This window comes from Paenibacillus sp. 2003 (assembly GCF_031455635.1).
Lineage (GTDB): Bacteria > Bacillota > Bacilli > Paenibacillales > Paenibacillaceae > Paenibacillus > Paenibacillus amylolyticus_B.
The window spans coordinates 115343-230685 of sequence record NZ_JAVDTB010000004.1; the positions used below are offsets into that span (position 1 = coordinate 115343).

Below are 115343 nucleotides of genomic sequence, written 5' to 3' on the forward strand. Positions count from 1 at the left end.
TGCCGTGGTCGGAGCATTTCTGGAAAGTAGACGATGTGCTGGTTCGCGAAGGTGCGATGCGTAAAGGACGGCTCGGTGATGCAGTCGTAAGAGTGTGTGATGCGGCTAAGACGTCAGAGGTAATTACGGAGTTGCTGAAGGATAATCCGGACTTGTTCTCGGACAACGAACCCTTTTATTCCCCTAAATATGAAGCTGATCTGGTCGGAATGAGTCATGAAGCATATCTCAGAAATGAGACACGTTATAAGCAACAATTGGAGCTGTTGATCGCCGAAGGCGAACGTTTACTTGATCATGAGCAAATCATAGCTAAAATACGGGAAGAGTAGATGTTCCTGATCAGAAGGTTAAGTACTACTGCCGGAGAGATGAACTCCGCGAATGATTTGGATCATTTGAATCAAACAGATTGCAGGCTGGCCGCTCCGTTGGATATGGGCGGTTTTTTTGTGGAACAGTCAGATTCCTTCACAAAAACGCAAAATAGATCAGGATTTCGATCAGAGGTTGGTCGGACTTCCAGTGTATGGGCTACTCACCCTTAGGGTGGTGTGATAAGATATGGTTAAATTAACCAATAAGTATGGCGTAGCAGTATTGTATAGGTGTTTATTGAAGTTTTATATAAGTATCCCATAGAATTATGAGCAATCACGTTGTCATTGTAGCATCTAAGAAGGAGAAGATTCGTGAACCCACTAGTATGGTATGATCTCTTTTTATTTGTCCTATTGTTCGGTGTAGGTTTATATGTGTTTGCTACGGTTAGAATTACGAACTTACATAAGGTGTACTTTTTGTTTCACGGGTTGATGATGCTCTGGCCTTTCTGTCAATTCGCCAGTACGCTCACGGATGATTCCGGCCTGCAGTTGTTCTATGTTACGTTGTCTTTCGTTGCGGTCTCTCTGCTTGGGAGCGGATGGCTTCTACTGACGATCTTCATTACCGGTTATGCGGAGCGGTTGAGTGCAAAAGGAACTTTCTTGCTATGTGTCCCTGCAGTGATCGGGGCTATAGGTGTGGTCGCCAATCCATGGAACGAGTTCGTCATTTCCCTGGAGGGCGGGTACATCGAGCGGGCTTACGGCCTTTGGTTCTGGGTTGTGATGACTATTCTGGTGAGCTATTTCTTGACTTCTCTCGTGGTTCTGTTCCGGGCGGTGTATTCTTCGCAGACGTCTGCCATGATCAAAAAACAGGTGCGGATCACCCTGTGGGGCATCTTGGTCTTGGCTGTCTTTGCAACAATTGATGCGATCCTGAATGTTGTTCTAGCCCGTTGGTTGCCGATCATTCCTGGCATGACTTCGCTGGGGATCTTTCTGTCGGACCTGTTCTTTGTCTATGTGATCAAAAGGTACAATGTGTTCGATCTGGTCTCGATTGCTCATGAGGATGTGATCAATACGATTCCTTACGGCATCCTGGTATTGGATCAGAATCAAACTATTATTGAAGTGAACAAAGCTTCCCGATCCTTTATGGATCTGCATGTGGGAGACTATTTTGATATGAAGGCGTTTCTGGGGTCTGTTCGTGTAGAGGGCAGTAGCCAGAAGTTTCTGGATCAGTATAAGCGAAAGAGAAATACCGTATCTCAAATTGAAGTCGTCATGGAGCGTGGCATCGAACGTCATTCCATCCTTCAGGCGTCTCCAATTGTTGGCCCTGCTCGGTTGACTATTGGCCATATCCTTACGTTTCAGGATGTCTCCCAGGAGCGCTTCTATGTGAAAGAAATGAATCGGCAGAATGAGGTGCTTCAGGAGCGCAATCAGGCGCTGGACCTGATCCGTCAGGAGTTATCCGAGGCCAATCGCAAACTGGAGGAACTTGCTCTGACGGACAGTTTGACCAACTGTTACAACCGTCGTTATCTGACCCAACACCTGAATCATGAGGTCATTACCAATATTCAATACAAAACACCATTCTCCCTCCTGCTGCTTGATATCGACTACTTCAAAGCGATCAATGATCGCTATGGGCATGTCATCGGGGACGAAGTGCTCGTCCGCACGGCGGAGGCGGTCAAACAATCCATTCGCAGTACCGATATCCTGACGCGCTATGGCGGGGAAGAGTTCATGATCTACCTTCCGCACACGGAGCATGACTTGGCGAACCAAATCGCAGAGCGCGTGAGGACCGCTGTGGAGTCCAACCGCATTATGGTGGATCACGAGATTACGCAGGTGTCGATTACGATTAGTATTGGAATTCTTTCCTTTGAGGATTTTGAAGTGGAGCATGTGCCGGAGAATCCGGAGGGGTATTTGACTCAGCTGTTCGCTGCGGTGGATAAGGCCTTGTATCAGGCGAAGCAGAATGGGCGGAACAGAGTGGAGTTTGCGGCGTTTGAGCGGGAAGTTGTTTGAAAAGGAGAATAAGAGAAGAGTGGAGATGTACTCCACTCTTTTTGGTGTTAGCACATGATTTTGTTGTAGATATATTCAATCGGAATTTTTATGTGATTTTTCGATAGCATTTAAAACTTCTTTGCTAATTTTGGTCAATGATACGATTTCAGCTGTACTTTTGCCGCTTATTAAAGTTATATGTTCATCCAAGGCTCTTTTGTACTCAGAGTCTTCTTTGAATTTAAAGATTTCTTCAGCAGTGACCTGCAATCCATTCATTATTTTCTCAAGAGTCTCCAAAGAAATGTTACGATCTCCCCGTTCAACTCCACCAATATAGCTGTAATGAAGACCTGCTGCTTCTGCTAGTTGTTCCTGAGTCCAACCTTTTGCCTTCCTTAACTCACGTATTCGATTTCCTACGTCCTCTGGTAAACTCATTTGATCACCTCCACTTAAGGTTAGAAGAGGTTATAGAATCCTTACAGACTAATATGTGCAAAGGAAATGATTATTAAACAGTACTTATGAGTACAATTTATATTGATCTTCTTTTGGTTTATCTATACAATTATAAGAAAATCGATAATTAAGGAGGATTATCTTTGCGGAAATCTATCCTAAAATCACTCAAACCGGACATCATTGTTGAAATGTTGGACATGGCTGTGGCTTTTGAAAATTGGAACAAGGTGATGGAGAGGGCGGACATGTTATATCAATGTGTGCAGTCGATCCATGAAGAGCGGCAGGAGTATCAGTCAAAGGGATTGCCTGCACCACATATACACATCGAGCGTCCCTTGGTCTACTATTACGGTTGCAGTCACTTAATGCGGGGGATAGCTCACCAGAAGATGGGACAGGTAGATCAGGCGCGGGCATGTATCGAACAGTATACAGATCTGGGATGGATGGAGGATCTGGATGAAGTAGGTATGCAGGTTGTGCAGGAGTTCAGGCATAAGGCACAGGTGAATCGGTATGTTCTTGAGATTGAAGCCGGGCAGGTGCAATTGCTAGAGGAGTATGTGAACTTTTTGCTTGAGCATCCGGAGGAATGGTTGGCAGGTCTGAAAGTCATTACGGAAGCAGCAGTGCGGCATAGATGGCAGATTGATCGAGTTTTACAGGTGTTTGAGGATCAGATGAAGGACAAGGGTGGAGAAATGAATTCTTCAAACAACCATGATATGTACCATTACTGTTATCAGCGAGCTTTTTATGAACAGTGGATGGGAAGACCGCAGGAGTCCGTGGAGTTCATTTTGCAGGCGATTCGGTTAGCGGATAAGCTAGGGATGGATCGGTATGTTATAAGGTGCACGGCATTGTTGGAATCATTGCGGGAAGAGGCGACAGGGGAACAGATCGGACGGTATCGGGTGATGTTGGAGGAGATGAGATAGAAGAACGAATAAAGCTAGTGTCTCATCTAACAACAATACTATATACATTATCGTCCTTTTTGGGTATTATTGGAATGCTTATCAAAATTCAATAATACCCAAAAAGGAGAGAAGACATGAAAGACAAAGTGAAAGGTTTAGTTATAGGTGTATTAATAGGTTCATTATTAACAGGAGCAACAGCTTTTGCAGGAACTAATACTAAGATTAGTGTAGTTATGGAGAACGTTAAGATGATGTTCAACGGAGTACATAAGAGCACAACCCAATCAATTGTGTATAACGGTAATTTGTACGTACCTGCCAAAACGGCAGCCCAAACCATGGGTGAATCTTTTACGTATGACGGAAAGAGCAAAACAGCCTCATTCGGTACTAAATCTGGAACATTTAAGTATTTAGATGAAGTTTCCTACGCTAGAATAGATGGTATTGTTAGTCGAGTTAGTTTTAAAAATTGGGAGAGTCCTGCTGGTTTAAAATTCACCATAGCTGGTCAAAAGTATTTACATGGAATTGGAGCAATTTTGGATCAATCATGGTCATCTGGAGATCACAAGGTTTCTGTAGATTATAATCTTAACGGTGGATATAAAAAGTTAACTACTGATATAGGAATTGATGATTATACACGAAATTCAGTTAATACCGGATCTATCGTAATTAAAGGTGATGGTGCAGAATTATTCAGAAAAGATGATATGAAGGGCGGGGATATACCAGAAAACATTACTGTCGATGTTACTGGAGTTTTAAAGCTTCAGATTATCTTTGAATCTGCTCGAGATAATACAGAACATATTGATGTCGTTCTAGGCGACGCTAAGCTTATTAAGTAACATTTGTCATAATAATACGAAGAGGCCTGCCTTTCGATCCGATAAGATCGTAGACAGGCCCTTGCTTTAATCCGGATCTATACTTAGTCACGATCAGGAAGAATCGGCTTTTTATTTTCTAAATTAAACCAGTTCTCAACATGATCACTTAAAGATGGTATATCACTGATAGCTTTTTCGCATATCTCGTTATATTTTTCGCCTAAAATCTCCTTTAGGTTATGATTTTTCTTATATTCATCTGTTAATCTTGCCTGATATGCTTTTAATGGTTCCAAACTGTAATTTTGGTTTCGAGTCTCAAGACCAAGATACAACTTCCATTGTAACTCTCCCTGAAAAGCATCTATACAATCTGTTAATTCATTATACAAATCCCCTGCATTATGAAATCTGAAGTGAAATCCAGGGACTCTATTATAGATATCCTCTTCGGCGTACATATTGTATCTTACCCATTCGTAAGTAGATAGTTTGGATAAAGTGTATGCTACTAAATTAGACGGATCAACATCTTTTTTATCCATAGTGTAAATGTTCATTACGTAACTCTCTCCTCATTCATCGAGACTCTTAATTGAAACCTTTAGGTTACCATCATTTTGTGTTCCTATATTTTTTAAATAAACATCTTTAGGTATAGGATTATCACTATATCTGGGATCATAAATATATTTTCCATCAGAATATACGGTATGGTAGTCAAACATTTCCTTCACTCCATATTCGTAGACTTCTATACTTCCGTACTTCTCTGAAGAACGTAGTGTGATTATCTCTCCTTTGCCATTGGCTGCATTGGCTAGGTCTTCCGCTATCTCTGAGCAGTCATAGTTAAGGTCATCTCGGTACTTTGCAGACTTATCCAACATTTCTTGGTGTACAGCAGGAGTTCCTGTATAAGAGGATGAATTATCATTGGATGACTCACGCTCAAGTTCTTTATTTCTATTATCTCCCCCACCAGAATCCGTATGGGGCGAGTGATGCTGTTTGCCATCAATGGACTTGATCCCGACTTTTCTACCGAAGATTCCGAGGAGCATAGAAGTTGTGATATTTGCAGCGTACTCTGCTCCGCCTTCTTGCTTCATTTTATCGAACTCGGCTGAAATCTGCTTCTCTGCCTGTTCTCGGGTATCTCCGTTATCCCACACATAGTTCCAACTAAAGGCGATTCCGTTCCCTACGTCTTTAATTGTACCAATGGTATTATCATATAAAAAGTTACCCGCGGTATCCACCGGATGTTCAATAAGGTCTTTACCTAGTTGCAGGGCAGAGTCACCAATAGCTAATATGTTTTCTCCGGCCTGATTGAAGAAGGCATCCACATGTTCCTCAACGCTACGTTTAGGAGGGGGATCGTTAGGGCCGCAAACAAGATCATTGGTACGAGGTGTGCCCGGATTGGCCTGATACTGTAGTAACGCAGAGATGTTAACCATAGTAGAATCGGTATCGACAAAACGTTCCCGAATCTGTTCCAAACGAAGAGATATTGTATGCAGCAACTCCAGTGTGGTATTCAGGTTTTTCTCTGCATAACGGTATAAGTGGGCAAAGCGTTCGGCTGTCTCGCCTTCAAAACCGTCGAGTAGGGGAATAAGTTGACTGTTTAATCTAGCCAGAGTTTGTTGCAAGTGCCCGTGTCCTACCTTAAACACGCCAATCGTGTGTGTCATTTGATCCACAGGGATCTGTATCTTTGTCATCGTCTCAATCCTCAGTTCTTGATCTATACTATATTTTAATCCATGTTAGATGCTGTTTGTGAGGACCTATAGTTCTATTTGTTTGTACCCATTCTCCTGAAATTCTCAAACGGATAAAATTAGTGATTTAATAGATTAGGGGTGTTCAAATATGTTCACTATTTCATTTAAAGCAATTGATAACTTTGATGAAATTAAACAAATGTCTGCAAAGCAGTTTGATCTAACGAAACAAGATATCGAGGGAATTATTGAATTGGACTTTAACGGAAGTAAGTACGGTATGTTCTTTGATGATTGTCCATTTGGTAATGAAAGACTTATTAGATGGTTTGTGGACTTACTGACTATAGTCCAGAAGATCAGAATACATCAATATGTTGCTTATCGAATTCCTGATAGCGCTAATTTGTGGCTGGAGTTTAAACAGCAGGGAGTGGAACTAAAAGTTAGTTTAGTAGAAGATATTGATCGGAAAGTTATTCTGGACTTATTTATTACTGAACCACTTGAGGAATTTAGATACTCAAATTGGAAGAGTATTAATGTAAGTTCGGCTTCCTTTACTGATGAAATTATGAAAAATGCGCATCAGTTTCTGGATTTTGTTACTGAATTGAATCCTGACATACTGCAGAGTACAAGTATTCAAATACTTCAGGAAAAGCTAACCGATGTAAAGCGATTGACCTCATAGAGAACCTACTTTGCTGAAGGATAATTTCAAATCGAACTGTTCGGCATGAATACAGGCCACATTAACACTCTTATTCTATGGCATCATAAAGTTCCGACATTCGGTCAGCCAATTCCAACTGTGGATGCATTCGCTGATGATTCATATCGGTAGGTGTCATGTACAGCACTTCTTTTCCCTGCTCAAACATTGTGACATGGAACAATACCCCTGTAGCATCTTCTTGGTCCGGATCAAGTACGATTTCTAAATCGCGTACCTTTTCAATCCATTCCTGAATCAGCACTTGATCTGTAGTTGTTTTTTTAGTACCATCACCACCACTCATCATTTCAATAGAATCAACCTGTGTAATATCGCCAGGAGAGAAGGTGTGTAGCTCCTTCGGTATTTTACTTACTCTGACTTGATTGGGCTCAATAGAACTTTGGCAGCCGCTAAGAATCAGGACCATAACTGTAGCAAACATTAAGGCGATAAGTGAATATCTTCTCATCGTACTCCCCCTCTTTAGTCCCTAAACGAATTTTGTATTTGAAATGTTCCGTATAAACTCTATTTTGTTTAATCCTTAAAGTACATCTAGGTTACTGGTCACATTTGCTGGAAGACTACGAAACTGGGTTATAACCCCAGTTAATCTTGCATGGTTCTACATGTAAACAATCCCGGATCGCAAAGGGAATGCCTACTAATAACACCCTCATATGTAACAAAAAACATGAAGGATCCGCTCTCATCCGAGAGTCGGATTTTTTCTCGTTCCAACACGAATATAACTCTTGTCAAAACGTAATCATTACGATAAGATAATACTCATTGTGTTTAAATAATAATAATTACGATTAAGAGAAAGGGGCATTACCTTGAATAAAAAGACGCCACTGTTAGCGCTGGTCTCCTTGGCCTTAAGCGCTGGACTGTTGAGCGCCTGCGGATCATCTGAGTCCAGTCCCGCTGCGCAACCATCCACCAACAATAAAAATGTTCACTTCCTATATAACTTCTCCACCAGTTCGCTAGATCCACATGTGGACTCCAGCTATGTACCGCTGCGCGCGGGCATTACGGAAACGCTGGTTCGTCTCGATGAAGAGAATCTGACGGTTGCTCCATGGCTCGCGGAGAGCTGGGAGAGCGAAGACGGGCAGCATTGGACGATCGATCTGCGAGATGATGTGACCTTCCAGAACGGCAAGCCAATGACGGGTGAATCCGTTAAGGCATCCCTTGAACGTGCACTGGAAGAGAATGTAGCGATCCAGAACGCGCTGAAGATCGATACGATTGAAGCCGAGGGCGATAAGCTGGAGATCACCACAACTCAACCGTTCCCGGAGTTCGCTTCAGAACTGGTGAACCCCAACACGGCGATTATCGACGTGAGTGAGCCGGACGTTGTGAACAAGCCCATTGGTACGGGCCCGTTCAAGCTGACCTCTTTTACCCCAGGCAGCAAGCTGGATCTGGATCGCTATGATGAATACTGGGACGGAGCATCGCCACTGGACTCCATCACATTCTCATTCAATGAAGATGCCAATGCCCGCACACTAGCGCTCAAATCTGGGCAGGTTGATATCGTATACCGTCCAGAAGTTGAGAGCCTCGAATCGCTCAAAGCGCTGGACGGCATGAAGGTTGAGTCCACATCGACATTCCGCGTGCATCAGATGACGACGAATATGCAGCGGGAGAGTATGAAGGACATTAACGTCCGTCGTGCGGTGGATGCGTTGATCGACCGTCAGGGCATCGTGGACACGATCCTGCTCGGCTACGGGGAAGCGGCCATCGGACCATTCCTGCCATCGCTGCCGTTCGCGCCAACATATGCAGAGACTGCTAAGCAATCCGGGCCTGACGCTGCAGTGAACTATCTTAAGGAAGCAGGGTACACGCAGCAAAACGGCGTGATGACCAAGGATGGCAAACCATTGCAGCTGACGCTACTGACGTATTCGGCTCGTGCCGATCTGCCACTAATTGCTCAAGTGTTCCAATCTGATGCGAAGAAGATTGGGATCGACGTGCAGATTCGCCAGATTGACACGCCAGAAGATTATATGGCATCCAACCGTGACTGGGATATTGCGACGTACAGTAATTTGACAGCCCCGCGTGGCGATGCAGGTTATTACCTGAATGCAACGTACCATCCGAAGGGTGCTCTTAACTTCAGCGGATCGGAAGACCCGGAACTGACCAAGATTATCGACGAGCTGAATCTCACCGTTGCACCGGAGAAACGCGCAGAGCTTGCCGAGAAGGCAGCCAACTACGTGCATGACAACGTGCTGAATTCATTCGTGCTGCATCCGGGTACGATCGTTGCCTATAACGGCAAGAAGATCAAAAATTGGGTTACCACCCGCAGTGAATATTACATGATTACCAATAAGCTGGACGTGATGTAATGTTTCGCATTTTGCTTCGGAAGTTCCTAGAGGTATTTATTTTTCTGCTGTTCATTATGTTTGTGAGTTTCCTGTTCATTCGTTTGGCGCCGGGTGATCCAGTGCTGACGATCCTGAACGTAGATGAACTGTCTGTCAGTCAGGAGCAGGTCGAAGCTGTACGCGAGGAGATGGGCTTCAACGATTCGCTTCCTGTCCAATTTGGCAACTGGTTGCTCGATTTCGTTCGACTCGACTTCGGCGTATCGTATTCGACAGGTCAGCCCGTCATGCAGACCTTGATGCGTGCGCTGCCGGCTACGGCTGAGCTGACGATAGGCGCTCTGCTGGTCATGCTCGTGATAGCGATCCCGCTCGGCTCGCTTTCAGCGCTCCATCGCGGAAGTTGGATTGACCGGGGCAGCCGGATGCTCTCCATTGTGGGTGCGGCGGTGCCAAGCTTCTGGCTGGGTCTGATCCTGATCGATATGTTCGGCGTACGATTCGGCAATCTGCCGACTATGGGCCGGGATGGATTCACCTCGCTTATTCTGCCATCTCTGACGCTGGGACTTGCCATCTCCAGCGTTTATGTGCGTCTTTTGCGTTCCAGCCTGCTAGATTCTCTTAGTCAGGAGTTCGTTCGGTCCGCCCGGGCAAGAGGGTTATCCGAAGGCCGGATCTTCATGCTTCATGCGTTTCGGCACAGTCTGCCGCCTGTCATTACGGTATTCGGCGTAAGCCTCGGCAGCCTGATTGGTGGAGTTGTCGTGATTGAAGTGTTGTTCGCTTATCCGGGTATTGGCAAGCTTGTCGTTGACGCCATCCGTCAGCGTGATTATCCATTGATCCAGGGTTACATCCTGATCATGGCGATCTTGGTATTCCTCGTGAATACGGCGGTTGACCTGTCTTATCGTTATTTGAATCCTGAAATGAAACTCAAGGAAAAGGAGGCCCACCGATGAAAACCATGCCCCTGCCCATTTCAACTACAAAATCTAAAAAACATAGCTGGCAGGCGATCGTTGGTTTGCTATTTGCACTGCTAGTCATCGCGGCCTCCGTATATGCCTTTTTAGTTCTGAAACATGATCACACGTTAACCGATCTGCGCGGACGATTGCAGGGGGCAAGTGCTCTCCATCCGTTCGGCACCGATCATCTGGGCCGCGATGTACTGACACGTCTGCTGCTTGGTGGCGGCCAAACACTGGGTTATAGCTTACTGGCACTCGGTGCTGCACTGCTGATCGGTATTCCATTTGGTTTGATCGCGGGTTACAAACGTGGCTGGGTCGATAAACTGTTCATGCGGATCGCCGATGCCTTTCTTGCTTTTCCTGATACCATCGTCGCAATTGTACTAAGTGGTCTGCTAGGAGCCGGAATCGGCAATCTGGTGTTGGCGATCGTAATCGTGAAATGGGTTAGTTATGCGCGTCTCGTTCGAAGTACGGTTTTATCGGAGTCCCAAAAGGATTACATTCGCATCGCCCGGACCAACGGACTGTCGGACGGTCGTATCATGAGAAAACATCTGCTTCCACATATCGCAGGCCATGTGCTCGTACTGGCCAGTCTTGATCTGGGCAAAATCATTTTGCTCATCTCTTCATTGTCCTACATCGGGCTTGGCGCACAGCCGCCAACACCTGAATGGGGTGCGATGCTGAACGACTCGCGGCCTTACTTCCAGTCTCGGCCGGAGTTGATGATCTATCCGGGGCTCGCTATTGTCTCGGTAGTCCTGCTTGCCAACATGCTGGGTGACTATCTGCGAGACCGGTTTGATGTGAAGAAGGAGGTGCAGCCGTGATTCTCTCCATTGAGGAACTGAGCATCTCCAGTCGGGATCGGACTATTGTAGATCAAGTCTCTCTCGCTGTTCGCGAAGGGGAGTTCATGGCATTGGTTGGACAAAGCGGTAGTGGCAAAAGCTTGCTCTCGCAAGCGATTGGTCGGCTGCTGCCGCCCAACCTGCAGGCGTCGGGACGAGTCATGTTCGAAGGCAGCAACCTGCTCGAACGGAAACCAAAGGAGATGCGTGTCCTGCGGGGAAGCCGCATCTCATATATTTTCCAAGACTACCAGGGAGCATTTACGCCATTTCGCAGTATTGGTGGGCACTTTGATGAATACCAGAAGGTACATGGGGAAAAGTCTTCTGCCATCCGCAAGAAACGGGCGGAGGAAGCGCTGGAATCGGTTGGCCTTAGCGCTGAATTGCTGCGCCGCTATCCGTTCCAGTTGAGCGGTGGACAGCTTCAGCGGGCTTCAATTGCTACGTCACTGATGCTGTCTCCTCGTCTGTTGATTGCTGACGAAGCAACAACAGCACTGGACAGTGTGTCTGGGCATCGTGTGTTGGAGCTGCTGGCACGCAAGCAAGCGGAGACGGGGTGTGCGATTCTGTTTATCACACACGATTGGCGTCATGTACGCCGCTATGCCAGCCGTTTGGCTGTGATGAAGGAAGGTCAGATCGTCGAATCTGGCGGAAAGCATCGCATTCTCGACCATCCTCAGCATGAATATACGCGTCAGCTGATTGATGCGGCTCCCGTTCTGAGTCGCTCGCTGAAGTCGGGATTGAAGGAGGCAGGAATCGAATGAAGACGACCGCAAATGATGAACGCCGTGGACTCGTGCAGTCCGAAGAAGAATCTGGTGTGCGAAGCCACGATTTTGCAAAAGACGTAAACCATGCATACACAGACAATGCAGTCATAGATACTGCCGTTGCAGCTCATGCAGTCATAGATACTACAGATACAGATCAAGCGGATACAGATGCGAATATAGATTCGACCGATGCAAAGACTTCTTCATCGTTCAGCATCTCCGCGGACCCCGTGCTTCACGTCGAACATCTTAGCCGTACGTATGCAGGTGCAGACCGACCGGCTGTGAATGATATATCCTTTGCCCTGAACCGCGGTGAGTGTCTTGGCCTGGTTGGCGAGAGCGGCTGTGGGAAGAGTACACTCGCCCGCTGTCTGCTACGGATCGAAGATGCGGATAAGGGCTCGATTATACTGGGCGGACAGGATATCGCGCGGCTGAGCGGCCGACGGTTGCGACCTCATCGACGGAAAATCCAGATTGTTTTCCAGAACCCGATGGCTGCACTGAATCCAAAGCTCAAGATTGCCGACTCGCTAATCGATCCGTACGAACAACTTGGACGGAACGCCGAACTGTCCCATTTTACCTATACTTCGAAGGACGCTTACGTCCAAAAGCTGCTTGAAGCGGTCGAGCTTCCAAGCGATTTGGCTGGACGTTATCCGCACGAGCTAAGTGGTGGACAGCGTCAGCGGGTCACGATCGCGCGTGCCATTGGGATTGAGCCGGACGTCGTCGTTCTGGATGAGCCGACCGCCAGCCTGGACGTGATCTCGCAAGGTGCAGTTTTGCAGTTGCTCACCGATCTGCGGACATCGCTTGGTCTTTCATACGTGTTCATCTCGCATGACTTGGCCGCGGTACATCGCATGAGCCAGCGCATCATCGTCATGCGGGAAGGTCAGATCGTTGACCGCTTTGGCGCAGATGCGTTGTTCGCTGAAGAACGCCATCCGTACACGAAGGAACTGATTTCAATTTTCTGAGTACTCCCCGAAACGCCGTTGGCTGTGATAGTCATTTCAAATCAATAAAGAGCCGCTTAGCGAAACATTCGAGAGCGGCTCTTTAGCGCATCCATTTTCACGGCTATACAAAATTTCATGTACCAAGTCCCACTAAATCCGGGTTCCTTTCTTTGTTTTGAACAAATATATCTTTCAGGCCTATAACCGGGCTAACGTTCCGATGTAAACTAGCGTATACTGATGGAATAGCAAATATCTTGAAATTGCATATTTAAATTGCTCTATATTATTGATACACTAGATCAAGGTTATATTCATTCAGAGAAGGTGCGACCCCGTTCAAGAATGGGCTTGCTGCAAATGCCAAATCGATAACGCTTACATCCTTTTGGCAAATATAGGATATAAGGACGGTAGACATGAGCCAGGGACAAACGAGTACAGATGTTATCTTGATTGGTGCCGGAATTATGAGTGCAACTTTGGGAACTTTGCTAAAAGAATTGGCACCAGACTGGAATATTAAGGTTTTCGAAAAGCTAGCCACTGCAGGAGAGGAAAGCTCCAACGAATGGAATAATGCCGGAACCGGGCATGCTGCATTGTGCGAACTTAACTATACCGTTGAACGACCAGACGGAACCGTAGATATTAGCAAAGCGATTAAAGTGAATGAACAATTTCAGATCTCAAAGCAATTTTGGTCCTATCTCGTCAATAGCCGTCTGATTCGTAATCCGCGGGACTTCATTATGCCGATTCCTCATTTGAGTTATGTACACGGAGAGAGCAATGTCCAGTTTTTGAAAAGACGTTATGACTCCTTGTCGAATCACCCGTTGTTCGCAGGCATGGAATTCTCGGATGACAAGAAAGAGCTGGCGAAATGGATGCCGCTAATGATGAAAGATCGTACCAGTAATGAACCTGTTGCAGCGACCAAAATTGACTCCGGTACGGACGTTAACTTTGGTGCTTTAACGCGTATGCTGATCAAACATTTGAAGGAACAACACGTGGGCATCCACTACCAACATAGCGTGAAGAATATGAAACGCACCAGCGATGGACAATGGGAACTGTCCGTGAAAAACCTGAAGAGCGGTGCAGTCGAACGCCATAAGGCAAAATTCGTCTTTATCGGTGCAGGTGGCGGAAGTCTGCATCTGCTACAGAAGACGGGCATTCCGGAAGGTAAACATATCGGCGGATTCCCGGTCAGTGGGATCTTTATGGTGTGCAAAAATCCAAAAGTTGTGGAACAGCATCACGCCAAGGTATATGGCAAGGCTTCGGTAGGGGCTCCGCCGATGTCTGTACCACATCTGGATACCCGTTTTATCGACAATAAGAAGTCGCTGTTATTTGGACCGTTTGCCGGGTTCTCACCAAAGTTCCTGAAAACGGGTTCCAATGCTGACTTAATCACGTCGGTTAAGATGCATAATCTGCTTACAATGCTCGCAGCAGGCGTCAAAGAAATTTCTTTGACCAAATATCTGATCCAACAACTGATGTTATCCAAAGAACAACGTATGGCAGAATTGCGTGACTTTGTTCCGGGTGCGAAGAGTGAGGATTGGGATATGGTTCTGGCGGGCCAGCGTGTGCAGGTGATCAAGGATACCGTTCAAGGTGGCAAGGGGACGCTCCAATTCGGTACAGAAGTGGTCACGTCTGCAGATGGAACGATTGCCGCTTTGTTAGGTGCATCACCGGGTGCATCCACCGCGGTTCAGGTCATGCTTGAGATTCTTCAGCGGTGCTTCCCGCAGCATATGGAGGCATGGGAGCCAAAGATCAAGGAAATGATTCCTTCCTACGGCATATCCCTTGTGGAGAATCTGGATCTCCTCAAAGAGGTTCATTCTTCAACAGCCAAGGCGCTGGGATTATCGGATGGAAAACAAGTCCTGCACGTATAACGTTTAGCTTATCGTGTTAGATCATAATGAAGCCATAGAAAAGAGAGCTAAGCCGGGATAAAACCCGTGCTTAGCTCTCTTTTGGTTTATTTGGTATGTCTGAACCTGAACTTGAGCTTGGAATTGAACTTGAACATGTCCGCTATCATCGCGTTCACCTTAGACCTTTTACACAGAGCATACGGATACCGATCGTACAGTATACGGCTGTAGAGTCATAGAACGATCTTATCGCTCAGGCTCTTATGCTGCGGTCCAAAGGGATGACAAAGGAAACTTTCGTACCTTGGCCCGGCGAGCTGACGATGGTCAAACCTTGTCCGTACATCTGGGTCAACCGGCGATGCGTATTGGTTAATCCAATGCCTCCGGTTCCCCCTGGTCCCTTCTTCGGCCATGCCAATGCCCGTTCTATCTGTTCCGGTTGCATCCCTACACCATCATCTTCAATCTCAATCAAGGTGGACGTGGTTTGGTTGATGATCCGGATATGCACGGTTCCACCCTCCACTTTGTTTAAAATACCATGTCGAACTGCATTTTCAATGAGCGGTTGAATGGTGAGTGGCGGCAGGGATAGATCAAGATCATCCGGAATATCCCAGCTGACGTTCAACCGATGCATGAATCGTTCTTTCTCAATGTAGAGATAGGCGCGGGAGAGATCCAACTCATGAGTGACCTCCACCATTTTCTCCGAATTGACAAAATGAAAGCTGGTCTGAAGATACTCGATAAAGGCATCGCCCAGTTTCTGCATTCGCTCTGTGTCCATCTCACTAAGAACCATGATTGAATTGAGCGTATTAAAAAGAAAATGGGGCTGGATCTGTGCTTGTAAGTAAGCAGCTTCCATGCGCAGCCGCTCATCGATGGATTGTTTCAGCACAATCAGTGATCCAATGCGATGCCTCAACTCAACGGCATCCACGGGCTTGGTGACATAGTCCGTCGCACCGGCCATGAATCCGGCGTAAACATCCGCTGGTTCGTTACGGGCCGTCAGCAACAGGATGGGAAGCTCGGATACCGAATAACGCTTGCGTACGTTCTCGGTCAATTCATAACCGGATATATGGGGCATCATGACATCGGCAATCAGTAAGTCCCACGGCTCCTTATCCAGCAATTCAAGTGCCTCAAGCGCCGAGGCTGCAGGTTGAATATGGTAAGGTTCATTCGCAAGCATGGAGATCAGTACTCGCAGGTTAACAGGATCATCATCGACGGCAAGAATTCTTGCGGCAGTCTTATCATGAGATTGAGATAGTGTCTGCTGCTGCGGCTCTGCAATCGCAATTTCATCGAAGCTGTGAGCGTCCCATTGCTGCTCAGTCTGGTCCGATAGCGATACGGTGTCTTCCCGTGGAAGCGAGATCTGGAAGGTCGATCCTTGCCCAGGTACAGATTGCACGGTGAGCTGTCCGCCATGGAGTTCAATGAGCTGTCTGCTGATATTTAGACCGAGGCCGATTCCTCCACTTAAGCGAGCCTCTGGGGTTCCCTGTTCATACGCCTCGAATATTCGCTGTTGTATCTCCTCACTTATGCCAACACCTGTATCTGAGACTTGAATTAAAATGCTCTCTCCATGTTCCTGAACAGAGACGGTAATTGTACCCTCATCGGTAAATTTGAGTGCATTATGCAACAGGTTGTAAAGTACCTGAACAAGTCTTCTCTCATCGGCCTGAATCAATGGCAGTGATTCAGGAATATCTACCTTCATGTGGACCGGCCTTCCCTCTGCCATAAACCGGAACATACCGATCACACCTGGGATGACAGATGCAAGGGAAAGTGGTTTCTTTTGAAGTTTAATACGTTTCTCCTTCAGACGAATCACATCAAGCAGGTCATCAACGAGTTGAGACATGCGTCGACCGATGGTAACTAACAGTTTCATGTCCTCGGCCTGCTGACCACCTGATTTACGCCGTTCACGGACTGCAATGCTCTCGGCAATGTTGATGATGCCATGCAGCGGTGTACGCAGCTCATGAGCCGTATTCACAAGAAACTGATCCTTCTGTCGATCCTCCTCTTTGAGCTGTTCGTACAACTTCTCAATCTCACTTGAATTGCGAAAGTATTTTCTGAACCAATAGGCGGAGAAACCGAATATGGCCGCAATAACATCTATTGGATAATATACATTGGTAATTTCATTATGTGAGTTCACTATTCCCCACAGTACGCTGGATAAGCTACTCGTCGCTGCGAAGAGCAAAAAGCTTGCGTCACTTCGTTTATCAGCTGCCATTCGGAAGAACAGGTAAACAGACCAGCCGATGGCAAACAGATAGAGGAAATCAGAAAGCCCAATCTCAAGTACATGATAAATTAGGGTCACTGGTGCGACGAGTAAAAATAAACAGTAAACGCCAAGCACGCTGGCATAGATACGGAACAGTTTACGCCATTGTAGATTATGGGAGAAGCTTCTAGCCATCTGTAAAAGAAAGAATGCGAACAACGGATAAGACAACGCTTTGGCCTTAACGATCCAAGTGAAGTTGAGTGGAATCCAACTCAATAACAGATTGTCATGGTCGGAAGCGACCGTTAGGGCAGCTACCAGTGTTAGCATCGAGAACGTCAGCAGAGCTCGTTCCTTTCGGATAAACAGAAACATGACAAAAGCGTATAGGCTGTGCAAAATCAGTATGGCGAATGTAATCTTTTGCAAGTCAATGGATAGTCCTCGTTCACTTCCAATGGCTTCTGGAGAACCAAAATAGAGAGAGCGTGTGATCCCTCCGCTATAAGGATCGTCAAAATTGGCTGTCTGCACCAAAAGATTGAGTTCGGTAGAACCGTCAAGCACATAGGAAGTCGTAAATGCAGTCCTTTCTGGTCGATAGGCTTCGGCATGAGTGGCAGGTTGGCCGAATTCGGCAACAATGGTCCCGTTCATCTCGATGATCGATGATGTCTGGATTTTCTGAGCCCAGAGAGAGACTTCCTCCACAGATGGATCTAACAGTATGCGAAGACGGTACGTCCCATATCCGAACGATGATGAGGATTGTGGTAATGCATTACGCCAGTCACCGGGAACTTGAATCCGTGTGGATAGGTTATCCGCTATTTTCGCGTCAGAATTAGAGATTAACGCTTGGGGATAAAACTCCCATTCTCCATCCAGGGATATGGGTGAAGCGTTGGCGAGGTCCCAACCTCGAAGATCCAACACGCCTTTAGTAGGTTCAGGATGTGCGGGTATGGTGAAGGACTCGGACCATATCCAGCGAAAGCCAAGCAAAATAGTCAGAAATAGAATCGACAGCAATACATATCGGGGTATCTTTTTATAGGTTATTGGTTTCATGGCAGACTTTAGTTTTCGACAGTTTAATTCAAATTCCTGCATGCCCTCTGCCAAAGAAGAACATTTTTTTGAATACCGGAACATAGATTCTATATTCAAATGATAGCGGTACCACATCAGGATTTATGGTAAAATTATAGATTAAAGGATGATCAGTGAGCCAGAGGAGTTGTGCATATGAGAGTGATTTTGGTAGATGATGAATATCTCGCTCTGAGCAGGTTGAACAAACTGTTGCTAGAGAGAGAGGATTGCGAAGTTATCGGCTCTTTTCTGACGGCACAGGAGGCCATAGATCAGATCAAAATTCATCTTCCGGAAATCGTCTTCATGGACGTTCAAATGCCGGGGATGAACGGGATCGAGGCGACCGAACGTATCCATGAGGTTTCTCCTGGAACAGAAGTTATTTTCACAACCGCATATAACGAACATGCACTGACGGCCTATGGGCTTGAAGTGCTGGACTATATTATGAAGCCTGTAACGCGTGACCGTTTGGAAAAAACGATGAAGATGTATCAACGCCGAACGGTGTCAGCAAGTCTGAATATAGCAGAAGGGCCATCCATGTTAATCCGTTGTCTGGGGATGCTCCAAGTCCAAGTGCACCCAAATGAGCCGCCAAAACATATGAAGTTCAGAACAACCAAGATTAGAGAGTTATTTGCCTATTTGCTCCACCATCGGAACAAACCGATTAAGCGGGATAAGCTACTTGAACTGTTGTGGCCAGAGTTGGATGAGCGGAGAGGTATATCCAATCTGCACAGTGGCATCCATCGCTTACGCAGCATGATGAACGAATTCATGGGTGAGGACAGGATGGTCATTCGTTATCAACAGTTTGGATATCTATTGGAAACGGGTGAATTCAGGATTGACGTGGAAGAATGGGAAAGTCGTCTTAACCGATTGCCTCTATTATCTTCGTCTACAATAGCTGAACATCGGCATACCTCAGATCAATATGAAGGCAAATATTATGGCGAGGACGATTACGTATGGGCTGAGCTGGAGCGCCAGCGATTGCATGCACTATGGCGTAATCATGCCATGCAACTTGCACAATATTACATCGATCTGGGACAGAATACGGAAGCACTCACGCTATATCACCGGGTACAGCAATTCGAGCCATCATTGGAGGAAGTCGGATTGGCCTTAATGAAGACCTATGATCGATTAGGCAATAAAGATCCTGTAATCGCACAATATAATCAGTTGGTTACCACATTAGAACAAGAGGCGGGCATACGTCCTGGCTTGGAAGTTGAGTTGTGGTACCAACAATGGAAACAATCGAATATTTAATTGAAATATTCAGCCTTGCAGCTTCATTTGCAGGGCTGTTTTTTTGTCGTATTTGTTAGCGAAAGGTTTGGTAAGAGTTTGGTAAGAGGCTATGTGTAGAATAAGCAAAATGAGGGTAGAGATGATGTTTTGAGTCAGTAAGCAGTCCAAAAATAACATATTAAGTAGGAGGAACCTATGTACACAGCAAAAATCCGGAAGAAACCATGGCAAAGAATTTCCATGCTGGTTCTTTCCTTTATTCTGGCGATTGGAACGTTGCCCATGAGTTTGGCTCAAGCGGAGGCGACTAATGAGACTCCTGTTGGTCCAGGTGGAATTGGTGCCTCTGCACTGTGGCTACGATCAGATCTGGGGATGGGAGTTGCCAGTGGCCAAAAGGTGAGTATCTGGGAAGATCAAGGCAGTAAAATAAACAACGCAACTCAAAGTACGGAAGCTAATCAACCGACCTATTGGGATGATAAAAATCATAATATCAATTTCAATCCGGTATTGGAATATAACGGCACGAGTAGTTTTATGAATCTGGATGTAAGTAAGCTTCCTCAAGGGAAGAGCCCTAGATCGATCATTACCGTTAGTAGAACCAATAAAACTGGAGGCCTCAATTATATTATTTCATGGGGAGTACAAACGGGTGGTTATACGGGTATGGGGATGCTTCAAGTTGACGCAAGGGGCGGCTTGACGACATTTAACAGTGACCCTAACCAGACTTTATATACTCCCGACAAGTTTATGGGAATGACGTTCCCGACCGAGCTATTTGTTACTTGGACAGGTGGGGACACTGGAACGAATATAGCTAGATTGTACAGTAAAATGAAGCAGGTACAGGAATTGGGTGGTTGGGGAAAAGATACTGCTAAGGCGTGGAATACTGGTAACTCGGACGGAGCCGTAGTTGGTAAGCTAATTCCGGCAACTGCGGCCAATAGTGGGCATTGGGAGGGTACGATTGAAGAAATCATCGTATTTGACCATGCTCTGACGGACGCAGAACGCCAAAAAGTCAGCACATATCTGGCGATAAAATACGGGTATACGCTGGATCAGACGACAGCAAATTCATATGTCGATTCAAACATGGCTACGATCTGGGATGCCCAGGAGAACGCAGTCTACACCCATCGCATTACAAGCATCGGTCGAGATGATCAGAGCGGATTGATGCAGAAACAAGCCAAAGCGCAGGAACAGGGATCTACATTGACGATTGCATTGGGCAACAGTGTTGAGGATACCAATTCTGCAAATAAAAATGAATTCTCAAAGGACTCTTCTTTCTTTACGTTTGGTGACAATGGAGCGAGTACTGAATTCAAAACACCAATTACGAAAGATGGGAAAAAACTGCTTGGGATGGAGCGTGTCTACAAAGTACAGAAAGCAAACTGGACTGAATCACAGATTACACTTCAGGTAGACGGAACGGGAGGTAACCCGGCGTTGCCTCAATATGTTGTGATCAGCGAGGATGCTCAATTTGATGGACAAGACTCATTCCATTTAATTGAGAACGGCCAAGTAACTCTTAATACCTCAAATTTCGGTCCGAACTCTTACTTTACCATTGCAACTGCTGCTACTCCTTTGACGGTACCAGACGTCACACTGATCGACGATGAGTTGACATGGGAAGCAGTTGCGCATGCAGACAAATATGAAGTAACAATCGAACTGGAAGACGGCACGAAGCGGATGGTGGAAGTAACCGGAACGGCGCTTAATCTGTCGCAATTAGTACCCTCGCTAGAAGTTGGCACCTACAAAGTGACAGTAACAGCGAAGACGAACAATCCAGCCTATTCAGATTCAGAAGAGTCCAATTCGAAAAGTTATGTTGTTGCTATTGATAAGTCGAAGTTGAAAGCCAAAATCGATGAGATTAACGGTAAGACTGAAACAGGCGAACTGGACAAAGAGGAGTACACGCCAGAATCATGGCAAACGCTGCAAAATGCGTTAGAAGTTGCTCAATCTGTGTTCGACGATGAAAATGCAACACCAGAGCAAGTGGAAAAAGCGCATCAGAATTTGGTGGATGCCCGAGAAGGTCTTATCAAAAAGCCTGGTACTGGTATCGACACGTCAGTGCTAAAAAACGAATATGATAGAATCAAGGGTGAAAATCTAACCGAAACGGAATATACGGTAGAGAGCTGGGAAGCACTCAAAGATGCGATGAATGAAGCAGAGCGAGTGTTGAGTGATCTGACAGCGAATCAAGCGCAGGTAGATAAGGCACTTCAAGATCTGACTAACGCTAGAACAGGACTTACCAAAGTGATTGGTACGGATACATCTACCTTGCAAACACTGGTCCCTTCCGTGGGAGGCTTGTCTCCGGCCTTTGATCCGGCTAAAGATACCTACACCATTTCTGTTCCGAATAGCGTATATCAATTCCAACTCACGCCAACGGCACTTGATCCATTTGCGAAGATTGAAATAGCTGTTGGAGATGGAGAATGGAACGAGGTTACAGGTGGTAGTGCAAGTGAGAATTTACCGCTTCAAGTTGGCGGAAATAAGATCGTTGTTAGAGTAACGGATTCACTTGGAAATGTTACGGCGTATAAAATCAACGTGACTAGAGCATCCAGTGACAATGGTAACAACAATGGAGGCAACAATGGCGGCAGTGGAAATACAGGAGGCAACAGTGGAAGCACACCAGCACCTACACCTGCGCCAGTACCAACACCAACTCCGGCACCCGTGAAGGATAATCTGGAAACAACCCGGGATGGCAGTCATCAACCATTTGCTACATCCAAATCATCTGACAACAAAGAAACAATGGTTCAAGTTGATCCAGCCAAGCTGAATGTTGCCATGTCACAAGGCACAGGGCAGCAGTTCGCCATTCATTCACCGAATGATGGGGATATGAAGGTGGACGGTTTAACCCTCGAAACACTGAAACAATTAGTAGATCAAGGTTCCAAATTGAACATTAGCAATCCGCTGGCGATCTATCCAGTACCTGGCGGCAAAATGGACTTAAACGGTGTATCCGGACAGCTTGGTAATGCAGCGTTGAACGATATCGATGTCCATATCAACATCGCACGTTCATCGGATACGTTGATTGACAGCGCCGAAACAAGAGCCGCTTCCCAAGGATACGAGCTACTTGTCACACCGGTCGATCTGGATCTCACCTTTACGAAAGATGGACAAACGGTTCGATCTGGGCTACTGAACGGTTATGCACCGAAGTATATTGCGCTTCCGGAAGGGATCGACCCGAACCGGATTACAACAGGCGTGATCATCAACCCGGACGGTAGCATATTCCATGTACCAACGGTTATTACCAAAGTCGATAGCCGTTACTATGCACTCATTAATGACTTGCGCAGCAGCGGAAGTTACTCGGTCATCTGGAACCCGCAGGATTTTGAAGATGCCAGATCTCATTGGGGTAAAACTGATGTGAACAACATCGCTGCAAGACTGGATTTGAAAGGTAACGGAGATAACACATTCTCACCGAACCGTCAGGTTACCCGTTCCGAGTTTGCCGAGATTGTTGTGCTTGGACTGGGCTTAATGCGTCAGGATGCACCACAGAATCTATTCCCTGACGTTAACGATTCGGCATGGTTCCGCTCCGCGGTAGCCCTCGCGAATGAATTCGGTATCGTTCGCGGTTACGATAATGGGAACTTCTACGGTAATCAGGAGATCACACGTGAGCAAGGATTTGCCATGGTTGCTCGTGCGTATCGTCTGATCGAACCGGAAGCAGCAATCAGCCCGGATCAGATGAACTCTGAACTGGAACGTTACAGTGATGCAGCGGATGTATCGAATTGGGCGAAAGAAGATGTAGCCCAATTGATTGCAGCGGGGATTATCCAAGGTAATGGGCCAGAGGTTCTGAGTCCGAAGACAACGATGACCCGTGCTGAGGTCACAGCATTGATTGCAAGAATGTTGAAAGTAACACACTTGATTGATCAATAAACACAATTTAAAACGAAAAGCCTTTGCTGACATTGGGGGTCGGCAAAGGCTTTTTATTTTTTGAACTGACGTTGGAGCAGCTGAACTCTATGTGTCTCCTGCTAGAGGATATGATAAAAGGTTATCCACCCTCATATCCTCCTTTCTATCGTTTGTATTCATTATCGTATAGCTTGGTAAGAGTTTGGTAAGAGGCTCAGTGTAGAATAAGCAATGAAGTATTTCAAAATTAACACAATCTAGTAAATCAGACATCCTGAAAGGAATTATGAGAAGAATGATTTAGCTAAAATTAGATATTAGTCGAAAGGTGTGACATGTGTTTGAAGAACAATAAGAAATTGCGCAACAGCAAAATGACAAGAGTATGGTCAAGGGTGCTTTCTTTGGTGATGGTTGCGAGTATATTGCCTACACCAATTTTGTTTCCAGCCATAGAAGCTCATGCAGATACTGAAAATCCTGTATCCAACAGTACCGCGATTACCGCAGGGGGATATCCGGGTGGTGTAAGCGATGGACTCATATCATGGATTGATGTTGAGCAAAGTATGAATCTGGCAGCTGACGGCAGTAAAATCACTTCTTTGACCGATCTGGTAGATCTGGACCCCAATGTAGAACATGATAATGTGTGGAGTATCGTAAATCCTAACACCTTGGTTACAGGTGCCATTAACTTTAACAGCGGTATATTAATTGATGGTAACAAAGGATACTATGTCAGGGAGCCTTTCCATACAACGGATGTCGCTCGTGAGGCATTTTCCATTCAAGGAGCTGCTGCGAGCGGTTTCCCTTGGCATTTTGGCGGCCAAGGAAGTACCGACACGTACAGTACAAGTGTAATCAGATCTTCATTTGGCAATGCAGGGAACGACGAATTGATTCGAAATAATGCAGGTAACCCGTATCAGTTAGGGCAAGCAGATATTTTCAATGTACTTCGCACTGAGAATTACTTTGGGATGTATTTAAATAATACGAAGTTAATCGATAAAACAACTGCAGGAACAGCGAACTTTAATAGTGCCACGAGTGCTGCGGGTTACTACTTCGGAGCAGGGCATAATCGAAGGTTTAATGGACTAATATCGGAAACGATATTATATAATCGCGAGTTACAGGACGTTGAAAGAACTAAAGTGTACAGCTACTTGGGGTTAAAATACGGAATCACTTTAGCAGACAACTATGTTGCCAGTGATTGGAACGGAGAAGAAGGTACTGTTTTTTGGAATTCGTCGAACCAGGCAGATTACAAAAATCGCATTACCGGGATCGGACGGGATGACTTGGGTGCCCAGGACCAGAAACAATCCAAGTCACAAGGAGTCGGCTCAAATGTAGCCATTGCTCTTGGAGATACGATTCATTCAGATAATGTTGACAATGAGAATACGATGGATAACAACTCCTTCTTTATGTTTGCAGACAAGAGCGCGAACGATACCGTATCTTATGTAAGTGCACCCATCGTGAAAGATGGCTTTCGTGTAAAGATCATGGATCGTTCGTATCAGGTGGACAAAACGAACTGGAATGATCAAGATATCACACTTCAAGTGGACGATGCTGAAGGCTTAAAACCAAGCTACATCATTCTTAGCCAAGATGACTCTTTTGACAACAATGATACCTTTTATCCAGTAACGGATGGAAAGGTTACATTAAACAGTTCCAACTTTGCGGACGGTTCTTACTTCACGTTTGCAGCTGCTTATCCGGAACCTAAAGATGCTCACTTGCTAACATCGCAAGTCAATGACGATGGAATTTTGAATCTAACCTTCAATCGTGACGTGAAATCGGATGATTTGAAGGGCTTCACCGTCACAGTTGGAGGTACCGTGTATGATGATCTGAGTCAATTTATAGCTAATGGATCTACGATTTCCATCCCTCTGACGGAAGCTCAGCTTGAATCGGGAGAAGAAATTACAATTAACTATGACGGTAGTGGCACGTTGAGGGACGCGTTAACCGGACTCAAGGTTGATGAATTCGATCAGGCTATTCATGCAGTCAATACAATGCCATTAGCGAAAAAAGTGAAAGAAGCCTTAGCTTTATCGAATGGTGATTACACGACTGATTCATGGAATGCATTGCAAACCAAAGTCCAAGAGGCACAGGCACTTTTGAGCAATCCTTTGGTAACACAGACTCAGGTAAATGACCTGTTAAGTGTATTGGATAATGCAATCGATGGATTGGTCAAGAATCAACCCAAAGCGGACAGCGGCAGCTTCATCGAGGGCGAAAGCACGATATCCATTCATTTTGATAAAAGTATCGAAGTAGTTTCTGAAGTGGATCTAAGTAGTGCATTTACAGTTACGGTAGGTGGGCAAACCGTAGAAGTTGTCGGAGCTGTCATCGATGGATCTGATCCTACAAAATTGATTTTGACCTTGCCCGAATCGGTTAAATTATCAAGTGATGAGAAGGTTAACGTTGCTTACAATGGAACATCTGGCTATCTAAAAGGCGAGGGAGCAGAAGGGACATTGGTTCATGATTTCCAATTCGATTTGGAAGACCCCTTCGCGAGCGCGCTGAAGATTACTGAACCAGCAGGGAGCACTTCAGATAAGAAGCCAACGGTTTCGGGTACGGTCCATACGGATACAGATACGCTGAGTGCAGTGTTGAAAGATGCGGATGGAAATGTAGTTGATGTTGCAGGAAGTTTGATCTGGAATGCTGGGGACCCAAACTGGTCCTATCATCTGGATGAAGATCTGGCACCCGGCACTTATACCGTTGAGGTAACAGCAGTGGACGGAGGACGTTCCGTTACGAAAACGAAAACATTTACTATTGTAAAAGAAGCACTGACACAGCTCAGTCTGACCGATTCATTTGGGAAAAATATTGCGTTGAACCAAGCATTTGATCCAAACCAATTCAACTACGCAGCAACGGTAACCAATGATGTGTACAATCTACGTATTTACCCGACTGCTCCTGATTCTGCAGACAAAATTGAGATTTTGCATGATGGAATCTGGAAGGAAGTGGAGAGCGGCAATAGTAGTGATGATCTTGCACTTAAGGTAGGTTCAAACACAATTGTCATTAGAGTTACAGATACGAATGGTTTGCAGACGGAGTACACTACGGTTATCACCAGAGCATCCAGTGACAATGGTAACAATGGTGGAGGCAACAACGGCGGCGGGAACAATGGCGGTGGAAATACGGGAGGTAACGGTGGAAGCACACCTGCCCCTGCGCCAGTACCAACACCAACGGCACCCGTGAAGGATAATTTGGAAACAACTCGGGATGGCAGTCATCAACCATTTGCTACATCCAAACCATCTGACAACAAAGAAACATTGGTTCAAGTTGATCCAGCCAAGTTGAATGTTGCCATGTCACAAGGCACAGGTCAGCAGTTCGCCATTCATTCGCCGAATGATGGGGATATGAAGGTGGATGGTTTAACCCTCGAAACACTGAAACAATTAGTAGATCAAGGTTCCAAATTGAACATTAGCAATCCGTTGGCGATCTATCCGGTACCTGGTGGCAAAATGGACCTGAACGGTGTGTCCAAGCAACTGGGCAACGTTGCAATGAAAGATATTGCTGTACATGTCGACATTGCACGTTCTTCGGATGCCTTGATCAGCAGCGCGAAAAACAAGGCTGCAACCGAAGGGTATGAGCTTCTGGTGAATCCGGTCGATCTGGATCTTACATTTACGAAAGATGGACAGACAGTTAGATCCGGCCAGTTGAACGGCTATGCACCGAAGTATATTGCACTTCCAGAAGGTATCGATCCGAACCGGATTACTACAGGCGTAATCATTAATCCGGACGGTAGCATCTTCCATGTACCAACGGTTGTTACCAAGATCGATAGTCGTTACTATGCACTCATTAATGATTTGCGTAGCAGCGGAAGTTATTCGGTCATCTGGAACCCGCAGGATTTTGAAGATGCCAGATCTCATTGGGGTAAAACTGATGTGAACAACATCGCTGCAAGACTGGATTTGAAAGGTAACGGAGATAACACATTCTCACCGAACCGTCAGGTTACTCGTTCCGAGTTTGCCGAGATTGTTGTGCTTGGACTGGGCTTAATGCGTCAGGATGCACCACAGAATCTATTCCCTGACGTTAACGATTCGGCATGGTTCCGCTCCGCGGTAGCCCTTGCGAATGAATTCGGTATCGTTCGCGGTTACGATAATGGTAACTTCTACGGTAATCAGGAGATCACACGTGAGCAGGGATTTGCCATGGTTGCTCGTGCGTATCGTCTGATTGAACCGGAAGCGGCAATTAGCCCGGATCAGATGAACTCTGAACTGGAACGTTACAGTGATGCAGCGGATGTATCAAATTGGGCGAAAGAAGATGTAGCCCAGTTGATTGCAGCCGGAATCATCCAAGGTAATGGACCAGAGGTTCTGAGTCCGAAGACTACGATGACCCGTGCTGAGGTCACTGCATTGATTGCAAGAATGTTGAAAGTAACAAACTTGATTGATCAATAAACACAATTTAAAATGAAAAGCCTTTGCTGACATTGGGGGTCGGCAAAGGCTTTTTTCTATTTTCATTAAATTCTTAAATTCATGTCGTAATACTTTCGCCCTGTTGGCAGATCGTGGAATCTGAGATGATGGGTTCACCAGAGGTTCGGGTGAGAAACTTCGAACCGCTGGCCTTCAGGCTATTGCGATCCTTCCTTCTACAATCATTGGAGATCATAGGGTCGCAGCTCTCCTGAAGATTTCATTTCAGAGAGGAGGCGTCCAGGCTATCACATTCCTTCCTTCTAACCCTAACCTTTCACGTTATATAGGGATGTGGCTTTCCTGGACTCTTTTATCATGAACAATACGATTTATTTGCGCAGAGCGAACAAACTCATTATTGAATCAAACGAAGGGAAACAACAGTTGCCGAAGACACACCTGGCGACTGCCCTCAAAAATATTGAAGCACTCGGATACACCTTCTCGGATGAGTTAATGCAGGCGATGCGGCAGCTGTCCAAGGAACAGTTTGAAACAGTATATATTCAACTTGTGGCTGATCTAAGAGTCATGGTCGGCGCACATGTGAAGTACACACCGATGTATGCAGGATTCCCAATGCAGGTGATGCAAGCGGATGAAGCGGAGTTATACCTTAATGCAATTATTCATTATCTGACCAACCTGACTGTGGTCTATCCGGATCAACAATCTGTGGAGCGAATGCCTTTGCTGGAGAAGACGGACTTGAAAGTCATTGGTTTGGGAAACCAGCAAGCATTCCAGACGCTCATCCGTCAGATCATTGAAGCAAAAGGTTCCATCTCGGAAACAGACAAGGCGGATATCGACACGGTATTGGAGCATGCGGACCCGGAAGACGTGGATGCGCTATTACCCGCTGAGATTCCGTTCAAAGAAAATGTGGGCTTTGTGGTCGGCTCGTTGTTGAAGCATGAAAAAGCGAACATAGACGGAATCGGTCCGTATTTCAAAACGGCAAGTGATGTCCTGCGTCTGGCTGTTGCCTGGTCCAATGGTGATGTCAGCCTCGCAACGGCTGCTCCCTTCCGAAAATTTAAACGGCGTGAGAGACGCCTTTTACTCGGATTGCTGGAGCAATGTAGCTCCATCACGGAGGATATGTTGCGTTATAAAGATCGCTGGATTCGTCTCGGCGAAATTCTGCATCCTTCGGAATATAAGCTTAGGTATCCACGGTGCGAAGAAGCCTTTGATATTTTGCGTAATAATAAACCCTATTCGACCTTCAATGGAAGTGTGGAACTTGCCTTCCAATATCGGAATGTTTGGAGTCTGATTGATCTGTTGTCACAGCGTCCAGGCGAATTCGCGAGAAGACTGGATCACTTGTTGCGGATGACCGAAGATGAAGCGTATGTACTGCTGGCATTTGGTGAGGTACTGGAGCAAGTATCTACCCCGGTGTTATTGCAGGTGAGACAGCATTTTGCCCGCCGTAATGAACCGCAGGATCTGCGTGTCTTCTTCCCGAAAGGCAATGTAGCCAAAGCTTTTGCCGTTCCGAATGAGCTGCCAGAGATCGATGAAGGCACGTGTCAAGATGTCGTGCAATTATGCGAGCAGGCGCTGGTAGAGCGATTCGCAAACCTTTCCCCGCTTGGGAAGACCTATGTCGATCCACAGCTTCATGATTATCTGGTACCCTTTTCCCAGAGATCGGCGAGCAAGGCTCTGCATACCATCGTTCGTGGAAGCCGTGTGCCGATGGCAGAGGGTGATACCATTCGTTTCTTCAACTGGTGGAAAGAGGGGAACGTGGATGGAAAGTCTACAGGGCGCGTGGACATTGACTTGTCTGCGGTGATGTATGATAAGGACTGGAACTATGTGGAGCATATTTCCTATACGAATCTGCGATCCTCTAACTATAAGGCTGTCCATAGCGGAGATATCGTGACTGCACCTAACGGAGCAAGTGAGTTCATTGATCTGCATATTCCATCCATCGTGGCCTATGGTGGACGATATGTGGTGGCAACACTGCTTTCGTTTACAAGTCATCCGTATTGTGATCTGCCCGAATGTTTTGTAGGGTGGATGATGCGGAAGAAGCCGGGGTCTGGCGATATTTTCGAACCGTCTACCGTAGCGAACAAAATCGATATTACCGCGGATACGCAGATTGCGATCCCTGTCATTGTGGACCTGGTCGAACGCACCGTCATCTGGACAGACCTGGCGCTGACCAGATATCCGGACTACTACAATAACGTAGAGGGGAATCAGAAAGGTATCGTGCTGATGGGTAAAGCACTAACGACTTTACGCAAACCCGATCTGCATGACTTGTTCATGCTCCATGCCAAAGCTAGAGGAGAACTGGTGGATACAATAGATCAGGCGGATACAATCTATTCGGTGGATCAAGGCGTTACACCGTACGATATCGAGCAAATTATGGCGGAGTATCTGGTTTGACCTGTTTGACTTAAATACTGGCGTTATGTGAGTATCAAGATTAGAAAAGAGTAGCTGATGCTGCTCTTTTTTCTGGTTTGGGTGCAAAGAGCCTACAGAATGGTGCAGGTAATGTCGGATGCAAAGAGAATGACTTTGCTAAGCTTAAATTAACGTGGGAGGGATGATATGGATACGCTGAGGCGGTTAAATGAAGCCTTGAATTATATTGAGGAGCATCTGATGGACGTCGTGGACATGAAGGAGATTTCCCGGATTGCCTGCTGCTCGGAATATCATTTTACACGCATGTTCTCTTTTCTTAGTGGTGTAACACTCTCGGAATATATTCGACGTCGCCGCTTGACACTTGCAGCTATGGAGTTAAGCCACAGTGACAGCAAAATCATTGATATTGCGCTGAAGTACAGGTATACATCGCCGGATTCTTTCTCGCGTGCTTTTCAAAGCATGCATGGCACTACGCCCTCCGAAGCGAGAAACCATGGTCCATCCCTTAAAGCCTTCCCACGGATGACATTTCAACTGACCATTCAAGGAGGAAGCGAAATGAACTACCGTATTGAGGATAAAGAGGCGTTTCGAATCGTGGGTATTCGTAAAAGGGTGCCAATTGTATTTCACGGGGTAAATCCAGAGATCGCTGCGATGTACCAGAGCCTTACACCGGAATTGATTGATACGATCAAGGGGGCATCGAACGTCCAGCCCCTGGGCTTGATCAGTGCTTCGGCCCATTTCAGTGAGGGGCGGATGGCAGAACAGGGAGAACTGGATCATTACATTGGCGCAGCTACGACAAAAGAAGCACCTGAGGGCTTGGCACAGCTTGAGGTTCCTGCTTCAACGTGGGCAGTATTTACTGTCGTGGGTCCGTTTCCTGGTACGCTTCAGGAGGTGTGGGGCCGGATCTACGCAGAGTGGTTTCCTTCATCGGACTATGAGTTGAGTGAGGGTCCGGAAATGCTATGGAATGAGCACAAGGATGTTACTGTAGAGCAATATAGAAGTGAGATATGGATACCTATTCGGAAGAGATGATACGTCTCTAGTTTGATGATATCTGCGGGCGCAGCTTGTTGAAGCTGCGTTTTTTTGTATGCAGAATTAGCTATCAGATATAAGAGCCGTTTTCATTGCGAACATATGTAATATAATGGTATTATTTTATTGGAATTGTAAGAATACTTGTATTTAGAAGAGTGATTTAAAAAGGGGGTGGCGAGATTAGATTTACATGAAGTGATGACTCTATTCTATACGCACGCAGACATAACATTCCATTGATTATGGACAGGCTCACAAAGCAGACATATCGATATGAGACGGAAGTGTCAGTTATTATACATTATAATGTAAGCGCTTTATCTAATGAGTTCCAAGGAGGGATTTACTCATGACCAAAAGTATATTGAGAAAGGCACTTGGTTTGTTTTTAATTGTCGTCATGATTGCAACAGCTGCTGTATACCCTGCATCTACCGGACACGCGGCAACCATTAATGTTTCCGATAACGGCTCAAGAATCGAAGTAAACACCGGATCAGGATTAGTCTATGTGGTGAACAAAACCAATGGCGATATTATATCGGCCAAAATGAACGGTACGGAGCTGAACAGCAATAGAGGATCGCATATTGGCTCAGGTTTGGGCTCCTCCGCCAATGTGACGTGGAACACCTCTCCTTCAGGATCAACCGTGTTAATCACGGTATCCACTAGCACACTAACTCACTATTATGCTTCGCGTGGTGGCGAGAACATCATATACATGGCAACGCATATCACGGCTCAACCTTCGATCGGAGAGTTACGGTACATTTTCCGCGGTAATGGTAGTGTGTTGACAGGTGTTCCGGCGAATTCCAATAATCGAGGTAACACAGGAGCAATCGAGAGTCAGGATGTATTTGGTTTCGCAAACGGTCAGAGTGCCTCGAAATATTATGGTAATGATCAGGCCAAAGACTTATCCGTTCGTGGAGTTACGGGTAATGGCGTCGGTGTATTTATGGCCTACGGCAATCGGGAAAAAAGCTCTGGTGGTCCATTCTTCCGTGATATCCAGTTCCAAAGTGGAACAGAGACGGAAGTCTATAATTATATGAACTCGGGACATGCACAGACGGAGAATTGGCGCCTGGGTCTGCATGGGCCGTATGCTTTGATCTTTACAACGGGCGGTACGCCGAGTGTACCCGACTTCAGCTGGATGTCTGGTCTGAATCTGCAGGGTTGGGTATCCAGTCGGGGGAACGTGGTGCTTAATGGTCTCTCCGGAATGGATACGGGTTATGCGTACACGATTGGGTTTGCCAATAGCAATGCCCAGTATTGGGTGGGGACGTCTTCAAGTGGAGCGGCCGCCAAATACAGCATGATTCCGGGGACGTACACCATGACAGCATATAAGGGAGAACTGGCTGTATATACGGAAACGGTTAATGTCACGGCAGGACAAACGACGACTCTGAATACACGTACGATCAACAATGACCCAAGTAAAGCCTCTAACATCTGGCGAATCGGTAACTGGGATGGTACGCCACGGGAGCTCCTGAATGGACAGACGATTCCGATTCGTCACCCTTCCGATAGTCGCAACCCAAGCTGGGGACCTGTCACCTATGCTACCGGTAGCGCGACCAATCGATTCCCGGCAATCCAATTCCGTGGGCAGAATTCACCAACCACAATAACGTTTAACTTGAATGCATCTCAAGCGGCATCTTCCCATATGCTCAATATCGGGATTACCGCAGCCTACAATAATGGCAGACCTAGCGTAACGGTTAATGGACATGCTTTAACCAATCCTGCTGCATCTTCACAGCCCAATTCTCGTAGCTTCACCATTGGTACGTATCGTGGGAACAACACAACCTTTAGCTGGAATGTTCCAGCATCCTACTTCGTGAATGGTTCCAATACCATCACGATTACGCCAATCAGCGGTTCCAGTGACTTGGGTAACTGGTTAAGTGCAGGTTGGGTCTACGATTGTGTTGAGTTGCTGAATTGAATGAAGAATTCAATATAGTGGAAGGAATAGAGGAGGTAGCCTGCCTGGTTTTCTTAACCGGGTTCAGGTTACCTCTTTTGGCTTTGTCATCGGAAATGAAAAGATATCGATTCATGATATCCCTAAGGATCTAGCTTTGCTGGAGATGGTGATCCGGATAGTGGTATAATTTTCAATACGTAATCATGAGTGAATGAACGGGGAGGAAAAGAGAATGAGAGACGATCTGTTGGTTCAATTGCAAGAGTGGCATGAAGAAGATGAATTTCAGGAGATTGTAGATGCAATTCAAGCGATTCCTGTGGAAGAAAGGGATTATGAGCTGGTTAACCATTTGGGACGAGCGCTAAATAACCTGGAACGGTATGATGAAGCGGTTGAACAATTCCTGACGGTTGCTAAAGAGGGCTCAGGTGACCCACTCTGGCATTATCGGATTGGACTGGCTTATTATTATCTCGAGCAATATGCGCATGCGCTGCAAGCGTTCGAAAGAGCGGATGAATTGGACCCTGAGGATGAAGATACGCTGGAGTTTCTGGGATGGATTCGAAGCAAAACAGCAGAGGAATCCGTAGAAAAGCTCGTGGATAACGTCCCATCTGTCTATGAACTCTCAACCCCACCTGTTAGCGTTAGCCATCTGGAACCAATGGGTTTTTGGAATGACAGTGCTGAAGCCGTGGATAAATATGTGTTGGCCCCGCCTACCGATGAACAGGTCGAGTCAGTGGAGGAGCAGTTGGTGTTTAAGCTGCCAACATCCTATATTAACATGATGAAATTACATAATGGCGGTGTACCCCACTATCGGTATTATCCTGTTAGCCAAGCAGAGGCTGCCAAGAAGGTCCGCGTTGAGGTCGCGGGTATACTGGGTATTGGGCGGGAGAAAGCGCATTCGTTAGGTGGTGAAACTGGCAGCCGGTTTATTATCGAGCAGGGGGGTTACCCCGAAATCGGTGTTGTTATCTGTGAGTGCCCTTCCGATTCGGAGGTGGTGATGCTGGATTATCGTGAATCCGGCAATGCTGGTGAGCCCGAGGTTGTTCATGTGGATAAAAAAGAAAGCTACAAGATTACTTGGCTTGCACCCAATTTTGAAACCTTTATTCAAGGTCTGTTGAATGAGGAAAATCAACCTGCAAACCTTGAAGGTTCACTGTAAGTAAGGGTATGAGCTTCTCTTGATACGAAAAGTTGAAAAGGCTGCATCCGTAATGACGGATGCAGTTTTTTTGTTGCCTAGTTATGCGTGATAAGTCGGAAATGTCGCCCAAACCGAGCTTTTTTCAACTGCATTAGCTTCGCTAAGATATCCAAAATAAGTATATAGAGCTGTACTCGTTGCATTAAGGCAGTTACTTTGCTAGTATTTAGACATATAATAATTAGTCATCTAAATATTATATGTCTAAATACTTTGGTTTCTTCAAGAAAGGGGCTTACGCATCATGTTAAGAATGAAAGACAAAGTAGCCCTTGTTACTTACAAATAAATAAAATACGTTAGGAGCAATTCACATGGGAAAATTAGATAATAAAGTAGCCATTATTACTGGCGGAGCCTCGGGAATCGGGGAGGGCATGGTTGATCTTTTTGCGCAGGAAGGCGCCATCGTCATTGCAGCAGACATTAATGAGGAAGCTCTGGAGAAAGCAAGCCAAAAAGAGAATGTGTACGGAATGAAGTTGAATGTATCTTCGGATGAAGGTTGGCAGGCACTGGCGAAAGTAGTGAATGAACGTTTTGGGAAAATTGATATTCTGGTCAACAATGCAGGCATTTCTTCGGAGAAGCCATTTGAGGAAATCAATGCACAGGATTGGGAGAAAATGCTCTCCATTAATGGCTTCGGCCCATTCGCTGGCATGAAACATGTCACTCCTTATATGGCGGCCCAGAAGAAAGGTTCCATCGTCAATATCTCATCATACACCGCTTTGATTGGACAAGGCTTTAACCATTACTCGGCATCCAAAGGCGCGGTACGTGCATTATCCAAAGCCGCTACGACGACCTTCGGACGTCAAGGTATTCGGGTGAATGCTCTTTTTCCTGGGATCATCGAAACACCAATGACCCAATCCTTGAACACATCAAAGGAACTGCTTGAACGATTAATTCAGGCAACGCCTCTGCAGCGTCTGGGCCAGGCTATCGATATTGCCAAAGCCGCGTTGTTCCTGGCGTCGGATGATTCTTCGTACATTACAGGATCTGAACTGGTGATCGATGGTGGCTACTCAGCCCAATAGCGTGTAAAATGATGACAGCCCTTAAGTTGATTAGGGCTGTTGTTTATTTTTTCGAGGAGGATCTAATGGAAGAACAGAACATTTTTGAGCTTATACACAACATGGATAATTTCACCAATAAATTAATCATACAATGGAACAAATCATTCAATGAGGACCTCGGTGTTTCTCATGTGCTTGTACTCAGCCATCTCCATCAAAATGGAAAAAGCCGACCTTCGGACATTGCAAAAATTTTAGGGTTCACTCCGCCTACACTCAGTTATTTATCTGACAAGATGGTAGCCAAGGAATTAGTCGTCAGAATGGTAGATGAAGCGGACCGTCGCATTATTTATTTGAACATTACGGATAAAGGGGCCGAAGTCCTCGGAAGAGCAATATTGGAGGGCCAGAAGCTGCGTAAGAATTTATTCCAGAAATTAAACGAAGAGGATCGAGCGCAATTAGTCCATATTTTTGAGAAGATGAATCGGGAAGATTGAGCCATAGCCTGGAAGGGAGACAGAAGGTGATATGGAGGAACCGCTCAAAGTATATAACACCGCAGTGGAAGCTTTTCTTGAAGTGATCGGGGGAAAGTGGAAGCCTGTTATTCTATTCCATCTTACCTTTGGCAAGAAACGGAATGGTGAGCTGATGAAACTGATCCCTGCGATCACTCAGAAAGTGTTGACGCAGCAACTTGGTGAACTAACGGAGGCGGGGGTTATTGTCCGTATTTCCCATCACCAGGTCCCACCTAAAGTGGAGTATGAGTTAACAGAGTATGGATGGAGTCTTAAAGAGATTCTTCATCTAATGTGTAGGTGGGGCGATATACACGTGGAGAATGTTTATGGTGATCGAGGGAAAATTCTGTTTAAGCCGCCAACTACTACTGACGTTGAGTGACTTATATAAGCCGATTCTGGAATTCAGGAATCGGCTTATTATGCATTTATCTAAGTTACGGAAGGATCTTGCGATCACGTAGATTTCTGAAAATATCCATAAACATAGCCTCAGTGTCAATGAAATCATGGAATCCGAAGCGGCGAGCTTTGGAACCATCCGCGAAGAAGTCATAATCCCACGAGAAGACAAAGTCTCCAAATTCCCAAGAAGAGACGTCGTCATAAGGGGTGTTTACCAAACCATACTTTTTAATTATGGAATTCCAAAGATTTTCTTTATCTGCCATCACTGTTGCAAGTGAAAGGGGCAGTGGAGGTGCTGTTTCCAATTCGAAAAATGCAGCGATTTTGGGCCATAGTTCATTCCAGCGAAACAGATCGCCATTGGTGATATTAAATGCCTGATTGGCACAGCGAGGATTGGTTGCTGCCCATACGGTTGCATGAGCCAGCAATGTGGCATCAGTCATTTCAAGCAGCGAATGATACGCTCCTGGTTTTCCAGGGAATCGAAGTGGCAAGCCAAGTTCCTTGGAGATAGACGCATAGACACCAATAACCATGGCAAGGTTCATTGGATTACCCAGAGCGAATCCACATACAACAGAAGGGCGCAGAGCTGACCAGGTCCAGCTGCTTCCAGGTTGTCGATCCTCAAGAAAAAGCTGCTGATCGACATTGAATTCAGGAGGCATATGATATGCGTCCGTTTCTTTGGCAGGTGTTTTGAATGGCCCCAGATGTGCACCGTACACCTTATAACCTTGCATCAGACTGATATGTTCGAGATTTGGGGCAATCGGTTCAATCGCATTCACCACATTGACGAGCATAGCCAGATTGGGTTGCACCAATTCGGCCCAGGTTGGGCGATCCTGATACGCGGCGTAGAAAATATGCGTAACGGCCGTTAAATGACTCAGTTTGTCTTGTGTGTCTGCTTCGTTCAGTAAATCAGCTGATATATAACGTAACCCAGGGGCATCTTCCCCTCCGCGGCGAGATACACCAATGACATTCCATTGCGGAAGTGTCATCAGATAATCAATAAGGTTTCTTCCAATGACGCCTCCAGCACCAATGACAAGTGCGGTGTGACGGGTAACGGATTGTTCGGGTTTCAATGGACATGCTCCTCTCTTCTTCTGTTTATATTGTGGGTCAGAAAAAGACGGATGAGAAGTACGCACCTCAAAGTCATATACGTACTTTGAAGTAATATATGAGCCCGGTGCAGGGCAAGAGCATTATAATTGGCACTTCAATGCATGTTACTTGCCTATAACCACAAGAAGCTGTAAAAGGGACTATCGCCCTTTCACAGCTTAGATGTGTCTGTATATTCGTTCAATAGATCTGATGTAACTATGGTTTACGCCGGATATCCGCCACCTGGAGGCGGCCATGCGCCGTAGAAGCGACGCAGCAGAACAATCTCCCCTAGATGGTACGAGTTATGGGAGGCGATATTGCGCAGAAGTCCTGCTTTGGTTTCCCCGGGGAAATAAAGTAGTGGCTCATCTAATTGTGCTGTTTCTGCAATGGCTACGGCTTGATCAACCCCATCCAAGAATGCCTGAATATCTGCCTTCCAGGTTGCTTCGTCCTGTGGGCCTTTCTCCTCAGGCCAGCTCTCACTCACGTTCGCAGGGGGCTGGGGCTTGCGTCCTTCCAAGTGTTCGAGCATGAATTGCTGCCAATAATGCATATGCTTCACCAACTGATAGATCGTATAAGGCATGGCCTCGTGCGTTCGAGCAGCAAGTGTGACATCGATATCGGGTAGTGCAAGAGCGATGCGGATATGACCGCGTTCCCCCACTAATGATTTGACAAGGGCTTGCCCAAAGCTTTGATTCGCATCTGACATTTGGAACCTTCCTCTCTTCCAGACCGGATCTGTTAACCTGCCTTCTATTAAGCATTATACAATTAAATTGCTAGAAATTGAAATTGGGAAATGAGAACCATAATACTTAAAATGCCTATGATATAATAGTGAAAATAAATCTCAAGGCCTCAGGGTCGAGGAGGAAGCTCCTGTGAAAGTGATATTGGTTGACGACGAACGTCTAGCGTTGATAGGCCTTCAAAAATCACTAGAAAAAGAAGTAAGCGGCATTGAAATTATTGCTACATATATGAATCCAACAGAGGCTGTGGCGGGTATTGTGGAGCACCGTCCTGATGTTGTATTTCTGGATATTCATATGCCGGAGATGGATGGTATGGATCTGGGAAGACAGATTCAGACGGCAACACCGGGCACCGAAATTATATTTGTGACCAGTTACGATCAATATGCGGTGCATGCTTTCGAATTACAGGCTTTGGATTATGTGATGAAGCCCATCCAAAAGGATCGATTGAAGCAGACGGTAAGCCGCGTAAGAGAGAAACTGAGCGTAAAACGGGAGCAGCGGTCAAAGGATACAAACGTACCTTTAATTTGCTGTTTTAATCAGATTCAGTTTAAGCTTCCAGGAAAGGATATCCAGGTTGCCAAATGGCGTACAAGCAAGGCGCAGGAGCTGTTTGCATACTTGCTTCACCACCGGAACCAGGTCGTCCATCGCAGTGTTCTGCTGGAGCTTCTGTGGCCGGGAATGGAAGAGGAAAAGACGGCACACCAACTCTACACTGCGATTTATCATGTCCGCCAAACCCTGAAAACTTGCAATATGGATATGATCACGATTCAGAGTGGACACCTGGAGGCAGGCTATCGACTCGAATTGGGTGAGGCTCAGTTGGATAGTGAGCAGTGGGAACGGGAAATCAGGCAATGGAAAGTCGTAGACGCAAGTACCGTTCATGCCTATGAGCAAGCGCTTCATCTATATAAGGGTACCTATCTTGGCAATTATGAATACATGTGGGCTGAACCTGAGAGGGAAAGATTACGCTATCTGTGGCTGTATCATATGAGACAACTAAGTCTGTATTACCAGCAGCATGGGCTGGTGGAGAAAGTGATCGAGAGTACACAACGTATCCAGCAAATGCTTCCGGATGAAGAAGAAAGTTATTTTATGCTAATGAAGTTATATGATGAAATGCACAACGATCTCGGTGTGGAGGAGCAGTATCGTCTCTTAACCACCAGAATGGAGCAAGATTTGGAGATACCGATCAGTGAGGACATTACCGAATGGTATCAGGACTGGAAGCTCGGTTTAACCAAAGTCATGAAAAAATAATTAATGAAATTACTTCAAACAAAACGTAGGGACCGTTACAAATATTTAATCATCATGCTAATCATTTTTGGAGTGTTACTTGGCATGCGCTCGGTATGGTCAGAGTTATTCAACACAGTAGATGAGCATCGCGCCGTTAACGGGGTGCTTGATTTGAGAGATGTGGATCTGGATCAATCTCCAGTCATGTACTTGAATGGGGAATGGGAACTTTACCCGGATGAGTTGCTGACCCAACAAGATATTGTGAAGAGGAATGGCGGCGCCAAGAGTGTTCAGGTCCCAGGGGACTGGGGGAGTGCACAGAGTCAGGAACAAGAGAATTCATTCGGATACGGAACTTATCGATTGCGCATTTTGACAGATCCACTTCAGACTCCTGTTACCTTTTGGTTCAAGGGGATTCGAAGTTCCTCCGAGATCGAGCTGAATGGATACAACGACGGGGGTATGGGTGAGGTCTCCGTAGATAGCAGTACATATATACCCAGAAGCACTTCATATACAGCGACCTATGATCAGGAAGGAACAACCTCCATTGAACTATTGGTCCGTGTAGCCAATTACGACAGCCCGTATATGGGTGGAATTAGCAAACCTGTTCGCTTTGGTTCACAGGCAGCTGTTGATTTTTCGCGTTGGTATTCCATTGGTTTTCAGATGCTCACCTTCTTGGTTCTGCTCCTCCACGGCATGTATGCCTGTATTCTTTACGCATTTAATCGACAGGAACGTTCCTTGCTGGTTGGAGCCGTATTAACTTTAACTGTTGGCATCACGGTTACGATGGGTCATGATAATATTTTGATGTTATGGCTTCCGATCAATTATACCTGGGGCATTAAAATTCGATTGATCTCATTGTTGCTGCAAAATGCTTGTATCCTGCTGTTATTCCAGAGATTAACGATGGTTCATGTACGAAAGGCATGGCTACAGTGGCATGTTATTATTACCTTGATCTATACAGCCGTGATTGTGGTAGTGCCCACTCATATTACATATGCCATGATCCATTACAATGTCATTAACCTATTCTTTCTTGTATCCCTGATCTGGTTTCTATATATCGTCGGAACGATGATCTTCAGGAAACAGGCGGACCGGGATATTGTTTTTCTGCTGCTTACTGCAGGAGGCATTACATCCAACCTGTTATGGAGTGTGGCCGAGACAGCCAGAGATGTGACAACAGTCTATTATCCTATTGACATCATCTTTGCCATTACCGGCTTTTCCTCGTATTGGTTCAAGAAATACTTCAGGAATGCCAAAGAGAATATGAAGCTGAATACAGAACTGCAGAAGGGTGACAAAATTAAAGATCAGTTCTTAGCGAATACATCCCACGAACTGCGGACTCCGCTGCACGGGATCATTAACATCGCCTATAACGTGGTCACCCGAGAGAAAAACCGGTTGGATGAACGGAGCCTGGAGGATATGGAGTTGCTGGTTACGATCGGTCGACGGATGTCGCATCTCCTTGGTGATCTACTGGATGTAGTCCGACTGAAGGAGCACCGCATTGTGTTGCGTCAGAGTCCTCTTTCCATACAGTCGGTTGTGCCTGGCATTATCGCCATGCTGCAATTCATGGCAGAACGAAAACCAGTCCACCTTCATATGGAGATTCCGGAATCGTTCCCACTGGTCATGGCTGATGAAGAAAGGCTCGTTCAGATTTTGTATAATCTGCTGCATAACGCGCTTAAACATACAGAGGAAGGAACGATAACCGTAAGTGCCGAAATTTATGAAGGACATGCTCTGATTCATGTGACGGATACAGGCATTGGCATGGATGAGGACACACGGATGCGCATTTTCCTTCCGTATGAACAAGGGTCGTATGGAATAAGCGATGGACAAGGCATCGGGCTTGGACTGAACATCTGCAAAGAGCTCGTAGAACTGCACGGCGGGGCACTTACGGTTCGCTCGGAACTCGGAAAGGGCTCGGTATTCAGCTTCGATCTGCCACTCGCGGATGAAGCCGCCGATCAGGCTCAGTCACAGCTACCTCTAATCTGGGAACAGGCGATGGAGATGATGGAAGATGCACCTGGCGGATTCCTGTTACCCCACCCTGGTATGAGCGGCGTAGAGTCCTCGGCGACAGCGGAGATTGCTCCTTTGCTAAAAGAGGGGAGAGCTACCATTCTGGCTGTGGATGATGATCCGGTGAATCTGGATGTTTTGGTCAGCATTCTTTCGACGGAACCATACGATATAACTACAGCAGGTTCGGGTCAGGAAGCGATGGAATTGCTCGGCACACGTCAGTGGGATCTGCTCATTACAGATGTGATGATGCCCCATATGTCCGGATATGAGTTAACCCAGAAGGTGCGGGAGCAATTCTCGATGTCTGAGCTTCCTGTGCTGCTGTTGACGGCACGAAGTCAGCCGCCAGATATCTACACGGGGTTTACATCGGGGGCCAATGATTATGTCACGAAGCCTGTAGATGCGGTGGAACTGAAATATCGGATACGTGCATTGACCATGCTAAATCAGTCTATCCAAGAGCGCCTGCGCATGGAGGCCGCTTATTTACAGGCTCAGATTCAGCCTCACTTCCTGTTTAATACGCTGAATTCACTTATGGTTTTAAGCGATATTGATACAGAGCATATGCGGAAACTTGGTGAAGCCTTTTCGTCCTATTTACGGATCAGCTTCAACTATCTCAATACAGGAGAACTGGTGAAATTATCATACGAGCTGGAACTCGTTGAAGCTTATCTTTTTATTGAAAAAACAAGATTTGAAGACCGATTGTCGGTGGTATTAAACGTCGAACCGGACCTTCCGTTGCTTCTCCCGCCGCTATCGATCCAGCCTTTAATCGAAAATGCTGTCAGACACGGTCTATTAAGCCGCAATGTAGGCGGTACGTTATGCCTATCCATCACTCGTCATGAGGGTTATACCCGTATTGAGGTGAAGGATAATGGCAAAGGTATGGAACCGGAGAAGGTTGCAGAACTGCTACATGCTACGCCAGGTGGAAAAGGCGGAATAGGCATTGTGAATACAAACCGCAGATTGCTGCAACGGTATGGTCGGGGATTGTCGATCGTAAGTGAGCCAGGTGAGGGCACGATGGTATCATTTGATATTCCGGATAAGATATAAGGAAAAGGCCGCAGAAGTGAAGACTTCCGGCCTTTTTGTTTTGCTTGCGCATCCAGTCCCTATTTTTAATTATTTCTAATGCATCTTTCATATGTTAGTATGTTTAACATTAGAAGCGCGGGTTCCGGCAGTAGGCGCTAAACGTTGTTATGGTGGGTGAAAGAGATCGATGCGCAATTGGGTCAAAAATGAAAATGTACAGATGACGGCCATTGCCTTTGCCACAGCGGTAGGGGCGCAATTCAAGATAAATCCGTTCCGGGAAGATTACTTCCGAATCGGGCTGGGGGTCAGCATCCTTTTATTTCTGCTGATGATCATGCCACACTTGTCTTATGTGAAGACAGGAATCCTGACAGGCATCGCGAATTTGCTGTTTCAGTCGGCAGATCTCATCAATCATGTACAGACCGTGTCCATACTGGAAAGCATGCGGGACAATCTGGGGGCAGGCGTGTATTATGTGGTCTTTGCCTATGGGCTTAGCAAATTCAAGCATCGATTCCATGAGATACAGCCTCTTCTGCTCGGCGGGTTAATCACATGTATCGATTTCTCCTCTAATCTTGTGGAGCTTCTTTTTCGTGGAATGTTAAGCGGGACCAATATCTTTTATATGAAGGAATGGTTGTATCTGCTTGTGGTAGGTGGTCTGCGAAGTTACTTTGTGATTGGGCTATATAACAGCATTGCGGTGAGGCAGATGCGGCTTTTACATGCAGAGCAGGAGAAGCGGATGGAGCAGATGCTGAGTGTGAACTCAGGTCTGTATAGCGAGGTCTTTTATCTGAAGAAAGCGATGAATACGATCGAAGGCATTACGGCAGATAGCTATGATCTATATCGCGATCTCCGGGAGCAGGACATGAATCAATACAGTCAGCGCACCCTGGGCATTGCTCAGCAGATTCATGAAGTGAAGAAGGATTCACAACGTATTCTCGCGGGTCTGCTGAAGCTGTATGATAACGAAAAAGCGGTTAACATGAGCCTGTCTGAAGTACTAAACTTTGCCAGCAAAGCAAATCGAAAATATAGCGAAATGCTGCATAAGCAGGTCGAGATCGATATTGAGCAACAGTATGATTGTGAGTCTCCGTATTACATTCCTCTTCTAACGGTAATGAATAACCTGATTGCCAATGCGGTAGAAGCGATTGAGCATGACGGGGCGGTCCGAATTCGTGTGTATGAACAGGAAGGTGACGTGCATTTTGTCGTGATGGATTCTGGTAAAGGCGTACCTGAAGCCAAACGGGATGTTATCTTCGAACCGGGCTATACAACCAAGTTCAATGAAGTTGGCATTGCCGCGACGGGCATTGGCCTGTCCCATGTGCGTGATATCGTCCAGTCGTTGGCGGGACAAATTAAGGTGGAGTCGGCGCCTCCAGGAGAGACAGGGACAACATTTGCTATAGCTATTCCCAAAATGAATTTAATCAAGGGGGCCGATGTCGATGACACTTTCTATCATGATCGTGGATGATGATGTGGTGAGCCGGAGCATGCTGCATGATATCATTGAATCCTGTGGAATCGGCGAGCTTGCAGGCATGGCTGAGGGCGGCATAGAAGGAGCGCGGATGATCATGGATCTGCGTCCTGATGTGGTGCTGATTGATCTGCTGATGCCGGATCAGGACGGAATTGAGACAGTAGCGAAACTGAAGCGCAACGGTTATACCGGGAAATTCATCATGATCTCTCAGGTGGAGAACAAGGAGATGGTAGGGGCTGCCTACCAGAATGGAATTGAATTCTTTATTCATAAACCGATTAATCGGGTGGAAGTGAATCATGTACTCAGCAAAGTGAATGAACAATTGAAGTATGAACGTTACGTGCTGGAGATCAAGCAGTCGATGGCCCGATTGAATCTGGTGGAAGCACCGACCCCTGTCCAAGGTCGTACGGTGCGAGATGCGGCACGAAGCATTTTAATGGATCTGGGGATCATCGGAGAAAGTGGTAGCAAGGATATCATTGCGCTCATGGAGCATGCGATTGACCAGAAGCAGGTCGCGGAGTGGCCACCTCTGAAGGAGTCATATGAAGCGGTGGCCCAGACTTACAAGTCTACGCCGAAGGACGTGGAGAAAGAGAGCAAGGCGATGGAACAACGCATTCGCAGAACGGTCATTGCAGCACTGACGAACATGGCCTCGATTGGACTCACCGACTACAGCAACCACAAGTTTGAACATTATGCCCCGCTCTACTTTGACTTCCAGGATGTTCGAATGAAGATGAGAGCCATGGAAGAAGATCAGGCAGGAGACAAAGGCAAGGTTAATATCAAAAAGTTCCTGCATGTGTTCTACATGGAGACAATTGAAAAGATGAATAATTGAACAACTGAATAGCTGAGATATGTTATCTCTTAACCCAAAGCCGAATTTCAGAGGAGGAGAAAGTGAAATGAACATAACTATTGATCAACAAGGCAATTCTAAGGTCGCCATAATTGAAAGTAATGGCATCGTCATCAACAATGCTCAAGATGCACTGGATTTGATGGCTTCGGTAAGGTATACCGATGATGCTGATAAACTCATTATCGACAAATCGAACATCACGGAAGAGTTCTTCGAACTGAAAACCAAGCTTGCAGGCGAGATTTTGCAGAAATACGTGAACTATCATGTTAAGCTTGCTATTGTGGGAGATTTCGAAGGACATAACAGCAAAAGCCTGAGAGATTTCATCTATGAGTGCAACAATGGCAAGCATGTTTTCTTTTTGAAAAACAAAGAGGAAGCGCTTCAAAAGTTGCATAATATCAGTTAAGCGTACATCCGAGGCATGTAGAGAGCCTGCTTATAATATGAGCCAAACGTAGGAGGTTTGCACCGTGATATCTAATGAGAATTTAAAGATATATGCTCTGCCTGAGATCGGAAATCTTAAAGTGCATGGCAGAACAACTGAAGAGCGATCGCCGTTGACGTTATTTTGGACGGGGAGTGCAGTTGAACTCAATGTACGGGGCTCCGAACTATGGGTTGAGGTAGAGTCACAGTATGACATGTATGAGTCATGGATCAGCATCCTGATCAATGGTGTTTCGGTGAGCAGACAGATGTTAACGGCGGGAAGGTACTGGGTCTGTATATTCCGAGGAATGAGCGCGAATGTGGTGAAGAATGTACGGATCGTAAAAGATGTTCAAGCGATGAGTGGTGACCCGGGTTGTGCCTTGCAGATTCATGCGGTGAAATCCGATGGAGCGTTCCTGCCTGTGCAGGAAAAACCGTACAAGATCGAGTTCATTGGTGACAGTATTACATCTGGCGAAGGTGCGATTGGAGCGAAAGCGGAGGAAGATTGGATTCCGATGTGGTTCAGCGCCATACATAATTATACATTCATGACAGCAGAAGCGCTGAATGCGGAGTATCGGGTCATCTCGCAAAGTGGCTGGGGTGTGCTGACAAGTTGGGATAACAATCCAAAAGGGAACATCCCCGAGTATTACGAACAGGTCTGTGGCTTGCTTACTGGTGAGCGTAACGAAGCGCTCGGTGCAGGAGATCAGCATAATTTTGGTTCGTGGCAGCCGGATGTGGTGGTCGTGAACTTGGGCAGCAATGATGGGGGCGCATTTCAGTCACCTGAGTGGAAAGACCCCGAAACTGGTAAGTTGTACAAGCAGCGGCTGAACGAAGATGGTACGTATCATGAGGAGGATCTGGCTGCTTTTGAGAAAGCGGTGGGACAGTTCCTGTTCAAACTTCGGAAAAACAATCCGGCGGCACATCTCGTATGGGCATATGGCATGCTTGGTTTTCCCATGATGCCTGCCATCTACCGTGCGGTTGATGCGTATACGAAGGGGACAGGGGACCGCAAGGTCTCAATCATCCAGCTTCCTGATACAACCGAAGAGACGGTAGGGGCGCGCACCCATCCTGGCGAGTTATCTCACCGTAGGACGGCAGAGGTGTTAGCGGAATATGTACGAGGAATGATTGGATAGCTCGAAATATGGTAATGGAAAGACCACTCTTTCATGAAATGTACCCCAATGGTTAGATTGTGTCTAACTTTATGAGGTCCCTTCATCATAAGAATGGTCTTTTTCCTTTTCTGCTTATCTAGACATTCGAGGGTGTGTCCGTTGTGCCGCTGTTCTGTACCTCATAACGAATCGAAATGATCTGTCCCAGCGTCTGGGTTCGGATCATTTTGAATTGGCTTGGCACAGTGCCTGTCGGGAATAAGGGAATGCCTTCGCCAAGAATTTTGGGAATGATGGCAACTTCAATCTCATCCAGCAATTTTTTTGCTAACACAGCTTCAACCAGTATTCCGCCACCCACAATCCACACGTCTCCATCAGAAGTTTGCTTTAACCGGGGAATGAGCGTATCTACTGTCTCGGTTGTAAACTGTACATGTGGAGCGGGCGGCTGTTCCGAGCGAGAAAGCACATATGTTGGCCGATCCGCATAGGGGAATTCCTCAGACAGTGTGAGCACCTCTTCATACGTATAACGTCCCATAACAACGCTACCGATCGTTTCATAAAATGCAGCATACCCGTTGTCTCCACCATCACCCTCCACATCAAATAACCAATCGACCGAACCGTCCAGTCTTGCGATATATCCATCCAAACTCATAGCAATGTACAAAATTGTTTTGTTATCAGACATATTCATCGCTCCCTTCTAAAATGTATGATACACTTTAACTATGACAAAAGTTGACGTAGTTAGGATGTTGAATTCATGAATCACCGGAAACTGGCCATCATGCGCCTGATGGATTCCAGACAGAAGTTCACTGCCCGGGAACTGGCAGAACGGTTCGACGTTTCGGTTCGTACGATCCAGCGAGATCTGGATGCATTGCAGGCACTAGGTTTTCCTTTGTATACAGAAGTTGGCGTGAACGGAGGATACCGGGTGTTGCCCAATCGGATTTTGCCACCTCTTCAACTGACACAGCAGGAGGCATTAGGGCTGTTTATGATGCTGGAATATCTACAGCAAGTACCGGATTTTCCATATGGATCAATGCGTGAACATCTGGCTGAACAGTATTTCTCTACTTTGCCCGAAGATGTACAGGATCTGATTATGCGAATGAGAGAGCATATTACCTTTGTCCAGCATCCTGGTGAGCATTCCGAGCCTTTAACAACCGAGATATTGGGTGCAGCGGTAGAAAAGAGAGAAATCGAATTTATGTATCATGCCCGCAGTGGTCGCAAAAAAGTCCAAGTCTTCCCCTATGGTATCTACTATGAGCAGGGAAATTGGTACATGCCAGCCCGGAATAAGGATCGCGTATTGTTGTATCGGGTGGATCGCATGCAGCAATTGGCTGTTATGGAATCGGTGGATGCATCTGTCCCGAGCCTGAAGGCGTGGCTAGATGCCAAAGAAGACAGAGCAAGCGTAGAAGTGGTGCTGCAATTCACGGAATTTGGAGCGAGGATTGCCGCGTCCGATGTGTTGTTCAAGTCGGTTCAAGGCAACAAATGGCGCGGACTGGTTCCGCCCGAGGAGTTTTCTTTTACAGCGCGAAAATTACTTTCCTATGGTCCAGAAGTGAAGGTGATCTCACCACCTGAGTTAAAGCGGCAGGTTAGAGAGTTGCTGGAACGGAGTGTTAGCCAATATATCGACGAGTAGAAGGATATAAGGTTCTGGCATGGAAGATATAGGAGTACCATCTAAAGTAACCTGATCTTGATTACTGAATGGGGGGCTACCATGATTCGATTCATAAGAAGTTTCACGATCCGCTCTATGCAGAGTCCATGCGATGAACAACGGCGGTTGTTTGTATAGAGCTTGAAATTCTTTTCCGCCATACCATTGTAGTGCATATCCAATGCGTTCATCGTACGACTCTGCTGCCTTAAAGATTTTAACTTTTAAGGAGTGGAGCAACGTGAAATATATTAATGCGGATACAATCTTCCCGGAAGAATTGCTCAAAGAAATACAGCGTCATATCCCTGGGGGTTTGATCTATATTCCGAGGCCCAAGGATGCCCACAAGAAGTGGGGCGAGGACTCGGGTGGCAGAAGGATTGTCCGGGAGCGGAACGATGAGATCCGCAGGCTTTTTGCTGTAGGAACAACCATCGATCAGCTTGCAGATCAATACTGTTTATCCATGGATAGCATCAAGAAAATTGTATATTGCAAAAAAGGATGAAACTATAAAAGCCATGTTCGAGCAATCGAATGTGGCTTTTTCCTGTAAGAATAAAGAATGGTTATTAAAGGTTTTTTACATATTCGAGGTTGTTAACTACGCTTACAATTGATTTGACGGTACAAGGATATGCGATGAGAGTTCTTGAAATAAGTTTTCAAATCATCTGGTGAGGTTGGTGAATATGAATATAGAAGTGAAATTAACGAATAAGGACGAGGCGTATGTGATTAAAAATATGTACCCGCTATACCTTCATGATCTATCTGGACATTATGGTCTGGGTGGAGAGCATGCCCCTAATGAACATGGCATTTTCGAACCAAGTCCTGATTATAAAACGTTACAGGATCAGTATGATGTACAGAACATATGGTGGGAAAAACCGGAGTGTCTTTATCCGTTCCTCATGATTGTGGATGGCCTACCGGCAGGTTTTGCATTTGTGGTTACTCCGCCATATTGCTCACAAGGCACGGATTTCTTTGTACATGATTTCTTTCTGATGCAGCCGTTTCGAGGTCTAGGTGTTGCTGAACATGCAGCATCGGTGATCTTCCGAATGTTTAGAGGAAACTGGGAGTTGTTCACCAATCCATCGGAGAAAAATAAGATCGGCCAATCTTTCTGGAGAAAAACAGTGGCTAATTATACCAAAGGTAGCTATCGGGAAATGTACGGGCAAACGTTCGATGGTTATAAATTGATCTTTCAATTCTCAAATCAACTCTGAAAAATTAAGTACGGATCTGTATCTAATATAAAGAGAGAGACCGTCTCCCTTTGCGGAAAACGATCTCTCTCTCCATTGCCCTTTATAAACTACCGTTGAAATAGTGATACTCGGAATTCACTTCAAAACCAACACTGCGGTACAGATTCAAAGCGCGTTTGTTCTCGGTAACAACGGATAGGCGAATATCTGTGTAACTTTGTTTCCTTAGGAGATCAACCAGGATGCTAAGCGCAGTGCGCCCCAGTTTCTGTCCCTGATAAGCAGGCAAGATACAGAAGTTATGAATAAATGCGGTTGTTGCATTAATGGAGTTGACCCGTACCAGCCCAACAGGCATTTGATTCTGCCATGCAATATAGGTGACTCGGCTGGGTTCATTTGTTTGCATAAAGTACTCGCGTGTCCAGTCCTCCGAATCTCCAAAGGCTTGGGAGGAGCAAGTGACCATAAACTCCACATCCTCGGTTTCTGCCACGGACAACGTTAGTTCAGGCGGCTCCACAACCGAAAGGACCTCATTCACAAGTTGCATCGAGTACTCCGCACGATCATAAATGGCTCCAAGGGATTGGGCAGTGAGAAGGCCCGGAGATAAGCCCTGAGGAACGCGATAACTGAGTTGGTTGATCCCCCGTGGTTTCATATCCAGGATGGCTCTTTTCAGTAGGCTGCCGAACACACCTTGGCGACGAAAATCTGGGTGTACGATGGCATTAATATTCCCGGTTACGCCGTCGGATGGATACCAACTGAGCAGTCCTACCAAATCACTGTGGCGATAACAGAGGAGTGCATGGTCTCCGTCTTTTTTGCTGATATGGTCAAGGTCTGCCTTTAGATGGACGGAATCCAGTTGTTTACATTGTTGTTCGAGCAAAATAATAGCATCAATCTGTTCCTTGGAATCATAGATCATAGGAACGACTTGATAAGTTGACATAGCTTTCACACCTTCATTTTTGAAGGAAACACGCAGTTATTGGACCCGCAGGCGCTATCCTTCGAGAGTTGGTCCAGTTGTAATTTTGATCATCATCATTATCTCCTCCAAATCACTTCCCGATGACTAAAACACATTCTATTATGCAGATGACACCTAATTAGAAATTAGTCCGCTCAAATGTGGCATCACTCTTCGTCGTTGAGCTACTGGATGAATTAATGGCGTCCAACTGTAACACATAATCATAATGCCGGATGTAATAGCCGGGCTGACTATACGATTGAAGGGATACTTTGGTGCTGTCGGCCCAACCAGGACTGCTCAGAAACGTAGCATCTCCCTTGTAGGCGGCGGTGTTGGCATAAGCTTCAAGTACAATTTTATTGCTGGCATTACGCTTCAGGAAGTAGCCTGGGAAGTTAATGGACTCCAGTGATATTCCCGTGGAGCTGGCAAGACCCGGTACGACGCGGAATTGTGAGTCCTGGGCAGGAGAGACGTTGGCATCCACGCGAGCGATGTAATTGGCATGACGGATGTATCGATCCGGAACGTTGTGTGAACTGAACCGGCTGTAACCTGTGGCTTCCGGTGTTGAAGGGCCCAACATTTTGACCTCGTGCAGAGTTGGGGTATACCAGTTCCCCGGATTATTCCACAAGACGGCGTTCACCATATTAATCCGCACATAACGAGCTGTGAAATGCACAGCATCCGTGGTGAAACCATAGGTAAGATTGTTGGTGCGGTCCAAGGTAGAGTAATTGACACCATCGTTGCTAATCTCGATTTTGTATTTGTAGTATCCTTCGGAACCTTTATACATAAACCAGGAGGTGTCGATCTCGGTAATCGTCTTTGGTGCGCCAAAGTCCACCTGCCACCAAGCAGGCCAGCTATTGGAGGAAGCGACCCATGAAGTCTGGTAGTTGCCATCATTGACACTGGATGCAGACGAGCCGGAGGCTGTGGAGCTGGCGGTAGCTGTTTTGCCTTGTGCGTGATTGACGAGAGCAGGAGGTGTTACCACTCCTGTTGCTGCATCGATATTCCACGTTGTATACCACTCCAGTGATGCTGTTCCGTTCGAATCATTCAAGGTTAGCGGCAGCCAGATATGTTTGTGCTCTCCGAGGTTCATCGGATTCCAGCGATCCCCCATGTAGATGTAGGATGTGGTGTTGCTGCCTATAATCGTGGCAATATCATGAATCTGTGAACCAAAGGCAGATGGATTGCCATATGGCGTAAGCGCAGTCCATGGACCCGTCATGGAAGTGGCTGTAGCATAAGCACCCTGATTCGGATACCAGCCAGCGGCTTGGGAGGTGAAGAGGTAGTAACGGTTTCCTTTTTTCACAACAGCAGGCGCTTCACGATAAGCATTCTCGAACAGCCAACCCTCGAAGGATTGTACTCCGGTGTAACTTGCATTCATTTTAAAAATAGCCATCGTATCATTGGCACCGCCATTTTTACGTGAAGCAGTAACCAGATAACCTGTGCCATCTGTATCAACAAAGACGGTCATATCACGGGATTCATAATTCATTGGGCGGAAGCTGCCCTCATAGGTGAATTTGCCATTCGGGGTATTGCTTGTTGCGACCGCTACACGCCCGAGGTTGTAGTCCGTACCGTTCTCATAGTGTGCCCAGAGCACATACTGATTGGTGGAGGCGTTATAGATGACTTTGGGACGTTCAATTTTGCTGGAGGCCAGCTCGGTTGCGGAATCTTTCGTCAGGATGGCATTGCTGAAAGTCCAGTTCTTCAGATCAGTGGAGGTGTAGACGTTCACACTGTCGAATCTGCCGCCCACTGCATGTTCACCGTACAGATAATACGTCGAGCCTACCTGCAGAATGTTGCCGCTGTTCGCATGGATGGGGTTGCCTGCGGTGTCGAGCCAATCGGTGCCATTGGTTATTGTGACACTTGCTGCGCTTGTTCGTTCAGGATGAAGTCCAAACAGGGTGAACGTGAGTGCAAAGACCAGAAACCAGACGGCTTTCCTGTTACCCATTACATACACCTCCCGAAAGATATCAGATATAATGTAGCGCTTTCATTTATATTGTAGTTGGGCTAGACTCTTTTTCAAGTGAACAATCCATCCATTACTGAACAAACCTTCATCTCTTCGGGATTGAGCGGTGAGAGCGGAGGAAATGTTGCTAAATATCAAGTACGATGATGTAGAGAGGATCAGGTACACGCGCTAAAATGAGGAGAGACTGATTTCACAACAGGGTTGGAGGGTGAACCGTCATGGACAAGTTTATTGTAGATGAAGACCTTCAGGTGATATTGCATAATGACGAGGATGGAACGAACACTCCGATTAAGGGAGGCATTACTGCTCAGGATTTTGAAGTCATCTCTACTTATCAAAAGGGATGGTTGACCTTCGCCTATCTGCGTGATCATCAGGGAATATGGTGGTTCAATGCTCACAAGAACAAGGCGAGTTTGTTCAGCCAGGATACGGAAGCTTTTTGTGTGATCGATGAAGATTACTGCTGCGACTCTCAGTACGTCTATCTGGAAGATCAGGCCGTGCCTAACTCCGATCCGAACAGCTTCCGGCTGTTGCCGGATACGCCCTACTTTGCTCAGGACCAACGATATTTATATGTGAAGAGCAGCACGCATTTTCATCTATTTGAGGAAATCGATACGAACTCTGTGATTGCTCATCACGACTATTGCACCGACAAGGACCATCTGTTCCATCTATCCAGCTCTCTTCGTTATGCGAATGGGGAAAAGGATGAGGTGAGGGCATGGCTGCAAGAACATCATCCCGACGTACATGGCTGGTGGCATGTGCATTATGCCCGCAGTGCAGAGGGCGCTACGCAGATCACAGGGAATTGGTATGAGACAGAGTTGTCTATTTTTTATAAAACCGAATGGGGCGGTACGGCTCATCGAGAAGCAAAAGCGGTATTCAACCTTATTCGTGGAGCAGACAGGTCTACCTTTGAACCGTTGGATGAGCAGTTTGCACGGGACCGGGAACGTGTTTATTTTCAGTGGCGTACTGTAAAAGGAGCGGACCCGGATACGTTCCAGTCACTAGGTGGACCCTTTGGTCGTGATGGCAAACATGTGTATTACAATGGTTACCATGTGGAAGAAGCTGACGCTCAGCAGTTTGAAACTTATGCCGGAACGGAGCATCTTGGCCTTTCCAAAGATCAGCAACATGTGTACCGTGCCGAGGTTGTTCGGACAAGTCAGCCTTTCGGTCAACCGGACGATGTGCTTCAGATGATCAAGGGGGCAGACGCAACAACGTTTGAGTTAATAACGCCTTCCGGCAGTTGGGCGGTGGATGCCGATCGTGTGTATCTATGGGGAAAACCGAATAAACATATCGATCGTGCCACCTTTACACATCTATTCGATGCCAATCCCCAGAGCTGGGCTATGGATCAGAATGGTCTATATAATGCCAATGGTAACCGCACGGTTAAGGGCGTGAGCAGCAGCTCACTTGTCATGCTGAATCAATATTGGGGCAAAGATGACCGTGTGGTGTTCAGCTTTGTGACGGGTGGGGTTTATAAGTCGGGAGATGCAGCGACGTTTATGGTTACGGATGATATCGGTGGTGCGGAGGATGCGTTATTTCGGTATACGGTGGAAGGCGGTACAGTGCGGAAAAAGAAGAGGTAAGTCGGACAGTAAGATTGCTTGTTCAAAAAGACTGGCTTTCAGTACCTAAAACAGCCGCGGTCTAAGACTTTACTTCAAGTCATAAACTGCGGCTGTCTTCATTTTAGGGTGAGTCTACTGTTACTAATCTGTATCTCCAGATAAACTATTTATAATTATTTAGGGGGCCTTTATCCATTTCAACTTCTACCATCTTTGAAGATCCCATCTTGAGCTTAGGTCTAAACTCTGAATCCGGTTTACTGTAAAGCTCCAGTGGGCTAATAATTACTCCATCTGGTGTATTATGAAGAATTCCGGGCACGCAGGTATAAATCCGATCGTTATTATTTGCATTCTTAGCGGATATCGTAACGGAGGTTCCATTCAGATTATCTATACTCATGGACACCTTGTATCTGTAGAATGAGCCTGATCCATTGGACTGAGCTGAATAAACCACAGGTACAACTGCAAGAATATCATCGTTTAACCTTAATTTAATAACTTCTGTCTTCGTTGATTGGCTACTTCTTCCAACATCACCCATATGTTCAACTATCCCTTTACCATAACTTTTGAGGGGTGGGGTTCCTGCCGCTCCAAACATTGCTACATCGATCTGCTCACCATTCTTTGTGTAGACTAAAGCGTATATATCATAATCTGTCCCAGTCTGCCAAGATACAGTCGCTGTAATTTCCGGTGTTTTATCAATGATAACGGATTTCTGCCCTTTAACCAGATTGATATTTCCCTTTACCTTTTCGAGGTTTATCGACGATAAGGTTTGTTTACTATTCTTATTTTCAGGAACTGTTACAGTCGGATCAGGTTCTGTTGTTATTGAATTTTGAGTAGTCTGGGGTTCGGAGGGTTTGTTCTGCTCATCCGCTTCAACCTCAACACCGTAAAGTTTACATAACCCTTCAAGCCCGGAATCAAATCCACGCCAGATTGCTTTTGCTTTTGTCTGACCATTCCTTAAATATAATTCCAATACGACAATTCCATTTTCATTGGTGAAACTGGATGGGGTTAACTGAATAATCGTCTTTCCGCTATCGATCTCTGCTTTTAAATTCTTTACATTTGAAAATCCAGTGCTGTTATCCTCTGTAAGGGTTATAGCTATTTTGGTAATACCTTCAGGAACTTTACTCATATCAAAATTGATTTTATGTACTTTTGTATTGCCTACTAGCTCAGATGGCATGAGGGTAGCTACACCTGATGAAGTTGTAGGTTGATTATAAAATATAATTCCACTATCACCTTGTACCCTATCCGAATCCGTTAAAAGGAATGCTGTTAAAGAAATATCTATTAAATTAGAAATTTCATGGCTAATTATAACGCTACCTTTTGCAGCACTCAGGGTTGTGTTTGCTCCCATCTGAAGAAACTGATTCATTTAAACCACTCCATTCTATAACAGTTCTTAATATAAATAGACTCTTTAATAGTGCCATTAAATCAATACATACTCAATAATTATTAGGCAGAGTGAGGCACTTCTTCCATTTCCGAAAATTCACCAATATCTCTGCCCGCTTTGAAGTTATATTATCTACGGTAACAGACATTTGCATAGAAAGTAACTCAAGGTAACCCCTGTTCCACAAAAATGCTGTTACTTTTGGTACAACTTAGGATCATTTCAGACCACAACATTGTTATAGTCTTCAATGATTGAAATCGTTTTATTTGCTACTTCACTACCGAGGGAGGCATACAATTTCTTATCGCCAATAATATAAAATTCTTTTTTTGCTCGTGTAGCTGCAACATTCATCATATTTGGAACAGAGACAGCCCATCTTGCCGCCCCACTGCTATCAGAGTCAGCCCCAAGAACAAAGTAGACAATCTTGGCCTCTTTCCCTTGAAAAGTATGAACAGTTCCAATGTTCGTTGTTTTTCCATTTTCTCGTTTTGTGAAGTTAATTCCATCTAATACTTGTACAAGTTTATTAGCCACATTGCTAAATGGGGTGATAACATAAATTTCATCCGCTAAATTCGGGTCTTCTTGCAAACGTTTATCAATTAGACTTTTCAGTAAATCAGCTTGTTCTTTAACAAATTTATCATTTGCTTTCCCCGTTGAGTCATACCATCGTGATTTACCTTGTGACTCATCTTCTGATTTACCTTGTACCATCAAATCGTCATACGATATTTTATTTGAAATCGTAAACATCGGATAGTCCGAACGTCTGTGCACCCAAAGAGGTATACCAATCCATTCATCCTCATTTTTTTGAAAACCATACTGACTTGTGGCATCCACAATGGTTTGAGTAGATGCATTAGCAGAGACAAATTTTTCATCAACTTTGTAAATTCTTCCGATCAAGGTCAGCACATTTGAATCTAACGACATTACTGGCTGTATTTGTGATGGATCGCCGACCACCATAACCTTTTTGCTTCTATAGATTGCGCCAACACTAGCTTGTGGTAGTGCTTGACCAGCCTCGTCTATGAATAAATTGCCTATTGAGTTTTCATTAAGATTTTTAAACATTCTCCCAAAACTAGCAAAAGTCGTGCTGATAACAGGGATAGCCAAATTTAACCATTGCCATGATTCCGAAATTAACTGAAGTCCGTTCTCTTTTCCAATGTACTCAGACGGTTTGCTCCAGATAATCCTCGCGGCCTTCAAACTCTTTCTGTTTTCATACAGAAATTGCTTTCTAACTTTTAAAGCTGAAATAAACAACTCTGATTGTAATTTACGAAATTGCATTGTAAACCATGGGTTAGATTTTTGAAGTTCATCATAGGATAGTGAAAAATCTAGTTCTTTAATGCCACTTTGAGATTTGAGGTTTTCCAGTACTGCAATTTCTTGTGCCGATTTTTCTAAAGCGTTATGTTGAGTAGTCATCCAACGTTCGAAGTCTGCTTTTGTGTCCTGGGTTTGTTTTTGAATATGCTCACTTTTTGTAGCAGTTTCTTTTAACCTATTTTCGAGTAGGATGCGCTCATTCAACCATTTCGTTTTTTGTTTAGATAGGTCATTTAAATGATCATTCGCATCATTCAGATTTTTGAAGTGCTGCTCAACTTTGGGTCGATTAAATATTTTATGAAACCACAAAGGGCTTGGTTTTTGTGAAGTGACTACATCATAATTTCTTTTAGCTTGAGCTTGTGGATCGATTAGGTTTTCTATCTCAATAGAAGCACTCGATATATCATCTTGAAGATTTAAACTTTCTTGTCTCAGTCTTTCAAATTCACGCGTCGCTTCTGCTTCTTGTGTGATTAAACTTGTACGTTTCTTTTTTTCTTCTTGTTCAAAATCAATATTTTGCTCGGTATACTTGGTTTTTGATTTTTGAAGTGAATGTATTTTCTCGCTATATTCCTGCATTTTTTCTCTTTCAATTTTCAATTCCTTATAGAGACGGGAGAATTCTTGATATACACCTTCACCTGTACTGGATTGATAATTATCTTCTAGATCTTTCTCAATTGCTTCTATGCTTAAAAGTAGCTTGTTCACATTTGTTGACGCGCCACCCTCTAACGAGAATACGCCCCAATTCTCCTCGTTTAAAGTTTCCCTTTTAATCTCACGATTTTTTCCGAAACCTTCACCGGTTAGTTTAGAATTAGATATATCTTTGAAATAATCTGCTTCATCCAATTGCTTTTGAAAATCGGCAGCAATTGTTTCTTTCTTTGGTAACTCCTTAACAATGTTTTGGACTGCCCCATTGTTTGAACTTGCAACAACAATATTTTTATCTGAAATGGAGGATGGTAAAATACCAATTTTAGCACTTTGCCAATAAACTAAACTTCTTTTTATCGTTTTATCAGAAAGTTGCACCATTTCCACTGCCTGTTGAACCACCAAATCAGCGAAAATATCTTTTAACAGAGTTGTTTTCCCTGTTCCTGGAGGACCATTGACACTACGAATCTCATTTTTATCGTGTAATGCTAGATTCACCGCAACCTGTTGCATGAATGAGAGTGCAAAAGCAGGGTTACTTGGAAAACGTCCTAACGGGTAATATTTAGGTTGTAAACTGTTTGTCTCAAAAATTTGTGAGTTAAAATGAAGTGACTTTTTATTTCCATCTAAATTCTGCCTGAATCCCGAAAAGCCATTAAAATAACGATCTAAATTTTTAGTAGTGATTACCTTTGCTTTATTTAAATCTTCAATAAAAAACGAATGTAAATTCACTTCTCCATTATCTAAGTTTTTCACAAATGCATAGCGAAAATTATTAGTGGAAACATTATACTTTTGCAAAAGTTCAGAAATGGCACTGTTAAATCCATCTTCAAATTTACTGTTCAAATCTTCTCTAAATGAGTTTTCGAATTTCGAAAAATCTTCTGGTAAATCACCATGTTGGCGGATATAACCGCTCATGGTAAAGAATAATTTGTCTGCTATAAATTCTAATTGGTTATCAAAATATATAGCGAAGGTGAATTTGTCAGATTTACTAACTTCTTCGTGGGTTTTTTCGATCTTGTGCTTCTCCCTCAATATTTCAACAACCTCTTCAAATTCGAAAATATCAAAATATAATACTAAACCCGAATTTTTATAGATCTTATCTTCTACATTTTGTTGTTTTTTTTGTTTAATTAAAAAGTCTGTAAAAAACGTATTCCAGTCTTCTTCCATGGTATGTAAGAGCTTTAGCGGTTTTTCTTTCTTAATAGATCCTTCGGATAGCTGCTCTATCGTAATCCAAGCATTTAAAATATCTTTCTTTTTATTCATGTTCTCCCCCCATTATCATCTGAAGACAAAAAGAAAAGCTCTTCAACCCTAGAGAGCTTCACTACACTAATGTACCAATCATTCATATACGATTTGACTTCTTCTAATAATACCATGTACTTTCCGCTGTCAGTCATTTTGCCCTACTTGTAAGCGTTCCAACGTATCGGTTGATGGGTAAACTCGAATGATTCTTTATTGCAATAAATACAATCTAATAACGACAAGCAGACCTGTCATAACTTCATGTTAGCAGGTCTGCTTGTCTTGTTTAAAGCGTTTAGGAAGGCAGTGCGACATTTACCAAACTTATTTATGACCTTTACGGACCTTGAGCTGCATCTTTTTGATCGTTGTATTCTGCATAAGCTCTAATACGAGTGGGCCTTTGCCATTCAGAATTTCCACATCTGTTACATTGTCTTGAATGGTAATGATCCCGATGTCGTCAGCCGTCACCCCTTCAAGCTTGGCGATGGTACCTACAAAGTCTACGGCACGAAGTTTCTTCTTCTTGCCTCCGTTGAAGTTCAGCTTCATGATCTGTTGGTTCAACTGTTCGCGCTTGTCCTTTTTACGTTCAGGAACGATCTTCAATCGCTTCTCAAAATCTTCTCTACGGCGATCTACAGCTTCCTCGGAAGGAGCTTTCACGACAGGGATTTCGAAACCGATATAGGATTCAATCTCGGCCAGCCGTCGGCCATCTTTCGGTGTAATCAACGTAATGGCTTTGCCTGTTTTGCCTGCGCGACCCGTACGGCCTGTGCGGTGAACATATCCCTCTTTTTCCAAAGGAATATCGTAGTTGATGACATGAGTAATATTGGTGATATCAATACCACGTGCGGCTACATCCGTCGCGATCAGATAACGGAATTGTCCCCGTCTGAAGGCGTTCATGACTTCGATCCGCTCATCCTGCTCCATGCCACCATGGATACGATCTGCTGGATAGTCAAGGTCAGCCATGACCCGGAACAGTTTATCCACATTCTCCTGCGTACGGCAGAACACGATGCAGCTATCCGGATTTTCCACAATGAACAAGTCCTGAAGCAGCGCGGTTTTGTTCACTTCTGGCACATGAATCACAGCATGTTCGATGGTGGCTGTGGTCAGTCCACTTGCTTTGATCTCGATCTCCACCGGCTTGTTCATGTATTTGCGTGACAGCTTGGCTACATCTTCAGGGAACGTAGCGGAGAACAACATCGTTACGCGCTCCTGCGGCAGTTTCTGGATGATGGACTGTACCGTCTCAATAAAGCCCATATTCAACATCTCATCGGCCTCGTCAATAACGAGATAGGCAATCCGTTCGAGTGGCAGCGTGCCGCGTTCGATATGATCCAGTACCCGGCCTGGTGTACCAACAGCCACGTGGGTTCTTTGTTTTAACTCCGCTTTTTGGATATGAAAAGGGGACTGCCCGTATAGTGCGGTTGCTTTAATACGCTTAAAGCGCCCGATATTCGTAATATCTTCGTTAACCTGCAAAGCCAGTTCCCGGGTTGGTGTAAGAATCAAAGCCTGTGGCTTATTCTCATTCCAATCCACCAGCTCGCAGAGCGGAATGCCGTAGGCGGCTGTTTTACCACTGCCTGTCTGTGATTTGACCACAAGATCCTGGTTTTCCAGTGCTACAGGAATAACTTTGGTTTGTACCTCGGTTGGTGTCTCATAGCCCAGACTGTCCAGTGCTTTTACGATCTCTTCACCAAGTCCATAATCTTTAAATTGTTGCTCGCTCATTGTTTACCTCTTTTGCGTTAGTTTTGAATACTCTACATACAAGCATTGCACCGTACATTTATCGTATACCTCTTCATTATACTCTATATGCAGGCAGGCTAACGGAGTAAATGCTTCGAGTGTGTAAATTGTTTTCATGATTTCTGATTTGAGGGAGCAACCACCCGTTGCTATTCGTAGGCGAATACTCTAAATTTCTGAAATGTGTATCATAACGCTCCACGTGAAACGAAATGTATCGGCATATTTTGCTTGGTATTAATGAATGACCATCTTCACAGCCTTGGTTTGGGGAGGGTAAGATTGAGCTATAACTCCATTGATCCACACTTCTGCACTTCGACCAACGAGTGTCTCATCCAAAGAGACGGTGACAGTCTGTCCTTCGATGATGAGTTCGGCGTTCTTGCTGAGCGAAATCCAAATCGGTCCTGATTCAACACCTCCATCTTCTTTATTCTCTATGAGTACCTGACCTCTTTCTTCCTCAAAATCCTTAATAATTCCTCGTACATGTGGCTTCTCTTTCACTTGTTCTACGGACTTCTCTGTGCATCCAAGAGTGAACAAGAGCATGATGACTGGTAATAAGGATAACCTTCGTACAATGGACATCGGGTTACTCACCTCTCATCCTTTTTAATACATCTATAAATATGGACGTTACCTGAGGCGACGAAGTTCCTATATATCAATAAAAAAGAACCAAAATCATTCGATTCAGTCTGGTACTGAAAATTGGAATATGTTAGCATATAGTTAACTTACTGAACGGAGGGATACGTGTGGTAAATTTTTTTCGATTGAGATAGTAGCGGAACGTTTGCTTGCGCTTGCTGTTTCACTGCCTGTGTGCAGATCATCGGGAGAAGTTTGCCTGTTTACACGTATGCCGTTATTTGTAGTGGACACTCTTGCATAAGAGTGGTTCTTTAATGTACTACTACGGGGATGCACAAAAATAGGTATAGCCCTATTCCGAGATCGAATGCACAGGCATGAATGTCTGTGTTTTTTATTTTTCCAAGGAAAAGGGGAGGTTTGGATATGACAAAGTCAAATGAACAAGTGGATTTCACACAGGGAATATGGTTGCTGGCTGAACAAAATGGGCTTCAAATCCGCAAGGAATCGATGGAAATCAATGAGTCCGGGATGGACTTCCGGGTAGCCTTCGCCACTGATATAAGTGGACAAAAGTGGGTTCTGCGTCAGCCGCGGCGTAAAGACGTATGGGGGCGTGCCGAGAATGAACGTAGAGTACTGGATGTTGTCCGGGGGAGTATTCCGGCACAGGTGCCGGACTGGCGAATCTGCACGCCCGAACTTATCGCTTATCCACTATTGGATGGCGACCCGATTGCAGTGGTAGATCCTGCTGGCGCAGGATATGCGTGGCGTTTCCCGCAGGAGACCTTGTCTGACGAGTTCCTGGATTCACTGGCTGCTACACTTGCCGCATTGCACAACATTGATCCTGAGGAGGCGGCCAAGGGCGGAGTTCGGATCAAGACGCCTATGGAAGCTCGCAAAGAATTTGCAGCCAATATAGAGGAGATTAAAAAGAATTTTACGGTACCGGACCAACTGGCGGAACGCTGGACGGTGTGGCTGTCTGTAGGTAGCTATTGGCCGAAGCACTCGACGTTTAATCACGGTGATCTGCACCCACCGCATATCATTGTCGATGATACACAGCGGGTAACCGGACTCATCGACTGGACGGAAGCGGAGATCGCTGATCCGGGTAAGGATTTTGTAATCCTTTATGGACTTTTCCAAGATGATGGACTGCGCGATCTGCTGAAGCGATACGAGAAGGCAGGGGGAAGGACATGGTCTCAGATGTTTGAGCATATTCGGGAACAATGGGCTGCTTACCCGGCACTGGTTGCCAAATTTGCTCTAACCACAGGGGAAGAGTCGACGATGGAAATGGCGAGAGGCATGCTGGCAAACTGGGATGTGAGGCGGGATTAGGTGCTCCAGTGAAGGTGGATAAGGTTGTAACAGGTGAGGATGTAGAAAAGGATACGTTTCTCTTTTACAATGCTGACTTTGCAGGGATGGAGCCAGATCTCAAACCAGGAACAAGAATCGTTACAACGGTCAAAAAGGGATCTAGCCCTGAGCAAAGTGGCGGTTATTCGTTTACACGTTATGGCACGTACTATATTGTTGATGGAGACTACGTGTTTAATGCATATGAGGGGGATTCTGAGGAGCTGCGTGAATTTACAGAAGAAACCAATGGCATACAGCTGGACTCTTTTATTTAGAAGATCAAGAACTTGTCAGAAAGCTAGAGGGCTTTATTCACGAGGGGAGTTGCTGCAGTATCGGTAACTGCTTGTTAACATAGCAAAGGGCGATCCCGACCATGATTTCCATGGGAGAATCGCCCTTTTTCTTTTTCGTTAAGCGCGATGCGTAACGATTATGCCTATTTCAAAATGCTCACATATTTTCCGTATACAAATGCTACACGTCCATCCAGCTTCACTTTTACCCAACCATACTTGTCTGTGCTAATTACATCAAGCAGGGTGCCTTTAGGTAACGCAGCAACGACCTTCGCTTTGGATGAAGCGCCAGCGCGTACGTTCAGGTAAGCCGCTGTAACCTTGGCTTGTTTACCCTTGGTGACGCTACCCGGCTTACCAGTGTTTGGTGTTGATGGTTTGCCAGGTTTCGACGTGCCTGGAGTCGGTGTCGGTTTAGATACTGTTGGTGTTGTCGGTTTCTCAGGTGTAGGTGTTGTCGTACCACCATCGCCACCTGCTGCCACTTTGCGAGCCTTGTTCAACTGTTGATAGAACGCTCCCTTGGTTTTCACGCCTGCGAATTGTGCTGCACTCACACCTGCTTTGGCAGATAGCGTATCAATCTCTTCTTGAGTCACTGTATCCAAAATGTTAATGGAGGCAATATTGGTGTATTTGCCATCTTCCGTTGTTGGCACAGACATGATGCCATCGTTAATTAACTCCACCACATCTGCACGTTCTGGTGCAGTCAGGTCTACGCCGGTGATTTTCCAGTTGTGCTGAATCTTCGGTTCGTAGACACCCTTCATGACATCTTTCAGATAGGCGATGGACAGGTTACGAATCGTACCCTGGATCTCGCCAAATGCCGAGGCATCCTTGGAGGACCAGAGCTGCTTGAACTTACGCCCTTCCATGGCGCCACCTTTGGCAATCAGGGCTTCCATTCGATAGGCGTTCAGGCCAAGTTTCAACGTATCGTCTTCTTTTACTGTCGTACCGTTACTGTACTTGAGATTTGTAATCCGACTGCCGTATGGTTTGGTCAGGTCAATCTCATACGTCACGCCGCCGAAGAAATCATCGGTGCTGTATTTGGAAGCACGTCGTTTCGGATCGAAACTAATGGTCACATCACCAGGGCGTGTAGAGTTGAAGTACCCCGCAGACCACTCCATGTAATCCATCAAATCACGTCCGGTCACTTCATACACGGTTACTTCACCGAAGGTGTACTGGTAGTTGAACGCAATATCCTTCTTCTTGATCGGGCCTACATCCAGTTTGGCCTTGTCGTTATCTATCTGGTGCGCGACCACATCGGCATCGCTATAATGCAGCATGACTTCGGTGAAGAAGTCTGAGAGTGGAGTCTCCTGGATCTGCACAGCAGGGATACCCTTAATCTCATCAGCAGGGACCAGGTTCGTGCCTTTCAGTTCAGCCACTTCAATGTTGGCATCGGCACGAGCGAACTCGTGGAACGGGTGCAAGGTCTCTTCCAACGCAGGATCAGAGACTTCATATGTTCCATCTGCTGCTTTCACAGCGAGAGCTTGAGCTTCCTTGCTTTTCAGCACAACTTTGTCGCCGTCTTTTTCAAATGTAAGGTCAATTCGAGAGATATGTGAGCCATATTTATTCGGTTCGGAAATCAATACGCCGTTAACCGTTTGGGATTCAATCAAGGTATGCATGTGTCCGGCAAAAATGGCAGCCAGCTCCGGGTTGGCGTTGGCGATATCCGTCACTCCGGTTCCCGGATTTCCGTTCTCGTTGTCCAGGCCCATATGCATGAGTCCAACCATGACATCGACTTTGCCTTTCAGCTCAGCAACGGCCTTCTTGGTCTCTTCCACAGGATCTTTGACGATGATGCCATCCAGATGATCCGTCCCTTTTTCAAACTCGGTAATCATAGGTGTGTTCATTCCGATAACACCCACTTTGATTCCGTCTTTCTCAATAATCGTATAGGCAGGCATGTAGCGGTCGCCGTTTTCTTTGAAAATGTTACCCACGAGAGGTTGTCCATTGAATTGGGAAGAGATCTTCTCCAGTACGTCCAGCCCAAAGTTAAACTCATGGTTACCCATAACCCATGCGTCATATTTCATTTCGTTCATTGCAACCATCATGGGAGATTGAGGTTGATCATTGAACAACTCAGCCGAGTTATCCTGAATCATGTCTCCTGCATCCAACAGGATCGTATTGGGATTCTCCGCACGAACTTTTTTCACAATCGTGTAGAGCTGTGTCATGCTACCAGTTGGATTTGGACCGTCCAGAGCGTAGTCCCACGGCATAAATCGACCATGTATATCCGATGTACCCAGCAACGTAATCTTGGTCTCCTTGTCTGCCTCAGCAGCCTGAACCGGAGTGGAAGCAAAAGGGGCGAACAAAATGGAGGCACATAAGAGGAATGATAAGGGCCATCCGGCGAAACGTTTCGTTGAAATTTTGCGCATGTTGTAATCTCCCTTGTTATCTAGTGTATGTAAAGATATGTATCATTTTATACTAGATAAACATGTGGTGAATGTAAACTCCAATGTAAGAGTTATGTTGGATTTAAGAGTGAGAATCTATAAAAAGCTTCAGAAAAATCACTAAATTATATTTTTCTACAATAAAATACTATAATTTGACAGGTGTTAAAAACCAAAATTATCCAGTAAAATGATGTTTGTAAGCGCTTAACAAAAAAATGAATACTAAGGAGGAAAATCATTGATTAAGTCTAAGTGGTTCAAAACAGTCGGCTCACTGGCATTGGTAGGGATTCTCGCTGCTTCTGTTGCGGTTGGTAGTGTGAGTGCTGGTTTGGCGAAAGGTAGCAAATTTCTGGGCAATATTATTGCCAACCAGGTTCCTTCGAATTTTAGCCCATATTGGAATCAGGTAACTCCAGAGAACTCAACCAAGTGGGATGCTATCGAAGGCACACGCAACGTAATGAATTGGGGCCAGGCGGACATGGCGTACAACTATGCTAACAACAATGGATTTCCGTTCAAATTCCATACGCTCGTATGGGGAAATCAACAGCCGAATTGGATTAACAGTCTCTCAGCCGCAGATCAGAAGGCTGAAGTGACCCAATGGATTAAAGCCGCAGGACAGCGGTATTCGAAGTCTGCCTTCGTTGATGTGGTGAATGAACCTCTGCATGCAAAACCATCCTACCGCAATGCCATTGGTGGAGATGGGGCAACGGGTTGGGACTGGGTTATCTGGTCATTCCAACAGGCGAGACAAGCCTTCCCTAACTCCAAATTGTTAATCAACGAATATGGAATTATCGGTGATCCGGCCAAAGCGGACCAATATATCCAGATTATCAACCTTCTGAAGAACAGAGGTTTAGTCGATGGTATTGGAATTCAAGCGCATTACTTCAATATGGACAATGTCTCTGTAAGTACGATGAACACGGTATTGAACAAGCTTGCAGCGACTGGATTGCCAATCTATGTATCCGAGCTGGATATGACAGGTGATGACAATACGCAGTTGCAACGTTATCAGCAGAAATTCCCTGTGCTGTGGAAACACTCTGCTGTTAAAGGTGTGACGCTGTGGGGTTACAACCAGAATCAAACCTGGCAGGCTGGCTCCCACTTGGTCAATAGCAACGGTACAGAACGTCCGGCTATGCAATGGTTGAGAAATTACCTGGCGAACAATCCTTAAGTTTACGTATTGACGAGTCTGAGCTTCCATGTAAATCGGTTGATTATATAACACCAAATAGCGCCTGTTCCACATGATCAGTATGGGAACATGGCGCTATTGATGTCTGCACTTGTAACGATGTGTTGAATTCGTTATTGCGGTTGGATAACCATGCTGTTGAATGAATCGGCTTCCAGTTCCATGTGTAGGGTCTGTCCTTCTTCAAGGGTTAGATACAGGTCACGACGGTCCTGGAATGGATTATTAATGACAATGATGAGACTGTTATCCGGGTTGCGGAAAGCGACGGATTTACCGCTCCAGGCGCCAGACAAGCCGACTCTTCGAGCACCAGGAACAATATGATGAGCGAAGTGTTTCATCACATAATACTCCGGGTTTCGAGTAACCTCCTTATTGTCCGGATCTACAGTGATCATGGAGTTCTGCTCCCAGCCCCATGTGCTGCGGCCTTTGGGTTCCAGAACCATGTTCCAGTAGATGTACGCGTTCACTCCGTTGCTGAAGTAATGCTGGTAGAGGTTATATACATATTTGGCGTAGTTCCATGAGTTGCTGCCATCACCGCATTCGTTCTCGGTTTGCATATAACGCAGCTCCGGATAACTCGCTGAGGTACGTTGAATGGCATTTTTGCCTGCCCATTGATACCCAACACCTTTGATATAGGAATAGGCCTTTGGATCACTCAGGACAAGCCCGGCATACTCGTCGAAGTCATTTGTTTTTTTCTTGATTAATTCCTCCCATGGGTCAGGAGCGTTGATTGTCCCCAGCCAGATTTCCGTATCCAGGCCGTGTTGGTCAAAAGCCGGGCCCAGATAATCGGCGATAAACTCACGAAGCTGCTCGCCTGTCCACATGCAAGAAGGGAATTTCTGATCTGCAATCACTTCGTTCTGCACATGCACCTGATGGATGGTAATGCCTGCGTCACGGTAAGCCTGTACAAATTTTACAAAATACAGGGCGTAGGCCTCCAGAATATCTTTCTCCCAGCGCAGTGTCCCATAGTTATAGGCTTTGGGTGACTTCATCCACGTTGGCGGACTCCATGGCGAGGCGAAGAATTGCAGGTTTGGGTTATAACTCAGAGCTTCCTTGATGTAAGGAATCAGATATTTGAAATCACGTTTGATCGAAAAATGTTCCATGGCCACGTCGCCGTCCACTTCGTTGTGACTATACCACTGCTCTGCATAATCACTTGCGCCGATGGGCAGGCGACAGATGTTAAACTTGTGCTCACCCTCTGGATGGAAGAGAGAGTGAAATACCTCATGGCGCTGCTCCTCATTCAAGTGGGACAAAGCAATATAACCAAGCTCGTTAAAACAGCCACCAAACCCTTCCACAAGCTGGTGCTGTTCACCCGTCAGTTTTAAGTTAGCGCTTTCATTTGTCGGCAAAAAAGATAGCTCTCTCCACGGGTTGTCTTGGGTTGTGGAATAACCAGTGAGCATTAGTGTCATGCGAATTTCCTCCTCGATTGAACCTCAGTTGTCATATATATTACGTTCAGTATAACAACTGCCGCGGTAAAAGAAGATGTGCTAAACCGTGTGAAATTTACCCTAATCCAAGATAAAGCATCACGAGTTTGTTTCCGCACGGACAGATCGTATGCTGTATTTGCTTGTAATCGGCGATGTCCATATACCATTATCCAATGTCATAACACAACAGCCATAACACAACAGCCATAACACAACAAAATCCCCGCTGATTGTTCAGACGGGGACTTTCGCTATGTTTTTCTTAAGGCTGTACAGTCTCACCAAGCTGTTTATTTTCAAAAATCAGAATCGTTTTGCTGCTTCCGATATATGCAACCGTCGTATTGAATTGCTCCGAGATGAAGCGTACCGGTACAAAAGCTTTACCATTTTTCATCAGAAGAGGAGCATCATTGATCGCAAGCGTATCATCCACAACAACTTGTTTGTTGCCCACGCTCCAGCGGATGGTCTTGTCATTCTGTGTGATCACAGCTTCCCGCGTACCGCTGTTCCAGTTCACACTGGCATTTAACTGCTCCGAGACAAAACGCAGAGGCACATAGGTCCGGCCTTCATCGATAAAAGGTGCAGCATCCAGTGCATAAGCACGGTCCCCGACATAGGCGGTGGTAGACCCTTCAATCAGACGCTGGAAGCTACCCTGCGGCGTTCGTTTCTGCTCCCGCACATTCATCCGGTTCATAAGCTGCATCGTATGACTGCCACTCACAACATCCAGATAATTGTTCTGCACCGTGAGTCCGGCAGGCTCAACCTCTGAGACGGAAGTCTGAATACCGGACGATAACGAGGTAGACGCCGAGATATCCTGTATAGCGTTTGTCGCTGACTGATCACGGGTAAACGTAAAACCTGCGATTGGTGTCAGATCCCACACCCGGTTGTTGGATAATTTTAATACGTCCAGGCTGGAAAGCTGCCGTAAAGGTTCCAGATCATAGATCTGATTGGATTCTGCATTCAGCTCTGTTAGCCCAGTCAGCCCCTCAAGCCCCTTGAGATGCTGTACTTGGTTACCAGAGATATCAAGTGTCCGAAGGCGTGTCATGTGCTCCAGTGGTGTCAGATCCGTGATTTGGTTGCCTGCCACATTCAGATTCCGCAGTGTATTTGGCAGTTCAGCCAGTACGTCCAGCGTCTGAACCTGGTTGTTTGCTACATTGAGTTGTTGGAGCCGGGTTTTACCCATGAGTGGTGTCAGATCGTTAATCGTATTGTTCGAGATCTCAAGCCACTTCAGTGCATCCGCATCCGAGAGAGCCGCAAGACTGGCAATCTGGTTACCGCTGGCGTGGAACGTATGTAATCGGTTGAATCCACGTACAACCTCTATGGAAGAAATGGAATTGTTGCTGATATATAGCCGTCCCAAGTCTTTCAATTCAGTAAGTGCGTCTATGGATGTAATGTAATTATTGCGAACATCGATTTCCCGAAGCTGGGTTAGGTGCTCCAGCGGTGTGAGATCCTCAATCTCATTTCCATATAATCGGAGGTGAGTCAGATTGGTTGCATATTCGAGACCGGAGAGGCTGTGAATACCTGCATTGCTCAGATCCACCACCTCAAGCTGCTCCAGATCCGTTGAAGTTAATGGAACATCCAGAGGTTTGTTCAGGATTAACTTCAGTCCGTCCTCCAAAGCGGGATCTTCAATGATTCCCTCGCCCAAGTCCGTAGTTGTGTAAGCCATGGCTTGCCCCGATGCCCCGAGACTCAGGATGAATACTAGAAATAGTAGCGTCATTCTTCTCATTGCATGCATTCCCTCCGATTTTTAGAATTATAAAATAATCCGAACAGATTGAGTTAGATAAGTATAGTATTTACACGATAACAGCAACCGGAAGGTTGTTCTGCCCACGGAGTGTTCAGTGTGAATTGAAGAGTTTCACATATGTAGGTTCGGCTCAAAGCACATCTATAGTTATTAACCCGTCAACAGGAAAAAGGAACAAGAAATTTCGTGATGGGTATTTCTCTACTTCTATTCTATATGAAACAAACCCTGCTCTGCACTCTTCAGAGACATGTTTATCAAAAAAAATAGAACATCTCCCGCAGACCCTATTCAACCCACCCTTGAAACGGGTAAAGATGAAGTAAAGATGCCATTTTGGAGGGGAAGATGTGAGTATGCGTCAAGCCATGATCATTAGTAATCCATCGTCAGGTAAGGAAGAGGCCGAGCAGTATGTGTCCCAAGTCAGAGAAATTCTGGAGTCACAGCAGTATGAGGTGGTTGTTAATGAGACGGCTGGGGAAGGTGATGCCACCAACTACTGTCTGAGCGCCTGCAAAGACGGCTGTGATCTGGTCATCTCCATCGGAGGCGACGGTACACTGCATGAGACGATTAACGGCATGATGGATCAGGATCATCGTCCCCGATTAGGCGTTATACCGCTAGGTACGGTGAATGATTTTGCACGTGCGCTGAATATCTCGCTTGACCCGGAAGAAGCCATTAGGCAGTTACGTTCGAATCAGACCCATATCGTGGATTTGGGGAAAATCAATGATCGCCTGTTTGCCAACGTTGTGGCTGCGGGTTCTTTGGCAGAAGCTTTGTTCTCCGTATCCTCGGAAGAGAAGTCGAAGTTGGGATCATTCGCATATCTCAAAGAAGGCTTGAAAGAACTGGTGAATACACCAGCCAATCATCTAACCATCGAATATGACGGACAGTTCTGGGAGGGGGAATCGCCACTTTTTCTGGCGGCGCTGACCAACTCGGTCGGAGGATTCGAGAAGTTGTCCCCGGATGCAGAGGTGGACGATGGTCTGATACATTGTTTTGTTGTTCGTAATATTAGTGTGTTCAACAGTCTGACGCTTGGCACTTCCCTTTTCTTTGGTAGTCTGAAAGACCATAAGGACGTTGACTATTTTACAGCCAGAGAAGTTCATGTTTGCTCAGACGAAGTCATTCGCACCAATGTAGATGGGGAAGAAGGTCCTGCCCTACCGATTCATATCGGTGTCCTGCCAAGGCACATTGAGGTTATCATACCGGAAGAAGTATAATTTATTCTTTTGGATCTATAGGCTGGAATGAAGAACCTATCATTTCTCCATATGAATGTAGGATAAAGCTATTGAAACCGATTGCAGATATATGTCACAATCAAAGGTAAGATACACGATAATATTCGAATATGGAGGGAAAACATCTTGAGAACGATTAAATTGGGCAGCAGTGCACTAGAAGTACCTGTAGTCGCGGTGGGCTGCATGCGGATTAATTCACTAGACGGTAAGGAAGCCGAACATTTTGTTCGTTCTGCAATGGAGGTTGGCGCAAATTTCTTTGACCATGCCGACATTTATGGTACAGGAACATGTGAGGAGATCTTCGCCGAAGCGGTACAGATGAATCCCCAAGTTCGTGAAAATATGATTCTTCAATCCAAATGCGGTATTCGCAAAGGCATGTTTGATTTCTCCAAAGAGCACATCCTGAATTCAGTCGATGGCATCCTGCAACGTTTGAAGACGGAATATCTTGACGTTCTACTTCTGCACCGTCCTGATGCATTGGTTGAGCCAGAGGAAGTGGCTGAAGCCTTTGATCAACTGGAGCGCGAAGGCAAAGTGCGTCACTTCGGGGTGTCCAACCAGAATCCGAACCAGATCGAATTGTTGAAAAAATACGTGAAACAGCCACTGGTAGCCAACCAGTTGCAGATGAGTATTACCAATACCACGATGATTGACAGTGGAATCAACGTGAACATGGAGAACGACGCTGCGGTTAACCGTGACGGCAGTATCCTTGATTATTGTCGTTTGCATGATATCACCATTCAACCATGGTCTCCGTTCCAGTACGGATTCTTCGAAGGTGTATTCCTGGGCAGCGACAAGTTCCCGGAATTGAATGCAAAGATTGATGAGATTGCTGCGAAGTATAACGTGAGCAATACAACGATTGCAATCGCTTGGTTGCTTCGTCACCCTGCGCATATGCAGCCTGTGACAGGCACAATGAATATTGAACGTCTGCAAGACTGTGTGAAAGCAGGAGATGTTCATCTCACTCGTCCAGAGTGGTATGAAATTTATCGTGCGGCAGGTAATATACTGCCTTAAATCCAAGTTATAGTGAGCATGCTGACTGCTGAGTCAGTTGAGAACACGAGCCCGTGGATGGCTCGTGTTTTTTGTCTATTTTCAGGTTTGATGTGAGGAGCGTTTTCGATATAAAATAAAGATAGAGATCTGTGTTTCAATTAAAGGATTAAAATGTAATTAATACAAATTAGTTGAAATTATTATATTGACCGATACTTTCTAATTACATATAATTACATTTGCATACCGATAATCCCGTTTATGTTTTTTATTTTGGAGGGTGGTGTTCGTTTGGAGTCGACAACCACGATACGCGATCACTTGGAAAGTTATCTGAAGCGTGAACAGATGTCCATTAGTCATTTTTCGGAAACGTCAGGGATTAATTCGGGTACGCTCAGCAACATTTTGAATAAAAATCGGCCTATTGCCATGCAGCAGTTGGATCGGATTACTTCCGCCATGAGACTGGAAGAAGGTTACTTCTATGAGTTATACATAGACGAGTGTTTTGTACACGCGACCCCGGACTGGCGAAGACTGGGACCTTTCCTTCATCGCTGTGCCGAGTTGGACAAGTTGGACTGTATTGAAGAGGTTATTCGTCTGATGATGGATAATCTATCCTATATTCCTTTGTTATTTGATGTGGCTGAAGAATTCTACCAAGCGGGTAAATTCAAACCGGCCACTCTTCTATATGAAAACATTGCTGAAAGCGAGAAAATGCAACATTCCGAGCGGCTTGCACTCTGTCAGTATCGACTGTTCCGGTTGGGACTGACCAATGATCAGCACCGGAATCTGATTATTGCATCTCGGTTCGAATATTATGTGGATCGGCTGGATGAACGCTACCAGTTGGATGCGCTTAACGAACTGATTAATGCTTTTGGAGCATTGCATAGATGGGACAAGGTTCAGGAGTTATCTGAAAAATTGAAAGTAAAAGCGGTCATCCATTATGAGATGAATGGCCGACGGAAACAAGAAGAGACCAAAAGACCGATTGTTTTCTATATTCTATACTCCGATCTAGCTGCAGGAAGTGCCTGTTATCATTTGAAGGACTACACTGGGGCACTTAAATATGTTTCTTTATATTCGGATAATCGCTGGGTGAGGAACCCGGATAAAGATGAAATCGTAGTTATGAATCAGTTTCAAGAATGGGCTGAAGCTAATCGATATATATATCATTTAATGGGTGGACAGTTTGAGGTATTACCAGATTACCTGGCGTATATCTCGACGAAGGAAAATGAGATATTCCCAGCGCTTTGTGATATTGTAACGGCGGCTAATTGCTATGATAAGGATATTGATCATGTACTCAAACAGTATGAATCCTACTTCACTTATCAGGAACAGAGTAACCGAATTGGTAAAGTAAGCAGACAAGTTACGGATGATCGATATTTACGACTTTTAGCAGACTTGGGCGCATATTATCTAAAGAAAGACGAGTATCATTTAGGTATAGAATTTGTGCTGGATAGTTTAAAATTTTCTATTGAAATTAGTAGTGGACGAGGTATGCTTAGAGGTGTCGGACTGTTTGAGCAATACCGGGAATTTGCATCTGAGACGGCGAAACAGCAATACAAAATGATAATTAGTGAGGTGCAGAAACTCAATGAAGAGAAAGTTGGCTTTGCTGATAGCTACCTGTAGTATCGTTGTATTCATCGTAGCCCCTGCTACGGAACCTGTCCCAGGCAAGGAAATCCCGAACCCCGAAATTATGAGACCAGCTGATCATGGATTTGGAACTTAATAAAAGTAAAGAACGCTTCTGATTTATTCAGAAGTGTTCTTTTTTGTGTATCAAAGTGGAAGAATAAGTATGTCGTATCTCACATGCGCTTTTGATTGGCATAATACACTAAAATATGACAAAAAGGAGGGATACTATGGATCGCCTGGATTTGATATCACGGATCGAAGATGCCAGACAGTTGTTATATCGCATGCATATGGAATACGGTAGTCTGCTTCATCCGGAAGTGATCCAGCAATCCATAGTCCTGGACGGGCTTATTAATCAATACAACAGAGCCAAGGTAGGAAAGGCGATGAATTAAGTTCGCCTATTTACATTTGCGTCTTTGTATACTATAGTTAGTTACATGAGTAACTAACCGACTAACTCACTAATGAATACGTATGAAAGTTGGAGGCACATGAAATCGACTTTGGATGAATCTCAGCCTATTTTTCATCAGATTGCCACGATGATTATGGACGATATTGTGGAGGGCAGATTAAAGGTGGAGGAGCAGGTTCCCTCAACCAACGAACTATCACGCTTCTACAATATCAATCCGGCTACAGCCCGCAAAGGACTGCAGGAACTCGTGGACAAGGGGATTATATACAAACAGCGAGGTGTTGGAATGTTTGTTGCAAAGGGAGCAAGAGAAGCATTGCTCGTTGAACGGAAGCAAGATTTTTATGAAGAATACATCAAGCCTTTACTTGAAGAAGCCAGACGGATTCACATGAATGAAGACATGATTATTGATCTGATTCGCGGCAAGAAGGATAAGGAGAGTGAGTTATGATTCATATGGAGCAGGTCAACCACAGCTACCAGAAGACGCCCGTTCTGAACCAGGTTACGCTACATGAGAGTGAGCCAATCATTAGTGCAATCTGGGGAAGAAATGGAGCGGGTAAAACAACCATGATGAGTTTACTGGCAGGGCATAACCGCCCGGACAGTGGAACCGTTCAGATCATGGGTCAAGACCCCTATAATAATCTGGCTGCTCAAGAGCATCTGTGCTACATCCAGGAGAATCATCCCCTGGGGAAAAACTGGACGGTTAGTGACATGGTCCAAATGGGGCAGTATTTTCATCCGCAGTGGAATCAGGATTTGGCGGAACGTTTAATCAATGTGTTCGAACTACCGGAGAAGAAGAAAATCATTAAATTTTCGAAAGGCATGAAGACTGCCACCCAGATTATATTAGGTCTTGCCAGTAATGCAAAGATAACCATTCTGGATGAACCCACCAATGGGCTCGATGCTGAGAAGCGTAAGTTCTTCTACAATGCGCTACTGGAAAGTTATGAAGATAACCCGCGTCTGATTCTGATATCCAGCCATCATATTGAGGAGATTCAGCCTTTATGTGAGTCCCTTATCGTTTTGCAAGCTGGAGAGGTGTTGTTAAATCAACCGATGGAAGAGATGCGCGAAAAAGGAGTTCTTCTAACAGGGGGAATTGACGATATCAACCGAGTCACAGCAGGTGTTAAAGTTATAGAGTCTTCCCAGATGGGATCGACTGTGAAAGTAATGATTGATGAGCCCTACTCGAAAATATGGAAGGATATCGCTCATTCGCAGGGTCTTTCCATTGAGAAAGCGACATTACAAGATTATTTGGTGAACAGGACCCGTAATCAAGAGGGGGTTAAACCATGAACGCAGTAAAAGGTACGAACCGACTGATTCGCGATGATATGCGTTTGTTTCTGAGCATATTTTCATCCATCGCTCTAATGCTCGCCGTTGTATATCTGGCCATTGGCTTCATATTTGATGTCTCGTATTCTACGCAACTGTTTGGCCCAATGTACGGAGGGATATGTGCATTTGCAATCGGGGGAATCATCACACTGTTTCCGGTTGCGATCGGTATGGGGAGTACACGAATTCAATTCATGAAATCCTTCTATATGAACTCGGTATGGATGGTTGCAGGCACCATGGTCATTCTGCATGTGGGGTATTTCCTCATACACCTGCTTCAGGAAAAAGGAATTGTTGACGTAACCCTTTATCAACCGGGCATGTTGTATTCAAGCGAGTATCATTTCTTATCCTACCTGTGGATCGATCTGATGTGCGGCTTTCTCGTACTGGGAATTTCCATCTTCCCAACGGTTTGTTGGATGCGCTTGGGGATGCGTAACTTCTTCATTATGTTCTTTGGGGTAGGTCTAATTATCACCCTGATCGTTGTCTTTGCAGATTTTGGGGAGTGGATGAAGTGGTTTGCGAGTGTGAATATGATGACACTGTTCACCGTTCTGGGATGCATTGGTGGTGCGCTACTTCTATCTACGTACCCGATGATGAAGAATGCGCCGCTAACCATGAAATCCAAAAAAGACTGACAGGAAACGGTTATATAAAGGAACCGGGGCAATAAATCTATGCGAAATTTCCTGTAAACCAAAAAACACGAGTGCGAACCACGCCTCGTGTTTTTGGTATCATCCTAAATCACGGAATATACCTATTCGGCAATCTTTGTGCAATCTAAACTGAAGGTGTATCCCTTAAGCCTGAGCTTGTGGTTTGAATCCTTCGTCTTTGAGGTACTCGCCGGCTTCGCTACGCGTTTCAAAAGCCATATCCAGATTAACACCGGAATACACATACCACATGTCATCTTCGTATTTTAAAGTCAGCGTATGTCCATCTTCATCAATCCACGTTCCGCCACCCGTAGAGGTTGTAGACAATACAGGAGCAGCTTTTACTTGTTCTGGTTCTTTAAATTCAACTGCGTTGGGATTGTGAGACATTGCTTGGATCGTTTCATCTAACAAGGTGCGCAGATCTGCTTCGGAGTAATCACGAATATTAACGAATCCTTTAGCATCGGTCTCATAGTCAGGCAGTAGACCTGCATAGATATAACCGTTACCGTTAGGGTGAATATGGAGAGCAACAATCTTTTTATCATACGCACTATCCTCGTAGTGGAAATTAACACGACCGAGAGAAACATCTTTGCGTTGTAGTTGGGGATACGATTGTAGCACTTCAAGCTTTTGTTCCACGTTAAGCATAATTGCCTCCTGTAAATGTTCAATAGAGGTGATTATAACATGCCCTCCAGTTAATTTCCCGATAAAATACTTCTCCCCAGTTCTTTCAGGTGTTCCATAGCTTGCAGATAAGGATAAGGTCCATAGCTTACGCGTGCTACACCCAGTGTGGCAAGCTGTTTTGTTGTAGGCTCAGGAGACGTAACCATAACGTTAATTGGCAGCGATGAACGCTCACACAATTCCTGAATCAGTTGGTGATCATGCAAACCGGGTACAAACAGACCACTGGCTCCTGCATCTGCATAATGGCTCGAACGTATAAGTGCTTCCTCTAGGAGAGATTGGTTATGGTGTTCAGGTGCATGTTGCAGAAAAATATCTGTGCGGGCGTTAATGAACAACGGTATGCCTGCTTGCTCCGCAGCTTCCCGGGCGGCGGACAATCTCGGACATTGCTCCTCCACAGTGTACAATCCCAAGCCAGCGGGAAGTTGATCTTCCATGTTGATTCCCACAGCACCATGGTCGATGACTTGCAGGATATTTTTTTTCACTTCTGGCATAGACCTCCCATACCCTCCCTCTATATCGATCGTTACAGGCAGATCCACGCTTGCTGTAATCCGTGCAAGATTGGCAAGCACCAGATGGAATGGCATGGCTTCACCATCTTGTTCACCGTGTGCCGCTGCAACGGACCAGCTTCCGGTCGCAATGGCCGTTGCTCCAGTGGATTGGATGGCTTGTGCGCTTCCGGCATCCCACACATTAACGAGAACAAGTGGTTTTCCTTTCACATGGTGTTGTTGGAATAACGTCGCTTTCTCCTCTAAGGTACTCATATTATGTTGGCTCTCCTTTGTTATATCATGCATTCCTTTGGACATTTGATGCGTACTTCATTACTTGATTCCGTTATTCAGCTACTCTGTTCCTGTTTCTCGTGAGTCAGAAGCCAGTTTTTGCGAGTTAATCCTCCGCCGTATCCGCCCAGCTCACCACTGGCATTGATTACACGGTGACATGGGATCACAATCGCAAGCTGGTTGGCCCCATTTGCTTGTGCCACGGCTCGGCAAGCAGTCGGTTTTCCCAGTGCATTTGCGATATCCTGATATGACCTCGTTTCACCAGCCGGAATGGCCATTAGCTGTTCCCACACACGTTTTTGGAATAGTGTTCCTAAACAGAACAACGGTGTGTCGAATGCTGTCCGAATACCTTGAAAGTACTCGTTTAGTTCACGCTCAATGGACTGGATGGGAGCTGTAGTGCCGGGTACAATCGCTGATTTGGTTCGTTTGCGCAGACGCTCAACTTCGCGTTCCAGACCTCTGCGGTCCACAAATTCCAGTAAATATAGCGCCTTTTCATCTGCAATGGCCATCATTGGGCCGAGGCGGGTGTCAATCCAGGACGCTTTCAGGATATATCCTTCATCGACTTGTGTAGGGGCGGCACCCATGATCCGTGAAAAGGCATCGCGGAAGCCGCTGCTTGATTCATATCCAGTAGTTAATTGGCTATCAATAACGGTGCGGCCGGAGCGAATATTTTTCAGGGCAAGTCCCATGCGGCGAGCACGAGCATATTCGACAAAGGTCATGCCGAACCGCTTCTTGAACTGACGGCGAGCAGTGGATTCGTCGATGGAGAGGGCTTTGAAATCCTGTCCTTTCCAGCGTTTCTCCGGATGTTTCTCCACAGCTTCCACTAATATGCGAACGACATCGGATACTTGGTTGGGGTGAGAGAGCGGGCGACAGCGCTGGCAAGGGCGATAAGAGGCCAGAAGTGCCTGCTGAGCCGTCTCATAGAATTCGCAGTTTTCGAATTTTGGTTTTCGCGCAGGGCATGTGGGACGACAGAACACACCTGTGGTTCGGACCCCAACATAGAATAAACCCTCGTATTCCGAATCCTTGGCCACAAGCGCCTCGTAATATTGTTCCTTCAGATCAGCAGAAATCATGGGGGCACGTCCTTACCTCATTAGAATCTTTATCTATAACCTATTATAGAAAAACGTTGCAGCAAGCATCGCCGAAAATCAGGCATGAATATTGGATAGTTTAAATCGGATATAACATTGAAATTCGGTTGTTCAGAATTTGTTTAGAGTGAACTGGTAGTATAGACCTATCAGGACAGGGACACTTAGGCAAAGATACCTATATAGTGAAAAAGTGAATTATTGATCATTCATTGTTATAGGAAAATAATACATGGGTAAACATGAAATTAAAGATTAGCGGACTGAAAGTCTGGAGGTCGACTGGAATGAGATATTCTACGTACAAAAGTATTTATGAATCCGTTTATACCAAAACGTCCGAGTCTCGCACCATGTATGTTAAAGATCAATTCATGCAGCGTGTGAAGACGCCAACCTGGCTAATGAAGATCGTCATCATAACTCTAATTATAATCATAGGGTGTAGTGCTGTATTCACTGCATTTGCAGGGGATGAGCAATTATTATCGGGGGACCAGATCGTTGTATCTCAGGGAGATACACTGTGGGGCATTTCATTGGCACATAAACCTCAGCAGATGGACACTCGTGTGTATGTAGAAGCCCTTAAGAAAGTGAACAAACTTGAGCAGAACGCCATCCGGATTGGAGAAGTGTTAGTTTTGCCAGGGTTTGATCGATAAAATAAACGGTGCATGACGTCATGAACAGAGTTCTTTTTTTCCTCATCGAGGTACAGTTACATACTGAATTTATTAATCATTTACATATAATGGAGCTTCATGTGGGACGATATGGTGTAGTGATTAGTAAGTGGTGTGCTATATAAGTTGAACTAAAGAATATTTACACTGACACTACGATGACAGAATAACCTTCCAATCGCTGTTATCCCCAGATTTTTTGATTCCCCTTTCTTAAAGGGAAAATCCGGGGATAAAGGCGAACGCTTCGCTTTTTCAGGTTTTTTCTGTCCTCTCCGTTATCGTGTAAATGATTAGTTCAACTGATATAGATATATGTGCTGTAAATGGATGAAGGGAGAAGTAGATGATGAAAATAAATATAAAGAAATCTGCAATTTGCATGTCTGTGCTCTGTATTTTGCTATTCGTCAGTGCCTGTGGCGCCAAGAATAATAATGAATCCGTTCAGGAACATGCCTATCCGCAGTCGAAGCAACCCGTAGAGGAAGCTGGAGAAAACTCTGTTCCGAATGCGGATGCGAAGAATAACAATGACCAAGACAGTGCCAGTGGTGAAGAGGGCAAGCCTACAGCTCAATCGGAATCCACTGAACCGTCTGAGCAGATTGATATCGTTATTGACCAGTCGGAGAAACCGAGCGAGGGTAACAGCTTTGATTTTGGAATTAAACAGGTTCCGAAGGGCTATACACTAACGGAGATGCGATGGACGTCTAACACGGTGACGATTGTGAATTCACTACAGGAAGCCATCGAACATGGTGGAAATGGTGAAGAGGGGTTTTACTTTAGCGGCAATGGACAATTCTCCGGCTTTATCTATTCGGATGAGATGAAGGGCGAGCGGGGGAAAGCGACATTTGTCTTCACGAATGATGAGGGGAACGAAATCATGTCCGAAAAGGAAATTACGTTGAAGTAGCGCAGGCACAACATGAAGGCACCATCTATAGCCTGTTGAACAGGAAAAGCAGCCACTTGGGCTGCTTTTTTTGACATACATAATTACAAGATCGCCGATCTATCTGTTGCTACATAAAGTCAAAGAAATAACGGACCACGTGGAACATAACCGGAGAGGTGTAAGTCAGGCTGTCGACCCGGCTCAGGTAGCTTTTTTTGAGCGAATCGAACTTGTTGTCATCTCCAATTAACAGATCGCGCTTCAGTACAGACACCGTCAGACTACCGAAGAATCCGGCCAGACTGATCAACACTCCGATGAACAGCGAGAATTTCCAATCAAATGGTGTCAGGTAGGGATGGATAAAATAAGACGTAGCTGTCGTTACAATAAATGCACACGCGAACCCTTCCCAGGTGACAAAAGGATTGGCGGTAGGCACCACTTTTCGTTTGCCCAGATAGAGAGAGACCAGATAGTGCACCACATCATTAAGCTGTGTTAACACGACCAAGAACAACACCAGCTTGGACCCGTACTCCGGTGTGGCAAATGGAAAATAGGCCAGGTGGCTCAGTCCAAACACCATCAGCATTAGTCCCCATTGTGTGGAGCTGACACTGCGCAGGAAGCCGACTGTACCTTTGTTGATCAGGCGTGGCAGGGGCAGCACCAGGAACACATATAGTGGAATAAACACGATAAACATGCCATACCATCCAATGTAGATCCAGTAGAACTGAACCGGAATCGCCAGATACGCCCACAGGAACAACCTGCGGTCGGCTTTGCGTGTACTGCGGATCATGGAGAAGTATTCTTTGAGTGAGAAGAATGCAAGCACCATGAGGGAGATCAGGGACACGATGGGGTTAAAAAGGGTGGCGAGGCAGAAGATCACAAACATACCCCACCAGGTTTTGATTTTCTGGCCGATGCCTGAATAGTCTTTGCTTGGCTGAAGCTTTGCAATAACTTTGTAGACGATATGTATCACAAGTAAAGCTGTGAAGATTAACGTTAGTGTAAAGAGTGAACTGCTCACGTACCGATCACCTGCTTATTCAAAGTAAGATTCCATTATAGGGTACCTATGTTATTATGAAGGAATAGTGCCAACTTGATAAGGGGAAATTTTGTTATGACAGATGAACGCTCCATCTATATCCTGCTTACAAATACAGGAACGCTGTTTACCAAGGTTATTCAGAGTTACACCCGAGCGCCATATAATCACGCATCGATCTCATTTGACCGGGAGTTAACCGAGCTGTACAGCTTCGGCCGCAAGCATCCGAGCAATCCGCTGAATGGCGGGTTTGTGAAGGAAGATATACAGACAGGTACATACAGCAAGTATCCCAATACCACATGTGTCATATACAAGCTTCAGGTGACGGATCGTGAAGTGGAAAAGATGAAACGTGTGCTGCACATCTTCATCCGCAGCCGCCAGAAATATATGTACAATCTGCTCGGCGTGATCGGCATTACGCTCAAGGAACCGGTGGAGTTCAGCAACTCCTATTTCTGTTCCCAATTTGTAGCCGAGATTCTACAGCGTTCGGGAATCAAACTGTGGAACAAGCTGCCTGCGCTGGTGACACCGGATGATTTTCGCCAGAGTGAACGTTTGCAATTGGTCTATGAAGGAAAGTTAAGCGAGTATACGCTGGGGAATGCAGAGCAAGAGTAGGTGCGTGTGCTGATGCTTGCCAAGCAAATCCAATCATGAAATAGCCTGCTGCCACGAATGACGAGGCAACAGGCTGTTTGTGTGCTTCATATAAACGATGATGATGATGTTCAGCCGAAATAAACCTTCGCCCTTCTTATTGTGAATATGAACAATGAATTTCGTCCTTCCATCAATATTTATTCCAACCTCCAGCATCTATAATGAAAGCGTGTTTAAGAAGTGCATGGTCTGATTGAGGCATCCGGAATATCCGGTACCTTCCTCGCATCAATCGCGGGCATTCTGATGGCGGCCGCTCTTATGGTGCACACTGGGGCTACCGTTATCGATTCCCTACCACAGGGGAATTACTTTCATGTGTCGGCTGACAGCATGAAGATGACAATTCGTCAGTGGATGGGCGTTATTCCATATGAAGCGATTGTGGGTGGCACGATGGCTATCGTCGCAACGATATTGTACGGATTTATTCTTTAATTTTTTGATCTAACGGATGGAGTGAGAGAGATGAGAGTTACGGTAGAAAATAGAGGGGCGACGTTTGTTCTGGCCCCGGATTCGTTCAAAGAAAGCATGACAGCAAAAGAAGTATGTATCGCGATGGAAAAAGGATTGCGTAAAATCTACCCGACGGCAGGCTATATTCATGTACCCATGGCGGATGGTGGGGAAGGGACGGTGCAGTCCCTTGTGGACGCTACCGGCGGTTCCTTTCACCAACAAGAGGTGAGCGGGCCATTGGGTCAAACCGTTACTGCCCAGTATGGCATTCTGGGTGACAGAACAACGGCAGCCATCGAGATGACATCGGCCAGTGGCATACATCTGGTAACCAAAGAAGCTCGAGACCCGCTACGGACGACAACCTATGGGACAGGAGAGTTGATTCGGGCATGTCTGGATCTGGGTATCCGTAAAATTATTATCGGCATTGGTGGCAGTGCAACCAATGATGGTGGTGCTGGTATGGCTGAAGCGCTTGGTGCGAAATTTCTGGATGCACAGGGGCAGCCGCTTGCGCTTGGGGGCGGGGCTTTGGATCAACTGGCTCAGATTGATGTATCCGGTCTGGATGAGCGTTTGCAGGAAGTGGAATTCATTGTGGCCTGTGACGTGACCAATCCGCTCTGCGGGGAGCATGGCGCATCAAGGGTGTTTGGAGCACAAAAAGGGGCTACCCCAGAGATGGTTGAGCAGCTGGATGCGAACCTATCCCATTATGCAGATGTGGTGAAACAGCAGCTTCACAAAGATATCCGTGATGTGCCGGGTGCTGGTGCAGCTGGCGGTTTGGGCGCAGGGCTTTTGATTTTTACACAGGCGGTACTACGTAAAGGAATTGAAATTGTCATTGAATATACTGGGTTGCGTGAAAAGTTGATTGCTGCGGATGTGGTATTTACGGGGGAAGGCGGTATTGACTGCCAAACGAAATTTGGCAAGACCCCCTATGGCGTTGCTCAGGCAGCGAAGGAAGCAGGTAAACCTGTCATTGCTATTGCAGGCTGTGTGGGCGAAGGAATCGACACCCTGTACGCGGAAGGCATTGATGCCATATTTGGTATTGTACCTGGGGCAGCAGATCTGGAGCGACTATTGCGAGAAGGCCCGGAGAATGTAGAGCGTACAACGGAGAATATTGCAAGAGTACTGAGACTGGGTCTACTACCTTAGGTCAGTAATAGTCGGGATCTTATGTGGCGTATTGGAATGCGATGTGGAAAAAGACGGGATATAGATATGCCTGAAATCAGGTGATCTAGTTCTCGTCTTTTGCATTCACGAAGCTGTTCAACCCTACTGATAGAACGTGAGTAGTCCATGCGTAAGCTCGATGAGCTCCAGCCAGTTGCGAGGATCTTTGCCGGTAAGGGTCTGTATGCGTTTGGGCCGATATTGAAGCGTATTGCGGTGAATATTGAGATGGTCTGCTGTCGTGGTCATACTGCCGTTATGATGGATGAAGCTGCGCAGCGTATCCAACAGATCGGCTGTATCTTCAAGTTTACTGACGATGTTGGCATAAGATGTTAGATCAGCCGGGCTGAATCGTACCAGGAAAGGCACATCTTCATACCGAATGATCGGTGAAGCTGGCTGAAGTACCAGCAGGATGTTCATCACAGACCGGGTCTGTCCATAACCGGTGGCGATATTCGCTTCTTTTCGGCTGATCGCGATGAATGCTTCGGGTGTAATCTGACTCAAACGCTGAATCATTGGATCAACGTCTGCTTCATTCTGAATCAGGATGATCTGCCTATCTCCATCACTTTCAACAGAGAATGAAGGTACTATAGATGGGATGTAGCATATGTGATTGGTTTTATCTTAATTATTCATATCGGCCCCCCCCCCCAAGAGGTTCTCTTCATAAGTGACATGTTGGGCTCTGTTTAGATATCCAGACGATAGTCTGATAGTAGGTCATAGATGACATGTTTAACGAAAAAAATGTTGGATTATGACGAAAAAAATGAAATGAACCCCCATTATTCCTATATATAATGGAAATCACTCCTTTTATTTGCTCCAATGTTCAGAATCCGTTCAGAGTTGTGTACTACAATAGGCCTATCTTTTGAAAGCGAGATTAGGGGGATAAGAAATATGCAGTACAGAAAAATAGTGAAGATATTGCTCATTTTGCTATTGGTAGCACCATGGTTGGCACCAGTAGGAAAGGTTAGCGCAGAAGTATCGTATCCGGTACCGGGGAAAGATGGTCTAATTACAGTAAAGAACATTGGTGATGACTCGGTTGAACTAAGTTGGGAGTATGCCGAGTCAGTTACAACGCCTTCACCTGATCTGAATTATCAAGTATTCGTCTCCCAGGCACCTAATATCAAAGATATGGAGGAAATCAGCGGATTTCCACAATACGCCTATGGTAATTGGGTTGGTGGTAGCGATTCCGAAACAGGTACATTCACCAAAGTGATTACGGATTTAGTCGAAGGGGAAACATACTATTTTAATGTAATCGTTCAGGATAGAAATAATATGGAAATTGCATACCAAATGCAATCCATAACAGTTACATCTAATACCTTGCTAAGCGAATTCAACAATGTTATTGGGCCAAATTTTGATGCCTCAAGAATAAGTGAACTACTTCAAAATACGAGCTTTATCACCATGGTTCCAGCATTTGAATCACTCCCTCCTGATGAACAGAATGCGATCATATCGTTAGTGGGACATTCCCATCTACCAGATGGTAAATATCTGAACACGGATCAAATTCAATTTACGGTTGATCTGGCATTCCAAGGTCTATTAGTTATGCGTGAACATCAATTGCCTGTTGTGCAAGCTAAGCTAACCTCTTATTTTGAGAAACTAGCTAATGCGAACAATGTTTTCAGCCCAGAATATCTAAGTGTGATTCAGCCACAACTATATCAGTATCTACTAGGGCCCGATCTGGATAAAAACATATTATCATATTCAGTTAATCTAGATAGAATTGGAAATGATTTATCACTAGAACAGTCTGTGATGAATCTCAATATGATGCTTAGTCAAAGTTTCTATTTCACCAAAGCATCAACGACTAACGAAATGAATGAAGCTTTAACAGGGCTATATAAAATTCAACAAAAAGCGGAGCAATATAAGGGAACTCCTAAGGAGAGCCTCATAGGGATATTCCCGCTTGATTTCCATAAAATGCAGATTATTTCTTCTAATGTTGTGGAAATGGAACGGTTGTCAAAGTGGATGTTGGATAGAAAGCCAAATGGGGGTTACACCAATTACAGTGAGATACAAATAGCTTTCAATAACTTCTTCTTCCCGATGATTCCACCACTACCGACATTTCCACCATTCCCACCAATTCAGCCAATACCGGTAGCACCAGCAGTAAGCGTAGATGACAGTGCAAATGTCATTGTTGATGCCGATGAGACTATGGAATACACTCAGAACAATGGCGAAAATTGGTTTGATTACAGCTCCACGAACCCACCCCAATTTGAAGGGAATACAACGGTATGGGTTCGTGTTAAGGCAAACGGAAGTAACACTGCAAGTCTCTATAAAATCTTGATTTTTACTTTGGAGCCTTTGAAGGTAATCAACGAAGCGAGAGCTACGAAGAATACGGATGCTATCCTGGGAGCAATTACTCAACCTGAATGGTTGGACCTTCCGGCTGGCTTTGACAATCTCCAACCTGAGGAGAAGAAAGCCGTAGCTAATGTGGTAATGACCTTTTTACCGAGTGACTATGCCTATGATCTTAAGAAACAAGTACAATATGCTGTGGAAATTGGATATAAAGGTATCCAGACGATCAAACAAACAGACAAGATGCTGTTCCAACAGCATTTGAATGAGTTCTATTCCCTTTTTGTTGAGTCAACAGAGTACTTTGAATATCCAGGGATGGAAATGATTAAAGAGTTAGGTCAAAAATATTTGAATGCGTCCAATGTGGATAAAGAGTTGCTTGCTTATACTGCAAAACGTCTGTTTCAGGGTTCGGATCTTTCAATTGAACAGATTTACGGTGCTTCTTTAATGTTAGTCATGAATTATTCCTATATTAATGATGCTAGAGGCGTTAGCGAGATGCAGAATGCCATGCTGATGTTATACAGCTTCCAGCAATCGACTGAGGTGATGGAGCCTTACGAACCATTCCTACTTAAGTTGAACGCTATGAAGGATCTAGTAGAAGATGAGAATCGAATGGGAAAACTCGCCCAATGGATGCTGGACCGCAAGCCTTCTAACGGATACAGCAGTATTAGCGAAGTGCAGATAGCGTTTGATCGTTTCTTCGATCAGGTCATTATTATTAATCCAACACCAACACCAACACCAACACCATCAACTGGCGGTGAAAGTGGAGGATCTTCACCTGTAACTTCTGCACCTGCACCAACAACGAAACAAGAGCAGATCGTGGTTGACGTTAATGGAACAAACGGCACCAACCTGACCAAAACGCCGATTACCCGTACAACAGAAACCAACGGCACGATCAAAGATCTGGTGAAAATGACCGAAGCGATTGCCAAGGAATCGGTGGAAAAAGCGAAGCAATTGAACATGAACACCGCACGCATCGTGATTCCAGATACCAAAGATTCCGTGTCCGAGACGCGTATTGAACTGCCTAAAGCAGCGGTAAAAGAACTGAATGATGGCTCACTCAAGCTGGAGATTTCCACTGAAAATGTAGTGATTTCCGTTCCGACGAATTCCATCGCTGGATTTGATCAAGACTTGTACTTCCGCGTTGTACCTTTGAAAAAGGAATCGGAGCGCAAAGAAGTCGAAGAACGTGCGAAGAAAGAGCAGTTGATTCAACAAGTTGCTCCGAATACGAATGTTCGCGTATTGGCTCGTCCTGTAGAGATCGACACGAATATGCAGAGCCGCGAAGTGACTCTCACATTGCCACTGCGTGACAGTCTGCCAACTGATCCGGCTGCTCGTCAGCAAGCTTTGGACAACCTGGCGATCTATATCGAACACAGTGACGGCACAAAAGAATTGATTCAAGGCAAATTGGTGAAACTCGCGGATAACAGCGAAGGCATTGAGTTTCCTGTAACGAAATTCAGTACGTTCACCCTCGTTGTTGTGGATGGACTGAAAGCTTCACAAAGTACACATCAACCTTACATCCAAGGTTTTGGTGCAGATTTCCGTCCAGATGCATTCGTAACACGTGCACAAATGGCGGCAATGTTGGCTCGCAATCTTCCAACTGAAGCGGCAGCAGGTTCCGCGAATAACGTGAGCTACAAGGATGTTTCTGCGACACACTGGGCAACAAGTGAAATTCAAAAAGCACAATCCGCTGGCATCATGAACGGCATGAGCAACACTCAATTTGCACCGGAAGGTTCGATCACCCGTGCACAGATGGCAACGATTGCGTATCGCTGGATGCAGCAACAAGCGAGTGCAACAACCGTGAATGGTACAGCAGTTTCCTTCACAGACGTATCCGCAGACCTGTGGGCAGCAGATGCGATTGCATACGTGCAATCCGCTGGCCTGATGGTTGGTTACAACGATGGTACATTCAAACCAGACAGCCAGCTGACGCGTGCTGAAGCGGTAAAAGTGTTGAATGTATTGTTCAACCGTACACCCCTAACTGGTGCAGCTACGCCAACGTTCAGTGATGTACCAACAACACACTGGGCATATGCAGATATCGAAGCTGCAGCGCAAAAGTAATATTTTTTAAAAGAAAAAAGGGGTCATTAACGCAGTACCATATGGAAAAGAGAACCCTAATGACGGATAGGATATGACAATACAATAGATAGAATAAAAAAAGAGCTGTTCCAAAAGCCATACATTGGCTAGGAACAGCTCCTTTTTGCGGTTTGGTGTGACTCAACAATGGTACGTCAGATCGTCTAGGTTCGTTAGCGCCTGGGTCACCCATTAGTTATTCTGTTTACGCAGTTGTACTACTCTTTGTTGGATGCATGTGCAGCATTCTCGTAAAACTTACCATCCCGCAACTGATCCACAAATCCTTGGAGCCAGACGTAGTATTGCTCCGCATGTTGGAGTTTGTGCAGATCACGCAGTGCATCATCTCGATCTTTGGACGAGGTATGTTCCGAAAGGATCATGGCGGACAGGTCAGGAATGACCTCACGAATACCTTCTAACATGACATCTACTTCCCGTTGGAGCTTCGATCCGAAGAAATTCTGGAATGTACGATAAAAGTCCGTCTCGGCCAGATATTGATCCTGGCGCTCCTTCTTTTCCTCCAGTTTATAGATCATCTGGGACTCCGTAAGCGAACGAACCGCATAGCTCATGTTGCTCTTGCTCATATTCATCGAGTTTTTCATCTCTTCAAGTGTCATCGGTCGATCCTCAAAATACATGATGCCGTATAATTTGCCAAACGTATGATTAACCCCATACAGATCCATCGTATTGGCGATGGCCTCAATGACTCTCTCCCTCAGCGCATGCCGATTAGGTAACGAAGAATGATTCGGGTTCCCCGCGGTTTCTTTTCCCACAATGTCACCTCTGGTTTATGATAGCGTTCCCACTAGCTGCCTCATATTTTACATGACTCGCTCCAATTTTAACATAAGCCGGAATTAGAATTTTCAATACGAGTGTACAATCAATTTTGTACAGAAGAAATATAAAGCTGATTATACTCAAAAATTCCCAATCATTAAAGAAAAATTGGACAGTAAGGAGTGGGGGATTTGCGTTTAAAACTATGGAGGGAGTCTGAGGCGGTACTATTCACGCTGCCAGCTCTAATCCCGTTGCTGATCTTCTGGCTGGGACCTCTGGGATATATCGTTTATCTCAGTTTCACCGATTGGGACTTCATGAGCCCGGACAAGCTGTTCGTTGGGTTGGACAATTACAGTTATCTGCTGACAAACTCTGAATTCTATCGATCACTGAAAGTTACCTTGTTATTCGGACTGGGCAGTGTAATCCCAACCATTGTGGGCGGATTGGCACTTGCGATGCTCATGAATAGCAAAATCAAATCATCCGGCATCTTCCGGACATTACTCTTCTCACCTTGGGTCACCCCGACAGTTGCGGTGTCCATTGCGTGGTCCTGGATCTTCGAGCCCGAAGTGGGACTCGCTAATCTTATGCTGGGCTGGGTAGGCGTATCTCCGATCGGATGGTTGCGTGACGCGGACTGGGCACTGGTTGCCGTTCTGATCGTCACGCTTTGGAAATCGATTGGGTGGGCGATGGTATTTTATCTCGTTGCGCTACGAAATCTACCGTCCGATCTGCTCGAAGCAGCTTCAATTGATGGGGCCAACGGTTGGGATAAGTTCAGAAGTATCACGTTGCCGCTGATCTCACCAACGACATTTTTTCTCTCGATTATTCTTACCATCCAGTCCTTGCAAGCCTATGATCAGATTAATGTCATGACTCAAGGCGGACCAGCGGGATCAACGAGAACGTTGCTGTACATGTATTACCAGTCGGCATTCGAATCCTTTAATGTAGGTGAAGCTTCGTCCATCGCCGTTGTGATTATTCTGATCTGCGTGTTGCTGTCGGGTGTATCCTTCCTGCTTGGCAGACGTCTGGTGCACTACTAATGACAATGACATTGCCTAACAAAAAGTCTAAACGGATGAAGCGCAAGGAGTTGCAGAACGTGTCACAACCGAATTTTAAAATAAGTAAAATGATCCGCTACCTCCTGTTAGCCGCTATCGCGCTGGGTACAGCCTTTCCCTTCTATTGGATGGTCATTAGCGGGTTCAAAACCAATGATGAGATCTGGCAGTTCCCGCCGACCTTCTGGCCGGAGACGTTCCTGTGGAGCAACTATGTGGATGCCTGGAATGCGGCACCATTTGCCCGTTACATTCTGAACAGTACCGGGGTGGCCTTAGCCATCTGTCTATTTCAGATTGTTAACTCCAGTATGATGGCGTACGCCCTGACACATATGAAATTTCGTCTCAAAGGTGTACTGACCTCCCTGATTCTAGTGGGTTATATGATACCGAGTACAGCCGTGTATCTGCCTAGTTACCTGGTACTTAGTGAACTTAACTTGCTGGATTCCTATACAGGCTTGATTGTATCCAACTGTGTCAGCGTGTTCTCGATCTTCCTGATCCGGCAGGCGTTCATGCAGGTATCTCATGAATTGGTGGAAGCCGGACAGCTGGACGGTGCATCCCACTTCCGGATTCTCTGGACGATTATCACGCCGCTTGTTCGCTCAAGCTTCGCCGTGATGGTGCTGATTACGTTTATTGAACAGTACAACAACTATTTCTGGCCTATGCTCATCACCAAAGACCCTGATTTACAGCTGGTATCGGCGGGTCTGCGCAGCTTCTTTGTAGAAGGCGGGGCATATGGACTGGCTTGGCCACAGATTATGGCTGCAAGTGCCTTTACCATCGCACCCCTACTTATTCTCTTCCTGTTCACCCAGAAGACCATCATGCAGAGCGTGAATATTACGGCTGGTGTGAACAAGAACTGATATGAATCACCATGCATGAATTATCATCCACAAAGCATCCATCCAGATGCACTGTTTCAACACCAATATTTCACCTAAAACGGGAGGGAAAACAATGAATTGGAGTCAGGCAAGCATGAGATGGAAAAAGAGATTGAGGTTGAACTGGAAGGGTGGCATGTCACTGGTACTTGCGACCAGCTTTGCACTGCTGACGGCTTGTGGAACACAAGCACCCGCAGAATCAGGCACGACGGCTGCTGCCAGTGGAACCGAAGTTCAGGCAAAAAATCCGGTTGAGATCGAGTTCTGGTATGGTCTGGGTGGTAATCTGGGCGATAACATGAAAAAGACGATTGACGCGTTCAACGCCTCACAGAACGAAGTCGTTGTGAAGGGAATTGTACAGGCAGATTACACGGAGACGGAACAGAAGCTGCAAGCAGCGATTGCTTCCAAGAATGTTCCCGCCGCGGTACTTAGCTCCAATATAGACTGGGCACGCAAAGGATATTATGCGCCCATGGATGAGATGATTGCGGCTGATCCGAATTTTAAGAAAGACGATTTCATTCAGACATTCCTGAACCAGGGACAGGTGGATGGAAAGCAATACTTTTTGCCAATGTACGGTACAACTCAGATCATGTATTACCGTATGGATACGTTCAAGGAGAACGGAATCGACCCAGCAACTCTGACGACTTGGGAGAAGCTGGCTGAGGCGGCTGCGAAGATGAGCAAACAAGAAAATGGAAAGACCACCTTCTACGGTTGGGAACCGATGTGGGGTAGCGACAATATGATTGATGCCGTGCTGGGTAAGGGCGGACAGATTCTTAGCGATGATGGCAAAACCGTCATGATTGATTCCCCGGAATGGATCGAGACATGGGAACTGTTCCGTAAATGGATTAACGAAGACAAGATTATGGGCATTCATTATGGAGGTCAGGGCTGGGAGTATTGGTACAAAACGATTGATGATGTGATGAAAAATAAAGCAGCAGGTTATACCGGATCTAGTGGTGACCAAGGTGACTTGGACTTTAGCGTAGTCGCTGCGATGCAACAACCAGGCTGGGAAGGCGTTGGTGAAGGAAAACCGGTAGCAAGTGCCATTTCGGCAGGTATTCCGTCAGCTGCAACGCCTGAACAACAACAGGCAGCATACAAATGGCTTACGTATTTCTCTGAGACTTCGAACACAGCTTCATGGTCCATGAACACCGGATATATTGCAGTGCGTCAATCGGCACAACAAGATCCAGAGTTCATGAAATTCAGTGAGGAGAACCCACAGATCACTGTACCACTGCAACAGGCAGCTCACGCTTCGGCTCCATTCCAGGATCCAACGGGTGGCAAGATCAATGATGCATTGAAAGATGCAGCTGATCAGGTGCAGATCAATAATATGCCCGCGGAACAAGCGCTGAAGGAAGCAAAAGAGAAAGCGCAGAAGGAACTGGATCGTATTGTGAAGTAACGATATCGACGAACTGCTTCCGCGAGATTCGGTTGTGAACCTGTTCGGATTTCAAGCAAAAACGTATTATGATTAGTAACTCATGCGAAAAGGGCGGTACATGCTGTACCGTCCTTTCCGTTCATACACGATCGCAGACAAGGAGTTTAACCGATGCAAGATGGAACGTATGTGGATGGATTAACAATTCCGATTGAAGGCGTATTGTTCGACAAGGACGGAACATTACTTGATTTTACAGGCATGTGGGGGTTCTGGACCGATTGTGTGTTGGGTGGCTTCAAAGACCAGCTAGCTACCCGTGGACTGGGTATCAATACAGAAGAAATTCCACAGATCTGGGGTACATTCCACGATGACCAAGGCCGAATGAATGGGTATGACGTGCGCGGGCCGCTTGCAATGGGAACTATGGATGAAGTGTACGCCGTGTTAACATGGCATGGATATCGTGCAGGTCTCAGCTGGGCGGAGGCCAAGATTATGGTTCGGGAATGTTTGGCGCAAGCAGAGGAAGAGATGGAGAAGCATCGCCCGGCGCGTCCGTTACCGGGAGTTCGAGAATTCCTAGAACAGTGCCGTAGGGAAGGGATGGTTATGGGTGTAGTGACAGCAGACGATACCCCTAGTGCAGTCAAGCACTTGCAGTGGATGGGGCTGGACTCCTTCTTTGACGTGGTGATTGGCACTGATCTGGTGGAGCGGGGCAAACCTTTTCCCGATATGCTTCTGCTTGCCTGTGAACGGTTGGGTGTATCGGTGCAGAATACGGTGGTCATTGGAGATACGGACGGAGATATGGAGATGGCACGAGCCGCTGGTGCAGGATATCGGATTGGGATTGGAGAACCGGGAAGAATCCGCTTGGCGGACAGAACGATTCAATCCTTCCATGAATTGCTGAATGGTGGGCTGAATCGATGACGAACAGTCATGCCTACCTGGGCTGGGTACTGTTGGCACTGGCCATCGGGCTGGAGCTGAGTGCTACCATTTTGCTAAAAGTATCGGATGGATTCTCGCGGTTATGGCCTTCGGTGTTGATGTTTGTCTGTTATGGCGCAAGCTTTACGTTTCTCAACTTTGCAGTGAAGTATATGCCGCTGGCTGTGGCCTATGCGATCTGGTCTGGCGTGGGCATTACGCTCATTGGCGTTGTGGGGCATTACTTTTTTGGTGAACGTCTGCGGCTCACGTCGATGGTCTGGATCGGTTTTATTCTGATTGGCATTATTGGACTGAAATGGAGTGATTCTTGATGAAAAATGAACATACACCGGAGCAACCTATTGCCAGCTTCCAGGTTATTACGGACACACATGTGCGAGATGAGGCAGACCATATTCATAACCGGCATCTGGACCAAGCATTAGCCGACATAGCTACATTCAGTCAGGGGAGCAGCGGAATTATGCATGTGGGTGATGTAACGGATCGGGGGCTGCCGAGCGAATATCGTGAGTTGCAACGCATATGGAAGCAACATGCGGAGAGCTTGCCGGACATTCGGTACACGGTAGGTAATCATGATATTGGAGCCGTGGTATGGCAAGATCCGCCGATCGTTTTGCTTGAGATGAAAGAGGATGAAGTAGCCGAGTTGTTGGAGCAGGGAGCAGATATGGAGCTGGTCACTAAACAAACCGCTGCTGAATCAGCTGCACTAATTGAGAAACTATCCGGCGGAACCTATACGTTGTCTGCTGCACCTTCGGAGCAGGAGGGTCAGGATGGGGGACGGATCTCTTCAGGAGTGGACCCCATTACAGTCGCAGGGTTATGGCAGCGTCGATTAAGTGATTTTGAAGGGACAACAGGTATGAAGGGCGCATACCACGATCACTGGATTGATGGGTATCATTATATTTTCCTGGGCACCGAGCAACCTCATCCGAAGGATTGTGATATGTCGGCTGAACAATTGGAGTGGCTGGATGCCAAATTGTCTGAGCGTGCAACGCCAGAACATCCCATCTTCATTTTCTTGCACCAGCCGCTTATGGATACGGTGGCAGGATCGATGAAGGAACAAGGCTGGTATGGTGTGAATCAGGATGCAGAACTGAAGGCCGTTCTGGCCAAATATCCGCAAGCGATCCTCTTCTCGGGTCACACTCATTGGCAACTGGAGGCGCAGCATACGATGTACGATGGTGCAGGCCAGATGCCAACGATGTTCAATGCGTCGTCTGTAGGTTATCTCTGGACAGATCAGGATGAGCATCTGGAGGGCAGTGAAGGACTTCATGTGGAGGTTTATAAGGATCGAGTTGTTGTGAAGGGACGGGACTTTATCAGGGGTGAATGGATTGAGGGTGTTGAGTTTACGGTGCGTTATCCTGTAAAAGGGTAGTTAAATACAGCTATAGAAATTGAATAAATTAATAAGACTATCGAGATATTCTCGATAGTCCCAATGAGTTGCTCAGAAAGGCGGCTTTTTATTAAAGTTATTTAGTCCAAAAATCCATTTTTTCTAAGAGCCATTGCAGTGCTGATTTTTGCTCCGTTATAATGTGAGCTTCCGTTTGCATACCTGATTTGATCTGCTCCTGTTGACCAAGGGCATCTTTTAGTTGTATTGATTCGAGTGTGGCTTCCACCGCGTAATAAGTAGATCCATCTTGAGGATTTACTAAAGCATCGCTACTAATAGACGATATTTTGCCAAGTACAGAACCGTACTCTTCTAGGGGGAAGGCGGCAAAATGAAAACGCACAGGATCTCCTTCATGTATTCTCCCAATATCTTGGTGATTCATAGAAATTTGAATGGAATAGATCGTATTATTTACGGGAACGACATCCATGACTTGCAACCCTTCCTGGATAAGCTGTCCTTCACCTACTTCATTTATGGTATTGATAACGCCTGAGATAGGTGCTGTTGCCGTATAATTATCCAGATTAGAACGAATCGTATTAATTTGGCTATGGAGTTCCTTTGTCTGTGTTCTTAACTCATCAATGCTTCCTTGCAACTGAACGTATAAGTCAGATTCTTGTTTTTTTAGCGTTTGTTTTTGCACCAGTGCATCTTCTAGTTCTGTCTGTATCGTGTATCGCAATTCACTTTGATTAGTTTCCATCTGTAGCTTAATCGTTTTCAGTTTTTCTTTGGACGCAGTAGCGGTCATTTCGTCACCGTCAAAGATAGCTCGTTTATAATCTTCCTGAATTTGCGTTTCAGTCAATGAATTCTGAGATACCTTTAGGCTATAGTTTTCATATCGTTCATATTCAACGGAACCAGTGGGTAGATAATTTCTCCCATAGTTAAGACTTTTGAGCAGGAGACGTTTACTTGCAATTCTTTTATCTGTCTCAACCTGATCAGCAGTCACCTTGGAAATATCCAATTCTAGCTTGTTTTGTACTGGATTATCATGGCTTAATAGAGCACCTGCTGTTTTGTTGGACTTTATATTCTCATTACCTGACGAAAGTGCTGTAGAGAGTTGTTCAAGTCCAGCCAATCTCTGTTCTGCTTCTTTGTAATCATTTTGCAAACGAGTTTTGTCGCTTTTAAGAGTCCCTGTCTGAATAGAAAATAGCTTATCACCGGCCTGAACTCGTTGTCCCTGTTGTACATATATTTTTGAAACACTTCCTGTAGCCTTATTAACAATCTTGGATATCTTCTCATTAGGTTTGACTACTCCGGGAGCTTTGACAACGACATCAATCTGAGCTTTCCAACTCCAAATAAAAGAAGTGACTAATATTAACGTAAGTAATATAAGAAACCAACTAATAAATGCAGGTGATTTCTTTTCCAGCATTTCTCTGCTGTCCTTCAACTCTTCAGGATTCAGAAGTTTAAGACTCATACCATCGCCCCCGTGTGTTCCAGCTTAGGCAGAGTAGTACTATCTACTTGTGTAGTTTCCGTATCTATTCCAGGTAACTGATCTTTCCATAGCTCATAATATCTCCCTCGCTGTTGTAGCAGTTGATCATGCGTTCCAGATTCTACTACAATTCCTTTGTCCATTACAAAGATACGATCACAACGCATAACAGTACTCAATCGATGAGCGATAATGATCATCGTCATATCATCTAGGCTATGTATCGTATCCGATACGGCTTTTTCCGTGGTGGTATCCAGATTACTAGTTGCTTCATCCAAAATCAGAATGTCAGGCTTGGTAAGTAACGCACGCGCCAAAGCTAATCGCTGACGCTGTCCTCCTGACAGATTGGATGCATTCTCCTCAAGATTTGTCTGATAACGCATAGGCAATTGATTAATAAAATCATGAGCACTTGCTTGCTTAGTTGCCTCAATGATTTCATCCATTTCAATCTCCGATGTAGCTCCCATAGCAAGGTTTTCCCTAATCGTACCGCTGAAGAAAAACGTTTGTTGTGGGATATAACTTATTTTCTGTCGAAGCGAATCGATAGATATGTCTTTTATATTATTTTCAGAAATCAATAGTTCTCCCTTTTCCGCCTCGTAGAAACGAAGTAGCAGTTTGACCAAGGTTGTTTTGCCAGAACCGCTCTCCCCTACCAGCGCGACCTTTTCTCCTTTATCAACATGTAGAGACACACCATTCAGGATAGATTGCCTTGTTCCATATCGGAAATGCACATCTTGGAAGTCGATGGATCCCTTTAGTGATGTTGGTTTAATATTGCGTTCATCGGACTCCTTTTTTTCAGGTTCGAGATCCATAATTTCAGTTAGCCGATCTGCGGCAACAACAGCCGTTTGTAGAGAAGATTGTAGGTTGATCAGGTTTAATATAGGGTTTATAAAGTATGCAAGCAAAGCATTGAACGTAATCAGTTGCCCCATGGTTAAATGTCCTTTTAATACCTCGTTAGCTCCAATCCAAAGGATAACAATCCCTCCGACGCCTTGAAGTGTTCCTTTTAAAGTAGTCTGAAGATTGTTGGAGTACCCGAACTTGAAAAGAGTACGTAGTAATTTAATAAATTTCTTTTCAGTTTCCAAATTGGCTTTTCTTTCAGCCTGATAAGCTTTAAGGGTCTCAATGCCGTTGACTGATTCCACAATATATGAAGTAAGAACTGCGTTCTGTTCCATCTGCTCACGATTTTGTCTCTCAAATGTGCGATGGAATCCCCAGACAATTAGTGCATATAGTGGTATCATAATTGCCGTTATACCAAAGAGGAAGGAGTTCTGAGTATATAAGATGATCCCCCCTGCAATAACCATCAGAGAATCAATCATAATAGTTAGAGCGGCACTGGATATTGCGTCTCTAACCTTGGAAGCGTCCAGAAGTCTTGAGATAATTTCACCTGTTTTACGGGTCTCAAAAAAGGAGAGGGGTAACCTCAGTACATGGTAGTAATATCCTAATATTAATGAGATATCGAGTTTTTGGCTTAGATACAGTAATAAGTGACTTCTAAAAGCATTTAATAGTGTCTGCAATAATGTTAGAACAATGACACCAATTGAAATCCAGTGTAAGGTCTGCTCTAGCCTATAAGGGACAATGGAATCGAGTAAGAACTTAAAGTAAAATGCACCCAGTATTCCTAGAGCCGTATATAACAATGACGCAAAAAAGATCCCCAGTAACATGCGCTTCTGTGGGAGCAGTAGGGTGAAGAAACGTGATAAAGCACCTTGTGTTTCATCTTTCTTCTGAAATTGTGGGGTTGGGACCATAAAAATTAGGATGCCAGTCCAAATTTTAAAAAACTCTTCAGGACTATACTTTACAATACCTTTTGCTGGGTCAGCTATAATTACTTTTTTATTTGTGATCTTATGTATAACTACATAATGGAGAAGCTTCTTATCGATAACTACATGAGCGATACAAGGGAGTGGGAAGTCACTGAAGAAAGCTTCAGGGTTTCCTTTGACTCCTTTTGCGGAGAAGCCCATTTCTTCTGCTGCTTTTATGATACCTAGTGCATTGGTTCCTTGTTTATCAGTACCCGCTACCTCACGTATACGAGTGAGAGGGATTTTCAGACCATGATGGCGAGAAATTGTTGCTAAGCATGCTGCACCACAGTCTTTTTGGTCATATTGTTTTTGAAGAGTGTATCTTTTGAATAACGACATGCTGACCTCCAAAATAGTTAATCATGAATTTAATATTTCTTAGTAGATTAGAATTTCTATAGTTCTAAGAAGTTTGCAAAAAGTCTATATTATACATATTTAACGGAATGAACTACATTATCTATTTATATTATTTTGAAAATTAATTTTGTCTTTTATTCAGAATATTAAAGTGAATTTATACAATATTCTAAATTATGGGGAGAGTATATATCCAATAGTAGATATAGAATATAAATTTACTGATTATATAATTTAAATGTGAATTAATACTAGATTTAGTTCAATGTATAATGAAATATCGCTAACAAAGCGAATTAACGATTTTTTTAGAGTTATCATTGAAAAAGTGTAATTTTAGTATTAATTTAACAATCAATAAAATAGGAGGTTTTTACAGATGAATAATAATTTTACTCAAATGTCTTTGTCTGATTTGGAAGATATTAATGGCGGAGGGATTATGGAGGATTTAGGAAAGTCGGTAGGATATGGTATTGGCTACGTTGCTCAAGGTGCCGTAGAAGGAGTTAAAGGTATAGGTTCAGCAGTTAAAGAATTCGTTAATCCGTGGAACTATATCAATTACGCAACTGGCGGTAGAAGATAATCCAAGAATAGATAGGAGTTAAAGATCAATGAATACACAATTTATGGAACTTAGTGCTGAGGAAATGTTACAAACAGATGGTGGCGGTTGGCTTTCGGATTTACTTGATACGGCAGAGAAAGCAAGTAAAAACACCTTATTAAGAGGTGTAGCAGTTATAGAACCAATATGGGATTTCTCAAAAGGTTTAACAAGCGGCATTGCGGATGGATGGAATAAGAGATAATTAGTAATAAAGTAGCCTGATTACATATAATGTATGTAATCAGGCTATTACTATAAAAGGTGGACTAGAGTAATGTATTCAGGCAAAGATTATAATTTGAAAGAAGTCGCTATTAAAATAGGATTGATATTATCAGTACCGGCAGTTATTTCCATTATTATATTAACAATACTGAAAGCTTTGGGTAATACAAATGTAGATGATTCATTTGTATTTATTATTTTTCAAGTGATAGCATATGCAACTTTCCTTTCATTAAGTAAAAGATTCAGATGTTTTACATCTGGAATGTTGAATTTGAAAGTAGATATAAAACAAACGGTAATCTATGTTTTTACTGGGCTAGTGTTGTTCTCGATATCCTCTCTCTTACTCTTGGGATTTGGCATTGGATCGGATGAGAGTCAAAGAGAAAATTTAAATTTGGATCAGCTAAGTCAAGCTTTAAATTTCCAAAATATAATTATGACTGTGGCAATAATAGTAGTCATCCCTTTCTATGAGGAGTTACTATTTAGAGGTTTACTTTTCACAACCATATATAATAAGTATGGTTTCGCCTGGTCAATAATTATTTCTTCTTTAATTTTTGGTTTCTTGCACAGTGACTTATTTGTGTTGACTACCATCTATGGGTTCGTATTCAATTATATATTTCTAAAAACTAAATCATTGATTCCAGGTATAATGCTTCATATGATTTGGAATGCATTAGTTGTACTATTGTGAGTTCACAAGAACAAAGTATTAAGGAGAAAAAATGAAAAAAAGAAGTTATTATGGAGTTTTTTTATTGTTAATTCCACTTATTAATCTTGTATATGTTTCTTTAAAAGAAAAAAAGTTGGCGGTTTTCTCATTGATTTCATTTTTGGTTATAATTTCATTTATTATTGTAGAGTTTCTAAAGCTCAGAAAATCTAGAAAATAATCAGTAGATCTTAAGTCAGAATCCTTGTGAACCAAGTTTATTGTTTAGCAAGGAACAAGTACTCCTTATTAAAACAAGAGAATTGTTAAGTGTTCTCCCGTAATAGGGAGTTGCTGTTTCCCCAAAGAAGGGATAAAAAAAGAAACCTGCTTAACTGATATCCAGAAGCAGGTTTTTGAATTATGATTTTCATTCAATCAAAATATATTCCGAAATTTTCTGTTTAAAAAAATGCCTTTTCCAATAACTACTTAAGCTTGGTAAAACTTTTGTATAAAGCCTCCACGATCATTAACACTACATTTCGTATATATTTTCTTCACAAAATTCCTAACTGTTCCCTCAGTGATCCCCAGTTTCTCACTTATATACAATGCCCCTTTATTCTGTAACCAAAGAGTAGCAACCTCACATTCTCTAGTGGTAAAACTGTATGTACTAAATAATGCTTGTATTCGATTCTGATCATTCAAATCCTTTTCTAATTCGAATTCAATATAAAAGACAATGGAGTAAACTAGAGCAAATATACTATCGTAAACAAATGGCATTGAACGAGAGAAGTTCAGAAAGGCTATAGTTTTCCCTTGAACTTTAATTGGGCAGCAGAGACATAGCCATTCTTTGAAGGGAACTAGTTGATGTTCGTCACCTTTAAGGAATATATTTTCTCCAGTTTCTAAAGCAATAGATATTGCATTAACCCCTCCTGATTCCATTGCCATTGAACTTCCTAACTTAACCACTAATGGTCTAAGTCCATTATGGAGAGATTCTTCTCCGATAATATCCAGTATAACTCCTTCTGAATCCGCTAGAAAAAAGAGATGTGAATAAAAAAGTTGTCCCTCTAACATACCTACTTTAAATTTAAAAAGGTCTACTATTTTTCTGTTTAGGTATAGTCTCTCTTTCAATTCACTATGAGAGATTTGCATTTTAAGTTCTGTAGCTATATTGGCTTTATAGTCTGCTTGCCAATCTAGCCATTGTTTTCGAGAGAAAGAAGATTTTGAGCTCCAATTCTTTGGAATTACCGGTTGGGGATTTTTAATTAAATTCATATTACTCATCCTTAATCATTAGTTAATAAACTACAACTGTATGGTAAAATTTTCTTTAAGTCAAATTACCTACTAATTAGTAATTTTTTAGGTGCAAAGATTCGCTGGCTAGGGACAAGTTATACTCCATAATAATTACATAAAAGTTCCACGTGAAACGTAGCAGGGGAGGCTAGAGCTGGGTAAAGTTGTAAATGGGTATGACTACAAACTATACTCAAATAAGTACACATGATATGCACATACTCGTTAAATTAACCTATTTACGGAGAGGAAGTAGAAGTGGCATGAGAGAACTTCAGGTTCAAACGACATATGGTACCGTTCAAGGCGAACTTTTGCACGATGCAAGCGTATGGAAAGGCATTCCCTATGCGAAACCCCCGGTAGGTGAGCTGCGTTTCAAGGCTCCGGTACAGCCCGAGTCATGGGATGGAATCAGACAGGCCACTCAATTTGGACCTGAGAATATACAACCTCGAAATCATCAACCAGAAGGCCAGACAGAAATTCCGAATGAGTCAGAAGATAGTTTATATCTGAACATCTGGGCACCTAAGGAAAAAGGAGCAACACCACTGCCGGTCATGGTATGGATTCACGGCGGTTCCTTTGTATCAGGTTCAGGTAGCCAGCCGATGTATGATGGTACACAGTTAGCGGCTCGGGGGGACGTCATCGTTGTGACGATCAACTACCGATTAGGAGCTTTGGGATTCCTTCATATGGCTCCATTAGGTGATTCATATGTATCCAATGCAGGTCTGCTGGATCAGGTTGCGGCATTACAGTGGATGAAGGATAATATCTCTGCTTTTGGTGGTAACCCGGATCATGTTACGGTGTTCGGCGAATCAGCAGGCAGCATGAGTATTGCAGCACTGATGGCGATGCCAGCGGCCAAAGGACTTTTCCAACGTGCCATTATGGAGAGCGGTGCATCCCAGTTCATGCCGGCAGAGCAAGCTTCAGCGTTGCGGGAAGGGATGTTAAAGATTCTTGGGGTGGACCGGGACAACCTGCAGAAGTTAAATACAATTCCTGTAGAGCAGATTATTGCAGCTGGTGAAAAGGTCAAACAGCAGAGCGGGGCAGGGATGGCATTATTGTTCCAACCTGTATTGGATGGGCATACATTACCACAGGTGCCACTTCAGGCGGTGAGCGAAGGCTCAGCGCAGGATATTCCGGTGCTGATTGGTACGACATTACACGAGGGTGCATTATTCATCCAGCCACATGTGCCTTATTCAAAAGAGATCGATATGGTTCAGGGCGTAGACTTTATGACGCCAGATCTGGAGAACCGGGTAGCCATCGCGGATAGTTATCCAAAAACGGCGGATGGACAAGCCCAAGTCATGACCGATATGTTCTTCTGGCGGTCAGCGCTGCAATATGCTGCTGCACAACAGAAATATGCCCCGGTGTGGATGTATCGATTTGATTGGGTGATGCCGGAACACCCCTTGTTAAAAAGAGCGATTCACAGCATCGAAATGTTCTTTGTGTTTAATACACTGCATGTCCTCAAATTCATGAATGCGGAGCCCGACGAAGCTGCTTCGGCACTTGCTCTCAAGGTACAGGATGCCTGGATTTCCTTTGCCAAGAACGGCAAACCTGAAGTTGCAGGTGTGAACTGGCCTGAATATGAGCAGGATCGTGCGACACTAATTTTCAACCATGAGATTGAGATCGTACATGATCCGGATGCAGCCAAGCGAGAGCTGTTAGGGTTATAATCCAGGTGGGTTATTGTGTATGAATACTCTGAAAAACTGCTATGAGCCCGATCAAAAGAGGACGATCATTCTCAGAATGAACGTCCTCTTTTTGTAATCTGGCAGAATAGTAAGCAGAACGTAAGCACTAATTAGAGGTACATTATACCTTGTTATCCTCCAATATTATTTACGAGAGGCACGTGTGCGGGACACCTCATCGAAGTAGAAGGAACGTTTTCCACGGGAGAAGAGCACGATCAAGACATGAACAAAGAGCACGGCGTAGACCAACATATAGACACCGACTGTTCCTAGGGAAAGCAATATTTGATAAGGCCGGAGCATAACATCCTCATTACTGGTGAAGGCATAATCATTGACCCAGCGGATGATTGTAATCACGAACCAAGGCGTGTAAAGTGCGGCAAATCTTTTGAATAACGATTCACTGGTAGGTGTGCCGGTCTGACGATTCACATAGCGGAATCGCAAGATGGCCGAGCCTGGAGTTACCCCATTTCGCACCCAAGGTATGAAGAACAGCACAATGACCATAGCAATGGATGTACTTAGCGCATCACTGATCACATCAGACGCTGTAAAGATGGAGATTAGATTCGAAAGGAAGACAACAATGATTCCATCAATAATTAACGCGAGCAATTGAGGCATAGCATACACTCGGTTTTGCTCCACGATCTGTTCACTCTTCGCCTGAATGCTTGCACGTGATGGGAATAAAGCAAGCAGGATGGGCGCTGTGAAGAATCCAATGACTGCTCCCGAAGTATTCAATAACAGATCATCTACATCGAACAGGCGGTAAGGACAATTGTAATACCCGTAGAATCCGGTGATTTGAGTGATTTCGAAGAATAGGGAAAGCCCTAATCCACCAAGCAGGGCGTACTTCCAGAATGATCTCTTTTGAAAAAAATAACGGATATATACACCCAGCGGCATGAGAAGCAGGACGTTAAATAGAACTTGCAGAAAGGCTCTGCCCTGAATCATGCTGAGATAGCTGGAAGGCTGAGACCATACAACAGGTGTTTCCTTCATGATGTCTTTGACAAAAGTGAATGGAACCAGATTGTAGTAGATCGTGTCAGCGGCTTGCTGCGCACAGGTATCTCGCGTAGTCGGAAAAGGGAGAATGACGAGGCAATAGGCGGCCAGAATATAAAAGATAAACGAAAAGCTGATGCCAAACCGTGACCAGCTGAAGAAGCCGTCTTTACGATACCCATAGATTAACCACGGCACCAGCAAAAACATGGCCGCAACAACAAAGATAAAAAAAGCCGTTTGCACAGGGAAAACATATGAGGACATGAGTAGGCACTCCTTTGATATCAAAAAATATTGTGAATTTCACCAGAATTCATGCATTTGTAGTGCGTATCTAATAGTTACATCATAAGTAGTTACCCTTAAAGTGAGGGATGCCTGAACCTTAAATTTGGTTTAAATCCATTCATGCAGTGAGCAAGCGTATGGAACATGCCGCCGAAATCCCGTATACTTGCGGGAAAGCCAATCGTAGAATGGAGAGTTTAATACATATGTCTAATTTGCCTAACTGCCCGAAATGTAATTCTGAGTACACGTACGAGGATGGTAACCTGTTGGTTTGCCCGGAGTGCGCGCATGAATGGTCTCCAGAAGGGGAAAATGAGAGTGCAGAGGATGCCAAAGTAATCCGTGATGCCAACGGAAATGTGCTAAGTGATGGGGATACCGTTACCGTCATTAAAGATCTGAAGGTTAAGGGTAGCTCGCTCGTGGTCAAACAAGGCACGAAGGTGAAGAATATCCGCCTGATTGATGGGGATCATGATATTGATTGCAAGATCGACAGCTTGGGTGCAATGAAGTTGAAGTCTGAGTTTGTGAAAAAGATATAAGATAAGATTGAGAAACGTTCAGTTCCGCATTCAATGGGAATTGAACGTTTTTTTGTTTGACAGGAAATATTTAGTAGATATATACTGGTTGGAATTTAATTTTGAACATGGTTAGGTGGTCTACATATAAGAAAAGGCAGGTGTCAGAGCGATGAAGAGAGATCGTATTATTAAATATTATTCCGGGTTTGATGAGTGGGGGAGACTGGAACGGGAACCGATTGAATTCATCATTAACATGCATTACATCAGAGAGTATCTGCCTGCCAACGGTCATATTCTGGATAATGGGGCTGGGCCGGGGAAGTATGCCATGGAGCTGGCGAAACTGGGGTACCAAGTCACTTTATCTGATCTGACACCGTCCTCCGTAGATACTGCACGGCAAAAGGCTCAAGAGTTTGGTTTGACACAGCAATTCAATGGATTCCATGTTCTCGATGCGACTTCGCTCTCCGGTATTGCTGACGAGACTTATGATGCGTCCCTCATGCTGGGCCCGTTATATCATCTGCAGACAGACGAAGAGCGCACGGCTGCTGTACGGGAGTTGTACCGTGTGACCAAGCGAGGGGGCGTGGTGTTTGTAGCCATGCAGAGCCGAATGCGTATGAGTATCAATTCGCTGCAATCCCCGCAGCACTGGAAACCGAATGATAACATGGCAGCAATCCGTTCTTTTGTGGAAAAGGGTATATTCGATCATCAGGATCAAGGACGATTTACGGGAGCATACTATTTTAATATTCAGGACGTTACGCCCTTCATGGAGCAACATGGATTTGAAACCGTTGATTTGATTGGTTCATCCAGCCTTAGAGCGATGCTCACGGACGAGCAGCAGCAATACTGGAAAGAGCGTGGCGAGTATGATGAACTCATGCAATTTATGATTGAAGCCGCCAAAGACCCATCCATATTGGGAATCTCGTCTCATTTGCTGTACATCGGGAGGAAGAAATAATCATATAAGTACCCCTGGAAACAAGGGGTACTTGTGTTTTTCATCAAAATAGTTCAATATTAAGATATAACAAAAGGTGATCTACTTACAATAGGTTAGATGAACAACGGATCGCTTCATACCAGGGAGGAACAGACAATGGAAATCGGAATTAGTACATTTGTGGAGACAAACCCGGATGTAAAAACAGGAGAACTTATCAGTCATGCGCAGCGCATTCGCGATGTTGTTGAAGAGATTGTTTTGGCAGATCAGGTCGGTCTTGATGTATATGGCGTGGGAGAACATCATCGTGCTGACTACGCCGCTTCATCACCAGCTGTCATTCTGGCGGCAGCAGCTTCACAGACCAAGAATATTCGCTTGACGAGTGCAGTAACGGTGCTGTCATCGCATGATCCGGTACGGGTATATCAAGATTTTGCTACACTGGACGGTATTTCGAACGGGCGTGCAGAGATTATGGCAGGGCGGGGATCATTTATCGAATCGTTCCCACTGTTCGGCTATGATCTGAACGACTACGATGAGTTATTTGACGAGAAACTGGATTTACTGCTCAAGCTGCGTGATTCGGAAAAAGTAACCTGGGAAGGCAAACACCGCCCTTCCTTTAACGATCTGGGCATCTACCCGCGCCCGGTACAGGAGAAACTTCCGGTATGGATTGGCAGTGGCGGTAATCAGGAATCGGTAGTTCGTGCAGGACTGCTCGGTTTGCCACTGGTGCTTGCCATTATCGGTGGTCGTCCGGTGCAATTCGCACCACTGGTGGAACTGTACAAGAAAGCAGCTGCACATGCAGGACATGATGCTTCCAAGCTGACCGTTGCTTCTCACTCTCACGGCTTCATTGCCGATACAACAGATGAAGCTGTGGAGAAATTCTTCCCGCCAGCGCAAGCGGTCATGAACATACTGGGCCGTGAACGTGGATGGGGACACTACAGCCGTGCAACATTTGATGCGGCGCGTAGCCTTGAGGGTGCTTTGTACGTGGGTGATGTGGAGACGGTAGCTCAGAAAATTATTTACCTGCGCAAAGAAGTCGGGATTACACGCTTCATGTTGCACACCCCCCTCGGCACAATGCCGCACAACGAGGTTATGAGAGCAATCGAGCTACTTGGTAAAGAAGTCGCTCCAATTGTGCGCAAAGAAATTGCACGTTGGGAAGCTGAGAACGAAGAGGCACGTTAATCGACTGAAACCGTTACGGAATTAGATAGAGTCAACCAAATAAAGGAGCATGACCTAGGTGTATTACGCCAATGGGTCTGCTCCTTTTTTTGTTTATCTTCTAAAAGTATCTAAAACAGCACAGATGTAATGCTTATCCATTCGCAGATGTACTCACAAGGGAGTGTATAACCATGGACAACGTATGATCATAGAGGGTTTTGGCATCTTCTTCGCTCTCAATATGGCCTCCCAGGTACAGATGAATAACACCGTGTAAGGGGGCCCAGATCATTCGTACCGCAAGCAGGGGATCTTGCACCTGAAGCATTCCCTGTTCAATCGCTATCTCCACCAAAGCAGACACTTGCTTCAGTGCAGTCGCTGTTCCCTGCAAAGTCTCTCCATCTGGTTTGAACTCGGAAAAAGATCCTCCAAACATCAGCTGATAGAAGCTGGATTGAGAAATGCCGAAGTCCCAGTAGACGTAGGCCAGATCACGGAAATATTGTTCGAACGATGCCTGCCGGGGTATAGTTTCAAAACGCTGGGCCATGAGGGAGCATCCCTCTAGATATAGATGTTTGGCTAACCCTTCTTTTTTGCCAAAAAGGTTATATATGATTTTGGTGGAGCACTCCATGCGTTCAGCTACACGGCGTACCGTGACGGCTTCTGGTCCATGCTCTTGCAGTAAAGCGGCAGCAGCATGCACAATATTTTGCCGCAGATTATCCGAGTGCTGGAGTCTGGCTTCCTGAAAGGTTGTTACCGTATGTGCAGATTCTGTGGAACCCGAATTAAGATCCTTCATTGATTTCATCCTCGTAACCGTATTGTTGTTGAACAGAAACTACGTTTCCTTTTATGGTCATTCTACTGTTTTACGCCGGATGACGTCAATTTAATCCGAATTTAATAAGTAAGAACCCGTTCTAGATTCAAATTTAACAAATGTATTTGACAGCATCATGAATTTTGGTTACGATGATTCTATTCAGAAACAGTGTTTCCAAGTGAAAACAAGTGTTCAAATTATGCATAGAGGATGGATGAGAGATGATAAAGGAACAGCGTCAATGGGTACTTATTACAGGTGCTTCTTCAGGTATTGGGAAAGTTTTTGCACTCGAAATGGCTTCCAAGGGTAAAAATATTGTGCTGGTGGCCAGAACAGAATCCAAACTGAATCAATTGGCAGAACGTATAGAACGTGCATATCAAGTAAGGGCTGAGGTAATCGTATCGGATTTGTCTCAAGTCGATGCACCTCAGAGGGTATATGAGGAATGTCAGAATCGGGGAATACACATCGATATGCTGATCAACAATGCGGGATTTGCTACTCATGGATTATTTGAACAGGTAGATGGTTCCCGGCAGCAGGAGGAAATTATGTTGAACGTACTCGCCTTGACAAACATGACACATCTTTTCTTGCCAGGCATGTTACAGAAGCGTAATGGTGCTGTCATTAATGTCTCTTCGACGGCTGCCTTTCAACCTGATCCGTATATGGCTGTGTATGGAGCAACGAAGGCATTTGTACTTTCTTTTACAGAGGCATTATACGAAGAAAACAGGAAGCGTGGCGTTCAGTTTTTGGCACTATGCCCAGGCTCAACCGAGACTTCGTTCTTTGATGTGGTGGGCGCTGATGAAGCCTCGGTGGGTAAACGTGATACACCTGAGCATGTCGTGGCGGTGGCCATGAGAGCACTCGAGTCAGGCAAACCTTATGCTGTGCCGGGGGCTGGTAATTACTGGACAGCGCAGTTCACCCGCCTCGTGCCACGCAAGTTGATGTTGCGAATTGTAGGAAGTATGCTCCGTCCACGTTCCAAGGATGGTAAAGCAGAAAAAATACAAGCCTGATTAGTGGTATAGGGTAAAAGCTTTAGGCCAAAATGCCTTTAGCCCGAGCTTCCTTTATCCAGCTTGGAAATTCAGTGAGCAGACGATCGTACAATTCTTCATCGCTGATCTTGGAGATGTCGTCGAGAGCAAAAAAGTCAGCATTATCGATGAAACGTCCAGTCATATCATCGAGTTTCTCAAGGATACCGTAATTGGCTTGTCCTAGGCCAACGAATTGCCAGAACAGATTTTTGGTTGAGCTTTCGGTAATAAGCCGCATGATTTTCCCTTTTTGACTGACCCCGCCATCGCTAAAAAAGATAATATACGTTGGAATCTTCACATCGGGTTCCTCGATCGTATATTTGCGAATGACATCCTGCATCACAGGAGGTTCGTTATTGGTACCGCCTTTGCTTCCCAGCGTATATGTGCGTTCAATATAATTCTCGAAATCCCTGGCGGTGACGCTAGGTGCACGCAAGAAGTCTTTGGCGAAGAACCAGACGTCCAACTCTCCGTTATCATCAAACGCTGATGCAATCGCCAGAATACGCTCGAAGGCTTCTTGCACAATGCCTTTGCGATACAGATGGTACATGGAGCCTGATGCATCAAATACAACGGCAACACGTGCCTGTATAGGTTCGATCTTTTTCTTTTGCAGAGACAGGGTTACTTTACGCTTGAGGAGATCGATCTTGGTCAGGTTCAGCGGCACATGATTCGTGTTTGGTGCAGCAACAGGTACCAAGACTTCTGAAGAGGCCGCTGCTACTTCAGCTTGTGCGGTGAGAAGAACCTGTTCGGCTTCCGAGGTGTCGTTACTCTCAATTTCAACACCGAATGACTCTGCCAGCGGCTGCAATCCACCAAAGAAACCTCGTCCAATCGCACGAACTTTGAACCCGTCACGATACTTATAGATTTCAATGAGAATAAGAGCTGTTTCCGCAGTGACCTGCGTGATCTCATAGGTGATCTGCTGGGAACCGGCTTGTACAATCGCCTGACATGCTTGAACATCGGCGAAAGTGCCTCCCGCATCCAGAGTAGCCGTAAACACACATTTTTCCACAGGGGCCTGCCGTAATTGATTCGTATCCAGTACAAAAGAGGATTTCAGTTCCTCCGCCTGTTGCAGAAGCACACTTTGATGGGGATCGGCCTTCTGATTATAAAATACAAAATAGTCGTCAGATGGGACCTTTCCCTCTTCGTTCACCATAAAGCAGCTAACATCCAAGGGAGAAGGAGATGATGTACATTGAATGGTTACCTGAAGTTGGGTGGATTCGTTGATACTGATATTCTGGCCTGTGTTTAAATGGATGAACGAATCTGTCATAATCGGATGCGCCTCTCTTCTCCAATATAATGGTTGAAAATGTACAGTAACAAAATCGATTCTGAGACAAATGTTTCCATAAGTCAATCTTTTCACCGTTGATCCTACGCCTCATCAGACTCGTACTTTTCCCGATGCTCCTTCTTCATCTTCACATAGTCTGGATCCGTCTTGGCAATCTCCCATTGCGCTTTGAATATTGCCGCGGCTTCGGCCTTCACCTTATCATTCTGATAGGGCAAGATTGAGCCATCCTCCTTCGAGTATTTGCGTCCTCCTTTGTGATTTGTATACCGTCTGGCCCGTGTATAGCCCATCTGGAGAAATTTACGAGCCATATCCATACCCACGAAATCTCCCTTTTTCTTATACTCCAAAAATAGCTCATAGATCTTCTCCGATGACTCTGTCGCAATCTCGGGTGTTTTGAATCGCCAGTGTGGCAGAATCTCGCCCTTGTATGGCTCAACCATGAGAACACCCTGCTCACCCCGGCCTACGGTGTACAGCTCAGGATGTTTGCGCAGATCCAACTCGTCATAATTGAGGCTGTAATCAAATTTTTTCATGTATACGCCCTCCTTGATAGGGATTACCCCGATTCTGAACCAACAAGCACGGTTAATGGGGAACAATAGAAGGAATTACACAGGAGGGGTAGCGGTATGGGAATGTCCGGCAGATATCTTGTGGTAACGAAGGAGCTAGTTGAATCCATCAAGTCAGGTGAGATCAGTGTGCATGATTGTGCAGTGGATCTGGATATTGATAAAACGTGGCAGATGATCCAATTCACGCTGAACGGTAACTTGTTAGAAGGGGAGCCTCCCCTGGGATATGTGGTGCCTCTCGCAGGTGAGCAATACGTGGGAAACTATTCGGACATGGATCTATTTTTGCTTAGTAACGAGCAGGTGATGAAAGCCTACATGGCATTGGAGCAGCTCACACCGGAAGAATTAAAGGAGCGGTATAGTCTGGACCAAATGATCGCTGAAGGTGTCTATCCAGTTATGGAAGATTGGGATGCGGAAGAGACATATCAGGAGATCGTTCAGACCGTGGATGATATCCAGGCCTTGTTTCAGGCCACGGCTGCAAGTGGGAACGGGATCATCTTTTATGTTTTCTAAGTGAGCACTAAAATTATGATGGGAATTCTATGGCCGACACTGAGGCAGGTTTGAACTGTGCCTATTCGGGTTATTGATAGACACAAGGCTCAGGCCTTGATGACATGACAATCCGGTAGAAGAGAGGGAATGCGATATGACTCAGGATCAGAACGAAGAGAACAAAGCGATTCAAGAGGACGAGCCGGATCAATTCGAGACTCCCGCAACTGCGGAAGATGAAGAAACGGATGAGAAACTCGCAGAAGATCAGGAGCAAGAATAACTCCCAGCATTGCATAATGAAGCAGGATGTTTTATTGAAACATACGATATGCTGAAATATAGATAGACCAGAGGTCGGACATGTTCCGGCCTTTTGGTTTATTTTTTTGCGTATCCGTTTACAAGAATTACCTATACCTTCATAATGGAAATGAACCATATTTTTCTAAGGAGGAGTTCATATTACGAATCGGAAGTTAGTCCAATGGATGGCAGTGCCACTAGTGCTTTTAATGGTTGTTCTTACAGGATGTCAGGCTGTGGGTGGAGTAGACGTTGGCAAAGCAATGGCCAATGGCGCGAGTATCAAGTCCGGTGAATCCAGACAATCCATGAATATAAACATAGAACCGGCTAAGGAATTTGCTACAGAAAAAGACCTTGAAATGATCGAACTCATTAATTCCATATCCCTGGATATTGATCAAGCCAAAATGAAAGATGCGAAGACAGCATCGATCAAAGGTACACTGAGCATGGAGGGAACGAAGTTACCTTTCCACATGTCTATGAATGAGTCCCAATTGGTCATTGATCTGGACGGAGCCCAGAAACCTCTGTACATATCTCTGGATACGTTCCAGGATGCACAGGCTCTTCCGATGGTAGATACGAAGGCTCTGGAGAAACAACTCGAGGAACTTTCCCCGAAACTGTTCTCTTTTGTCCTGAAGCATCTGTCCAATCCGAAGAACATCTCCGTAACACCGGTACAGGAAACCGTGAATGGCGAAGCACTTAGCCTCTCCAAGCTGCATCTGGAGGTTAGTGGTGAAGAGATGCTTGCTATGGTTAAACCGTTCCTGACGAGTATTTCGAAAGATGAGCAGGGACTGAAAGACCTGATTGGCGATCTGTATGATGTGTTCTACCCTGTACTTGAAGCTGTGAATGAGGTTGAAGGCGGGGGAGATGAAACGCTGAATTCGATCGTTCCTGAATCGAAAGATGAAGCCGTTGCGTCTCTGTATGCCATCATCAAAGTAGGACTGGACAGTATGCTGGTCAATTATGATCAGGAGCTGAACAACCTGTTGAATGAGACCCCTGAATTCAAAACGGTCTTTGGCACAGATACCAAACTGAAGATGGATTTTTATCTCGACAGCAAGCTGGATATTCGTAAGCAAAACTTTGAACTGAAAGTAGCGCTGCCTGCTTCTGAGGATCTGCCGGTGAACTCTGTAACCGTAAGTGGAGACAGTGAACAATGGAATATCGGTGGCACAGTTGCAGTTGATGAAGTGGATGTATCGGGCGGCGTTCTGGATCTGATGAAGGATGATATTACGCCTGGACAGATGCTGCGCAATTTTGATTCCAATTCACTTGCATACCAATTGCTGAAAGATGAAGCTGGGATCACGAGTAAAAGTGTAGTGCTCTTCCCGGATGATGAATACGCCGGGGCGATCACCGTTAAGAACACAACATTTGTTCCGCTTCGCTACGTGTCTGAAGAATTGGATGCTGAAGTGAAATGGACCAAAGGTTCAAACCAAATCGTTGTCATTGACGACATCACTGGTGATGAGATTGTCCTGACCGTAGGTTCCAAGAAGGCAACCGTTGCTGGTAAAGAAGTAACCATGGTGGAATCCGCCTATGTAGGCAAGGACGGCAAGACGTATGTGCCGCTGCGCTTTGTGGCTGAATCCCTTGGAGCTACTGTAGATAAGGAACAAGAAACAGGCTGGATTTACATTGACCGTCCTTAATTTCTTATGACTTAAAAATAATGAAATGCATGGGGAGTACCTCTATTAGAGGTGCTCCTCTTTTTCATGTCGTCCCAGGTCAGAGGAATGGCAGGGCAAATACGGAAGCATACTAATCTGGTTGAGATGATGGCTGTAGCTGTTCCCCGTTAGATTAGAGCAAATAAAGAAATGGGTATTTACGTATGGAGGATGTCAAAACAGCAAAGGGAGGTCTATAGATTATGACTGAACGATTTGCGGGTAAAGTGGTCCTGATTACAGGCGGTGGCTCCGGTCTTGGACGATCAGCTGCTGTGGAAGTTGCACGTGAAGGGGCTAAGCTTGCCCTGGTAGATGTGAATATGAAGGCGCTGGAAGAGACCAAGCGTGTGATCTCGGAAGAGGTACAGCATGCCGAATTTCTGCTAATTGAAGGTGACGTATCGGATGAAGAAGCTGTGAAGAAGTATGTTAGCGATACGGTCAATGAGTTCGGACGTATCGATGCATTTTTCAACAATGCAGGCATTGAAGGCAAGCAAAACCTGATCGAGAACTACGAGACGGAGATGTTCAATAAAGTCATCGATATCAATCTGAAGGGTGTATTTTTCGGATTGAAGCACGTTCTACCTGTAATGAAGAAACAGGGCGAAGGCTACATCGTGAATGCGTCCTCTGTTGGTGGGATTCGCGCCGTGCCAAACCTGGTTGCCTACGGAGCGAGCAAACATGCCGTAGCCGGCATGACCAAAGATGCAGCGATTGAATACGCCGAGCACGGGATCAGTGTTAATGCAATTGCACCTGGAGCCATTCTGACAGATATGGTCATCGGTTCGTTCAAACAGATCAATCCGAATGACTGGGAGTCAGCATCCAAAGAGTTCGTGAAGGACAACCCGGCGAAGCGCTTGGGTGAACCGAAGGAAGTAGGGCGTCTCGTCGCCTTCCTGCTGTCAGGTGAAGCACCATTTATCAATGGAGCTATTATTCCAATCGATGGTGCGCAGTCAGCCAAATATTGATCCCATAATCAAAGCATATATCGATGCGACATAGATATAACGAAGAACGCCCTATTCCGCCAATGTGCGGAGTGGAGCGTTCTTTTTCATGTAATCCAGATAACATATCATCCGCAGGTTAAGTGTGCTGTAGAATCTGCGGCTTTTTGCTAAA

General features: G+C 45.1%; 94 protein-coding genes and 2 pseudogenes (2 of these 96 running past the window's edge). 65 read left to right on the forward strand and 31 right to left on the reverse strand.

All coding sequences use genetic code 11. The features are described 5' to 3' along the window. Both J2X75_RS18400 and J2X75_RS18405 read left to right on the forward strand, forming a co-directional pair. Positions 1-173 (forward strand): annotated as a pseudogene (locus tag J2X75_RS18400) (AAC(3) family N-acetyltransferase) (its annotated part extends 577 nt beyond the left edge of the window); the annotation flags it as partial. A 519-nt stretch (positions 174-692) separates the two neighbouring features. Further along, positions 693-2384, forward strand: coding sequence for a histidine kinase N-terminal 7TM domain-containing diguanylate cyclase (locus tag J2X75_RS18405; protein ID WP_310338746.1), 1692 nt, complete (start codon positions 693-695; stop codon positions 2382-2384). Between the two features lie 75 nt (positions 2385-2459). Here the strand turns inward: J2X75_RS18405 and J2X75_RS18410 are convergent, their stop codons facing one another. Then, positions 2460-2807 (reverse strand): helix-turn-helix domain-containing protein, encoded by a 348-nt coding sequence (locus J2X75_RS18410; RefSeq protein WP_310338750.1) that lies wholly within the window; start codon positions 2805-2807, stop codon positions 2460-2462. A 164-nt stretch (positions 2808-2971) separates the two neighbouring features. Here J2X75_RS18410 and J2X75_RS18415 point away from each other — a divergent pair, with 164 nt between their 5' ends. Together J2X75_RS18415 and J2X75_RS18420 are read left to right on the forward strand one after the other, a co-directional pair. After that, complete coding sequence (locus J2X75_RS18415; RefSeq protein ID WP_310338753.1) at positions 2972-3775, forward strand: DNA-binding protein; 804 nt, start codon at positions 2972-2974, stop codon at positions 3773-3775. Between the two features lie 116 nt (positions 3776-3891). Next, complete coding sequence (locus tag J2X75_RS18420; RefSeq protein WP_310338756.1) at positions 3892-4614, forward strand: NPCBM/NEW2 domain-containing protein; 723 nt, start codon at positions 3892-3894, stop codon at positions 4612-4614. Positions 4615-4697: 83 nt separating this feature from the next. Here J2X75_RS18420 and J2X75_RS18425 read toward each other — a convergent pair whose 3' ends face one another. Then, positions 4698-5156: a hypothetical protein gene (locus tag J2X75_RS18425; protein WP_310338760.1), complete on the reverse strand. Its 459-nt coding sequence runs from the start codon at positions 5154-5156 to the stop codon at positions 4698-4700. A gap of 15 nt (positions 5157-5171) precedes the next feature. Next, a complete protein-coding gene (locus tag J2X75_RS18430) occupies positions 5172-6329 on the reverse strand; it encodes a WXG100 family type VII secretion target (protein ID WP_310338762.1) in 1158 nt (385 codons plus the stop codon). Between the two features lie 151 nt (positions 6330-6480). Between J2X75_RS18430 and J2X75_RS18435 the strand changes: the two genes are divergently transcribed. Further along, a complete protein-coding gene (locus J2X75_RS18435; protein WP_310338765.1) occupies positions 6481-7026 on the forward strand; it encodes a hypothetical protein in 546 nt (181 codons plus the stop codon). Between the two features lie 70 nt (positions 7027-7096). Here J2X75_RS18435 and J2X75_RS18440 read toward each other — a convergent pair whose 3' ends face one another. After that, positions 7097-7522 (reverse strand): hypothetical protein, encoded by a 426-nt coding sequence (locus J2X75_RS18440; protein ID WP_310338768.1) that lies wholly within the window; start codon positions 7520-7522, stop codon positions 7097-7099. Positions 7523-7892: 370 nt separating this feature from the next. Between J2X75_RS18440 and nikA the strand changes: the two genes are divergently transcribed. The 6 genes from nikA to J2X75_RS18470 all read left to right on the forward strand — a co-directional run bounded on the left by nikA (position 7893) and on the right by J2X75_RS18470 (position 14943). Continuing rightward, a complete protein-coding gene (nikA, locus tag J2X75_RS18445) occupies positions 7893-9443 on the forward strand; it encodes a nickel ABC transporter substrate-binding protein (RefSeq protein WP_310338770.1) in 1551 nt (516 codons plus the stop codon). Beyond that, positions 9443-10390 (forward strand): nickel ABC transporter permease, encoded by a 948-nt coding sequence (gene nikB / locus J2X75_RS18450; protein ID WP_105600569.1) that lies wholly within the window; start codon positions 9443-9445, stop codon positions 10388-10390. Before nikA ends, nikB begins: the two co-directional genes overlap by 1 nt. Then, complete coding sequence (nikC, locus tag J2X75_RS18455) at positions 10387-11241, forward strand: nickel transporter permease (protein ID WP_105600567.1); 855 nt, start codon at positions 10387-10389, stop codon at positions 11239-11241. The genes nikB and nikC overlap by 4 nt, the downstream gene beginning before the upstream one ends. Then, entirely contained in the window at positions 11238-12038 is an 801-nt protein-coding gene (locus J2X75_RS18460; RefSeq protein WP_310338777.1) for an ABC transporter ATP-binding protein, read from the forward strand. Before nikC ends, J2X75_RS18460 begins: the two co-directional genes overlap by 4 nt. Beyond that, positions 12035-13036 carry an ABC transporter ATP-binding protein gene (locus J2X75_RS18465; RefSeq protein WP_310338781.1) on the forward strand — a complete coding sequence of 334 codons (1002 nt, stop codon included), beginning with the start codon at positions 12035-12037 and terminating at the stop codon, positions 13034-13036. The genes J2X75_RS18460 and J2X75_RS18465 overlap by 4 nt, the downstream gene beginning before the upstream one ends. A 401-nt stretch (positions 13037-13437) precedes the next feature. Continuing rightward, positions 13438-14943, forward strand: a complete 1506-nt coding sequence (locus J2X75_RS18470; protein WP_310338783.1) for a malate:quinone oxidoreductase — start codon at positions 13438-13440, stop codon at positions 14941-14943. Between the two features lie 235 nt (positions 14944-15178). On the opposite strand, the gene J2X75_RS18475 is transcribed toward J2X75_RS18470, so the two are convergent. Continuing rightward, entirely contained in the window at positions 15179-18274 is a 3096-nt protein-coding gene (locus J2X75_RS18475; protein WP_310338785.1) for a hybrid sensor histidine kinase/response regulator, read from the reverse strand. A 177-nt stretch (positions 18275-18451) separates the two neighbouring features. On the opposite strand from J2X75_RS18475, the gene J2X75_RS18480 reads away from it, so the two are divergent. The 10 genes from J2X75_RS18480 to J2X75_RS18525 all read left to right on the forward strand — a co-directional run bounded on the left by J2X75_RS18480 (position 18452) and on the right by J2X75_RS18525 (position 36706). After that, positions 18452-19588 (forward strand): response regulator, encoded by a 1137-nt coding sequence (locus tag J2X75_RS18480; protein WP_310338787.1) that lies wholly within the window; start codon positions 18452-18454, stop codon positions 19586-19588. Positions 19589-19765: 177 nt separating this feature from the next. Beyond that, positions 19766-23566 carry a DUF8202 domain-containing protein gene (locus J2X75_RS18485; RefSeq protein WP_310338791.1) on the forward strand — a complete coding sequence of 1267 codons (3801 nt, stop codon included), beginning with the start codon at positions 19766-19768 and terminating at the stop codon, positions 23564-23566. Between the two features lie 323 nt (positions 23567-23889). Beyond that, entirely contained in the window at positions 23890-28083 is a 4194-nt protein-coding gene (locus tag J2X75_RS18490; protein ID WP_310338794.1) for a DUF8202 domain-containing protein, read from the forward strand. A 339-nt stretch (positions 28084-28422) separates the two neighbouring features. Then, positions 28423-30531 (forward strand): TerD family protein, encoded by a 2109-nt coding sequence (locus J2X75_RS18495; protein WP_310338796.1) that lies wholly within the window; start codon positions 28423-28425, stop codon positions 30529-30531. 168 nt (positions 30532-30699) lie between these two features. Beyond that, positions 30700-31572, forward strand: coding sequence for an AraC family transcriptional regulator (locus J2X75_RS18500; protein WP_310338799.1), 873 nt, complete (start codon positions 30700-30702; stop codon positions 31570-31572). Positions 31573-31927: 355 nt separating this feature from the next. Continuing rightward, positions 31928-33553: a rhamnogalacturonan lyase B N-terminal domain-containing protein gene (locus J2X75_RS18505; RefSeq protein WP_310338802.1), complete on the forward strand. Its 1626-nt coding sequence runs from the start codon at positions 31928-31930 to the stop codon at positions 33551-33553. Positions 33554-33767: 214 nt separating this feature from the next. Then, a complete protein-coding gene (locus J2X75_RS18510; protein ID WP_310338806.1) occupies positions 33768-34721 on the forward strand; it encodes an SMI1/KNR4 family protein in 954 nt (317 codons plus the stop codon). A gap of 356 nt (positions 34722-35077) precedes the next feature. After that, positions 35078-35812 (forward strand): SDR family NAD(P)-dependent oxidoreductase, encoded by a 735-nt coding sequence (locus tag J2X75_RS18515; RefSeq protein ID WP_310338809.1) that lies wholly within the window; start codon positions 35078-35080, stop codon positions 35810-35812. A gap of 65 nt (positions 35813-35877) precedes the next feature. Further along, complete coding sequence (locus J2X75_RS18520) at positions 35878-36297, forward strand: MarR family winged helix-turn-helix transcriptional regulator (RefSeq protein WP_289390727.1); 420 nt, start codon at positions 35878-35880, stop codon at positions 36295-36297. Between the two features lie 31 nt (positions 36298-36328). Next, a complete protein-coding gene (locus J2X75_RS18525; protein WP_307541111.1) occupies positions 36329-36706 on the forward strand; it encodes a winged helix-turn-helix transcriptional regulator in 378 nt (125 codons plus the stop codon). 55 nt (positions 36707-36761) lie between these two features. Here the strand turns inward: J2X75_RS18525 and J2X75_RS18530 are convergent, their stop codons facing one another. Both J2X75_RS18530 and J2X75_RS18535 read right to left on the reverse strand, forming a co-directional pair. Further along, positions 36762-37832, reverse strand: coding sequence for an SDR family oxidoreductase (locus tag J2X75_RS18530; protein ID WP_310338818.1), 1071 nt, complete (start codon positions 37830-37832; stop codon positions 36762-36764). 248 nt (positions 37833-38080) lie between these two features. After that, positions 38081-38578, reverse strand: a complete 498-nt coding sequence (locus J2X75_RS18535; RefSeq protein ID WP_310338821.1) for a DinB family protein — start codon at positions 38576-38578, stop codon at positions 38081-38083. 172 nt (positions 38579-38750) lie between these two features. Here J2X75_RS18535 and J2X75_RS18540 point away from each other — a divergent pair, with 172 nt between their 5' ends. From J2X75_RS18540 to J2X75_RS18565, 6 genes are all read left to right on the forward strand, one after another. Continuing rightward, positions 38751-39908 carry a response regulator gene (locus J2X75_RS18540; RefSeq protein WP_310338824.1) on the forward strand — a complete coding sequence of 386 codons (1158 nt, stop codon included), beginning with the start codon at positions 38751-38753 and terminating at the stop codon, positions 39906-39908. A gap of 84 nt (positions 39909-39992) precedes the next feature. Continuing rightward, the gene (locus J2X75_RS18545; protein WP_310338827.1) at positions 39993-43049 is read left to right on the forward strand and encodes a hybrid sensor histidine kinase/response regulator; all 3057 of its coding nucleotides are present in this window, start codon (positions 39993-39995) and stop codon (positions 43047-43049) included. A gap of 169 nt (positions 43050-43218) precedes the next feature. Then, complete coding sequence (locus tag J2X75_RS18550) at positions 43219-44538, forward strand: ATP-binding protein (RefSeq protein WP_310338830.1); 1320 nt, start codon at positions 43219-43221, stop codon at positions 44536-44538. After that, the gene (locus J2X75_RS18555; RefSeq protein WP_310338832.1) at positions 44510-45403 is read left to right on the forward strand and encodes a response regulator; all 894 of its coding nucleotides are present in this window, start codon (positions 44510-44512) and stop codon (positions 45401-45403) included. Before J2X75_RS18550 ends, J2X75_RS18555 begins: the two co-directional genes overlap by 29 nt. A 67-nt stretch (positions 45404-45470) precedes the next feature. Next, positions 45471-45839 carry a DUF4180 domain-containing protein gene (locus J2X75_RS18560; RefSeq protein ID WP_310338835.1) on the forward strand — a complete coding sequence of 123 codons (369 nt, stop codon included), beginning with the start codon at positions 45471-45473 and terminating at the stop codon, positions 45837-45839. Positions 45840-45903: 64 nt separating this feature from the next. Continuing rightward, complete coding sequence (locus J2X75_RS18565; protein WP_310338838.1) at positions 45904-47028, forward strand: SGNH/GDSL hydrolase family protein; 1125 nt, start codon at positions 45904-45906, stop codon at positions 47026-47028. Positions 47029-47146: 118 nt separating this feature from the next. Here J2X75_RS18565 and J2X75_RS18570 read toward each other — a convergent pair whose 3' ends face one another. Continuing rightward, a complete protein-coding gene (locus J2X75_RS18570) occupies positions 47147-47713 on the reverse strand; it encodes a dihydrofolate reductase family protein (protein ID WP_310338840.1) in 567 nt (188 codons plus the stop codon). A gap of 69 nt (positions 47714-47782) precedes the next feature. Here J2X75_RS18570 and J2X75_RS18575 point away from each other — a divergent pair, with 69 nt between their 5' ends. The 3 genes from J2X75_RS18575 (at position 47783) to J2X75_RS18585 (ending at position 49956) form a co-directional block, all read left to right on the forward strand. Continuing rightward, the gene (locus tag J2X75_RS18575) at positions 47783-48691 is read left to right on the forward strand and encodes a helix-turn-helix transcriptional regulator (RefSeq protein ID WP_310338843.1); all 909 of its coding nucleotides are present in this window, start codon (positions 47783-47785) and stop codon (positions 48689-48691) included. A 262-nt stretch (positions 48692-48953) separates the two neighbouring features. Then, a complete protein-coding gene (locus tag J2X75_RS18580; RefSeq protein ID WP_307541128.1) occupies positions 48954-49223 on the forward strand; it encodes a CD3324 family protein in 270 nt (89 codons plus the stop codon). Positions 49224-49407: 184 nt separating this feature from the next. Beyond that, complete coding sequence (locus J2X75_RS18585) at positions 49408-49956, forward strand: hypothetical protein (protein ID WP_310338846.1); 549 nt, start codon at positions 49408-49410, stop codon at positions 49954-49956. A gap of 82 nt (positions 49957-50038) precedes the next feature. Here the strand turns inward: J2X75_RS18585 and J2X75_RS18590 are convergent, their stop codons facing one another. Together J2X75_RS18590 and J2X75_RS18595 are read right to left on the reverse strand one after the other, a co-directional pair. Further along, positions 50039-50899, reverse strand: a complete 861-nt coding sequence (locus J2X75_RS18590; RefSeq protein ID WP_310338849.1) for a GNAT family N-acetyltransferase — start codon at positions 50897-50899, stop codon at positions 50039-50041. 160 nt (positions 50900-51059) lie between these two features. Continuing rightward, a complete protein-coding gene (locus J2X75_RS18595) occupies positions 51060-52928 on the reverse strand; it encodes an AbfB domain-containing protein (RefSeq protein ID WP_310338852.1) in 1869 nt (622 codons plus the stop codon). A gap of 245 nt (positions 52929-53173) precedes the next feature. Between J2X75_RS18595 and J2X75_RS18600 the strand changes: the two genes are divergently transcribed. Then, entirely contained in the window at positions 53174-54586 is a 1413-nt protein-coding gene (locus J2X75_RS18600) for a DKNYY domain-containing protein (RefSeq protein WP_310338854.1), read from the forward strand. 145 nt (positions 54587-54731) lie between these two features. Here the strand turns inward: J2X75_RS18600 and J2X75_RS18605 are convergent, their stop codons facing one another. The 4 genes from J2X75_RS18605 to J2X75_RS18620 form a co-directional block, all read right to left on the reverse strand. Beyond that, complete coding sequence (locus J2X75_RS18605; protein ID WP_310338857.1) at positions 54732-55979, reverse strand: TerD family protein; 1248 nt, start codon at positions 55977-55979, stop codon at positions 54732-54734. Positions 55980-56225: 246 nt separating this feature from the next. Then, positions 56226-59327, reverse strand: a complete 3102-nt coding sequence (locus J2X75_RS18610; protein WP_310338860.1) for an AAA domain-containing protein — start codon at positions 59325-59327, stop codon at positions 56226-56228. Between the two features lie 309 nt (positions 59328-59636). Beyond that, a complete protein-coding gene (locus J2X75_RS18615) occupies positions 59637-61082 on the reverse strand; it encodes a DEAD/DEAH box helicase (protein WP_310338863.1) in 1446 nt (481 codons plus the stop codon). Positions 61083-61340: 258 nt separating this feature from the next. Next, positions 61341-61697: a hypothetical protein gene (locus J2X75_RS18620; RefSeq protein WP_310338866.1), complete on the reverse strand. Its 357-nt coding sequence runs from the start codon at positions 61695-61697 to the stop codon at positions 61341-61343. 432 nt (positions 61698-62129) lie between these two features. Between J2X75_RS18620 and J2X75_RS18625 the strand changes: the two genes are divergently transcribed. Together J2X75_RS18625 and J2X75_RS18630 are read left to right on the forward strand one after the other, a co-directional pair. Further along, a complete protein-coding gene (locus J2X75_RS18625) occupies positions 62130-63062 on the forward strand; it encodes a macrolide 2'-phosphotransferase (protein WP_310338869.1) in 933 nt (310 codons plus the stop codon). A gap of 14 nt (positions 63063-63076) precedes the next feature. Continuing rightward, a complete protein-coding gene (locus J2X75_RS18630; RefSeq protein ID WP_310338872.1) occupies positions 63077-63361 on the forward strand; it encodes a hypothetical protein in 285 nt (94 codons plus the stop codon). A gap of 164 nt (positions 63362-63525) precedes the next feature. On the opposite strand, the gene J2X75_RS18635 is transcribed toward J2X75_RS18630, so the two are convergent. Continuing rightward, positions 63526-65823, reverse strand: a complete 2298-nt coding sequence (locus tag J2X75_RS18635) for a 5'-nucleotidase C-terminal domain-containing protein (protein WP_310338876.1) — start codon at positions 65821-65823, stop codon at positions 63526-63528. Between the two features lie 262 nt (positions 65824-66085). Here J2X75_RS18635 and J2X75_RS18640 point away from each other — a divergent pair, with 262 nt between their 5' ends. Next, positions 66086-67048: an endo-1,4-beta-xylanase gene (locus J2X75_RS18640; RefSeq protein WP_091012361.1), complete on the forward strand. Its 963-nt coding sequence runs from the start codon at positions 66086-66088 to the stop codon at positions 67046-67048. Positions 67049-67182: 134 nt separating this feature from the next. Here J2X75_RS18640 and J2X75_RS18645 read toward each other — a convergent pair whose 3' ends face one another. Both J2X75_RS18645 and J2X75_RS18650 read right to left on the reverse strand, forming a co-directional pair. Beyond that, the gene (locus J2X75_RS18645; RefSeq protein WP_310339466.1) at positions 67183-68514 is read right to left on the reverse strand and encodes a glycoside hydrolase family 30 protein; all 1332 of its coding nucleotides are present in this window, start codon (positions 68512-68514) and stop codon (positions 67183-67185) included. 295 nt (positions 68515-68809) lie between these two features. Continuing rightward, a complete protein-coding gene (locus tag J2X75_RS18650; protein ID WP_310338880.1) occupies positions 68810-70327 on the reverse strand; it encodes a leucine-rich repeat domain-containing protein in 1518 nt (505 codons plus the stop codon). Between the two features lie 380 nt (positions 70328-70707). Between J2X75_RS18650 and J2X75_RS18655 the strand changes: the two genes are divergently transcribed. From J2X75_RS18655 to J2X75_RS18685, 7 genes are all read left to right on the forward strand, one after another. Next, entirely contained in the window at positions 70708-71598 is an 891-nt protein-coding gene (locus J2X75_RS18655; RefSeq protein ID WP_310339468.1) for a diacylglycerol/lipid kinase family protein, read from the forward strand. 147 nt (positions 71599-71745) lie between these two features. Further along, positions 71746-72663 carry an aldo/keto reductase gene (locus J2X75_RS18660; protein ID WP_307541153.1) on the forward strand — a complete coding sequence of 306 codons (918 nt, stop codon included), beginning with the start codon at positions 71746-71748 and terminating at the stop codon, positions 72661-72663. A 273-nt stretch (positions 72664-72936) separates the two neighbouring features. After that, positions 72937-74319, forward strand: a complete 1383-nt coding sequence (locus J2X75_RS18665; protein ID WP_310338885.1) for a transcriptional regulator — start codon at positions 72937-72939, stop codon at positions 74317-74319. Positions 74320-74558: 239 nt separating this feature from the next. Continuing rightward, positions 74559-74729, forward strand: coding sequence for a Spo0E family sporulation regulatory protein-aspartic acid phosphatase (locus J2X75_RS18670; protein ID WP_310338889.1), 171 nt, complete (start codon positions 74559-74561; stop codon positions 74727-74729). 99 nt (positions 74730-74828) lie between these two features. Then, the gene (locus tag J2X75_RS18675; protein WP_036611682.1) at positions 74829-75209 is read left to right on the forward strand and encodes a GntR family transcriptional regulator; all 381 of its coding nucleotides are present in this window, start codon (positions 74829-74831) and stop codon (positions 75207-75209) included. Further along, positions 75206-76081, forward strand: coding sequence for an ATP-binding cassette domain-containing protein (locus tag J2X75_RS18680; RefSeq protein ID WP_310338899.1), 876 nt, complete (start codon positions 75206-75208; stop codon positions 76079-76081). The genes J2X75_RS18675 and J2X75_RS18680 overlap by 4 nt, the downstream gene beginning before the upstream one ends. Then, positions 76078-76776 carry a hypothetical protein gene (locus J2X75_RS18685; protein WP_310338902.1) on the forward strand — a complete coding sequence of 233 codons (699 nt, stop codon included), beginning with the start codon at positions 76078-76080 and terminating at the stop codon, positions 76774-76776. Before J2X75_RS18680 ends, J2X75_RS18685 begins: the two co-directional genes overlap by 4 nt. A 165-nt stretch (positions 76777-76941) precedes the next feature. Here the strand turns inward: J2X75_RS18685 and J2X75_RS18690 are convergent, their stop codons facing one another. From J2X75_RS18690 to J2X75_RS18700, 3 genes are all read right to left on the reverse strand, one after another. Then, entirely contained in the window at positions 76942-77457 is a 516-nt protein-coding gene (locus J2X75_RS18690; RefSeq protein WP_310338905.1) for a hypothetical protein, read from the reverse strand. Positions 77458-77507: 50 nt separating this feature from the next. Then, positions 77508-78281 (reverse strand): isocitrate lyase/PEP mutase family protein, encoded by a 774-nt coding sequence (locus tag J2X75_RS18695; RefSeq protein ID WP_310338907.1) that lies wholly within the window; start codon positions 78279-78281, stop codon positions 77508-77510. A 77-nt stretch (positions 78282-78358) separates the two neighbouring features. Then, a complete protein-coding gene (locus J2X75_RS18700) occupies positions 78359-79411 on the reverse strand; it encodes a bifunctional transcriptional activator/DNA repair enzyme AdaA (RefSeq protein WP_310338909.1) in 1053 nt (350 codons plus the stop codon). 308 nt (positions 79412-79719) lie between these two features. Here J2X75_RS18700 and J2X75_RS18705 point away from each other — a divergent pair, with 308 nt between their 5' ends. Both J2X75_RS18705 and J2X75_RS18710 read left to right on the forward strand, forming a co-directional pair. Continuing rightward, positions 79720-80097 (forward strand): LysM peptidoglycan-binding domain-containing protein, encoded by a 378-nt coding sequence (locus J2X75_RS18705; protein ID WP_310338912.1) that lies wholly within the window; start codon positions 79720-79722, stop codon positions 80095-80097. 367 nt (positions 80098-80464) lie between these two features. Continuing rightward, complete coding sequence (locus J2X75_RS18710; protein ID WP_310338913.1) at positions 80465-81043, forward strand: hypothetical protein; 579 nt, start codon at positions 80465-80467, stop codon at positions 81041-81043. Between the two features lie 109 nt (positions 81044-81152). On the opposite strand, the gene J2X75_RS18715 is transcribed toward J2X75_RS18710, so the two are convergent. After that, complete coding sequence (locus tag J2X75_RS18715; RefSeq protein ID WP_124116831.1) at positions 81153-82070, reverse strand: phosphatidate cytidylyltransferase; 918 nt, start codon at positions 82068-82070, stop codon at positions 81153-81155. A gap of 96 nt (positions 82071-82166) precedes the next feature. Between J2X75_RS18715 and J2X75_RS18720 the strand changes: the two genes are divergently transcribed. The 3 genes and pseudogenes from J2X75_RS18720 to J2X75_RS18730 all read left to right on the forward strand — a co-directional run bounded on the left by J2X75_RS18720 (position 82167) and on the right by J2X75_RS18730 (position 84398). Further along, complete coding sequence (locus tag J2X75_RS18720; RefSeq protein ID WP_169482236.1) at positions 82167-82721, forward strand: hypothetical protein; 555 nt, start codon at positions 82167-82169, stop codon at positions 82719-82721. 219 nt (positions 82722-82940) lie between these two features. Further along, positions 82941-83201 (forward strand): annotated as a pseudogene (locus J2X75_RS18725) (GntP family permease); the annotation flags it as partial. A gap of 30 nt (positions 83202-83231) precedes the next feature. Continuing rightward, positions 83232-84398: a glycerate kinase gene (locus tag J2X75_RS18730; protein ID WP_310338918.1), complete on the forward strand. Its 1167-nt coding sequence runs from the start codon at positions 83232-83234 to the stop codon at positions 84396-84398. Between the two features lie 123 nt (positions 84399-84521). On the opposite strand, the gene J2X75_RS18735 is transcribed toward J2X75_RS18730, so the two are convergent. Beyond that, a complete protein-coding gene (locus J2X75_RS18735; protein WP_310338919.1) occupies positions 84522-84944 on the reverse strand; it encodes a PucR family transcriptional regulator in 423 nt (140 codons plus the stop codon). A 390-nt stretch (positions 84945-85334) separates the two neighbouring features. Here J2X75_RS18735 and J2X75_RS18740 point away from each other — a divergent pair, with 390 nt between their 5' ends. Continuing rightward, positions 85335-88931, forward strand: coding sequence for a DUF4073 domain-containing protein (locus tag J2X75_RS18740; RefSeq protein ID WP_310338921.1), 3597 nt, complete (start codon positions 85335-85337; stop codon positions 88929-88931). A gap of 239 nt (positions 88932-89170) precedes the next feature. On the opposite strand, the gene J2X75_RS18745 is transcribed toward J2X75_RS18740, so the two are convergent. After that, the gene (locus J2X75_RS18745) at positions 89171-89743 is read right to left on the reverse strand and encodes a GbsR/MarR family transcriptional regulator (RefSeq protein WP_310338923.1); all 573 of its coding nucleotides are present in this window, start codon (positions 89741-89743) and stop codon (positions 89171-89173) included. 198 nt (positions 89744-89941) lie between these two features. Between J2X75_RS18745 and J2X75_RS18750 the strand changes: the two genes are divergently transcribed. The 6 genes from J2X75_RS18750 (at position 89942) to J2X75_RS18775 (ending at position 95543) form a co-directional block, all read left to right on the forward strand. Next, a complete protein-coding gene (locus J2X75_RS18750; protein ID WP_036671737.1) occupies positions 89942-90817 on the forward strand; it encodes a carbohydrate ABC transporter permease in 876 nt (291 codons plus the stop codon). A gap of 89 nt (positions 90818-90906) precedes the next feature. Beyond that, entirely contained in the window at positions 90907-91722 is an 816-nt protein-coding gene (locus tag J2X75_RS18755) for a carbohydrate ABC transporter permease (protein ID WP_310339470.1), read from the forward strand. Between the two features lie 94 nt (positions 91723-91816). Next, positions 91817-93190 (forward strand): ABC transporter substrate-binding protein, encoded by a 1374-nt coding sequence (locus J2X75_RS18760; protein WP_310338930.1) that lies wholly within the window; start codon positions 91817-91819, stop codon positions 93188-93190. A 153-nt stretch (positions 93191-93343) separates the two neighbouring features. Continuing rightward, positions 93344-94114: an HAD family hydrolase gene (locus tag J2X75_RS18765; RefSeq protein WP_310338932.1), complete on the forward strand. Its 771-nt coding sequence runs from the start codon at positions 93344-93346 to the stop codon at positions 94112-94114. Then, a complete protein-coding gene (locus tag J2X75_RS18770) occupies positions 94111-94449 on the forward strand; it encodes a DMT family transporter (protein ID WP_083684565.1) in 339 nt (112 codons plus the stop codon). The genes J2X75_RS18765 and J2X75_RS18770 overlap by 4 nt, the downstream gene beginning before the upstream one ends. After that, positions 94449-95543 (forward strand): metallophosphoesterase family protein, encoded by a 1095-nt coding sequence (locus J2X75_RS18775; RefSeq protein ID WP_310338941.1) that lies wholly within the window; start codon positions 94449-94451, stop codon positions 95541-95543. Before J2X75_RS18770 ends, J2X75_RS18775 begins: the two co-directional genes overlap by 1 nt. A gap of 97 nt (positions 95544-95640) precedes the next feature. Here the strand turns inward: J2X75_RS18775 and J2X75_RS18780 are convergent, their stop codons facing one another. Together J2X75_RS18780 and J2X75_RS18785 are read right to left on the reverse strand one after the other, a co-directional pair. After that, a complete protein-coding gene (locus J2X75_RS18780) occupies positions 95641-97020 on the reverse strand; it encodes a beta-barrel domain-containing protein (protein WP_310338944.1) in 1380 nt (459 codons plus the stop codon). Next, entirely contained in the window at positions 97017-99251 is a 2235-nt protein-coding gene (locus J2X75_RS18785) for a peptidase domain-containing ABC transporter (RefSeq protein WP_310338947.1), read from the reverse strand. Before J2X75_RS18785 ends, J2X75_RS18780 begins: the two co-directional genes overlap by 4 nt. A gap of 400 nt (positions 99252-99651) precedes the next feature. On the opposite strand from J2X75_RS18785, the gene J2X75_RS18790 reads away from it, so the two are divergent. The 3 genes from J2X75_RS18790 (at position 99652) to J2X75_RS18800 (ending at position 100816) form a co-directional block, all read left to right on the forward strand. Next, a complete protein-coding gene (locus J2X75_RS18790; protein ID WP_310338949.1) occupies positions 99652-99861 on the forward strand; it encodes a hypothetical protein in 210 nt (69 codons plus the stop codon). Positions 99862-99889: 28 nt separating this feature from the next. After that, the gene (locus tag J2X75_RS18795) at positions 99890-100087 is read left to right on the forward strand and encodes a hypothetical protein (protein WP_310338951.1); all 198 of its coding nucleotides are present in this window, start codon (positions 99890-99892) and stop codon (positions 100085-100087) included. A gap of 72 nt (positions 100088-100159) precedes the next feature. Further along, the gene (locus tag J2X75_RS18800) at positions 100160-100816 is read left to right on the forward strand and encodes a CPBP family intramembrane glutamic endopeptidase (protein ID WP_310338953.1); all 657 of its coding nucleotides are present in this window, start codon (positions 100160-100162) and stop codon (positions 100814-100816) included. Between the two features lie 453 nt (positions 100817-101269). Here the strand turns inward: J2X75_RS18800 and J2X75_RS18805 are convergent, their stop codons facing one another. Then, on the reverse strand, positions 101270-102082 hold the full coding sequence (locus J2X75_RS18805) for a LuxR C-terminal-related transcriptional regulator (protein ID WP_310338955.1): 813 nt from the start codon (positions 102080-102082) through the stop codon (positions 101270-101272). 287 nt (positions 102083-102369) lie between these two features. Here J2X75_RS18805 and J2X75_RS18810 point away from each other — a divergent pair, with 287 nt between their 5' ends. After that, the gene (locus J2X75_RS18810) at positions 102370-103827 is read left to right on the forward strand and encodes a carboxylesterase/lipase family protein (RefSeq protein WP_310338958.1); all 1458 of its coding nucleotides are present in this window, start codon (positions 102370-102372) and stop codon (positions 103825-103827) included. Between the two features lie 165 nt (positions 103828-103992). Here the strand turns inward: J2X75_RS18810 and J2X75_RS18815 are convergent, their stop codons facing one another. Then, the gene (locus J2X75_RS18815; RefSeq protein ID WP_310338960.1) at positions 103993-105144 is read right to left on the reverse strand and encodes a VanZ family protein; all 1152 of its coding nucleotides are present in this window, start codon (positions 105142-105144) and stop codon (positions 103993-103995) included. A 230-nt stretch (positions 105145-105374) separates the two neighbouring features. Here J2X75_RS18815 and J2X75_RS18820 point away from each other — a divergent pair, with 230 nt between their 5' ends. From J2X75_RS18820 to J2X75_RS18830, 3 genes are all read left to right on the forward strand, one after another. After that, a complete protein-coding gene (locus J2X75_RS18820) occupies positions 105375-105716 on the forward strand; it encodes a zinc ribbon domain-containing protein YjdM (protein WP_307541193.1) in 342 nt (113 codons plus the stop codon). Between the two features lie 151 nt (positions 105717-105867). Then, entirely contained in the window at positions 105868-106680 is an 813-nt protein-coding gene (locus J2X75_RS18825) for a class I SAM-dependent methyltransferase (RefSeq protein WP_310338963.1), read from the forward strand. A gap of 138 nt (positions 106681-106818) precedes the next feature. Beyond that, positions 106819-107880: an LLM class flavin-dependent oxidoreductase gene (locus tag J2X75_RS18830; protein WP_124116818.1), complete on the forward strand. Its 1062-nt coding sequence runs from the start codon at positions 106819-106821 to the stop codon at positions 107878-107880. A gap of 133 nt (positions 107881-108013) precedes the next feature. On the opposite strand, the gene J2X75_RS18835 is transcribed toward J2X75_RS18830, so the two are convergent. Beyond that, the gene (locus tag J2X75_RS18835; RefSeq protein WP_310338967.1) at positions 108014-108673 is read right to left on the reverse strand and encodes a TetR/AcrR family transcriptional regulator; all 660 of its coding nucleotides are present in this window, start codon (positions 108671-108673) and stop codon (positions 108014-108016) included. A 245-nt stretch (positions 108674-108918) separates the two neighbouring features. Between J2X75_RS18835 and J2X75_RS18840 the strand changes: the two genes are divergently transcribed. Then, positions 108919-109734: an SDR family NAD(P)-dependent oxidoreductase gene (locus tag J2X75_RS18840; protein WP_310338969.1), complete on the forward strand. Its 816-nt coding sequence runs from the start codon at positions 108919-108921 to the stop codon at positions 109732-109734. Positions 109735-109756: 22 nt separating this feature from the next. Here J2X75_RS18840 and J2X75_RS18845 read toward each other — a convergent pair whose 3' ends face one another. Both J2X75_RS18845 and J2X75_RS18850 read right to left on the reverse strand, forming a co-directional pair. Continuing rightward, complete coding sequence (locus tag J2X75_RS18845; RefSeq protein ID WP_310338971.1) at positions 109757-111064, reverse strand: VWA domain-containing protein; 1308 nt, start codon at positions 111062-111064, stop codon at positions 109757-109759. Positions 111065-111168: 104 nt separating this feature from the next. Then, the gene (locus J2X75_RS18850; RefSeq protein ID WP_047840920.1) at positions 111169-111633 is read right to left on the reverse strand and encodes a DUF4385 domain-containing protein; all 465 of its coding nucleotides are present in this window, start codon (positions 111631-111633) and stop codon (positions 111169-111171) included. A 96-nt stretch (positions 111634-111729) separates the two neighbouring features. Between J2X75_RS18850 and J2X75_RS18855 the strand changes: the two genes are divergently transcribed. The 4 genes from J2X75_RS18855 (at position 111730) to J2X75_RS18870 (ending at position 115189) form a co-directional block, all read left to right on the forward strand. After that, the gene (locus J2X75_RS18855; RefSeq protein ID WP_310338975.1) at positions 111730-112197 is read left to right on the forward strand and encodes a YfbM family protein; all 468 of its coding nucleotides are present in this window, start codon (positions 111730-111732) and stop codon (positions 112195-112197) included. A gap of 136 nt (positions 112198-112333) precedes the next feature. After that, complete coding sequence (locus tag J2X75_RS18860; RefSeq protein ID WP_017691584.1) at positions 112334-112462, forward strand: hypothetical protein; 129 nt, start codon at positions 112334-112336, stop codon at positions 112460-112462. Positions 112463-112670: 208 nt separating this feature from the next. Continuing rightward, positions 112671-114179: a copper amine oxidase N-terminal domain-containing protein gene (locus J2X75_RS18865; RefSeq protein ID WP_310338979.1), complete on the forward strand. Its 1509-nt coding sequence runs from the start codon at positions 112671-112673 to the stop codon at positions 114177-114179. A gap of 224 nt (positions 114180-114403) precedes the next feature. Then, positions 114404-115189, forward strand: a complete 786-nt coding sequence (locus tag J2X75_RS18870) for a glucose 1-dehydrogenase (RefSeq protein ID WP_076251972.1) — start codon at positions 114404-114406, stop codon at positions 115187-115189. A gap of 118 nt (positions 115190-115307) precedes the next feature. Here the strand turns inward: J2X75_RS18870 and J2X75_RS18875 are convergent, their stop codons facing one another. After that, on the reverse strand, positions 115308-115343 hold the 3' portion of the coding sequence (locus tag J2X75_RS18875; RefSeq protein ID WP_017691587.1) for a GNAT family N-acetyltransferase. It continues 423 nt past the right edge of the window; the window shows 36 of its 459 coding nt (coding positions 424-459); its start codon lies beyond the right edge, outside the window; its stop codon occupies positions 115308-115310.

Coding starts and splice junctions, on each gene's coding strand:
- J2X75_RS18410 (WP_310338750.1), bottom strand. CDS start 2,807: ATGAGTTTACCAGAGGACGTAGGAAATCGAATACGTGAGTTAAGGAAG.
- J2X75_RS18420 (WP_310338756.1), top strand. CDS start 3,892: ATGAAAGACAAAGTGAAAGGTTTAGTTATAGGTGTATTAATAGGTTCA.
- J2X75_RS18425 (WP_310338760.1), bottom strand. CDS start 5,156: ATGAACATTTACACTATGGATAAAAAAGATGTTGATCCGTCTAATTTA.
- J2X75_RS18430 (WP_310338762.1), bottom strand. CDS start 6,329: ATGACAAAGATACAGATCCCTGTGGATCAAATGACACACACGATTGGC.
- J2X75_RS18435 (WP_310338765.1), top strand. CDS start 6,481: ATGTTCACTATTTCATTTAAAGCAATTGATAACTTTGATGAAATTAAA.
- J2X75_RS18440 (WP_310338768.1), bottom strand. CDS start 7,522: ATGAGAAGATATTCACTTATCGCCTTAATGTTTGCTACAGTTATGGTC.
- nikB (WP_105600569.1), top strand. CDS start 9,443: ATGTTTCGCATTTTGCTTCGGAAGTTCCTAGAGGTATTTATTTTTCTG.
- nikC (WP_105600567.1), top strand. CDS start 10,387: ATGAAAACCATGCCCCTGCCCATTTCAACTACAAAATCTAAAAAACAT.
- J2X75_RS18465 (WP_310338781.1), top strand. CDS start 12,035: ATGAAGACGACCGCAAATGATGAACGCCGTGGACTCGTGCAGTCCGAA.
- J2X75_RS18470 (WP_310338783.1), top strand. CDS start 13,438: ATGAGCCAGGGACAAACGAGTACAGATGTTATCTTGATTGGTGCCGGA.
- J2X75_RS18475 (WP_310338785.1), bottom strand. CDS start 18,274: ATGAAACCAATAACCTATAAAAAGATACCCCGATATGTATTGCTGTCG.
- J2X75_RS18480 (WP_310338787.1), top strand. CDS start 18,452: ATGAGAGTGATTTTGGTAGATGATGAATATCTCGCTCTGAGCAGGTTG.
- J2X75_RS18485 (WP_310338791.1), top strand. CDS start 19,766: ATGTACACAGCAAAAATCCGGAAGAAACCATGGCAAAGAATTTCCATG.
- J2X75_RS18495 (WP_310338796.1), top strand. CDS start 28,423: ATGAACAATACGATTTATTTGCGCAGAGCGAACAAACTCATTATTGAA.
- J2X75_RS18500 (WP_310338799.1), top strand. CDS start 30,700: ATGGATACGCTGAGGCGGTTAAATGAAGCCTTGAATTATATTGAGGAG.
- J2X75_RS18505 (WP_310338802.1), top strand. CDS start 31,928: ATGACCAAAAGTATATTGAGAAAGGCACTTGGTTTGTTTTTAATTGTC.
- J2X75_RS18510 (WP_310338806.1), top strand. CDS start 33,768: ATGAGAGACGATCTGTTGGTTCAATTGCAAGAGTGGCATGAAGAAGAT.
- J2X75_RS18515 (WP_310338809.1), top strand. CDS start 35,078: ATGGGAAAATTAGATAATAAAGTAGCCATTATTACTGGCGGAGCCTCG.
- J2X75_RS18520 (WP_289390727.1), top strand. CDS start 35,878: ATGGAAGAACAGAACATTTTTGAGCTTATACACAACATGGATAATTTC.
- J2X75_RS18525 (WP_307541111.1), top strand. CDS start 36,329: ATGGAGGAACCGCTCAAAGTATATAACACCGCAGTGGAAGCTTTTCTT.
- J2X75_RS18535 (WP_310338821.1), bottom strand. CDS start 38,578: ATGTCAGATGCGAATCAAAGCTTTGGGCAAGCCCTTGTCAAATCATTA.
- J2X75_RS18545 (WP_310338827.1), top strand. CDS start 39,993: ATGCGCTCGGTATGGTCAGAGTTATTCAACACAGTAGATGAGCATCGC.
- J2X75_RS18550 (WP_310338830.1), top strand. CDS start 43,219: ATGCGCAATTGGGTCAAAAATGAAAATGTACAGATGACGGCCATTGCC.
- J2X75_RS18555 (WP_310338832.1), top strand. CDS start 44,510: ATGACACTTTCTATCATGATCGTGGATGATGATGTGGTGAGCCGGAGC.
- J2X75_RS18560 (WP_310338835.1), top strand. CDS start 45,471: ATGAACATAACTATTGATCAACAAGGCAATTCTAAGGTCGCCATAATT.
- J2X75_RS18570 (WP_310338840.1), bottom strand. CDS start 47,713: ATGAATATGTCTGATAACAAAACAATTTTGTACATTGCTATGAGTTTG.
- J2X75_RS18575 (WP_310338843.1), top strand. CDS start 47,783: ATGAATCACCGGAAACTGGCCATCATGCGCCTGATGGATTCCAGACAG.
- J2X75_RS18585 (WP_310338846.1), top strand. CDS start 49,408: ATGAATATAGAAGTGAAATTAACGAATAAGGACGAGGCGTATGTGATT.
- J2X75_RS18590 (WP_310338849.1), bottom strand. CDS start 50,899: ATGTCAACTTATCAAGTCGTTCCTATGATCTATGATTCCAAGGAACAG.
- J2X75_RS18595 (WP_310338852.1), bottom strand. CDS start 52,928: ATGGGTAACAGGAAAGCCGTCTGGTTTCTGGTCTTTGCACTCACGTTC.
- J2X75_RS18600 (WP_310338854.1), top strand. CDS start 53,174: ATGGACAAGTTTATTGTAGATGAAGACCTTCAGGTGATATTGCATAAT.
- J2X75_RS18605 (WP_310338857.1), bottom strand. CDS start 55,979: ATGAATCAGTTTCTTCAGATGGGAGCAAACACAACCCTGAGTGCTGCA.
- J2X75_RS18610 (WP_310338860.1), bottom strand. CDS start 59,327: ATGAATAAAAAGAAAGATATTTTAAATGCTTGGATTACGATAGAGCAG.
- J2X75_RS18615 (WP_310338863.1), bottom strand. CDS start 61,082: ATGAGCGAGCAACAATTTAAAGATTATGGACTTGGTGAAGAGATCGTA.
- J2X75_RS18620 (WP_310338866.1), bottom strand. CDS start 61,697: ATGTCCATTGTACGAAGGTTATCCTTATTACCAGTCATCATGCTCTTG.
- J2X75_RS18625 (WP_310338869.1), top strand. CDS start 62,130: ATGACAAAGTCAAATGAACAAGTGGATTTCACACAGGGAATATGGTTG.
- J2X75_RS18635 (WP_310338876.1), bottom strand. CDS start 65,823: ATGCGCAAAATTTCAACGAAACGTTTCGCCGGATGGCCCTTATCATTC.
- J2X75_RS18645 (WP_310339466.1), bottom strand. CDS start 68,514: ATGCTCACTGGTTATTCCACAACCCAAGACAACCCGTGGAGAGAGCTA.
- J2X75_RS18650 (WP_310338880.1), bottom strand. CDS start 70,327: ATGAGAAGAATGACGCTACTATTTCTAGTATTCATCCTGAGTCTCGGG.
- J2X75_RS18655 (WP_310339468.1), top strand. CDS start 70,708: ATGCGTCAAGCCATGATCATTAGTAATCCATCGTCAGGTAAGGAAGAG.
- J2X75_RS18670 (WP_310338889.1), top strand. CDS start 74,559: ATGGATCGCCTGGATTTGATATCACGGATCGAAGATGCCAGACAGTTG.
- J2X75_RS18675 (WP_036611682.1), top strand. CDS start 74,829: ATGAAATCGACTTTGGATGAATCTCAGCCTATTTTTCATCAGATTGCC.
- J2X75_RS18680 (WP_310338899.1), top strand. CDS start 75,206: ATGATTCATATGGAGCAGGTCAACCACAGCTACCAGAAGACGCCCGTT.
- J2X75_RS18685 (WP_310338902.1), top strand. CDS start 76,078: ATGAACGCAGTAAAAGGTACGAACCGACTGATTCGCGATGATATGCGT.
- J2X75_RS18690 (WP_310338905.1), bottom strand. CDS start 77,457: ATGCTTAACGTGGAACAAAAGCTTGAAGTGCTACAATCGTATCCCCAA.
- J2X75_RS18695 (WP_310338907.1), bottom strand. CDS start 78,281: ATGAGTACCTTAGAGGAGAAAGCGACGTTATTCCAACAACACCATGTG.
- J2X75_RS18700 (WP_310338909.1), bottom strand. CDS start 79,411: ATGATTTCTGCTGATCTGAAGGAACAATATTACGAGGCGCTTGTGGCC.
- J2X75_RS18705 (WP_310338912.1), top strand. CDS start 79,720: ATGAGATATTCTACGTACAAAAGTATTTATGAATCCGTTTATACCAAA.
- J2X75_RS18710 (WP_310338913.1), top strand. CDS start 80,465: ATGATGAAAATAAATATAAAGAAATCTGCAATTTGCATGTCTGTGCTC.
- J2X75_RS18720 (WP_169482236.1), top strand. CDS start 82,167: ATGACAGATGAACGCTCCATCTATATCCTGCTTACAAATACAGGAACG.
- J2X75_RS18730 (WP_310338918.1), top strand. CDS start 83,232: ATGAGAGTTACGGTAGAAAATAGAGGGGCGACGTTTGTTCTGGCCCCG.
- J2X75_RS18735 (WP_310338919.1), bottom strand. CDS start 84,944: ATGATTCAGCGTTTGAGTCAGATTACACCCGAAGCATTCATCGCGATC.
- J2X75_RS18740 (WP_310338921.1), top strand. CDS start 85,335: ATGCAGTACAGAAAAATAGTGAAGATATTGCTCATTTTGCTATTGGTA.
- J2X75_RS18755 (WP_310339470.1), top strand. CDS start 90,907: ATGATCCGCTACCTCCTGTTAGCCGCTATCGCGCTGGGTACAGCCTTT.
- J2X75_RS18760 (WP_310338930.1), top strand. CDS start 91,817: ATGAATTGGAGTCAGGCAAGCATGAGATGGAAAAAGAGATTGAGGTTG.
- J2X75_RS18765 (WP_310338932.1), top strand. CDS start 93,344: ATGCAAGATGGAACGTATGTGGATGGATTAACAATTCCGATTGAAGGC.
- J2X75_RS18770 (WP_083684565.1), top strand. CDS start 94,111: ATGACGAACAGTCATGCCTACCTGGGCTGGGTACTGTTGGCACTGGCC.
- J2X75_RS18775 (WP_310338941.1), top strand. CDS start 94,449: ATGAAAAATGAACATACACCGGAGCAACCTATTGCCAGCTTCCAGGTT.
- J2X75_RS18780 (WP_310338944.1), bottom strand. CDS start 97,020: ATGAGTCTTAAACTTCTGAATCCTGAAGAGTTGAAGGACAGCAGAGAA.
- J2X75_RS18785 (WP_310338947.1), bottom strand. CDS start 99,251: ATGTCGTTATTCAAAAGATACACTCTTCAAAAACAATATGACCAAAAA.
- J2X75_RS18790 (WP_310338949.1), top strand. CDS start 99,652: ATGAATAATAATTTTACTCAAATGTCTTTGTCTGATTTGGAAGATATT.
- J2X75_RS18795 (WP_310338951.1), top strand. CDS start 99,890: ATGAATACACAATTTATGGAACTTAGTGCTGAGGAAATGTTACAAACA.
- J2X75_RS18800 (WP_310338953.1), top strand. CDS start 100,160: ATGTATTCAGGCAAAGATTATAATTTGAAAGAAGTCGCTATTAAAATA.
- J2X75_RS18805 (WP_310338955.1), bottom strand. CDS start 102,082: ATGAATTTAATTAAAAATCCCCAACCGGTAATTCCAAAGAATTGGAGC.
- J2X75_RS18810 (WP_310338958.1), top strand. CDS start 102,370: ATGAGAGAACTTCAGGTTCAAACGACATATGGTACCGTTCAAGGCGAA.
- J2X75_RS18815 (WP_310338960.1), bottom strand. CDS start 105,144: ATGTCCTCATATGTTTTCCCTGTGCAAACGGCTTTTTTTATCTTTGTT.
- J2X75_RS18820 (WP_307541193.1), top strand. CDS start 105,375: ATGTCTAATTTGCCTAACTGCCCGAAATGTAATTCTGAGTACACGTAC.
- J2X75_RS18825 (WP_310338963.1), top strand. CDS start 105,868: ATGAAGAGAGATCGTATTATTAAATATTATTCCGGGTTTGATGAGTGG.
- J2X75_RS18830 (WP_124116818.1), top strand. CDS start 106,819: ATGGAAATCGGAATTAGTACATTTGTGGAGACAAACCCGGATGTAAAA.
- J2X75_RS18835 (WP_310338967.1), bottom strand. CDS start 108,673: ATGAAGGATCTTAATTCGGGTTCCACAGAATCTGCACATACGGTAACA.
- J2X75_RS18840 (WP_310338969.1), top strand. CDS start 108,919: ATGATAAAGGAACAGCGTCAATGGGTACTTATTACAGGTGCTTCTTCA.
- J2X75_RS18845 (WP_310338971.1), bottom strand. CDS start 111,064: ATGACAGATTCGTTCATCCATTTAAACACAGGCCAGAATATCAGTATC.
- J2X75_RS18850 (WP_047840920.1), bottom strand. CDS start 111,633: ATGAAAAAATTTGATTACAGCCTCAATTATGACGAGTTGGATCTGCGC.
- J2X75_RS18855 (WP_310338975.1), top strand. CDS start 111,730: ATGGGAATGTCCGGCAGATATCTTGTGGTAACGAAGGAGCTAGTTGAA.
- J2X75_RS18860 (WP_017691584.1), top strand. CDS start 112,334: ATGACTCAGGATCAGAACGAAGAGAACAAAGCGATTCAAGAGGACGAG.
- J2X75_RS18865 (WP_310338979.1), top strand. CDS start 112,671: ATGGCAGTGCCACTAGTGCTTTTAATGGTTGTTCTTACAGGATGTCAG.
- J2X75_RS18870 (WP_076251972.1), top strand. CDS start 114,404: ATGACTGAACGATTTGCGGGTAAAGTGGTCCTGATTACAGGCGGTGGC.